The organism is Burkholderia sp. PU8-34 (genome assembly GCF_053427725.1).
In genome coordinates this window covers 56399-166210 of the sequence record NZ_JBSAXC010000015.1, presented here as the reverse complement: position 1 = coordinate 166210, position 109812 = coordinate 56399, and the positions used below count along the sequence as shown (strand labels likewise).

Sequence of the window (109812 nt, the reverse complement as noted above, 5' to 3'; positions counted from 1 at the left end):
TATCGACGATCCGCGGATCCTCCAGGGGATCCGCGCTTCCTCGGACGTTGTACCGTCCCGAACCGGGCGCCCAGCTTTGGCTGGCGCCCGGTTTTGTTTTTGGGGTGTCCGTTGCATTTCGACGAACCCGCACCACCGATCCAAAGAATCGTGTAGAATCGCGGGCTTAGCAGTGGAAGTACCGTCCGGAACATAGTGCTTCGCTCCCCGCAGGCGCCGTGTTTCGCGTTCTTTTAGTGTCCGGCGATGCAACATCGCCTCGCTCTTTCCAAGGAATCGTCATGCAGCAACAGAAAATCCGCATTCGTCTGAAGGCTTTCGACTATCGTCTGATCGATCAATCGGCTGCCGAGATCGTCGATACGGCGAAGCGGACTGGTGCAATCGTCCGTGGCCCGGTGCCGCTGCCGACGCGCATCCAGCGTTTTGACATCCTGCGTTCGCCGCACGTCAACAAGACGTCGCGCGACCAGCTCGAAATCCGTACCCACCAGCGCCTGATGGACATCGTCGATCCGACCGACAAGACGGTCGACGCGCTGATGAAGCTCGACCTGCCGGCAGGCGTCGACGTGGAGATCAAGCTGCAGTAAGGCTTTCGGCGCCGCCCGGCCTGCCGGGTGGCGCTAAGTCTTTGATTGCTTGCAGAAAACGAATGGCCCGGCTATAATGCTAGGCTTTTCGCGCATTCGCGTAAAAAAGTCGGGCCTTGCGTGCCCGGCATTTTGTAAATCAGCCCCGACCAATCGCAGTCGGGAATGGAGAAAACGATGAGCCTTGGACTCGTAGGTCGCAAGGTTGGCATGACCCGTATCTTCACGGCTGAAGGGGATTCGATTCCCGTCACCGTGCTGGACGTGTCGGACAACCGCGTGACGCAGATCAAGACTGTTGAAACCGACGGCTATACGGCCGTTCAGGTTGCATTCGGCTCCCGCCGCGCATCGCGCGTGACGAAGCCGCTGGCAGGTCATCTCGCCAAAGCCGGCGTTGAAGCCGGTGAAATCCTCAAGGAATTCCGCATCGATGCGGCCAAGGCAGCCGAGCTGTCGAATGGCGCCATCGTCGGTCCGGACCTGTTCGAAGTGGGCCAGAAGGTCGACGTGCAAGGCGTGTCGATCGGTAAGGGCTACGCCGGTACCATCAAGCGTTACAACTTCAGTTCGGGTCGTGCATCCCACGGTAACTCGCGCTCGCACAATGTGCCGGGCTCGATCGGTATGGCGCAGGATCCGGGTCGCGTGTTCCCGGGCAAGCGCATGACGGGTCACATGGGTGACGTGACGGTGACGGTGCAGAACCTCGAAATCGCTCGTATCGATGCAGAGCGCAAGCTGCTGCTCGTCAAGGGCGCGATTCCGGGTGCGAAGGGCGGCAAGGTTTTCGTGACGCCGGCCGTGAAGACCAAGGGGGCGAAATAATGGAACTCAAGCTCCTGAACGCAAATGGTCAGGAAGGTGCAGTGGTTAACGCGTCGGACGTCGTGTTCGGCCGTGACTACAACGAAGCGCTGATCCACCAGGTTGTCGTTGCTTACCAGGCGAACGCTCGCCAGGGTAACCGCGCGCAGAAGGACCGCGAGCAGGTCAAGCACACGACCAAGAAGCCGTGGCGCCAGAAGGGTACGGGCCGTGCTCGTGCCGGTATGTCGTCGAGCCCGCTGTGGCGTGGCGGTGGTCGTATCTTCCCGAACTCGCCGGAAGAAAACTTCTCGCACAAGGTCAACAAGAAGATGCATCGCGCAGGTCTCTGCTCGATCTTCTCGCAGCTGGCCCGCGAAGGCCGTCTGTCGGTTGTCGAGGACATCGTGCTCGAAGCGCCGAAGACCAAGCTGCTGGCCGAAAAGTTCAAGGCCATGGGTCTCGATTCCGTGTTGATCATCACCGACACGGTCGACGAAAACCTGTACCTGGCTTCGCGCAACCTGCCGCACGTGGCAGTTGTCGAGCCGCGCTACGCTGACCCGCTGTCGCTGATCTACTTCAAGAAAGTGTTGGTCACGAAGGCTGCGGTCGCCCAGATCGAGGAGTTGCTGTCATGAGCGAGATTCGCAAGAACGATCATCGTTTGATGCAGGTCCTGCTCGCACCGGTGATTTCCGAAAAGGCGACGCTGGTTGCCGACAAGAACGAGCAAGTCGTGTTCGAAGTCGCACCGGATGCCACGAAGCAGGAAGTGAAGGCGGCTGTCGAGCTGCTGTTCAAGGTTGAAGTTGATTCCGTCAACGTGCTGGTTCAGAAGGGCAAGCAAAAGCGCTTCGGCCGTTCGATGGGCCGCCGCAAGGACGTGAAGAAGGCATATGTTTGCCTGAAGCCCGGCCAGGAAATCAACTTTGAAGCGGAGGCCAAGTAATCATGGCAATCGTGAAAGTTAAGCCGACTTCGCCGGGTCGCCGCGCGATGGTCAAGATCGTCAACAAGGACCTGCACAAGGGCAAGCCGCACGCTGCGCTGCTCGACTCGCAGAGCTCCAAGGCCGGTCGCAACAACAATGGTCGCATCACGACGCGTCACCAGGGTGGTGGTCACAAGCAGCACTACCGCGTGATCGATTTCCGTCGCACGAAGGACGGCATTCCGGCGAAGGTCGAGCGTCTCGAGTACGACCCGAACCGCAGCGCGAACATCGCACTGGTGCTGTACGCAGACGGCGAGCGCCGCTACATCATCGCGCCGAAGGGCGTGACGGTGGGCCAGCAACTGATGTCGGGCTCGGAAGCGCCGATCCGCGCAGGCAACACGCTGCCGATCCGCAACATTCCGGTCGGTACGACGATCCACTGCATCGAAATGCTGCCGGGCAAGGGCGCGCAAATGGCGCGTTCGGCTGGTACGTCGGCGATGCTGCTCGCACGCGAAGGCGTGTACGCGCAGGTTCGTCTGCGTTCGGGCGAAATCCGCCGCGTGCACATCGAGTGCCGTGCAACGATCGGTGAAGTGGGCAACGAAGAGCACAGCCTGCGCCAGATCGGCAAGGCCGGTGCAAACCGCTGGCGCGGTATCCGCCCGACGGTGCGTGGCGTGGCAATGAACCCGATCGACCACCCGCACGGTGGTGGTGAAGGCCGTACTGCTGCGGGCCGCGACCCGGTGAGCCCGTGGGGCACGCCGACGAAGGGCTTCCGTACGCGTCGCAACAAGCGCACGACGACGATGATCGTCCAGCGCCGTCACAAGCGTTAAGGAGTAGGCAATGGCACGTTCTGTTAAAAAAGGTCCGTTCTGCGACGCCCATTTGCTGAAGAAAGTTGAGGCGGCTGCAGCTTCGCGCGACAAGAAGCCGATCAAGACCTGGTCGCGTCGCTCGACGATCCTCCCGGATTTCATCGGTCTGACGATCGCCGTTCACAACGGCCGTCAACACGTTCCGGTGTACATCTCGGAAAACATGGTCGGCCACAAGCTTGGCGAGTTCGCACTGACCCGTACGTTCAAGGGTCACGCGGCCGACAAGAAGGCCAAGAAATAAGGGGCTATCAAGATGGAAGTGAAAGCAATTCATCGCGGTGCCCGCATCTCGGCGCAAAAGACGCGCCTTGTGGCTGACCAGATCCGCGGTTTGCCGGTCGACAAGGCACTGAACGTTCTGACGTTCTCGCCGAAGAAGGCGGCTGGCATCGTGAAGAAGGTCGTGCTGTCGGCGATCGCGAATGCGGAGCACAACGAAGGCGCCGATATCGACGAGCTCAAGATCAAGAGCATCTACGTCGACAAGGCGGCATCGCTCAAGCGTTTCACCGCGCGCGCCAAGGGCCGCGGCAACCGCATTGAGAAGCAATCCTGTCACATCACTGTGACGGTCGGGAATTAAGGAGCCATACGATGGGACAGAAAATTCATCCGACTGGCTTCCGCCTGGCTGTCAGCCGCAATTGGGCTTCGCGCTGGTACGCGAACAACAACAATTTCGCGGCGATGCTGCAGGAAGACATCGGTGTTCGTGAATACCTGAAGAAGAAGCTGAAGAACGCTTCGGTCGGTCGCGTCGTCATCGAGCGTCCGGCGAAGAACGCGCGCATCACGATTTTCAGCTCGCGTCCGGGTGTCGTCATCGGCAAGAAGGGCGAGGATATCGAACTGCTGAAGACGGAACTGCAACGCCGCATGGGCGTTCCGGTTCACGTCAACATCGAAGAGATCCGCAAGCCGGAAACCGATGCTCAGCTGATCGCTGACTCGATCACGCAACAGCTCGAGCGCCGGATCATGTTCCGTCGCGCGATGAAGCGTGCGATGCAGAACGCGATGCGTCTGGGTGCCCAGGGCATCAAGATCATGAGCGCGGGCCGTCTGAACGGTATCGAAATCGCACGTACGGAGTGGTATCGCGAAGGTCGCGTGCCGCTTCACACGCTGCGTGCCGACATCGACTACGCGACTTCGGAAGCGAAGACGACCTACGGGATCATCGGCGTCAAGGTGTGGGTGTACAAGGGCGATACCCTTGGCCGCAACGACGCACCGGTGGTGGAAGAAGTAGCCGAAGACAAGCGTCCGCGTCGCAATGCGCGTCCGGGCGACCGTCGTCCGCGCCGTGACGGCGAAGGCGGCGCTCCGGGTGCTCGCCGTGGCGCACCGCGCCGTGGCGCCGGCAAGCCGGAAGACGGCAAGACTGGAGAATAACGATGCTGCAACCGAAACGCAGGAAGTATCGCAAAGAGCAGAAGGGTCGTAACACCGGCAAGGCGACGCGCGGCAACGCAGTGTCGTTCGGTGAGTTCGGCCTGAAGGCGATCGGTCGCGGTCGTTTGACCGCACGTCAAATTGAAGCGGCGCGTCGTGCAATGACGCGTCACATCAAGCGTGGCGGCCGCATCTGGATTCGTATCTTCCCGGACAAGCCGATCTCGCAAAAGCCGGCGGAAGTGCGTATGGGTAACGGTAAGGGTAACCCGGAGTACTACGTCGCAGAGATCCAGCCGGGCAAGATGCTGTACGAAATGGACGGCGTAACCGAAGAACTGGCACGCGAAGCGTTCCGTCTGGCTGCAGCCAAGCTGCCGCTGAAGACGGCGTTCATCGTGCGCCAGCTCGGCGCCTAAGGAGAAAACATGAAGGCTTCCGAACTTCTCCAGAAAGACCAGGCCGCGCTCAACAAGGAGCTCGCGGACCTGCTGAAGGCGCAATTCGGCCTGCGCATGCAACTCGCGACCCAGCAGCTCACTAACACGAGCCAGCTGAAGAAGGTTCGTCGCGACATCGCACGTGTGCGGACCGTCATGACTCAGAAGGCGAACCAGAAATGAACGATAGCGTGAAAACCTCGCTGAAGCGGACGCTGGTCGGTCGGGTCGTCAGCAACAAGATGGACAAGACCGTCACCGTGCTGATCGAGCACCGCGTCAAGCACCCGATCTACGGCAAGTATGTCGTGCGCTCGAAGAAGTACCACGCGCACGATGAAGCGAACACCTGCAACGAAGGCGATCTCGTTGAAATCCAGGAAACCCGTCCTCTTTCGAAGACGAAGGCCTGGACGGTGTCGCGTCTCGTCGAGGCAGCTCGCGTCATCTGAGCGGGCCAGGCAGCAGAGCAGTAGCAGGCGCTTCTCCACGAAGTGCTTGAAATCGCAAAGTTTTTGCTTGCGTGACCAGGATTATTTGTTATAATCCTGGTCTTCCCTCTTTATGGGAGCCCCGTCGCGGGCGAAGTTGGTGGGGGAAGCGGACGGGCGCCAGCCTGCTCCGAAAGATTCACCGAATTGCGATGGCGGGTTTCGTTTGCCGTCGCTGCTGTTCCAACCCAAGCAGCCGATTGGCTGACGGGACCAAGACTGACCGAATGCATCATGGTGGTGCATCCGGATTAAGTTGGGAAAGACAAACCATGATCCAGACCGAATCTCGGCTTGAAGTAGCCGACAACACGGGTGCGCGTGAAGTCATGTGCATCAAGGTGCTCGGCGGCTCGAAGCGTCGTTATGCCAGCATTGGCGACATCATCAAGGTGAGCGTCAAAGAGGCAACGCCGCGCGGGCGTGTGAAGAAAGGCGAAATCTACAACGCCGTGGTGGTCCGCACCGCCAAGGGCGTTCGCCGTCAGGACGGCTCGCTGATCAAGTTCGACGGCAACGCCGCTGTGCTTTTGAATAACAAGCTCGAGCCGATCGGCACCCGTATCTTCGGGCCGGTTACGCGTGAGCTGCGTAGCGAACGATTCATGAAGATCGTTTCGCTGGCGCCGGAAGTGCTGTAAGGAGTCGCGATGAACAAGATTCGCAAAGGTGACGAAGTCATCGTCGTCGCAGGCAAGGACAAGGGCAAGCGTGGTGTCGTGCTGGCCGTCGGTGCCGACAAGGTGACGGTTGAAGGTATCAACCTCGTCAAGAAGCATGTGAAGCCCAACCCGATGAAGGGTACGACGGGCGGCGTGGAAGCGAAGACGATGCCCCTGCACATCTCGAACGTCGCACTGGTCGACGCGAATGGCAAGGCGTCGCGTGTTGGCATCAAGGTCGAGGAAGGCAAGAAGGTTCGCTTCCTGAAGACGACCGGTGCCGTACTGAGCGCCTGACGCAGCGGAGTTAAAAAATGGCTCGTTTTCAAGAGTTTTACAAAGAAACGGTAGTGCCCGGCCTGATCGAGAAGTTCGGTTACAAGTCGGTCATGGAAGTGCCGCGCATCACCAAGATCACGCTGAACATGGGTCTTGGCGAAGCGGTTGCTGACAAGAAGATCATCGAGAACGCCGTTGGCGACCTCACGAAGATCGCTGGTCAGAAGCCGGTCGTGACGAAGGCACGCAAGGCAATCGCAGGCTTCAAGATCCGCCAGGGTTACCCGATCGGCGCGATGGTGACGCTGCGTGGCCGCGCGATGTACGAATTCCTCGACCGCTTCGTGACCGTCGCCCTGCCCCGCGTGCGTGACTTCCGCGGTGTGTCGGGCCGTGCTTTCGATGGCCGCGGCAACTACAACATCGGTGTGAAAGAGCAGATCATTTTCCCCGAAATCGATTACGACAAGATCGACGCGCTGCGTGGGCTGAACATCAGCATCACGACGACCGCGAAGACCGACGACGAAGCAAAGGCACTGCTCGCCAGCTTCAAGTTCCCGTTCAGAAACTGAGGTTACCGTGGCTAAACTGGCACTGATCGAACGTGAAAAGAAGCGCGCCCGCCTGGTCGCGAAGTTCGCAGCAAAGCGCGAAGCGCTGAAGGCGATCATCGAAGACCAAAGCAAGTCGGAAGAAGAGCGCTACGAAGCACGCCTTGAGCTGCAGCAACTGCCCCGCAACGCAAACCCGACCCGCCAGCGTAACCGCTGCGCGATCACGGGCCGTCCGCGTGGCACGTTCCGTAAATTCGGCCTCGCGCGCAACAAGATTCGTGAAATCGCATTCCGTGGCGAGATTCCTGGCCTGACCAAGGCGAGCTGGTAATAGGAGAAACATAAATGAGCATGAGTGATCCTATCGCCGATATGCTGACTCGCATCCGCAACGCGCAGATGGTCGAGAAGGTATCGGTCGCGATGCCCTCGTCGAAGGTCAAGGTTGCAATCGCGCAAGTCCTGAAGGACGAAGGTTATATCGACGATTTCGCCGTCAAGGCGGAAGGTGCGAAGTCCGAACTGAATATCGCGCTGAAGTACTACGCGGGCCGCCCGGTCATCGAACGCCTCGAGCGCGTGTCGAAGCCTGGCCTGCGCGTGTACCGCGGCCGTAACGACATTCCGCAGGTCATGAATGGCCTCGGTGTGGCTATCGTGTCGACGCCGAAGGGCGTGATGACCGACCGCAAGGCGCGCGCAACGGGCGTCGGCGGCGAAGTCATCTGCTACGTCGCTTAAAGCCGAGGAGAGAGAAACATGTCTCGAGTAGGTAAGAGCCCGATCGCGCTGCAAGGCGCGGAAGTCAAGCTGGCCGACGGTGCGATCACCGTCAAGGGCCCGCTGGGCACCATCACGCAAGCGATCAATCCGCTCGTGAACGTGGCAAACAACGACGGCACGCTGAATCTGTCGCCGGCGGACGAAAGCCGCGAAGCAAATGCACTGTCGGGCACGATGCGCGCGATCATCGCGAATGCCGTGCACGGCGTGACCAAGGGTTTCGAGCGCAAGCTGACGCTGGTTGGCGTCGGTTACCGTGCGCAAGCGCAAGGCGACAAGCTGAACCTGTCGCTGGGTTTCTCGCACCCGGTGGTGCACCAGATGCCGGAAGGCGTCAAGGCAGAAACCCCGACGCAAACCGAAATCGTGATCAAGGGGATCAACAAGCAACAAGTCGGTCAAGTGGCTGCGGAAGTCCGCGGTTACCGTCCGCCGGAGCCCTACAAGGGCAAGGGCGTGCGCTATGCCGACGAGGTTGTGATCCTCAAAGAAACGAAGAAGAAGTAAGGGTGCGCAATCATGGATAAGACTCAATCTCGCCTGCGCCGCGCTCGCCAGACGCGTATCAAGATCGCTGAGCTGCAGGTCGCGCGTCTCGCCGTGCATCGCACGAACACGCACATCTACGCTCAAGTGTTCTCGCCCTGCGGCACCAAGGTGCTGGCCAGCGCGTCGACCCTCGAAGCGGAAGTGCGCGCCGAGCTCGCCGACAAGTCGGGCAAGGGCGGCAACGTTAATGCTGCGACGCTGATCGGCAAGCGTATTGCCGAGAAGGCAAAGGCCGCCGGCATCGAATCCGTCGCCTTCGACCGCTCGGGCTTCCGCTACCACGGCCGCGTCAAGGCGCTGGCTGAGGCAGCTCGTGAAGCTGGGCTCAAGTTCTAAGGAAGGAATTCGTCATGGCAAAGATGCAAGCGAAAGTTCAGGCTGACGAGCGCGACGACGGCCTTCGTGAAAAGATGATTTCGGTCAATCGCGTGACCAAGGTCGTGAAGGGTGGCCGTATTCTCGGCTTCGCCGCACTGACCGTGGTTGGCGATGGTGACGGCCGCATCGGCATGGGCAAGGGCAAAGCGAAGGAAGTGCCGGTTGCCGTGCAGAAGGCAATGGAACAAGCTCGCCGCAACATGTTCAAGGTGCCGCTCAAGAACGGCACGCTGCAGCACGAAGTGCACGGCAAGCATGGCGCATCCGCAGTCCTCCTCGCTCCGGCGAAGGATGGTACGGGTGTGATCGCCGGCGGCCCGATGCGCGCCGTGTTCGACGTGATGGGCGTTCAGAACGTCGTGGCGAAGAGCCACGGTTCGACGAACCCGTACAACCTCGTTCGCGCCACGCTGGACGGTCTGCGCAAGCAGTCGACCCCGGCAGACATCGCGGCGAAGCGCGGCAAGTCCGTCGAAGATATTTTGGGCTAAGCCCGGGTGGTCACCATGTCTGAAAAAACTGTCAAGGTTCAGCTCGTCAAGAGCCTGATCGGCACCCGCGAATCGCACCGTGCGACCGTGCGTGGCCTGGGCCTGCGCCGACTCAACTCGGTCAGCGAGCTGCAGGATACGCCGGCGGTCCGCGGCATGATCAACAAGGTCTCGTACCTCGTCAAGGTCATCGCGTAAGCGGCCGATTACGGATCAAGGAGTTGATATGGAATTGAATAACCTGAAGCCGGCTGCTGGCGCCAAGCACGCCAAGCGTCGCGTCGGTCGCGGCATTGGTTCGGGCCTCGGCAAGACGGCTGGCCGCGGTCACAAGGGTCAGAAATCGCGTTCGGGCGGCTTCCACAAGGTCGGCTTCGAAGGCGGTCAGATGCCGCTGCAACGTCGTCTGCCGAAGCGCGGTTTCACGTCGCTGACGAAGGAATTCGTTGGTGAAGTGCGCCTCTCCGACCTCGAGAAGCTGCCGGTCGATGAAGTCGATCTGCTCGCACTGAAGCAAGCCGGCCTGGTCGGCGAGCTGACGAAGAGCGCGAAGATCATCGCCACGGGCGAACTGAAGCGCAAGATCGTCGTGAAGGGTCTCGGTGCCACCAAGGGTGCGCGCGCTGCGATCGAAGCGGCTGGCGGTTCGTTCGCCGAGTGACACGCGTAGCGCGTCGTCACTTGCATTCATCGGAGAAGGTACTTGGCTAACAGCCCGAGTCTTGCAAAACCCGGTCGAAGCACGGCGAAATTCGGCGATCTGCGTCGGCGAGCGATGTTCCTGCTGCTGGCGCTGATCGTCTATCGCATCGGCGCGCACATTCCCGTGCCGGGCATCGATCCGGATCAACTGGCGAAGCTGTTCCAGAGCCAGGCGGGCGGCATCCTTGGCATGTTCAACATGTTCTCGGGTGGCGCACTTTCCCGCTTCACGATCTTTGCGCTGGGGATCATGCCGTACATTTCGGCGTCGATCATCATGCAGCTGCTGGCGATCGTCTCGCCGCAGCTCGAAGCGCTGAAGAAGGAAGGGCAGGCAGGGCAAAGGAAGATCACGCAGTACACGCGGTATTTCACCGTGGTGCTCGCGACCTTCCAGGCATTCGGTATCGCGGCCGCGCTGGAAAACCAGCCGGGCCTCGTCACCGATCCCGGCATGCTGTTCCGACTGACGACGGTCGTGACGCTGGTGACTGGCACGATGTTCCTGATGTGGCTGGGTGAGCAGATCACCGAGCGAGGTCTGGGCAACGGTATCTCGATCATCATCTTCGGCGGGATCGCAGCAGGGTTCCCGAATGCCGTCGGTGGCTTGTTCGAGCTGGTGCGTACGGGTTCGATGAGCATCATTTCGGCGATCATCATCGTCGTCCTGATTGCCGCGGTGACTTACCTGGTCGTGTTCATCGAACGCGGTCAGCGCAAGATCCTCGTGAACTACGCGAAGCGCCAGGTCGGCAACAAGATCTACGGCGGGCAGTCGTCGCACCTGCCGCTGAAGCTGAACATGTCGGGCGTGATTCCGCCGATCTTCGCATCGTCGATCATCCTGTTCCCGGCAACGATTCTCGGCTGGTTCAGTACCGGTCAGCCGTCGGGAAGCTGGTTCTCCAACACGCTGCATAACGTGGCGGAGGCGCTGAAGCCGGGTCAGCCGGTCTATGTGCTGCTGTACACGCTGGCGATCGTGTTTTTCTGCTTCTTCTACACCGCACTGGTGTTCAACAGCAGGGAAACCGCGGACAACCTGAAGAAGAGCGGTGCGTTCGTGCCGGGCATCCGTCCGGGCGAGCAGACTGCGCGATATATCGACCGCATCCTCACGCGTCTGACGCTGGCCGGTGCGATCTACATCGTCTTCGTGTGTCTGCTGCCGGAATTCCTGGTGCTGCGCTGGAACGTGCCGTTTTATTTTGGTGGAACGTCGCTGCTGATCATTGTCGTCGTCACGATGGACTTCATGGCGCAGGTGCAGTCGTACGTTATGTCGCAACAATATGAGTCGCTGCTCAAGAAGGCAAACTTCAAGGGTGGCAACGTCCCAATGCGTTGAAAGGACTTATGGCCAAAGACGATGTAATCCAGATGCAAGGCGAGGTGATCGAAAACCTGCCGAATGCGACCTTCCGTGTGAAGCTGGAAAACGGCCATGTCGTATTGGGGCATATCTCCGGAAAGATGCGGATGCACTACATCCGCATTCTCCCGGGCGACAAGGTGACGGTTGAATTGACGCCTTACGATCTGTCGCGTGCGCGGATCGTGTTCCGGGCGAAGTGATTTGAAAAAAGGGTAATATCATGAAAGTGATGGCATCGGTTAAGCGCATTTGCCGCAATTGCAAGATCATCAAGCGCAAAGGCGTCGTTCGCGTGATCTGCAGCTCGGATCCGCGCCACAAGCAGCGCCAAGGCTGACCGCGCGTTTGTTTGCGCTTTTTGTTTGAGGAAAAACAATGGCTCGTATCGCAGGGGTTAACATCCCGAATCACCAGCATACCGAGATCGGCCTGACGGCAATCTTCGGTGTCGGCCGCACCCGCTCGCGCGAAATCTGCGTGGCTGCTGGCGTGGAATTCTCGAAGAAGGTCAAGGACCTGACCGACGCAGATCTCGAAAAGCTGCGTGAAGAAGTGGGCAAGTTTGTCGTCGAAGGCGATCTGCGCCGTGAAGTGACGATGAACATCAAGCGCCTGATGGATCTCGGCTGCTACCGTGGCGTGCGTCATCGCAAGGGCCTGCCGATGCGCGGCCAGCGTACGCGTACGAACGCACGCACTCGCAAGGGTCCGCGTCGTGCAGCGCAAGCGCTGAAGAAGTAAGCGGAACTGACAGTTACAGGAAAACGTAATGGCTAAGGCTTCGAACACCGCGGCGCAACGCGTTCGCAAGAAGGTTAAGAAGAACGTCGCTGAAGGCGTGGTTCACGTTCACGCGTCGTTCAACAACACGATCATCACGATCACCGATCGCCAAGGCAATGCGCTGGCGTGGGCGACGTCGGGCGGCCAGGGCTTCAAGGGCTCGCGCAAGTCGACGCCGTTCGCTGCTCAGGTTGCTGCTGAGTCGGCCGGTCGCGTGGCGATGGAATACGGCGTGAAGAATCTGGAAGTGCGGATCAAGGGCCCGGGCCCGGGTCGTGAGTCGGCAGTGCGCGCACTGCATGGCCTCGGCATCAAGATCACCGCGATTTCGGATGTCACTCCGGTTCCGCACAACGGCTGCCGTCCGCCGAAGCGTCGCCGCATCTAACGATGTGCTGGCGCAATGCCTGTCGCCGCTCAGCGTCGACGGGCGCTGCTTTTTTGATTGACTAAGCCCACCGTTCGCCCCAAAGGGCGCGAACTAGCGCGGACTCCGGTTCGCGTGACCGATTGATAAAGGAATGCAAAGTGGCACGTTATATCGGCCCTAAGGCCAAGCTGTCCCGCCGTGAAGGCACCGACCTCTTCCTGAAGAGCGCACGCCGCTCGCTCGCAGACAAGTGCAAGCTCGACAGCAAGCCGGGCCAGCACGGCCGTACCTCGGGCGCACGTACGTCGGACTACGGCACGCAGCTGCGTGAAAAGCAGAAGGTCAAGCGCATCTACGGCGTGCTGGAGCGTCAGTTCCGCCGCTACTTCGCTGAAGCCGACCGCCGCAAGGGCAACACGGGTGAAAACCTGCTGCAACTGCTCGAGTCGCGCCTCGACAACGTCGTGTACCGCATGGGCTTCGGCTCGACCCGCGCTGAAGCGCGTCAGCTGGTGAGCCACAAGGCAATCACCGTGAACGGCGTCGTCGCGAACGTCCCGTCGCAGCAAGTGAAGGCAGGCGACGTGGTTGCGATCCGCGAAAAGGCGAAGAAGCAGGCACGTATCGTCGAAGCGCTGTCGCTGGCCGAACAAGGCGGCCTGGCGAGCTGGGTTGCGGTCGATGCGAAGAAGTTCGAAGGTACGTTCAAGCAAATGCCGGAACGCGCTGACATCGCTGGCGACATCAACGAAAGCCTGATCGTCGAATTGTATTCGCGTTAATCCGATTGACGGCCGAGGTACCCCGATTGCGTCACGCAAGGAGGGGCCTCGGCTGTTTATTTTCTGGTTGTTACCGGTCAGCCTTATCGGTGTAACGAGCCGAGGGTATTGAAAAGGAAAACCCATGCAAACCAGTTTGCTGAAACCCAAGATCATCGCCGTGGAATCGCTGGGCGAGAACCACGCGAAGGTGGTCATGGAACCGTTCGAACGCGGTTACGGCCACACCTTGGGCAATGCGCTCCGTCGCGTGCTGCTGTCGTCGATGGTCGGCTATGCCCCGACCGAAGTGACGATCGCGGGCGTGGTGCACGAGTATTCGACGCTTGATGGTGTGCAAGAGGACGTCGTCAACCTGCTGCTGAACCTGAAGGGCGTGGTGTTCAAGCTGCACAACCGCGACGAAGTGACGGTCACCCTGCGCAAGGAAGGTGAAGGCATCGTGACGGCCGGCGATATCGAGCTGGCGCACGATTGCGAAGTCATCAACCCGAATCACGTGATCGCGCATCTGTCGAAGGGCGGCAAGCTCGACGTGCAGATCAAGATCGAGAAGGGCCGCGGCTATGTGCCGGGCAACGTGCGTCGCTATGGCGAAGACACGGCCAAGATCATCGGCCGCATCGTCCTCGACGCATCGTTCTCGCCGGTTCGCCGCGTGAGCTACGCGGTCGAAAGCGCGCGTGTCGAGCAGCGTACCGACCTCGACAAGCTCGTGATGAACATCGAGACGAGCGGCGTGATCACGCCGGAAGAAGCGATCCGTCAATCGGCACGCATCCTGGTCGACCAGCTGTCCGTGTTCGCGGCGCTGGAAGGCACGGAAACGGCAGCGGAAGCGCCGTCGCGCGCACCGCAGATCGATCCGATCCTGCTGCGTCCGGTGGACGATCTCGAGCTGACGGTTCGTTCGGCGAACTGCCTGAAGGCCGAGAACATCTACTACATCGGCGACCTGATCCAGCGCACGGAAAACGAGCTGCTGAAGACGCCGAACCTCGGTCGCAAGTCGCTCAACGAGATCAAGGAAGTGCTCGCTTCGCGCGGTCTCACGCTGGGCATGAAGCTCGAGAACTGGCCGCCGGCTGGTCTCGACAAGTAAGCCCGGTTGTTGCTGTAACTGGCCAAGATGCGGATTTTCCTTTAGAATCCGCATCTTGCTTTTTTTCGTTACCGGCCCGTGCACTCATTGGGTGCGATAGAAGAGCTGGATCAAAACTTTGAATCAAGGAAACTGAAATGCGCCATCGTCATGGTCTGCGGAAACTGAACCGCACGAGCAGCCACCGTCTGGCTATGCTCCGCAACATGTCCAACTCGCTGATCGAGCACGAAGTCATCAAGACGACGCTGCCGAAGGCGAAGGAACTCCGTAAGGTCGTCGAGCCGCTGATCACGCTCGGCAAGAAGCCGTCGCTGGCAAACCGCCGCCTCGCGTTCAACCGCCTGCGCGATCGCGACTCGGTCGCGAAGCTGTTCGACGTGCTCGGTCCGCGTTTCGCGAACCGTCCGGGCGGCTACCTGCGCATCCTGAAGTTCGGCTTCCGCGTCGGCGACAACGCGCCGATGGCACTGGTCGAACTGCTGGATCGTCCGGAAGTCGAAGAAACGGAAAACGTCCAGGAAGCTGAATAAGCTTCTCGGCACGTAGCAGCAAGAAAGGGCTAAGCGAATGCTTGGCCCTTTTTGTTTTGGCGCGCGGATCTGCGGTCGATTGTCGCAGTGCCGTGCGTCGGCACCGTCGCGCAGGGTGCGCTACGATACAGGGCAACCGGCGTGGGCGAACAGCCGGCGAACGAACTGGAGGGCGCGAATGGTGGTGGTGCTGATGTTGACGACGGTGCCGGATGCGGCGACCGCCGAGACGCTCGCCGACGGTGCGCTTGCCGCACGGCTCGCCGCCTGCGTGTCGGAGCTCGGCACGATCCGCTCGCGCTATCACTGGCAGGGCAAGGTCGAGACGGCGCAGGAAATTCAGCTGCTGTTCAAGACGAGCCCGGTGCGCGCACTCGAACTGGAACGATTTATTCAGGCGCATCATCCGTACGACACCCCCGAAATCGTCTCCTGGCAGGCCGCCGCATCGCCGGCATACGGCCAGTGGGTGACCAGCGAAACTCAACGTCTATTTCATGTTTAACGGTATGGCTTCACGCGCGCGCATCAACGCGCTGCGGTTCCTCGCGTTCCTGTTGCCGCTCGCGTTCGTGCTCGGCGGGATGTCGCTCGCCCGGGCCGCTGACGATTTCCTCGATCCGTCGGTTGCATTCAAGTTCAGTACGAGCGAGGCACCCGGCCAGGTCGACGTCCGCTTCAAGATCGCCGACGGCTATTACCTGTATCGGGAGCGCTTCGCGTTCGCGGTCAAGAGCGGGCAGGCGGCACTCGGCGAGCCGCAGATGCCGGCCGGCCACGTGAAGTTCGACCAGACGTTCCAGAAGGACGTCGAAACCTATCGCGGCGACGTGGTCATCCATGTGCCCGTCAAGCAGGCATCGGGGCCGTTCGAGCTCACGGTGACGTCGCAGGGCTGTGCAGACGAGGGCATCTGCTATCCGCCCGCCGAGCATCTCGTGAAGGTCAGCGGCGATGCGTTGGGCGCAGCAGCGGCCGCGTTGCCGGCGGGCCACGATGCCGCGGCCGGCAGCTGGTTCGACAAGGTCACGAGCGCCGACTATGCGCAGTCGCTGCTCGAAGGACACGGCTTCCTGACGATCGTCGCACTGTATTTCGTCGCGGGCATGGTGCTGAGTCTCCTGCCCTGCTCGTACCCGATGATTCCGATCGTGTCGGCGATCATCATCGGCCAGGGCACGCGCGCGACCCACGCGCGCGGCTTCGCGCTGTCGCTGACGTACGTGGTCGGCATGGCGCTCGTCTACACGGTGCTCGGCATCGCCGCCGCGCTGGTCGGGCAGAGTCTCGGCGCATGGCTGCAGAACCCGTGGGTGCTGGGCAGCTTCGGCGTGCTGCTGACGGCATTTGCGGTGTCGCTGATTTCCGGCGTCGACATCGCGTTGCCGCAGCGCTGGCAAAACGGTGCCGCAGACGCGTCGGGCGGCCGCAAGGGCGGGCACTTCGCGGCGGTTGCGGCGATGGGCGCGCTGTCGGCCCTCGTCGTCGGTGCGTGCATGACGGCGCCGCTGTTTGCGGTGCTCGCGTTCATTGCCCACACCGGCAACGCGCTGCTCGGCGGCGCCGCGCTGTTCGCGATGGGGCTCGGGCTCGGCGTGCCGCTGCTGATCGTCGGAGTCGGCGCCGGCGCGTTGCTGCCGCGGGCGGGCGCGTGGATGGACGGCGTGAAGGTGTTCTTCGGCATCGTGCTGCTCGCGGCGGCGCTGTGGATCGTCTGGCCGGTGCTCGGCGGCGCATTCAAGATGATCCTTGCCGCGCTGTGGCTGCTGATTGCCGCCGCGGCGCTGGGGCTGTTCACGCCGCATGCAGGGCAGCCTTCGATCTGGCGGCGCCTCGGGCGCGGGCTCGGCGCGGCACTGACGATCTGGGCGGCCGCATTGCTGGTCGGTCTGGCGGCGGGTTCGACCGATCCGGTGAAGCCGCTGGCCGTGCTCGCCGCGCGCACGACGGCGGCCGTTTCGGGCGCGCCTGCAGCCGGCGCGTCCGCTGCGCAGGACGGGCCTGCGTTTGCATCGGTAGGGTCGAATACGGAGCTGGATGCGTTGCTGAAGACGTCCGGCCGGCCGGTGATGCTCGATTTTTACGCCGACTGGTGCGTGAGCTGCAAGGAAATGGAGCATCTGACGTTCACCGATTCGCGCGTGCAGGAGCGGCTCGCACAACTGCATCTGGTGCGCGCAGACGTCACCGCGAACAATGCGGCCGATCAGGCGCTGCTCAAGCGCTTCAACCTGTTCGGGCCGCCCGGCATCATCTTCTTCGACCGCAACGGTAACGAAATCGGGCGGGTGGTCGGCTACCAGGCCGCCGATACGTTCCTGCGCAGTCTCGATCGCGCGGCTGTCCCGTCGGTGTGACCGGCGCGGCGCCGCCCCGGCCGGGAGCCCGGGCAGGCTCCACGGCGCGGCGCGAATGTCCCGCTGCCGCGAGCGACGCAGCAAGGTGCAACAGGCAAGAAAAAACGGCGACGCACCGAAGTGCGTCGCCGTTTTGCCTGGTGCGAGCAGCCTGCAGAAGCCGGCTGATCAGCGCTGGGCCTTCAGCAGTCGCGCGGCGTCGAGCGCGAAATACGTCAGCACGCCGTCGGCGCCGGCACGCTTGAACGCGAGCAGCGATTCGAGCACGACCTTGTCGTGATCAAGCCAGCCGTTCATCGCCGCGGCCTTCAGCATCGCGTATTCGCCGCTGACCTGGTACACGTAGGTCGGGAAGCGGAACTCGTCCTTCACGCGGCGCACGATGTCGAGGTACGGCATGCCGGGCTTGACCATCACCATGTCCGCGCCTTCCTCGATGTCGAGGCGCACTTCGCGCAGCGCTTCGTCGCTGTTCGCCGGATCCATCTGGTAGGTCATCTTGTTGCTCTTGCCCAGATTCGCGGCCGATCCGACTGCGTCGCGGAACGGGCCGTAGAACGCCGACGCGTACTTGGCCGAATAGGCCATGATGCGCGTGTGGATATGGCCGTCGCTTTCGAGCATTTCGCGGATCGCGCCGATCCGGCCATCCATCATGTCCGACGGCGCGACGATGTCGACGCCGGCCTCGGCCTGCGCGCGCGCCTGTTCGATCAGGATCTCGATGGTGTCGTCATTGATCACGTAGCCGTTTTCGTCGAGGACGCCGTCCTGGCCGTGGCTCGTGTACGGATCGAGCGCGACGTCGGTCAGCACGCCGAGCTCGGGGAAGCGCTTCTTCAGTTCGCGCACCGCGCGCGGGATCAGGCCCTCGGGGTTGGCCGCCTCGCGGCCGTCGGGCGTCTTCAGCGCCGGCTCGATCGCCGGGAACAGCGACAGCACGGGCACGTCCAGCTCGACGCATTGCTCGGCGACCTGCATCAGCAGGTCGACGGACACGCGCTCGACGCCCGGCATCGACGGTACCGGCTGCCGCTCGTTCGTGCCTTCGACGACGAACACCGGATAGATCAGGTCGTCGGTGGTCAGGCGGTTTTCGCGCATCAGGCGGCGGGAGAAGTCGTCACGGCGCATCCGGCGCGGACGGTGAAGCGGATGGAAGCTCATGGCAGTTGGGCAGAAATGAGGACAATAAGGGCCTTACGGAACCCTTAGGTTATTTTCTGGAGCGTTGGTATATGATAGCGATCGAGCGGCATGCCTTGCGTGACGCTCCCCGCTTCTCCTCCCTGAGCGGGTGCCTGTCGTTATTCGATTAGGCTGTTTGACCCGCCGTTTAACGGCGGGTTTTTTTATGAGCCGGTCGAATCGCAGGCACTGCCAGGCGCGCGCCGCCGATCCCGGCCGCGCGTTGCCCGATCATTTTGCTACAGGCTCGGCATTTGCGTCGGCGACGGACGGCCGCACCCAGCTCTCGATCAGCGCATGGGCCTCGTCGAGCCCCGTGCGCTTGAGCGCGGAGAACAGCTGGACCGTCAGCTTGCCCTGGACGCCCGAGTCGCGATACGCATCGAGCCCCTTCTGCGTCGTGCGCAGCGCGTTGATGCTTTCCTGGCGCGTCAATTTGTCGCACTTCGTCAGCAGCGTGTGGATCGGCTTGCCGGTCGGCGCGAACCACTCGATCATCCGGCGGTCGAGGTCGGTCAGCGGGCGGCGGGAATCCATCATCAGGATCAGGCCGCACAGCTGCGAGCGAGTCGCGAGGTAGGTCGACAGCAGCATTTCCCAGTGCGCTTTCGCGGCGCCGGGCACTTCCGCGTAGCCGTAGCCGGGCAGGTCGACGAGATTCGCGACGGGTTCGGCCGCCGGGCCGACCGAGAAGTAGTTGATGTGCTGCGTGCGGCCGGGCGTCTTCGACGCGAACGCGAGCCGCTTCTGGTTGCACAGCACGTTGATTGCCGTCGATTTGCCGGCGTTCGAGCGGCCCGCGAACGCGACTTCGGGCTGCACCGTCGGCGGCAGGTCGCGCAGGTGGTTGACGGTCGTGTAGAAGCGGGCTTGATGGAGCAGAAAGGCCATGGGAACCGGGGACGGACGGGCGGCGCGAGCCGCTTGGTGGAGGCGGGGTAGCCCCGATAGGCGCGGGGGCTTTCAGCGCGATATTGTACAATACGACGGTTTTACCGAAGGCCCCGGGCGCCCGCCTCGCGCGCTTCTGCGGTAGACTGATCGCCGTCGTTTATTGCAGAACCTCAAATTCCCACAAGACGAAACAGGGTGTGCGAATGAATCGACTGTGCAAGTCTCTGATGGTGCTTCAGGTTGCAGCAGGGTTCGTAGGTTTCGTAGCAGAGGCAAGGGCGGCGGATGCGGCAAAGCCGGATCTGGACCGCGGCAAGGCGATCGCGGGGCAGGTTTGCGCATCGTGTCATGGCGCCGACGGCAACAGCGCGACGGGCAGTTTTCCGAAGCTCGCCGGCCAGCATCCCGAATATCTGGTCAAGCAGCTGAACGACTTCAAGGCGCAACCGGGCGCGAAAGGGCCGGCTCGGACCAATGCCGTGATGGTGGGTTTCGCGAGCGCACTGAGTGCTGATGACATGCGCAATGTCGCCGCGTATTACGGTTCGCAGCCGACGAAGGCCGGCACCGCGCACGACGCGGCGACCGTGCCGATCGGCCAGAAGATCTACCGCGGCGGCATCGCGGAGAAGGGCGTGCCCGCATGCGCGAGCTGCCATGGGCCGACGGGGCAGGGAATTCCCGTCCAGTATCCGCGTCTGTCGGGCCAATGGTCGGATTACACGGTTGCCCAGTTGACGGCGTTCCAGCAGGGGGCTGGCGCCCGTAACAACAACGAGGCGATGCATCAGATCGCATCGCGTCTGTCGGACAGCGAGATCAAGGCCGTGGCGGATTACATCGCCGGCCTGCACTGAGCGTCAGCGCGAATGGAGTGTCCGGGCGCCCGAAGGGCGGCCGGCGTCAGAACAAGAAAAGGGTGGGGCGCCGCGTCGTTGCGGCCGCCTTGCCCTTTTTTGTTGTCAGTCGGAGTTTGAATGAGCGTTACCACGTCGGGGTTGCAGTCGAAGTCGGGTCAGGGCGCGACGAAGCGCGCGGTCGAGCTGTTGAGCTCGATGCGCTTCGCGATCGCATTGCTGGTGGTGCTGTCGATCGCGAGCATCGTCGGGACCGTCCTGACCCAGGACGACCCGTATCCGAACTACGTGAACCAGTTCGGGCCGTTCTGGGCGGACATCTTCCGCTCGCTCGGCCTGTACAACGTGTACAGCGCGTGGTGGTTCATGCTGATCCTGATCTTCCTCGTCGTGTCGATCTCGCTGTGCGTGATCCGTAACGCGCCGAAGATGCTCGCGGACGCGAAGAGCTGGAAGGACAAGGTCCGGGAAGGCAGCCTGCGCGCGTTCCATCACAAGGCCGAATATTCCGCGAGCGGCACGCGCGCGGCGGCCACCGCGACGCTCGCCGCCTTCGTCACGAAGGCCGGCTACAAGCACGTCGTGCGCGAAACCGACGGCGCAACGCTGATCTCCGCGAAGCGCGGCGCGTTGACGAAGTTCGGCTACATCTCCGCACACATCGCGATCGTCGTGATCTGCATCGGCGGCCTGCTCGACAGCAACCTGCCGATCAAATTCCAGATGTGGATGTTCGGCAAGAGCCCCGTCAACACGAGCGCGACGATCAGCGAGATCTCGGCCGACCATCGCCTGTCCGCGTCGAATCCGACGTTCCGTGGCTATGCGTGGGTGCCGGAAGGCCAGTTCGTGTCGACCGCGATCCTGAACCAGCCGAACGGTTCGCTGATCCAGGACCTGCCGTTCTCTATCCAGCTCAACAAGTTCATCGTCGACTATTACACGACGGGCATGCCGAAGCTGTTCGCGAGCGACATCGTCGTGATCGATCGCGAGACCGGCAAGAAGATCCCGGCGCGCGTCGAGGTCAACAAGCCGTTCACGTACAAGGGCGTATCGATCTACCAGTCGAGCTTCCAGGACGGCGGCTCGCAGATGCAGATGACCGCGTACCCGATGACGGGCGGCGCCGCGAAGACGTTCCCGCTGCAGGGCACGATCGGCAGCTCGGCGCCGCTGCCGGGCCCGGACGGCGACACGATCGAGTTCTCCGACTTCCGCGCGATCAACGTTGAGAACATGGCCGACGCGAGCGGCAAGCCGGACGTGCGCGGCGTCGCGAAGACCGAATCGCTGAAGGAGGTGTTCGACGAGCGGCTCGGCTCGGGCGCGAAATCGTCGAAGCCGATGCAGCTGCACAACATCGGCCCGTCGGTGCAGTACAAGGTACGTGGCAAGGACGGCCAGGCGCGCGAGTTCAACAACTACATGCTGCCGGTCGACATGGGCGGCGACCGCGTGTTCCTCGCCGGCGTGCGCGCGAGCCCGAACGATCCGTTCCGCTATATGCGGATCCCGGCGGACAGCCAGGATTCGATCGGCGAATGGATGCGCCTGCGTGCGGCGCTCGAGGATCCGGCCGTACGCGCCGAGGCCGCCGCACGCTTCGCGCAGCGTTCGCTGCCGGACAGCGAAGCGGCGCTGCGCGGCCGTCTGCAGGATAGTGCGTCCAAGGTGCTGACGCTCTTTGCAGCCAGCGACGACAGCGCCGGGCGCGGCGCGGATGGCCAGCCGCTCGGCGGCTTCCAGGCGGTCGCGACGTTCATCGACCGCTCGGTGCCGAAGGCCGAGCAGGAGAAGGCGGCCAGCCTGATGCTGCGGATGCTCGAAGGCGCGATGTGGGAGGTCTGGCAGATCGCACGCGAGCGTGCGGGCGAGCCGCCGGCTCAGCAGGGCGCGGATTCGATCCGGTTCGTGCAAGGCTCGATCAACGCGCTGTCCGACAGCTTCCTGTATGGTTCGCCGGTCTATCTGCAGCTCGACTCATTCAAGCAGGTGCAAGCTTCGGTATTTCAGTTGACGCGCGCGCCGGGCAAGAATCTGGTGTATCTTGGCAGCCTGCTGCTGGTCGCCGGCATCTTCGCGATGTTCTACGTGCGCGAGCGGCGCCTCTGGTTCTGGCTCAAGGACGCCGACTCCGGCGTCGATGTGGTGATGGCGATGTCCACGGCCCGCAAGACCTTCGATTTCGAGAAAGAATTCGTGCAGACGCGCGACGCGGCAGGCGCCGCCTTGCGCGCCGCACCTCGCGATGCCGCACCGGCCGCACCGGCCGCCCCGGCCAGTTCGGCAACGGCTTCCCGCCCGCCCGCTGGCGGCGGTTCCGAGAATTCCACCCGGTAACATCATGGATCTCACACAAGTCTCCCCCGCCCGTGAGGCGTCGGCCCAGGCCCCGGTTTCGGCGCCGCTGTTCGACGACCGTCCGTTCCTGATGCGCCTGTCGCCGCTCGACTGGCTGTTCGCGCTGGCACTGGTGCTCGGCGCGGGCTATGCGTTCGTGCACTACAACGCGCACATGGATTACTACGACAAGGCGGTGCTGATCGGCACCGTCCCGGCGCTCGTCACGCTCGGCTGGCGCTGGAAGCCGGCCCGGCTGCTGATGGCGTCGATCGCGGTGCTGTCGCTGCTGTCGATCCAGATCTACCAGGGCGACCTCGCGCGCGCGGAATCGGCGTTCTTCCTCAAGTACTTCCTGTCGAGCCAGTCGGCGATCCTGTGGATGAGCGCGCTGTTCGTGCTCGCGACGATCTTCTACTGGATCGGCACGCTGTCGCGCTCGGAGACGGGCGGCGCGATCGGGCAGAAGCTCACGTGGGTCGCGGTGCTGATGGGCTTCACGGGGATGATGGTGCGCTGGTACGAGTCGTACCTGATCGGCGCCGACGTCGGCCACATTCCGGTGTCGAACCTCTATGAAGTGTTCGTGCTGTTCAGCCTGATCACCGCGCTGCTCTACCTGTACTACGAAGGCCATTACGGCACGCGCGCGCTCGGCGCGTTCGTGCTGCTGGTCATCAGCGCGGCGGTCGGCTTCCTGATGTGGTATTCGATCGCCCGCGACGCGCAACAGATCCAGCCGCTCGTGCCGGCGCTGCAGAGCTGGTGGATGAAGATCCACGTGCCTGCGAACTTCATCGGCTACGGCAGCTTCGCACTGTCGGCGATGGTGTCGGTCGCGTACCTGATGAAGGAGCGCGGCGTGCTCGCCGATCGTTTGCCGACGCTCGACGTGCTCGACGACGTGATGTACAAGTCGATCGCGGTCGGTTTCGCGTTCTTCACGATCGCGACGATCCTCGGCGCGCTGTGGGCGGCCGAGGCGTGGGGCGGCTACTGGAGCTGGGACCCGAAGGAAACCTGGGCGCTGATCGTGTGGCTGAACTACGCAGCATGGCTGCACATGCGTCTGATGAAAGGCCTGCGCGGCACGGCCGCTGCATGGTGGGCGCTGACGGGGCTCGTCGTCACGACGTTCGCGTTCCTCGGCGTCAACATGTTCCTGTCCGGGCTGCATAGCTACGGCAAGCTGTAAGATCGCCGACGCTCGTCCGACTAAAGACCGCCGGTGCACTGCGTGCCCGGCGGTTTTCTTTTGTAACGGGCGGGCGGCCCGGGTGCCGAACGGCGCATGCTGGCCCCGGTCGAACGCGCATGGCGCGTGCATGATGCGCACGCAGGAGGAGCAGCACGATGTGGATCAGACGGCCTTTCCGGAGCGCGTTGAGCGGTGATGACATCCCGCGCAGCGAGATCACGCCGCGCGCGGTATTCGAGAGCCGCAGGCGCGTGCTGCAGGCGGCCGGCATTGCAGCCGCCGGCGGCATGCTGGGCACGAGCGGCGCAGCGTTCGCCGCGTACGCGTCGCCCGATGCGCGGGCGGCGAAACTGGCCGCGAAAACCAACCCGAAATTCGTCGTCGCCGACAAGGTGACGCTGTTCAAGGACATCACGTCCTACAACAACTTCTACGAGTTCGGCACCGACAAGGGCGATCCGGCCCAGAACGCCGGCACGCTGCGGGCGCGTCCGTGGCGCGTGAGCGTCGAAGGCGAAGTGCAGCATCCGAAGGTGTTCGATCTCGACGAGCTGCTCGGGCTCGCGCCGCTCGAGGAGCGCGTGTACCGGCTGCGCTGCGTCGAAGGCTGGTCGATGGTGATTCCGTGGATCGGCGTGCCGCTCGCGGAGCTGATCAAACGCGTGCAGCCGACCGGTAACGCGAAATACGTGCAGTTCATCACGCTCGCCGACCCGTCGCAGATGCCGGGACTGTCGACGCCGATCCTCGAATGGCCGTATTCGGAAGGACTGCGGATGGACGAGGCGATGCATCCGCTGACGCTGCTGACAATGGGCGTCTACGGGCAGGTGTTGCCGAACCAGAACGGCGCGCCGGTGCGCGTCGTCGTGCCGTGGAAGTACGGTTTCAAGAGCGCAAAGTCGCTCGTGAAGATCCGCTTTGTCGCCAGTCAGCCGCCGACCAGCTGGAACACCTATGCGCCGAACGAGTACGGCTTCTATTCGAACGTGAATCCGAACGTCGACCATCCGCGCTGGAGCCAGGCCACCGAGCGCCGTATCGGCGAGGACGGGTTCTTCACGCCGAAGCGCAAGACGCTGATGTTCAACGGCTACGGGGACCTCGTCGCGTCGATGTATCAGGGCATGGACCTGAAGAAATTCTTCTGACGCGACCGGTGAGAAACGACATGCCTCCTTCGACGCTCACGCCCGCGCGCGTCGCCGCGCCGCGACCGGGCAGTACGCGCATGGCGGCCGCGCCACGCTGGGTCGCGCCTGCCAAGGTACTGGTGTTCGCGGCCGGCCTGTATCCGCTTGCACGTCTTGTGATGTTCGGCCTGACCGACCGGCTCGGTGCCAACCCGATCGAGTTCGTCACGCGCTCGACCGGCCTGTGGACGCTCGTGATGCTGTGCGTCACGCTCGGCGTCACGCCGCTGCGCCGGGTGACCGGCGCCGCCGCGCTGCTGCGGTTTCGGCGGATGCTCGGCCTGTTCGCGTTCTTCTATGCGACGCTGCACTTTACGACCTACATCTGGTTCGACAAGTGGTTCGATCTGGTCGCGATCCTGAAGGACGTCGGCAAGCGGCCGTTCATCACCGTCGGCTTCACCGCGTTCGTGCTGCTGATCCTGCTTGCCGCGACGTCGCCGCGCGTCATGGTGCGCAGGCTCGGCCGCCACTGGGCGACGCTGCATCGCGCGATCTATGCGGTCGCGCTGCTTGGCGTGCTGCACTTCTGGTGGATGAAGGCCGGCAAGCACGATCTCGCGCAGCCGAAACTTTACGCGGTGATCGTCGCGGCGCTGCTTGGCTGGCGGCTGGTGGCGCGGGGATGGCGGCGCGTGCGCGCATGACGGGGCGCGATTGCGCGGTGGACCGCGGACAAAGCAAAAGGCGACGACCGGGCGGCCATCGCCTTTTTTGCGGGGACATCGCGCGTGCCCCGGTGCGTCATTTACTGCGTGCTGGCGGGGCCGGAAGCCGGCGCAGGGGCCGGTACGCCCGATGCGCCGCTCGACAGTTCCGGCGATAACGACAGCGGCGTGCCCGACGTGTCGGGCATGCTGTCGGACGCGGATTCGTCGGTCGGCTTGACGTCTGACGGCGGGGTATTCTGCTGCTCGATCGGTTTCGGCGGCAGCGGCGGCACGGTGGGCAGATAGAGCGGACCGCGTTGACCGCAGCCTGCAAGAATTGCCAAAGCCGCTACAATCGCGCTCATCCGGAAAACGACTCGCATGATCGTCCCTGAACAATTGAATCGATAGAGTTTAGCATGTCCGATACCGAATACCTGACCCGTGCCGAGGCCGTGCTGGCGGCCGTCGAGCGTACCGTGGACGCCGCCAACGACGGCGATCACGATATCGACCTGGAGCGCAACGGCAGCGTCCTCACGCTGACGTTCGAGAACGGCTCGAAGATCATCGTCAACCTGCAGCCGCCGATGAAGGAGGTGTGGATTGCCGCGAAGGCGGGCGGTTTCCATTACCGCTACATCGACGGCAAGTGGCTCGATACGCGAACCGGCACCGAATTCTTCTCGGCGCTGAGCGACTACGCGACCCAGCAGGCCGGGATGCCGATCACGTTCAGCGCGTGAGCGTCGGCGCCGGCAGGCGCCGGTCGTCGTGCGAACACCGTCGCACCAACGAAAAAGCGGCCCGCGGGCCGCTTTTTCATGTCCGTGATAACGGTTGGTGGGGCGGTCAGTGGCCGCGGAACAGGTTCATGATGTCCTGCTTCTCCTGCTCGTCGACGTGCGGAACGGGCTCTTCGGCCGTGTCCTGGTCCGCCGGCGCCTGCGGCACGCCAACCGTCGACACGAAGCCGTGCCCCGGCGTGAAGTCGGAGAAATACAACTCGCTGCCGAGCGCCTCGACGCCGTCAGGCATCGCCGGCTTGAATTCCGGGACGCCCTTCAGCGCCGCGCCCATGTAGTCGATCCACACGGGCAGCGCGAGGCCGCCGCCGGTTTCGCGGTCGCCGAGGCTGCGCGGGTTGTCGTAGCCGATCCACGCGATCGCGGCGAGCGTGTGCTGGTAGCCGGCGAACCATGCGTCGTGCGAGTCGTTCGTCGTGCCGGTCTTGCCGGCGAGATCGCCGCGCTTGAGCATGTTGGTCTTCGCGCCGGTGCCGCGCTGCGCGACGCTCTGCAGCAGGCTGTTCATCACGTACGCATTGCGCGCGTCGATCGCGCGCGGCGCGTTCTGCTCGGCGATGAGCGGCTGCGCGCGGGCCACGATCACGCCGTTCGGATCGGTCACTTCGGCGATCAGGTACGGATTGACCCGGTAGCCGCCGTTCGCGAACACCGAGTAAGCGCCCGCCATCTGCAGCGGCGTGACGAGACCCGCGCCGAGCGCCATCGGCAGGTAGGCCGGGTGGCGGTCGGCGTCGAAGCCGAAGCGCGTGATGTATTGCTGCGCGTACTTCGTGCCGATGTGGTTGAGGATCCGGATCGACACGAGGTTGCGCGAGCGCTGCAGCGCGGTGCGCATCGACATCGGGCCCTCGAAGCCGCCGCCGTAGTTCTTCGGTTCCCACGGCTGGCCGCCGGTTTCGGCGGCGCTGAAGTACAGCGGGCCGTCGTTGATCACCGTCGCCGGCCCGAGGCCCTTGTCGAGCGACGCCGAGTAGATGAACGGCTTGAACGACGAACCCGGCTGCCGCCACGCCTGCGTGACGTGGTTGAACTTGTTCTTGTTGTAATCGAAGCCGCCGACGAGCGAGCGGATCGCGCCGTCCTGCGGGACGATCGACAGGAATGCGCCCTCGACCTGCGGCTGTTGCGTGATCGCCCATTTGCCGGCGTCGTTCTTCACGACACGGACGATTGCGCCCGGACGAATGCGCCGGTTCGGCTGCGCGTTGGCCGATAGCGCGCCTGAGGCGAAGCGCAGGTTGTCGCCTTCGAGCGTGGCCTCGCTGCCGTCGATGAACGCGACCGTGATCTGGCGCGGGCTCGCCGCGGTGACGACAGCCGCGATCAGCTCGCCGTTGTCCGGGTGCTCGAGCAGCGCGTCGTCGATCGCCTGCTCGCGGTCGTCCGCGTTGGCCGGCAGCTCGATGAAGCCTTCCGGGCCGCGATAGCCGTGGCGTCGCTCGTAGTCCATGATCCCGCTGCGCAATGCGCTGTAGGCGACCTGCTGGTCGGCGGAATCGATCGTCGTGACGACGTTGAAGCCGCGCGTGTACGTCTCTTCGCGGTATTGCGCGTACATCATCTGGCGCACCATTTCCGCGACGTACTCGGCGTGCACGCTGTATTCGCGGCCTGCGCCCTTGACGACGAGCGGCTGCGCGATCGCCTCGTCGTACTGCTCGCGCGTGATGAAGTTCAGCTCGAGCATCCGCTGCAGGATGTACTGCTGGCGCACCTTCGCGCGCTTCGGGTTGACGACGGGGTTATAGGCGGACGGCGCCTTCGGCAGGCCCGCCAGCATCGCGGCTTCTGCAAGCGTGATGTCCTTCAGGTCCTTGCCGAAATAGACGCGTGCCGCACTCGCGAAACCGTACGCGCGCTGCCCGAGATAGATCTGATTCATGTAGACCTCGAGAATCTGATCCTTCGTCAGCGCGCGCTCGATGCGGTACGCGAGCAGCATCTCGTAGATCTTGCGCGTGTAGGTCTTCTCGCTCGACAGGAAGAAATTGCGCGCGACCTGCATCGTGATCGTGCTCGCGCCCTGCGTCGCATGGCCGTTCGTCAGCGCGACGATGCCGGCGCGGAAGATTCCGGTGAGGTCGACGCCGCCGTGGTCGTAGAAGCGCGCGTCCTCGATCGCGAGAATCGCCTTCTTCAGCGAGTCGGGCACGTCCTTGAAGTGGACGATATCGCGGCGTTCCTCGCCGAATTCGCCGATCAGCACGTGATCAGACGTATAGATGCGCAGCGGAACCTTCGGACGATAGTCGGTGAGCGCGTCGAGCGACGGCATGTTGGGCGACGCGACCACGAGCGCGTAGCCGAGCACCAGGCCGCCGCACAGGACGAGCGCCACGCATACCGCGGCTAAGCCGAACAGGACTTTCAGCCACCAGGGGCGCTTCTTCGGCTCCGGGGCCGGGGGCGGGGACGTAGGGGACGTGGATTGCATAGGCATACCGGAATACAGTCCCGCGATTATAGCTGCCCGGTATGGCCGGTCCTGACGCGGGGGTGCGGGCGCGGCTGCGGGTGGCCGTCCTTCCAGCATAGCGCGCCTGCGGGCGCGGTTCGCGGCGTTGGCCGTTCGGCCGACTGTTGGCGGCGCGCGCCGCTGCGCAGAATGCGAGCCTGAGGTTGCGGCATGGGCCGCGACGATTGCGGGAGGCTCGGATGGCCGGACGATGGGTGGCGCGTTTCGCGATGGGCAGGTGCACGGCGACGGGGATCGACGTCGGCGCCAACGAGGTGAGGGTGGCGGTGCTGAGCCGGGGCAGGCGTGGCGCGAATGTGCGGGTCGAGGGGCTCGAGGTCGAGCCGCTCGGGCCGGCGGACGAGCCTGGGGACGCGCGTTGGGCCGCGGTCGGCCGCGCGCTGTCGGCGGCCGTGTCGCGGTTGTCGTCGCGCGGGGTGCGGTGTGACGCGCGCGGCGTGATGGCGCTGCGCGACGACGAGATGCGCACCGCGACGCTCGATCTCGCGGGCCGCGACGATGTCGCCGACGCGGCGCGGCAGGCAGCGGAGCGCATTTGCGGGCTTGCGCCGGACAGTCTCGCGTTCGACTGGCGTCCCGGGGACGGTGCGCGGCCGGGCGAGATCGCGATCGCCGCCGCACCGCAGGTCCTGCTGCAGCGGCGGGTCGATGCGGCAGCGCTCGCCGGCGTCGACCTGACGGCGGTCGACGGCGAGTCGATGGCGGCGCTGCGGGCGCTGCGCCATGCCGCATTGCACGAGTTGGGCGAGCACGAGCCGTATTGCGCGCTCTGGTTCGGTGAAGCGGGCGTGCGTGGCTGGTGGCTCGAGCGCAACGCCGCGGTGCTTCAGTTCGCATTCCCGGATCGCGCGCACACCGCGCTGCCCGACGCGCTGCGCGCTTTTGCGCGGCAGCCGGCCCGTTGCGTGGTCGTTGGCGGCGACGACCGCTGCGTCACGCGGTTCGGAACCTCCATCGCCGAAATCGGTGATCTGCTCGGCGCGGCTGCGTTGCCGTTCGAATGCGGGCATTGGGCGGCCGACGTTGCCGACGCGCAGTCCGGTGCGCCGAGCGGGCCGGCGTTTGCGGTGGCGTTCGGGCTGGCGCTGCGCGGGGTGTGGGAATGAGTGCGCAGGGCGTCACGACAGGCGCACCCGCGGCCGGGCCGGCATCGCTCGACGGATTCAACCTGCTGCCATATCGCGATCGCATCGCGCGGGCGATGCGCCGCCGCCGCGCGGCGCAATGCGGCGCCGCGATCCTGCTCGGTGCGGCGGGCGTCGGCGTGTGGACAGGCGGCGCGGCCTGGCTGCGCGTGCGTACCGACGCCGAACGCGCGCGCGTCGACGCGCGACTGCTGCGCCAGCAGCCGCAGGTCGACGCGGCGGTGCGCGCCGCGCGAAGCGCCGCGGCCGCAGCGCTTCGCAGCGGGCAGGCGGCGGCGCTGGTTGCGCCGTACCGGCAGGCAGTCGAATTGCTCGCGTTGCTGGCGCAGGTGCGCGACGACGAAGTGCGTCTGGACGCGTTGCGTGCAACGCCGTTCGGCGCGGAACTGGACGCGCGGGCCACCAGCTACCGCGCGGCGGCAACGTGGTTCGCCCGCCTCGAGCACGAGCCGCAACGGTGGCGTGTCGACGTCGACGTGCTGAAGCCGGCCCCGCCCGAACCGGGGGGCGCGGGGGGCGCGGCGCGGATGCCTTACCGGTTTTCCGGGCAATTGCGCCGGCAAGACGCGCCGTCGCATCCGGCGCCGCCGGAGGGGCACCGATGACATCGATCGCACATCGATCGGGATTCGGCGGCGCCCGGTGGGCCGGTGTCGTGTCGCGTGTGCAGCCTGCCGTGTTGCATGCCGCAGGCTGCGTGCTCGCGTTCGGCGCAGTGCTGGCTGGTGGCATTCATCTGGCGGATGCTGCCGACTGGAGCGGTCTCGCCCGCAGCCGCGCATCGCTCGATGCAACCAATATGCGCGCTGCCGCGGCGGATCGCGTGCTCGCCGAGGCAGAACGCAGGCGTGACGCGCATACGTCCCCCGGCGGCGGCAGCGACAGCGAACCGACGGTGCCCGGCCGGGCTGCGCTGATGCTCGAGCTGGCCGAACTCGTCGCGTCGAGCGGGCTGCGGATCGTGTCGTTCGAGCCGGGGCCGCTGCCGGCACAGCACGCGAAACCGGATGCGCGCAGCACGGTGCGCGTCATCGCGGACGGCAGTTTTTCGGCGCTGCGCCGGCTGGTCGATAGCCTGGCGGCGTTGCCCGTGCTTGCCGTGCCGTCGACGATCCACGTCGAACGCAACAAGCGCGACGAACGGGTTGCGCGCGTGGAGCTGGCGCTCGACCTGTTTCCCGGATTGCCCGGCGCCGCGCTTGCTTGGGGCGACGCACCGGCCGGGGAGCAGGCAACGGAGGCCGATCCGTTCGCTTCCGCGGACGGTCCGGAATCGGGCCGTGCCGCGCCGTCGCGGCTGGCCGGCGTAATGCGGGATACCCGCGCCGGTCTCGCGCTGTTCGACGACGGCGCGGGGGAGATCACGGCGGCGGCGGCCGGCGAGGCGGTCGGTGCGATGCGCGTGACGAGGATCGACGCGGAAGCGGTCACGCTCGCGACGGCGAATGGGTCGCGCAGGATGGAACTGATGGAGCCGAACGGGGGAGGCACGCAATGGTGAAGAGCGGATGGCGCGCAACGCTCGTCTGGATCGGCATGAGCGCCGCGGCGGCGTGGGGCGCGCTGCCGCCGCTGCCCGCCGCGTGGGCTGCTGCGGAGTCGCGTGCTGCCGATCTGTTGCCGGACGTGCCGCCGGATGTGCCGCTGCCGCAGCGCATGATCGCCGGTCCGGACATCGCGTCGCCGGCGCCGGAGACGGTCCCACCACCGCCCGGACCTGCGCCACGCACTGCGCCCGCGCCCGCACTCGAAGGTCCGCCGATCCCGCTGCCGCCACCTGCGCGCATGAGCGATGCGGCCGCGCGGCAACCGGGCGACAGGGACGATGCGCGGCGGATCTCGCTGAACCTCCAGGGCGTCAGCCTGGCCGCCGCATTCGACGCGTTTGCGCGCTTCACCGGGCTCAACATCGTCGTCGGAGAGCAGGTGCGCGGCACCGTATCGTTACGTCTGAACAATGTCCGCTGGCGGGATGCGTTCGACATGCTGCTCGACACGCACGGGCTCGCGATGTCCCGGCGTGGCAACGTGATCTGGGTCACACCGGCGGCCGAGCTGGCGGCACGGGAGCGCGAACGCTACGACGCCCATGCGCGGTCGGCCGAACTCGAGCCGCTCGACAGCCGCACGTTCGTGCTGCACTACCCGCGCGCGCAGGACGTGCAGCGGCTCCTGACCGGCGCGGCCGGGCAGCGCCTGCTGTCAAAGCGCGGTGCGGCGGCGGCCGACGCACGCATGAACCTGCTGTTCGTCACCGATCTCGCGCCGCGTATCGCCCAGATCGCCGCACTGATCGAAGCGATCGACCGGCCGTCGAGGCAGGTCCGGATCGAAGCGCGCATCGTCGAAGGCGAGCAGGGCTTCTCGCGCAACCTCGGGGCGCGCGTTGCGTTGCGCGCGCAGGGGCGGCCCCCGGCGGGCGAAGGCGCGGCCACGGGCGATCGCACCGCGCTCGACCTGGCCGCCCGGCCGCTCGCCGGCTTCGATGCCGCCACGGCTGGCTTCACGCTGTTCGCCGCGCCGCTGAGCCGCGTGCTCGACGTCGAGTTGAGCGCGCTCGAGGCGCAGGGGCGGGGACAGATCGTGTCGAGTCCGCGCGTCGTGACGGCCGATCGCGCGAAGGCGATCGTCGAGCAGGGGACCGAGCTGCCGTACCAGGCCAAGGTCGGCAACGGCGTGAGCGGCGTACAGTTCCGCCGCGCGACCCTCAAGCTCGAGGTCGAACCGCAGATCACCCCGGACGGGCGCGTCGTGCTCGATCTCGACGTCACGAAGGACAGCGTCGGCGAGCCGACGGCGGCCGGCCCCGCGATCCATACGAAGCACGTGCAGACGCGGGTCGAGGTGGAGGACGGCGGGACGGTCGCGATCGGCGGGATCTACGAGCGGCTGGACCGGGACGATGTGACGCGCGTGCCGCTCTTGGGCAAAATACCGGTACTGGGCGCGCTGTTCCGGCACCGGGCGCAGCGCGAACAGCGCAGCGAACTGGTCGTCTTCATCACCCCGACCGTGGTCGGCCAGCGGTGCGATACTGCCGGCGCTGACGCGCCGGACCCGGGTGATCCGGCCCCGGACGCCGCCGGCCCAGGCTCGACAAGGCAGCCGCTTTGCCAGTAAGCTGCGCCACACACCAGCAAGATTGAAGCAGAGGAAGCCGTTGCAAGCGCGGGACCCACACGCAAACGTATTTTTCGTCGGCCTTATGGGAGCGGGTAAGACCACCGTAGGCCGTGCGGTCGCGCGCCGGCTCGACAGGACGTTCTTCGACTCCGACCACGAGATCGAGGCACGCACGGGCGCCCGCATTCCGGTGATCTTCGAAATGGAAGGCGAGGCCGGGTTTCGCGACCGCGAAGCGCAGATGATCGCCGAGCTCACGCAGCGCGAGAACATCGTGCTCGCGACGGGCGGCGGCGCGGTGTTGCGACCCGAAAATCGCGACTGCCTGAAAGCGCATGGCATCGTCGTCTATCTGCGCGCGAATCCGCACGATCTGTGGCTGCGCACGCGCAAGGACAAGAACCGGCCGCTCCTGCAGACCGGGGATCCGAAGGCGCGCCTCGAGGCGCTCTACGAAGTGCGCGACCCGCTGTACCGCGAATGCGCGGATTTCGTCATCGAAACGGGCCGCCCGTCGGTCAACGGGCTCGTCAACATGGTGCTGATGCAACTCGAACTGGCGGGAGTCGTCGCCAAGCCAATACAAGCATGATTACTGTCAACGTCGATCTGGGCGACCGCGCCTATCCGATTCATATTGGCGCCGGCCTGATCGGCCGCTCCGAACTGTTCGCGCCCCACATCAAGGGCTCGTCTGTCACGATCGTCACGAACACGACGGTCGATCCGCTCTACGGCGACGCGCTGCGCGCAGCGCTCGCGCCGCTCGGCAAGCGCGTGTCGACAGTCGTGCTGCCGGACGGCGAGGCGTACAAGAACTGGGAAACGCTGAATCTGATTTTCGACGGCCTGCTAACCGAACGCGCGGACCGCAAGACAACGCTCGTCGCGCTCGGCGGCGGCGTGATCGGCGACATGACGGGGTTCGCGGCCGCGTGCTACATGCGCGGCGTGCCGTTCATCCAGGTGCCGACCACGCTGCTGTCGCAGGTCGATTCGTCGGTCGGCGGCAAGACGGGCATCAACCACCCGCTCGGCAAGAACATGATCGGCGCGTTCTACCAGCCGCAGGCCGTGATCGCGGACATCGGCGCGCTGGCGACGCTGCCCGATCGCGAACTGGCGGCGGGCATCGCCGAGATCATCAAGACCGGCGCGATCGCCGACGCCGCGTTCTTCGACTGGATCGAGGCGAACGTCGGCGCGTTGAACCGCCGCGAGCCGGGCGCGCTTGCCGAGGCGGTCAAGCGCTCGTGCGAGATCAAGGCGAGCGTGGTCGCGGCCGACGAGCGCGAGGGCGGCCTGCGCGCGATCCTCAATTTCGGCCACACGTTCGGCCATGCGATCGAGGCCGGCCTCGGCTACGGCGAGTGGCTGCACGGCGAGGCGGTCGGCTGCGGGATGGTGATGGCGGGCGACCTGTCGGTGCGGCTCGGCCTGCTCGACGACGCGTCGCGGCAGCGCCTGGACGCGGTGATCGCGGCCGCGCACCTGCCGACCCGCGCGCCCGCGCTTGGCGACGCGCGCTACATGGACCTGATGCGCGTCGACAAGAAGGCCGAAGCCGGCGCGATCAAGTTCATCCTGCTGAAGCGCTTCGGCGATACGCTGATCACGCCGGCGCCCGACGAAGCAGTGTTCGCTACACTGGCGGCGACGACGCAATAACCTCGGCCCGGCTGCCCGGTGCCCTTGACGTGGAGGAGACGGTGAGCGAGACATCCAGCAGCAAGTTGCCACGCCAGCCCCGCAGCGCGGCCGCGCCGGTGGCCGAGCCGCCGACGCTGGCGGCGCTGGAAGCCCATCTCGCCCCGTATGCCGCGCACGGGTCGCAGTCGCGCGGCCGGCGCCATCCGGAGCCGCCGCCCGCGGCCCGCACCGAATTCCAGCGCGACCGCGACCGCATCGTCCACTCGACCGCGTTCCGCCGGCTCGAATACAAGACCCAGGTCTTCGTCAATCACGAAGGCGATCTGTTTCGTACCCGCCTCACGCACAGCCTCGAAGTCGCGCAGATCGCGCGCTCGGTCGCGCGCAACCTGCGGCTGAACGAGGATCTCGTCGAGGCGATCTCGCTCGCGCACGACCTCGGGCACACGCCGTTCGGCCACGCGGGGCAGGACGCGCTCAACGCATGCATGCGCGAGCACGGCGGCTTCGAGCACAACCTGCAGAGCCTTGCCGTCGTCGACGAACTCGAAGAGCACTACGGCGCGTTCAACGGCCTGAATCTCTGCTTCGAGACGCGCGAAGGCATCCTCAAGCATTGTTCGCGCGACAACGCGCGCAAGCTCGGCGCGCTCGGCGAGCGCTTCCTGCTGGGGCGCCAGCCGTCGCTCGAGGCGCAGCTCGCGAACATCGCCGACGAAATCGCGTACAACAACCACGACGTCGACGACGGCCTGCGCTCGGGGCTGATCACGATCGGGCAGCTCGCCGAGATCGGGCTGTGGCAGCGCCATTGCGAGCAAGCGCTCGCCGAATTCCCGCAACTCGAAGGCCGTCGTCTCGTGCACGAGACGGTGCGCCGCATCATCAACACGCTGATCGTCGACCTGATCGACGAGACGCGGCGCAACCTCGCGCGTGTCGCGCCGGCGTCGCTCGACGACGTGCGCGCGGCGCCGCCGCTCGTGTCGCACAGCGAAGCCGTCGCAGCGGAAGCGGCGGCCCTCAAGCGTTTCCTGTTCAAGAACCTGTACCGCCATTACAAGGTGATGCGGATGGCGAACAAGGCGCAGCGTGTCGTCACGGGGCTGTTCGACGCGTTCCTCGACGATCCGCGCCTGCTGCCGCCGCCCTACCAGTCCGACGAAGCGGACAAGCAGCCGCGCCTCGTCGCCCATTACATTGCCGGCATGACCGATCGCTTCGCGCTGAAGGAATACCAGCGCTTGTTCGTCATCAGCGACAACTGACTGTCACAAACGACCACTAGACTTCGCCGGTTCAATGGCGATGGGGAAGCTCTACCTGCTGTTGGTAACGTTTTCATAGGAGAGGTCGATGAAGAAGAAGCCTGCGGGGACCCTGGTTCGTTCGATCGCGCTCGGCGGCGCGCTGATGTTCGGTGTGCAGCACGCGGCGTTCGCGGTGACGGAGATCCAGTTCTGGCATGCGATGGAAGCCGCGCTCGGCGATCGGGTCAACGAGATCGCGGCGCAGTTCAACGCGTCGCAAAGCGACTACAAGATCGTGCCGGTCTTCAAGGGCACGTATGACCAGGCGCTCGCGGCGGGCATCGCCGCGTACCGCAGCGGCAACGCGCCGGCGATCCTGCAGGTGTACGAAGTCGGCACCGCGACGATGATGCAGGCGAAGAAGGCGGTGGTGCCGGTCTACGACGTGTTCAAGCAGGCCGGCGTGCCGCTCGACGAGAAGGCGTTCGTGCCGACCGTCGCGAGCTACTACAGCGACGCGAAGACGGGCCATCTGGTGTCGATGCCGTTCAACAGCTCGACGCCGGTGCTGTACTACAACAAGGACGCGTTCAAGAAGGCCGGGCTCGATCCGAACCAGCCGCCGAAGACGTGGGACGAAGTGAAGACCGATGCGGAAAAGCTGCGCAAGTCGGGCATGGCATGCGGCTTCACGACCGGCTGGCAGGGCTGGGTCCAGCTCGAGAACTACAGCGCGTGGAATGCGCTGCCGTTCGCGAGCCGCAACAACGGCTTCGACGGCCCGGACGCGGTGCTCGAGTTCAACAAGCCGCAGCAGGTCGCGCACATCCAGTTCCTGCAGCAGATGGCGAAGGACGGCACGTTCACGTATGCGGGCCGCAAGGACGAAGCGTCGGCGAAGTTCAATAGCGGCGATTGCGGGATCATCACGACGTCTTCGGGGGCGCTGGCCAACGTCCACAAGTACGCGAAATTCGATTTCGGCACGGGCGTGATGCCGTACGACGCGAACGTGAAGGGCGCGCCGCAGAACGCGATCATCGGCGGCGCGAGCCTGTGGGTGCTTTCCGGCAAGGATCCGGCGACCTACAAGGGCGTCGCGAAATTCCTTGCGTACCTGAGCTCGCCGGCCGTCGCCGCGAAGTGGCACCAGGACACGGGCTATCTCCCGGTCACGACCGCCGCGTACGACCTGACCCGCCAGCAGGGCTTCTACGCGAAGAACCCGAGCGCGGAAACCGCGATCAAGCAGATGATGAACAAGCCGCCGCTGCCATACACGAAGGGCCTGCGGCTCGGCAACATGCCGCAGATCCGCACGGTCGTCGACGAGGAGCTCGAGCAGGTCTGGGCGCAGAAGAAGACGCCGAAGGAAGGGCTCGATTCCGCGGTCACCCGCGGCGACGAGCTGCTGCGGCGCTTCGAGAAGACCGGCAGCTGAGCACGACCCGCGCCGAACCGCCGTCCGCACGCGCCAAGCGCGCGCGCCGGCCGGCGGCGCGGCCTTCCCGTTTCGCCTGACCGGATTCCCGCGATGCAATCCCGTTCCCGTTTCGGCACGAGCCTGTTGCCGTACCTGCTGATCGCGCCGCAGCTCGCGATCACCGGCGTGTTCTTCCTGTGGCCTGCCGGCGTCGCGCTGTGGCAATCGACGCAAATGCAGGATGCGTTCGGCACGTCGAGCGAGTTCGTCGGCTTCGCGAACTTCGCGCATCTGTTTGCCGATCCGCTGTATCTCGACTCGTTTCGCACGACGCTCGTGTTCAGCGCACTCGTGACGGTGAGCGGGCTCGTCGTGTCGCTGTTGCTTGCCGCGTGCGCGGACCGCGTGGTGCGCGGCGCGCGCGCGTATCGCACGCTGCTGATCTGGCCGTACGCGGTCGCGCCGACGATCGCCGCGGTGCTGTGGGCGTTCCTGTTCAACCCGAGCATCGGCCTCATCACCTATGCGCTCGCGAAGTACGGAATCGTCTGGAACCACGCGCTGAACGGCGGGCAGGCGATGTTCCTCGTCGTGCTCGCGTCGGTGTGGAAGCAGGTGAGCTACAACTTCCTGTTCTTCTACGCGGGGCTGCAGGCGATCCCGCGCTCGCTGATCGAGGCGGCTGCGATCGACGGCGCGGGCCCCGTGCGGCGCTTCTTTCACGTCGTGCTGCCGCTGCTGTCGCCGACGAGCTTCTTCCTGCTGGTCGTGAACCTCGTGTACGCGTTCTTCGACACGTTCCCGGTGATCGACGCAGCGACGGCCGGCGGGCCCGCGCAGAGCACCAAGACGCTGATCTACAAGATTTTCGCGGAAGGCTTCCAGGGGCTCGACATCGGCAGCTCGGGCGCGCAGTCCGTGGTGCTGATGGCGATCGTCGTCGGGCTCACGGTGATCCAGTTCCGCTTCGTCGAACGCAGGGTGCAATACGCATGATCGAGAATCGCAAGGGCTTCGACCTGTTCTGCCACGCGGTGCTGATCGCGGGCGTCGTGCTGATCGTGTTTCCCGTCTACGTCGCGTTCTGCGCGGCGACGATGAGTTCGGCGGAAGTGTTCACGGTGCCGCTGTCGCTGGTGCCGAGCACGCACCTCTTCGAGAACGTCGCGTACATCTGGCGGCACGGCAGCGGCGCGACGGCCGCGCCGTTCGGCCGCCTGCTCGTCAACAGTTTCGCGATGGCGCTCGGCATCGCGGTCGGCAAGATCGCGGCGTCGATCCTGTCCGCGTACGCGATCGTCTATTTCCGCTTTCCGTTTCGCAACACGGCGTTCTGGCTGATCTTCGTCACGCTGATGCTGCCGGTCGAGGTGCGGATCTTCCCGACCGTGCAGGTCGTGTCGACGCTGCATATGACGAACGCGTACGCGGGGCTCACGCTGCCGCTGATCGCGTCGGCCACCGCGACGTTCCTGTTCAGGCAATTCTTCATGACGCTGCCCGACGAGCTGATGGATGCGGCGCGCATCGACGGCGCGGGGCCGCTGCGCTTCTTCTGGGACGTGGTCCTGCCGCTGTCGAAGACGAGCATCGCCGCGCTGTTCGTGATCACGTTCATCTACGGCTGGAACCAGTATCTGTGGCCGATCCTGATCACGACGGAGGCGTCGCTGTCGACGGCCGTCGTCGGCATCAAGACGATGATCGCGAGCGGCGACACGGCAACCGAATGGCATTACGTAATGGCGGCGACGCTGCTGGCGATGATTCCGCCGCTCGTCGTCGTGCTGGCGATGCAGCGCTGGTTCGTGCGCGGCCTCGTCGATTCAGAGAAATGACGGACAGCAAACCGGAGAGTTACGACGAATGGCTGCGCTGAGCTTGAAGGCCGTCAGGAAATCCTATGACGGCAAGCAGAACGTATTGCACGGGATCGACGTCGAGATCGCCGACGGCGAATTCATCGTGCTGGTCGGGCCGTCCGGCTGCGGCAAGTCGACGCTGCTGCGGATGATCGCGGGGCTCGAGAGCGTGACGGACGGCGAGATCGCGATCGGCGAGCGGGTGGTCAACACGCTCGAGCCGAAGGATCGCGACATCGCGATGGTGTTCCAGAACTATGCGCTGTACCCGCACATGACGGTCGCGCAGAACATGGGCTACGGGCTGAAGATCCGCGGCATCGAGCGCGCGACGATCGACGCGCGCGTCGCCGCCGCCGCGAAGATCCTCGAGCTCGAGCCGCTCCTCGCACGGCGCCCGCGCGAGCTGTCGGGCGGGCAGCGGCAGCGGGTCGCGATGGGGCGCGCGATCGTGCGCGAGCCGTCGGTCTTCCTGTTCGACGAGCCGCTGTCGAACCTCGACGCGAAGCTGCGCGTGCAGATGCGGCTCGAGATCCAGCGGCTGCATGCGCGGCTCGCGACGACGAGCGTCTACGTGACGCACGACCAGATCGAGGCGATGACGCTCGCGCAGCGCGTGATCGTGATGAACCGCGGCTATGCGGAGCAGATCGGCGCGCCGGTCGACGTGTACGAGAAGCCGGCGACCGTGTTCGTTGCGGGCTTCATCGGTTCGCCGGCGATGAACCTGCTGCAAGGGCGGCTGTCGGACGATGGTACGACGTTCACGGTCGCCGGCGGCGGCCCTGCGCTGCCGGTCGCCGGCGTGCCCGGAATCGGCACGGAGATCGCGCCGGGGCGCGACTGGGTGCTCGGCGTGCGTCCGGAGCACCTGACGCCGCAGCCGGGCGTGCCGCACGTCACGCTGCCGGTCGATTCGTGCGAGCTGCTCGGCGCGGACAACCTCGCGCACGGCCGCTGGGGCGCGCACGACGTCGCGGTGCGCCTGCCGCACGCGGACCGTCCGGCGCGCGGCACGGCGCTCGACGTTGCGCTGCCCGCGCACCGGCTGCATTTCTTCGATCCCGAAACCGGCAAGCGCGCCGGCTAGGCACGTTCGCAAGCCCGTTATTCGCGGGAACAGGCCCTAACCCAATCGACAGGTGTCCCGATGACTTCCCTCGCTGCCTGGCCGTATCCGCGCGTCGTCGCCCATCGCGGCGGCGGCACGCTTGCGCCGGAGAATACCCTCGCTGCGCTCGATGAAGGCGCACGGCGCGGCCACCGGATGGTCGAGTTCGACGCGAAGCTGTCTTCGGACGATGTGACGTTCCTGCTGCACGACGACACGGTCGACCGCACGTCGAATGGCCACGGGCCGGCGGCGCGAATGCGCTATGCGGAGCTCGCGGCGCTCGACGCGGGCAGCTGGTTCGATGCGCGCTTCGCGGGCGAGCGGATGCCGACGTTCGACGCGGCGGCGGCGCGCTGCATTGCGCTCGGGCTTGCGGCGAACGTCGAGATCAAGCCGTGCCCCGGACGCGAGCGCGAGACGGGGCGGCGCGTGGCGATGGATGCGGCCGCTCACTGGCGCGGCGCCGCGGTGCCGCCGCTGCTGTCGTCGTTTTCGTTCGATGCGCTGCAGCACGCGCGCGAGGCCGCGCCCGAACTGCCGCGCGGGATGCTGTACGAGACCGTGCCGGGCGACTGGCACGCGCAGGTGGTCGACGCGCTCGGCTGCGTGTCGCTGCACGCGGACCATCGATCGCTCGACGAGCCGCTGGTGCATGCGATCAAGGCAGCCGGCCTGCGGATCCTCGTCTACACCGTCAACGACCTCGCGCGGGCGCAGCAGCTCGTGCGGTGGGGTGTCGACGCGATCTGCACGGACCGGATCGACCTGATCGGCCCGCACGCGCTGGATGCAATCGTCTAGCGAACGAGCCTGACACGAAAAAATCGACGCCCCGGCGGGCTTCCGTCCGGGGCGTTTTACATCGTGGCGCGTTACGCAAGGAAAATTCCGCTACAAATTGCAGCGGGATTAACCATTCCCCAAATATTCGACTACGCTTAGAAGCGGTAGCCGACGTTCAGGTACGTGACGATCGGGTTGAGGTTGATCTTGGCCTTCGACGTTTCGGTCAGCGTGCCGACCTGGGTCCGGCGAGCCGTCGTGAACGTCGCGGTGACGCTGACCGGGACGTACGAAATCGACAGGCCGGCGAACCAGTGGTCGGTGAAGTTGTACGTGAAGCCAGCGTTGAAGACGGGCGCCCACTGGTTGCTGGTCGTCGCGCTGGTCGGGCCGCCGAGCACGCCGTTCTCGAACGTACCGTTCGTGAGCTTCGCGCCAGTGAACCAGACGTAGGTCGCGCCGACGCCGACATACGGCCGGAATTTGGCGTTGGCTTCGTTGAAGTGGTAGCGAAGCAACAGCGCCGGGCTCCACTGGTATGCGGTGCCGAGCTTGCCGAAGCTTTCGAACCGACCCTTGCCGTTGATGTCGAACTTCGGCGGGATCCCGACGACAAACTCGGTGGAGATGTGGTCGGTGATGAAGTAGCCGGCTGCGAGGCCGATCGTATCGGAGTCGCTGATGCCGGCGCCGGTATTGGGAACGGACTGGTTGATGGGCGTGCCGCCGACTCCGTATAGGAACAGCGGGTCGCTGCTGTCCTGCGGAGCGAAGTGGAACCACCCGGTGCTGACGTAAATGCTCCCTGCCGATTGCGCGTGTGCCGCACCGCTCGCAAACGTGAACGCGAGCGCAGCGGCCCCCGTAATGGCCAGTTTTCGTTTCATTGTGTCTCCTCCGATCTAAGGCGTGCTCATTATGACGACTGCGTTTAAAACCAAACAAGCTCGTAAGTTAGAGTTTTCACCCTAGGATTAGTACGACCGTACGCTTCCGCGCGCCGCCCGGACAGGGATTCTACGCAGGTGCGCACTTTCGGACCTTCGGGTATTTCCTAACGCGATCAAACGGACATTCAGCATGGCACGGTTAGCACGACTCTACGTTCCCGACCAGCCGCAGCACGTGATACTGCGCGGCCTGGATCAGCAACCTGCGTTCGTCGACGACCAGGATTACGAACTCTTCATCGATTGTCTGAAGGCCGCGGCGCGCGATCATCACCTGGCGGTGCACGCGTACGTGCTGCTGCCGCGCCAGGTGCAGCTGCTCGTGACGCCGAGCGACGAGGCCAGCCTGCCGAAGGCGATGCAGGCAGTCGGACGCCGCTACGTCGCACACTTCAACCGGCGCTATTCGCGGCGCGGCACCCTGTGGGAAGGCCGCTATCGCGCGACCGTGATCGAAGGCGAGCGGTATTTCCTGCTCGCGAGCCGCGTGGTCGAGATGAGCCCGGTGCGCGCGCAGCTCGTCGCGACGCCGGACGCGTATCGCTGGTCGAGCTACCGGCATCACGTCGGGCTCACGGTCGACAGCCTGATCACCGACCATCCGCTCTACTGGGCGCTCGGCAACACGCCGTTCGAACGCCAGCGCGCGTACAAGGAGCTGTGCGAGTCGCCGCTCGACGAGCGGCAGGCCGACCAGCTCCAGCAGGCGACGCTGAAGGGCTGGGTGCTCGGCGGCGACAACTACCGCGAATGGGCGGCGCGTACCGCCAACCGGCGCGTGTCGCCGCTGCCGCGCGGGCGCCCTCGCAAGGTGCGCGAGAACACGCCGCCGATCCAGCAGTAATCGCTGGCGGGCGGACCAGGAGGCGGCGCTGCGGGCGCCGCTTCTTTTTGCACCAAAACGATGCGGCCCCAATAAAATGGCACCAGATCGATGCATCTGTTTAATTGGGGCCTTATCAAGCGGTTTTTGTTGCTATTCCTTTGATTCGTCGCGTATATTCCGAATTCCGGTGGCCCGGGCGAAGCATGCCTGACCCACAGCCGGCCGCGCCGCCTCCTGTCGGGAAGCGGGAAACGGCGGCAACAAGAAAATGGTTCAACGGCCCTCGAGGCCCCTTTACGACGGTGTCCCCATGAACGACCACCAGCAGCCGCTCACCGCGGTGCCCGCCGCGCAAGGTCTGTATGACCCGCAAAACGAACACGACGCCTGCGGCGTCGGCTTCGTCGCTCACATCAAGGGCAAGAAGAGCCACGAGATCATCGAACAGGGTCTGAAGATCCTCGAGAATCTCGACCACCGCGGCGCGGTCGGCGCCGATCCGCTGATGGGCGACGGCGCGGGGATCCTGATCCAGATTCCGGATGCGTACTACCGCGAGGAAATGGCGAAGCAGGGCGTGACGCTGCCGCCCGCCGGCGAGTACGGCGTGGGGATGATCTTCCTGCCGAAGGAAAACGCATCGCGGATCGCGTGCGAGCAGGAACTCGAGCGTACGGTGAAGGCCGAGGGACAGGTCGTGCTCGGCTGGCGCGACGTGCCGGTCGACCATTCGATGCCGATCTCGCCGACCGTGAAGGGGAGCGAGCCGCTGATCCGCCAGATCTTCATCGGCCGCGGCAAGGACATCATGGTGACGGACGCGCTCGAGCGTAAGCTCTACGTGATCCGCAAGACCGCGAGCCACCGCATCCAGGCGCTGAAGCTGAAGCACGGCAAGGAATACTTCGTGCCGTCGATGTCGGCGCGCACGGTCGTCTACAAGGGGCTGCTGCTCGCGGGCCAGGTCGGCGTGTACTACCGCGACCTGCAGGACGAGCGCGTCGTGTCGGCGCTCGCGCTCGTGCACCAGCGCTTCTCGACCAACACGTTCCCGGCGTGGGAGCTCGCCCACCCGTACCGGATGATCGCGCACAACGGCGAGATCAACACCGTGAAGGGCAACGTCAACTGGCTGAACGCCCGCACCGGCGCGATCGCGTCGCACGTGCTCGGCGACGATCTGCCGAAGCTCTGGCCGCTGATCTACCCGGGCCAGTCGGATACCGCATCGTTCGACAACTGTCTCGAACTGCTCGTGATGGCCGGCTACCCGCTCGTGCACGCGGTGATGATGATGATCCCGGAAGCGTGGGAACAGCACACGCTGATGGACGAGAACCGCCGCGCGTTCTACGAATACCACGCCGCGATGATGGAGCCGTGGGACGGCCCGGCCGCGATCGCGTTCACCGATGGCCGCCAGATCGGCGCGACGCTCGACCGTAACGGCCTGCGCCCGGCGCGCTACATCGTGACCGACGACGACCTCGTGATCATGGCGTCGGAAGCCGGCACGCTGCCGATCCCCGAGTCGAAGATCGTCAAGAAGTGGCGCCTGCAGCCGGGCAAGATGTTCCTGATCGACATGGAACACGGCCGCATCATCGACGACAAGGAGCTCAAGGACAACCTCGCGAACGCGAAGCCGTACAAGAGCTGGATCGACGCCGTGCGCATCAAGCTCGACGAGATCGAGCCGAAGGCCGAGCAGGTCGCCGCAGGCCGCGCCGAGGGCGCCGCGCTGCTCGATCGCCAGCAGGCGTTCGGCTATACGCAGGAAGACCTGAAGTTCCTGATGGCGCCGATGGCGCAGCAGGGCGAGGAAGCGGTCGGCTCGATGGGCAACGACTCGCCGCTCGCGGTGATGTCGAACAAGAACAAGACGCTCTATCACTACTTCAAGCAGCTGTTCGCGCAGGTCACGAACCCACCGATCGACCCGATCCGCGAGAACATGGTGATGTCGCTCGTGTCGTTCATCGGCCCGAAGCCGAACCTGCTCGACACGAACAACATCAACCCGCCGATGCGTCTCGAAGTGTCGCAGCCGGTGCTCGACTTCAAGGACATCGCGAAGATCCGCGCGATCGACCAGTACACGGGCGGCAAGTTCAGCTCGTACGAACTGAACATCTGCTACCCGGTCGCTTGGGGCAAGGCCGGCATCGAGGCGCGCCTCGCGTCGCTGTGCGCGGAAGCCGTCGACGCGGTGAAGTCGGGCTACAACATCCTGATCGTGTCGGACCGCAAGACCGACGCCGAGCACGTCGCGATCCCCGCGCTGCTGGCGACGTCGGCGATCCACACGCACCTGGTCCAGCAGGGGCTGCGCACCAGCACGGGCCTCGTTGTCGAGACGGGCTCGGCGCGCGAGACGCACCACTTCGCGCTGCTCGCGGGCTACGGCGCGGAAGCCGTGCACCCGTACCTCGCGATGGAAACGCTCGCGCAGATGGCCGACGGCCTGAAGGGCGACCTGTCGCCGGAAAAGGCGGTGTACAACTTCACGAAGGCGGTCGGCAAGGGCCTGCAGAAGGTCATGTCGAAGATGGGCATCTCGACGTACATGTCGTACACGGGCGCGCAGATCTTCGAAGCGCTCGGCCTGTCGACCGACCTCGTCGAGAAGTACTTCAAGGGCACCGCGTCGAAGGTCGGCGGCATCGGCCTGTTCGAAGTCGCGGAAGAGGCGATCCGCCTGCACCGCGACGCGTTCGGCGACAACCCGGTCCTGCGCGACATGCTCGACGCGGGCGGCGAGTACGCGTACCGCGTGCGCGGCGAAGACCACATGTGGACGCCGGATTCGATCGCGAAGCTGCAGCACGCGACGCGCAGCAACTCGTACCAGACGTACAAGGAATACGCGCACCTGATCAACGATCAGACGAAGCGCCACATGACGTTCCGCGGCCTGTTCGAATTCAAGGTGTCGCCGTCGAAGGCGATCCCGATCGACGAAGTCGAGCCGGCGAAGGACATCGTCAAGCGCTTCGCGACGGGCGCGATGTCGCTCGGCTCGATCAGCACCGAGGCGCACGCGACGCTCGCGATCGCGATGAACCGGATCGGCGGCAAGTCGAACACCGGCGAGGGCGGCGAGGACGAGAAGCGCTATCGCAACGAACTGCGCGGCATTCCGATCAAGTCGGGCGAGACGCTGAAGTCGGTGATCGGCGACGAGATCGTCAGCGACATCGCGCTGAAGGACGGCGATTCGCTGCGCTCGAAGATCAAGCAGGTCGCGTCGGGCCGCTTCGGCGTGACGGCGGAATACCTCGCGTCGGCCGACCAGATCCAGATCAAGATGGCGCAGGGCGCGAAGCCGGGCGAAGGCGGCCAGCTGCCGGGCCACAAGGTGTCCGACTACATCGGCAAGCTGCGCTACTCGGTGCCGGGCGTCGGCCTGATCTCGCCGCCGCCGCACCACGACATCTACTCGATCGAGGATCTCGCGCAGCTGATCCACGACCTGAAGAACGTCAACCCGAGCTCGAGCATCTCGGTGAAGCTCGTGTCGGAAGTGGGCGTCGGCACGGTCGCGGCGGGCGTCGCGAAGGCGAAGGCCGATCACGTCGTGATCGCCGGCCATGACGGCGGCACCGGTGCATCGCCGCTGTCGTCGGTGAAGCACGCAGGCACACCGTGGGAACTCGGTCTCGCCGAAACGCAGCAGACGCTGGTGCTGAACCGCCTGCGCGGCCGTATCCGCGTGCAGGCCGACGGCCAGATGAAGACCGGCCGCGACGTCGTGATCGGCGCGCTGCTCGGCGCGGATGAATTCGGCTTCGCGACGGCGCCGCTCGTCGTCGAGGGCTGCATCATGATGCGCAAGTGCCACCTGAACACGTGCCCGGTTGGCGTCGCGACGCAGGACCCGGTGCTGCGTGCGAAGTTCTCGGGCCAGCCGGAACACGTCGTCAACTACTTCTTCTTCGTCGCCGAGGAAGTGCGCGAGATCATGGCGCAGCTCGGCATCGCGAAGTTCGACGACCTGATCGGCCGCGCCGACCTGCTGGACACCCGCAAGGGCGTCGAGCACTGGAAGGCGAAGGGCCTCGACTTCTCGCGCGTGTTCTACCAGCCGGAAGAGTGCGAGGACGTCGCGCCGCGTCACGTCGACGTGCAGGATCACGGCCTCGAGCGCGCGCTCGACCACGTGCTGATCGAGAAGGCGAAGGCCGCGATCGAGAAGGGCGAGCACGTGTCGTTCATCCAGCCGGTGCGCAACGTGAACCGCACGGTCGGCGCGATGCTGTCGGGCGTGATCGCGAAGAAGCACGGCCACGACGGCCTGGCGGACGACGCGGTGCACATCCAGCTGAAGGGCACGGCGGGCCAGAGCTTCGGCGCGTTCCTCGCGAAGGGCGTGACGCTCGACCTCGTCGGCGACGGCAACGACTACGTCGGCAAGGGGCTGTCGGGCGGCCGGATCATCATCCGTCCGACCAACGACTTCCGCGGCAAGTCCGAGGAAAACATCATCTGCGGCAACACGGTGATGTACGGTGCGATCGAAGGCGAGTCGTTCTTCCGCGGCGTCGCGGGCGAGCGCTTCTGCGTGCGCAACTCGGGCGCGACGGCGGTCGTCGAGGGCACCGGCGACCACGGCTGCGAATACATGACGGGCGGCACGGTCGTCGTGCTCGGCGAGACGGGCCGCAACTTCGCGGCCGGCATGTCGGGCGGCATCGCGTACGTGTACGACCCGGACGGCACGTTCGCGGCGAAGTGCAACAAGTCGATGGTCGCGCTCGATCCGGTGCTGCAGCAGGCCGAACAGGAGCGCACGGTCGATCGCGCGCTCTGGCATGCGGGCACGACGGACGAAGCGCTGCTCAAGGGGCTCGTCGAGCGTCATTTCCAGTTCACCGGTTCGCCGCGCGCGAAATCGCTGCTGGAGAACTGGGACGCGGCGCGGCGCCAGTTCGTGAAGGTGTTCCCGCACGAATACAAGCGCGCGCTGGGCGAGATCGGTGCGAAGAAGGCGGCGACGCAAGAACTGGCCGCCTGAGCGACGAACGACTTAGCAGAGGCCGCGCGCGCATGAATGCGGCGCGCGGCTCCCCCACCCGATACACGTAATCAGAAGAGCACCTTATGGGCAAGGCAACCGGTTTTCTGGAGTTCGAACGCCGCCACGAGGCGTACGAAGCACCGCTCACGCGCGTGAAGCACTACAAGGAATTCGTCGCGGCGCTGTCCGACGCGGACGCGAAGGTCCAGGGCGCGCGCTGCATGGACTGCGGCATCCCGTTCTGCAACAACGGCTGTCCGGTCAACAACGTCATCCCGGACTTCAACGACCTGGTGTATCGCCAGGACTGGCGTCAGGCGATCGAGGTCCTGCACTCGACCAACAACTTCCCGGAATTCACGGGCCGCATCTGCCCGGCGCCGTGCGAAGCCGCATGCACGCTCGGGATCAACGACGACCCGGTCGGCATCAAGTCGATCGAGCACGCGATCATCGACAAGGCATGGGCGGAGGGCTGGGTCGAGCCGCAGCCGGCCGCGCACAAGACGGGCAAGAAGGTCGCGGTGGTCGGCTCCGGCCCCGCGGGCCTCGCCGCCGCGCAGCAGCTCGCGCGCGCAGGGCACGACGTGACGGTGTTCGAGAAGAGCGACCGGATCGGCGGCCTGCTGCGTTACGGGATCCCCGATTTCAAGCTCGAGAAGTGGCTGATCGACCGCCGCATGCGCCAGATGGAAGCGGAAGGCGTGACGTTCCGCACCAGCGTGTTCATCGGCAAGGACGCGCTGCCGGATTCGATCGGCAACATGGCGAAGGAAACGATCTCGCCGGCGACGCTGAAGGAAGAATTCGACGCAGTGGTGATCGCGGGCGGCTCGGAAACGCCGCGCGACCTGCCGGTGCCGGGCCGCGAGCTGGCCGGCATTCACTACGCGATGGACTTCCTGCCGCAGCAGAACCGCGTGAACGCCGGCGACAAGCTCGTCGACCAGCTGCTCGCGAAGGGCAAGCACGTCGTCGTGATCGGCGGCGGCGACACGGGTTCGGACTGCGTCGGCACGTCGAACCGTCATGGCGCGAAGGGCGTCACGCAGTTCGAGCTGCTGGCGCAGCCGCCGGAAGAGGAAAACAAGCCGCTCGTTTGGCCGTACTGGCCGATCAAGCTGCGCACGTCGTCGTCGCACGAGGAAGGCTGCGAGCGCGACTGGGCGGTCGCGACGAAGCGCTTCGAAGGCAAGAACGGCAAGGTCGAGAAGCTGATCGCCGCGCGCGTCGAGTGGAAGGACGGCAAGATGCAGGAAGTGCCGGGCTCCGAGTTCGAGATGAAGGCCGATCTCGTGCTGCTCGCGATGGGCTTCACGCAGCCGGCCGCACCGGTGCTCGAGGCGTTCGGTGTCGACAAGGATGCGCGCGGCAACGCGCGTGCGGCGACCGAAGGCGACCGCGCGTACTACACGTCGGTCGACAAGGTGTTCGCGGCCGGCGACATGCGCCGCGGCCAGTCGCTCGTCGTGTGGGCCATCCGTGAAGGCCGGCAGTGCGCGCGCTCGGTCGATGCGTATCTGATGGGGCATTCGGAACTGCCGCGGTAAGCGCTGCAGTGCGTCGAACTAAGGGCCGGGCGTCTGTAAGGACGTCCGGTTTTTTATTTGTGACCGATGGGAACAGTCGGTCGCCAGATGAACGGCGGAATCATCTGGACTGCTTCGGTGAGTCAAGCGGGAGCCGTTCGAATTTTCCAAAGCCGGTGACGCGACCGTTGCAATCAATCGTTGCGCTATAGATTCCCTCGCGCGCGCTCGGATCGAATCCCCGCCAGCCAAGGGTATCAGCGTGGTATCGGGGAGTGCCGGCGAACCCGACGGCAGTCAAACTGAATCCCTGTTCTTCGGCGAACGCGAGAATCTTGGCTTCAAGCTCTTCGGCGGATGTGTTCGGACAACTACCTTCGTCTTTCTCGTATCTGGCAATCATGATGATGACAAGGAGCAATAAGACGAGCCCGGCTGTCGTTGCGACAAGCCAAAACATCAACCGCACGGTGTAGTGCATGATTGTCGACGTCATGGTCGCATCCAGATTTGTTTCCTGAAACGAGCCGACATGAGAGTTTAGGCGTCCGGGGCGGGATATGGCTTACCAGCGTCCAGGCCGCGTCAATCCGCCAAACGATAGCCGACGTACTGCCTATGGTGGGAGGGCGGTGAATTCCGGATCGGTCGTCCGCCGGAGAGCGGGGGATGGCGGTGGTTCCTTTACCCGCCAGTCGGCCGAAATTTGCTCATTGCAGTCGATCATCACGATGTACTTTGTTCCGTCGACGAGCAGGGGAAATTCCCAGACTCCAAGTTTCCATGCGTGATATATCGGTACGCCATCGGGTTTGACCAGGCTGGGTTGAATGCCCCGGCTTTCCAGGTATGTCAGTACCTTGCTCCGCAATATCTCGACGGAGGCGTCCGGGCAACTGCCTTCGGTTCTTTCATACCGGGCGGTCGCTACGATGACAAACAACAATGCAGGCGCGCCGATCGCTGCGGCAACGAACCACAGAACCGGACGAATGACGTACCGTCTGAACGTCGAAAGCATGATCGCACTCAGCTTGAGTCAGGTTATTGAAATCACCGTCGGGGCAGCATCGTTGATTAAAATCGACCGGGACGCATCAAGCCGCCAAAGGATGGTCTATGAACGGCTTCCGGTGGGCGCGCTCCGGCATTTCGAACAGGTCTTTGACCGGAGAATACGATATGTTTTTCGCCGGTGAAGATTATCTGATAGTCCGTATGTCCAAGTGCGGAGCCTAGTATTGCCAAAATCGTGGTTGCTTTTTCTTGCAGAAATGGACGATTCGAAGGATCTGCATCAAATTTGTCAGGGCTGATTGTGTAGTATCCATTGAATTGGTACGTATTGTCAGCAAGAAGTTCCAGTGTGCCACGAACTCTTCCCGATATTCTTCCCACGGTGGCCGCACTCCATAGATCCTTTTTTCCATGATTGAATATATTCGTGCTGAAGGTGCTGTCAATGGGGTAGGTACCGGGGCCGTATCCTGAATTTTCAATGGCCCTTGATATTTCGTGAAAATCGCTGGTTTCCATCTTCAAATTGAGGGATTCAATATTGATGGATCGTTGGGTGCCGTTTCCATGTACCCAATGATTGACTGCTTCAATGAACATCAGAGGGTTGCCGTAGAACTCGAATTTCGATGTCGGCGGGATGCTGTTTAATTGGCCGACATAGACGCCGAATAGCGCCGATATGTTTGCATAATAACCTGCAGAAAAATCGAAGCCGTATGGCTTGGCGCCTGGCAAATGCTTGTAGCCGCCGTTCGCCAGCCAAGGAGTAAATCCGCCAACCAGTGCAAGCTGACTGCTCCAGAATTTGGGATCGTTCTTCCCGAATGCCTGAAGATAATATAGAAACATCTCGGTTGCGCGAACCATGTTGCCCGTATTCGCAAAAAGGAGCATGTAGTTGGATGCACAATATTGATTGAGGCAGATAGATGGTGCTGGTATCCCTGCCACGGCATTTGCGCCGGGTATTTCATTTGTCGTGATGCTGAAATCGCCAAAGTTGAAATCAGGCGGCCGAGACGTGGTAACTGAAATTGGTGGCAGAACATTGGACTGTGCTGCGCTCGTTGTATGTTTCAACAGGGTTCCGAGCGGTAGTGCGGTCGACGCAATAAGAAAACGACGCCGGTTCCGGTGTTGATGCTTTTTGTCGTCACTCACGACATCTGTAGACTCCCGCTTATCTTTCTTGAGCATTTCATCCCCCGCGTGGTTGATCGTCGGCGATTAATTGATTCGTATTGCGAAAGACATAGAGTCTGTTTTTTTGGGGGGGGTATGCAAGGGTTTTGTATGGTTCCCATCCGCTCGCCAGCCTCGGGTGATGCCCCCTGTCCACCGGGCGCGAGGCGCGGCGACGTCCAACCGAAGCTGTTCCGCTAGACGTGTCCTGCCCCGCTCGGCGGTTCAAACAAGGTTTCCAAACGTCAAAGACCGTTGCTCCAGACATGGTTCTGCGCGTGGCGAGTCGCCTAATCTGGAAACGTTGATTGCCCGACTCGCATCGCGCCACTTATCTTTCGTTTTGTAAGATTTATTGGGAACTGTCATATCATGTCGCCCCTCGGGCCGCTCTCCGCGGCCGACATGATTGACCTCATTTAAAAGGACACTGGATGGAAGCACTCGTACAAGGGCTGATCGACGCCGTCAACGGCGTGTTGTGGAACTACGTGCTGATCGCGCTGCTGCTCGGCGTGGGCGCGTGGTTCACGCTGCGGTTCCGGATGATCCAGCTGAAGGCGCTGTTCCTCAGCATGCGTCTCGTCGGCAGCAAGGGCGAGCCGGGCAGCATCTCGTCGTTCCAGGCGTTCGCGACCGGGCTCGCGAGCCGCGTCGGCACCGGCAACATCGCCGGTGTCGCGGTCGCGCTGACGGTCGGCGGGCCGGGCGCGATCTTCTGGATGTGGATGACGGCGCTCGTCGGGATGTCGTCCGCGTTCGTCGAGGCGACGCTCGCGCAGATCTTCAAGGTCTCGCACCCGGACGGCACGTATCGCGGCGGCCCTGCGTACTACATTCAGACGGGCCTGCGCTCGCGCGGCTTCGGCGTGCTGTTCTCGCTGTCGCTGATCCTCGCTTTCGGCTTCGTGTTCAACGCGGTGCAGTCGAATGCGATTGCCGACGCGTTCCACACGTCGTTCGGCTGGAGCCGCGCGGCGGTCGGCCTCGGCCTCGTGCTGCTGACCGCGCCGATCATCTTCGGCGGGATCCGCCGGATCGCGACGGTCGCGCAGGTGATCGTGCCGCTGATGGCAATCGGCTACCTCGCGCTCGCGGTCTACGCGGTCGCGACGCACATCGCGATGGTGCCGGACGTGATCGCGCTGATCGTGAAGAGCGCGTTCGGCCTCGAACAGGCGGCGGGCGGCCTGACCGGCTACGCGGTCAGCCAGGCGGTCGCGATCGGCGTGAAGCGCGGGCTGTTCTCGAACGAAGCCGGCATGGGCAGCGCGCCGAACGCGGCGGCGACGGCCAGCACCCGGCATCCGGTCACGCAGGGGTTGATCCAGATGCTCGGCGTGTTCGTCGACACGATCGTGATCTGCAGCGCGACCGCATTCGTGATCCTGCTGTCCGGCCAGTACGAGATCGGCACCGGGATGGAAGGCGCGGCGCTCACGCAACGCGCGATCTCGAGCCACGTCGGCGACTGGGGCGGCATCTACATGGCGGTTGCGATCTTCTTCCTCGCGTTCTCATCGGTGATCGGCAACTATGCGTATGCGGAAGGCAACGTCGAGTTCATCACGAAGCGGCGCGGGATGCTGCCGCTGTTCCGCGTCGCGGTGCTCGCGATGGTGATGTTCGGCAGCGTCGGCCAGCTTCCGCTCGTGTGGGCGATGGCCGACACGAGCATGGGCCTGATGGCGATCATCAACCTGGTCGCGATCCTCGCGCTCGGCAAGTACGCGCACGCCGCATGGCGCGACTATCGCCGCCAGCGCGCGGCCGGCGTCGCCGATCCGGTGTTCACGCGCCACACGATTCCCGAACTCGCGCGCGTGCTGCCGACCGACGTCTGGGGCGAGCACGGTCCGCTGCCGCAGCGTCCGGCGGCGGCGCCCGAAACCGGGGCCGCGCCCGGCGTCGCGGTGCGCTGACCATGGACGCCGACCGGCTCCGTGCATTCGTCGCGCTGATGCCCGATGCGGCATCGCGCGACGCGTTGCACGCGTTGCCGGTCGCGCGCGGCGCGCGGCGCACGCACCCCGAGCAGCTTCACGTGACGCTCGCATTTCTCGGTGCGATCGAGCGCGGCGCGTGCGATGCGCTGGCCGCGCGGCTGCCCGTGCTGGCGGCCGCGCATGCGTTGCCGCTGCAGCATGTCGAGCGGCTCGCATGGTGGCCAAGCCTGCCGAAGGCGCGCCTGATCGTCGCGGAACTCGGTGCCGAACCGGCGCTGGTCGCGCTGAACGACGCGCTGGTCGCGGCGTTGCAGGACATCGGGATGCCGACCGATCGCCGGCCGTTCAGGCCGCACGTGACGCTCGCGAGACTGCCGCACTACGCGGTCGGTCAACCTGCGCATGGCGGCGCGTTGCAAGAGCCGGTCGCATTGCGTTTCGATGCGCTCACGCTGTTCGAGAGCCACTTGTCGCACGAAGGCGCGTCGCACCGGCCGATCGTGTCGGCGGCGATTGCGCTGGAGGAGGCGGGGGAGGGTAACTGAAGCCCGTGCAGGCGTGAGCGGACCCGGTTGCCGGCGCACGTCCGCGATCGGGATGCGCAGGCGCGGGGGTGGCGGCCGGGACGCTCGATACGTTCCGGCCGCCGATTCGCAGGCGTTACGCAGCGACCCTGTCGCTGTCATTCACGCGCTCGACGTTGATCGTGCCGCCGTGATACGCCGCGAGCGATTCGCGGTGCGCGATGCTGACGATCGCCGCCTGCGGAAGCCGCTCGTTGAACACGTGATAGAGGCGCGCTTCGTTGTCCGCATCGAGCGCGCTCGTCGCTTCGTCGAGGAACAGGAAGTCGGGCTTGTGCAGCAGCACGCGTGCGCCGGCGAGACGCTGCTGTTCGCCCGGCGACAGCACGCGCGTCCAGTGCGCGGTCTCGCCGAGCCGGTCGGCGTAGTCCTCGAGCCGGCACGCGCGCAGCGCATCGCGGCACGCTTCGTCGCTGAACGCGTCGGCGGTGGCCGGGTACGTGAGCGCGGCCTTCAGCGTGCCGATCGGCAGATAGCTCGTCTGCGGCACGAACATCATTCGCGCGCCGACCGGCGCGTCGATCGCGCCGTCGCCGAATGGCCACAGGCCCGCGAGCGCGCGCATGAACGTGCTCTTGCCCGAACCCGACTTGCCGATCACGAGCCAGCGCGAGCCGGGCTCGATCGTGACGGTGCCGATGTCAGCGAGCGCATTGCCGTTCGGCAGCGCGAGCTTCAGCGACGACGTCGACAGTTGCTCGGAATCGACGTAATGCAGGTTGATGCCGCCGTGCTCGGTGGCGGGCGACACGCTTTCCTTCAGGTGCGACGCGCCCATCACGCGCTTGAATTCGCGCAGACGGTTGACCGTCGCGCGCCATTCGACGAGGGTGCTGTAACTGTTGATGAACCAGGAGAACGAGTCGCTGACGGTGTTGAACGCGGACGAGATCTGCATCAGTACGCCGAACGAGAACGCCCCCGCGAAGTAGCGCGGCGCGGCGACGACCAGCGGGAAGATGATCGCGATCTGGCCGTAGAAGCTCAGCACGAACGTGAGCCGCTTCGTGTACTTCATCACGCGCCACCAGTTGTCGCGGATCCGCATGAACAGGTTGTGCGCGTTGCCGTTTTCGGTGTTCTCGCCGTCGTAGAACGCGATCTGCTCGGCGTTCTCGCGCACGCGGATCAGCCCGAAGCGGAAATCCGCCTCGACGCGCTGCTGCTGGTAGTTGATCGACACGAGCGGATGGCCGACCTTCTGGATGATCAGCGAGCCGACCACCGCGTACAGCGCGGCCGCCCACACCATGTAGCCGGGGATCGCGATCGGCGTGCCGCCGAGCGTGAACGTCAGCGCGCCCGCGAGCGACCACAGGATCGTGATGAACGACACGAGCGTGACGACCGTCGACAGCAGGTCGAGCGACAGCGACAGCGTGGTCGTCGCGAACGACTGCAGGTCGTCGGTGATCCGCTGGTCGGGGTTGTCGGCGAGGCGGTCGCGTTCGATCCGGTAGAACGCGCGGTCGCCGAGCCACTGGCCGAGAAAGCGCTCGGTGAGCCACTGGCGCCAGCGAAAGCCGAGCATCTGCCGCAGGTAGCGGCCGTACACCGCGAGGATGATGAAGCCGAACGCGAGCGCCGAGAACTGCATCAGCAGGTTCGGGAAGTCGTGGACGTTCTTCGATTGCAGCGCGTTGTAGAACTCCGCGTTCCACTTGTTGAGCCGCACGTTGATCCAGACGACGCAGAGGTTGATCGCGATGATCGTCGCGAGCAGCCCCCATGCGATCCTCCATTCGGACGAGACCCAGTAGGGCTTGATGAGGCTCCACGCGGATACCGGGCGCTCGTCCTGCGGTACGTCGTGGGCGGTATGGGTCGATTGGGTCATGTGCTTCCTGATGAGTAGCCGGCGCGCGCCGGGTGAGGCAGGACGCGCGCCGCGAAACGGCATGCCGGGAAAAGGTGCCGCCTGGGTGCCGGCTGGCGCGGGTGTTCGGGATGGTGCCCCCGGCCCTTAATGTTGCTGGACGGTCCCTAACGGCCGGCTGTGACACGGCTGCCGGCGCGCGATTGCGCGCCGGCCTGCGGGCATTGTGCCAGACCGGCGCGCGGCATCGGTGAAATTGCCGACCGGGGACAGTTTGCGGCGCTTTCCGCTTTTATGGTCTAATGGCCGTCGACGAAACAGGGGTGCTTCGTGTGCGGCCGGCAGAAGGTTCGGCGGCGCGGCGAGGCTGAGAGAGACCCTTTGCACCCGATCCGGGTAATACCGGCGCGGGAAGTTTCCGATCCCGCCGGGCCGTGCTGGCTGCCTCCCCATTGTCAGCACCCTGTCCCGCCCGGCCGGCCTTTGCTGCCGGTTTCGTCCTTTTGGGTACGCGCATTGCGCGTTACGGAAGGATGCGATGACCGTTCAATCTTCAGTCTTTTGTTCCGCCCCGCGTGCATTCGCACGGGTTTGCGCACGTGCGTCCGCACGCCGCGCGCGTGCGTTCCGCGAGGAGGGCGCGCAATGACCATCACGAATTCACGACCGGATTTCGCGGTGCTGGGTGGCGGCCTCGTCGGCCGCCTGATCGCATGGCGGCTTGCCGGCGACGGGCATCGCGTCGCGCTGTACGAGCGCGGCGGCCCTGACGGCGAACAGTCGGCCGCGTGGGTCGCGGCCGCGATGCTCGCGCCGCTCGCCGAGGCGGCCAGCGCGGAGCTGCTGATCACCGAGCTTGGCGCCGCGTCGCTCGCGCGCTGGCCGCAGTGGCTCGCCGAGTTGCCCGAACCGGTGTTCTTCCAGCATCACGGCACGCTCGTCGTCTGGCATCACGCGGATCGCGCCGAGGCGCCGCTGTTCGAGCGGCGCGTGCGCGCGAACGCGCCGCCCGGGCTGCTCGACGGCGGCTTCGTCACGCTCGCGGGCGCGCAGGTCGACGCGGCCGAGCCCGCGCTGGCGGGCCGTTTCGCGCGCGGGCTGCTGCTGCCGCACGAAGGCCAGCTCGACAACCGTCAGGCGCTGCGCGCGCTTGCCGCGGGCCTCGCGGAGCGCGGCGTCGACACGCATTGGCACGTCGCGATCGACGCGCACAACCTGCCCGACGCGCACTTCACGATCGACTGCCGCGGGCTCGGCGCGAAACCGGTGCTGCCTGCGCTACGCGGCATCCGCGGCGAGGTCGCGCGCGTGCATGCGCCCGGCATCGGCCTGACGCGGCCCGTGCGGCTGCTGCATCCGCGCTATCCGCTGTACATCGCGCCGAAGCAGAATGACCTGTACGTGATCGGCGCGACCGAAGTGGAGGGCGAGGACATGTCGCCCGTCAGCGTGCGTTCCGCGCTCGAACTGCTGAGCGCCGCGTTCTCCGTGCATCCGGCGTTCGGCGAGGCGCGCATCCTCGAGCTGAATTCGCAGTGCCGGCCGACGCTCCCCGACCATCGTCCGGCGCTGATCTGGGACGGCGCGGCGACGCTCGCGGTCAACGGCCTGTACCGGCACGGCTTCATGATCGCGCCGGAAGTCGCGCATGCCGCGGTCGCGCTCGCCGAAGCGGCGCTGACCGGCGCGCTCGGCGGCGCGGATGCGTTCGCCGCGTGGCGGGGCGCGGCGCGCTGGCCGGATCTCCTTCATCACCGAGACGACGCGCGCCAGCCGGCCTGACGCACGCCGCCTTCCCGAATTCGACGAAGCACGCCATGGATATCCAGATCAATCAACAGAGGCTGACGCTGCCCGACGGCGCGACGGTTGCCGATGCGCTGAACGCGTTCGGCGCGCGTCCGCCGTACGCGGTGGCGCTGAACGGCACGTTCGTCGCGCGCGCGCAGCATGCGGCACGCGCGCTCGCGGCGGGCGACAAGCTCGACGTCGTGCACCCCGTCGCGGGCGGCTGAGCGCCGCCGGTTCGTCCCCGCTCTTTCCAGGAACACGAGATGACGTCCCTCACTTCCGCCGATGCGCTGACGCTGTACGGCGAAACCTTCGCAAGCCGCGTGCTGCTCGGCACGTCGCGCTATCCGTCGCTGCAATCGCTGTCCGACTCGATCGCCGCCGCGCGGCCCGGGATGGTGACGGTCGCGCTGCGCCGCCAGATGTCGGGCGGCACCGCCGAAGCCGGCTTCTTCGACCTGCTCAAGCGCCATGCGGTGCCGCTCCTGCCGAACACGGCCGGCTGCCAGACCGTCGCCGAGGCGGTCACGACCGCACACATGGCGCGCGAGGTATTCGAGACCGACTGGATCAAGCTCGAGCTGATCGGCGACGACTACACGCTGCAGCCCGATCCGGTCGGCCTGATCGAGGCCGCTGCGCAGCTCGTCAAGGACGGCTTCAAGGTGCTGCCGTACTGCACCGAGGATCTCGTGATCGGCCGGCGCCTGCTCGACGCGGGCTGCGAGGCGCTGATGCCGTGGGGCGCGCCGATCGGCACTGGCAAGGGCGTTGTGAATCCGTACGGGCTGCGCGTGCTGCGCGAGCGGCTGCCGGATGTGCCGCTGATCGTCGACGCGGGGCTCGGCGTGCCGTCGCACGCGTGCCAGGTGATGGAGTGGGGCTTCGACGGCGTGCTGCTGAACACGGCGGTGTCGCAGGCGACCCATCCGGAGATCATGGCGCGCGCGTTCGCGCAGGGCGTCGACGCCGGCCGCGCCGCGTATCTCGCGGGGCCGATGGACGCGCGAGATACCGCGCACGCGAGCACGCCGGTCGTCGGCATGCCGTTCTGGCACCAGGACGGGGGCTGCGCGTGAGCGCGGGGTGCGCGACCGCGTTCTGGCCGCCGGCCGACGAACTCGCGGAAGCGGCCGAACGGATTCGCGCGCGGCTCGGTGACTGGCCGCGCGGCACGGCAACCTGGCGTCTGTGCGTCGCGCCGCCCGACACGCTCGCCGACGGCGACGTGCTGATCGCAACGGAAGGCGACCACACGGCGCGTGCGCTGGCATCGGCCGCGTCGCGGCCGGCGTCGCCCGACGTTGCCGTGATCGAGTACGGCGAACGCCGCGCGGTGCTGCATCGCGCGGGCGAGCGTCATGCGCTCGACGCCGCGCATCCGCTCGCGGAGGACTGGATTGCCGCGCTCGCCGCGTTCATCGATTGCGGCTTTGCGCCGCTCGACGCGCTGGTGCTCGCGCTCGCGTGGCGCGACGGCGACGAGACCGTGGCCGATACCGTGACCGATACCGTGACTGAGAAGCCCGCAGCCGACGCATGGCCCGTCGACGCCGCGCGGTTCCCGCGCATCGCCGGGCTGCCGGCCGCGCCCGAGCCGGCGTTCCCGCCGTGTCCGGCGCAATTGGGGCTGTATCCGGTCGTGCCGAGCGCGGAATGGGTCGAACGGGTGCTCGACTGCGGCGTCCTTACCGTGCAGCTGCGCGTGAAAGGCGCCGCGCCGGACGTGCTGCGCGCCGAAATCGCGCGTGCGGTCGAGGCAGGGCGTCGCCATCCGGATGCGCGCGTGTTCATCAACGATCATTGGCAGATCGCCGCAGATGCCGGCGCGTACGGCGTACATCTGGGCCAGGAGGACCTCGAGACGGCCGATCTCGCCGCGATCGCGCGCGCGGGCCTGCGGCTCGGACTGTCGAGCCACGGTTATTACGAAATGTTGCGCGCACTGCACGTGCGTCCGAGTTATCTCGCGCTCGGGCCCGTGTTCGCGACCCTGACCAAGGCGGTGGCCGCGCCGCCGCAGGGGCTTGCCCGGATCGCCCGCTACGCGGCCTTCGCGGGCGCGCAAGCGCCGCTCGTCGCGATCGGCGGGGTGACGCAGGACACGCTGCCGGCCGTGCTCGCGACGGGCGTCGGCAGCGTAGCGGTGGTCAGTGCGGTGACGGCCGCGGACGACTATCGCGCCGCGCTTGTTGCGTTGCAGCAAAATTTCGCCGGATAATTTGACAATCATTGACCGGAGGGCCGCGGGCAGCGTCACGACATGATTCCAATGCAGGCCCTATAATTCGGCGTTCTGCGTAAAAGGACTGTCAGCTCCGTGAGCCCTTCTCCCACCGAGACACTGCTGGAACTCCGCGACGTCGATTTCGGTTACGGCGATCGCCTCGTGCTGTCGAACCTGAACCTGCGCTTCGGGCGCGGCCAGGTCGTCGCGGTCATGGGCGGCTCGGGCTGCGGCAAGACCACCGTGCTGCGCCTGATCGGCGGGCTCGTGCGGGCGCGCCGCGGCCAGGTGCTGTTCGACGGCGCGGACGTCGGCGCGCAGACGCGCGACGGCCTGTACGCGCTGCGCCGCAAAATGGGCATGCTGTTCCAGTTCGGCGCGCTCTTCACCGACATGTCGGTGTTCGAAAACGTCGCGTTCGCGCTGCGCGAGCATACCGACCTGCCCGAGGCGCTGATCCGCGATCTCGTGCTGATGAAGCTCAACGCGGTCGGCTTGCGCGGCGCGCGCGACCTGATGCCGTCCGAAGTGTCGGGCGGCATGGCGCGGCGCATCGCGCTCGCGCGGGCGATCGCGCTCGATCCGCAGCTGATCATGTACGACGAGCCGTTCGCGGGCCTCGACCCGATCTCGCTCGGCATCACGGCAAACCTGATCCGCACGCTGAACCAGGCGCTCGGCGCGACGTCGATCCTCGTCACGCACGACGTGCCGGAATCGTTCGCGATCGCCGACTACGTGTACTTCCTGGCCAACGGCGGCGTGCTCGCGCAGGGCACCCCCGACGAGCTGCGCGCATCGACCGATCCGAGCGTGCGCCAGTTCATCGACGGCGCGCCGGACGGCCCGTTCAAATTTCACTACACGAGCCCGCCGCTCGGCGCGGACTTCGGGCTCGGCGGAGGGCGCGCATGATCAGCGCGATCGGACGTTACGTCATGGGTGGCCTCGAACGCACGGGCTACGGCACGCGCCTGTTCATGCGCCTCGTGCTGGAATTCTTCCCGCTGCTGCGGCGGCCGCGGCTTGTCACGAAGCAGATCCACTTTCTCGGCAATTATTCGTTCGTGATCATTGCCGTGTCGGGCCTGTTCGTCGGCTTCGTGCTCGGCCTGCAGGGCTACTACACGCTGAACCGCTATGGTTCCGAGCAGGCGCTCGGCCTGCTCGTCGCGCTGTCGCTCGTGCGTGAGCTCGGGCCCGTCGTCACGGCGCTGCTGTTCGCGGGCCGTGCGGGCACGTCGCTGACCGCCGAGATCGGCCTGATGAAGGCCGGCGAGCAGCTCACCGCGCTCGAGATGATGGCCGTCGATCCGATCAAGACCGTGATCGCGCCGCGCATGTGGGGGGGGATCATCACGATGCCGCTGCTGGCCGCGATCTTCAACGCGGTGGGCGTACTCGGCGGCTATTTCGTCGGGGTCGTGCTGATCGGCGTCGATCCGGGCGCGTTCTGGTCGCAGATGCAAGGCGGCGTCGAGGTCTGGGCCGACGTCGGCAACGGCGTGCTGAAGAGCATCGTGTTCGGGTTCGCCGTGACCTTCATTGCACTGTTTCAAGGGTACGAGGCGAAGCCCACGCCTGAGGGCGTGTCGCGCGCGACGACCAAGACAGTCGTGTTCGCGTCGCTCGCCGTACTCGGCCTCGATTTCTTGCTGACCGCGCTGATGTTCAGCTAAGCCATATTTTGGGATGACGATGAAAAAGACTGCTCTCGACTTCTGGGTCGGCCTGTTCGTGGTGGTGGGCTTCCTCGCGGTGCTGTTCCTTGCGCTGAAGGTCGGCAACATGAGCTCGCTGTCGTTTCAGCCGACCTATGCGGTGAGGATGAAATTCGACAACATCGGCGGCCTGAAGCCGCGCGCCGCGGTGAAGAGCGCAGGCGTCGTGGTCGGCCGCGTGAAGGCGATCGGCTTCGACACGAACACCTACCAGGCGCTGGTGACGATCGATGTCGACAACCAGTACCAGTTCCCGAAGGATTCGTCCGCGAAGATCCTGACGTCGGGCCTGCTCGGCGAACAGTACATCGGCCTCGATCCGGGCGGCGACACCGAGATGCTGAAGGCGGGCGACACGATCACGATGACCCAGTCGGCGATCGTGCTCGAGAACCTGATCGGTCAATTCCTGTACAGCAAGGCAGCGGACGCGGGCGGCGCGAAGCCGGCGTCCGGAACGTCTGGCGCGGCCGCCGCGCCTGCACCGGCGCCGGCGCCTGCCGCCGCGTCGGGCGCCGCTGCCCAATAACCACACGAGAGCATCCAAGAGGGTAACGATCATGCAGACGATTCGCATCAGGCACGCCGCGCTCGCGGTAGCAGCGGTGACTGCGCTGAGCGGCTGCGCCACCGTGCAGACGCCGACCAAGGGCGATCCGCTCGAAGGCTTCAACCGGACGATGTTCAAGTTCAACGACACCGTCGACACGTATGCGCTGAAGCCGGTCGCGAAGGGCTACCAGTATGTGGTGCCGCAGCCGGTGCGCGACAGCGTGACGAACGTGTTCTCGAACATCGGCGACCTCTACATCGCGGCGAACAACATCGTGCAGCTGCGGATCGCCGACGGCGTCGGCGACCTGATGCGCGTCGTGATCAACACGGTGTTCGGTGTCGGCGGCCTGTTCGACGTCGCGACGGTCGCGAAGCTGCCGAAGCACACGGCCGATTTCGGCGTCACGATGGGCCGCTACGGCATGCCGGCCGGCCCGTATCTCGTGCTGCCGCTGCTCGGGCCGAGCACGGTGCGCGACGCGGCGGGGCTCGGCGTCGACTACGTCGGCAATCCGCTCACCTACGTGAAGCCGGACGGCCTGAGCTGGGGCGTCTATGGCGTGAACCTGATCAACACGCGCGCGAACCTGCTCGGCGCGGGCGACGTGCTGGAAGCGGCGGCGATCGACAAGTATTCGTTCGTGCGCAACGCGTACCTGCAGCGCCGGCAGATGCTGATCAGCAACGCGCGCGGCGAGGCGGGCGCGTCGTCGAGCAGCGAGGCGCTGCCGAAATACGACCTGCCGGACGACGGTTCGGCGGCGCCCGCAGCGGCGGGGGCTGCAGGCGCTGTCGTCAGCGGCGGTGCAGCAGCGCCGGCCGCTGCGTCCGCGCCGGCCGGTGCATCCGGCACCGCAGCGCCGGCATCGGGGTCGGAAGCGGCCGGTGCGCCGAATCCGGGCAGCGAAACGTCCGTGCCGCCGATGCAGATGACGCCGCCCGCGCCCGGCGGGCTGCGCTTCCCGAGCATCCGGCTGCATTGATCGGATTTACATACGTTACAGGCGGAAACGATTCAGTCGGTGGCAGCCGCGAACTTGCGCGTAAGCTACCGGCTCCAACCTTCGCATCGACTCATCCATGCAGGCCAATATTATGAAGAAACTGTTTCTGATCCCTGTTTTCGCGGCACTGTTCTCGTTCGGCAGTGCGGCTCACGCGCAAGTCGACCAGTCGAACCCGCAGGCGTTGATCAAGACGGCGACCCAGCAGGTTCTCGATGAAGTGAAGCAGCAGACGATCAAGCAGGGCGACACGAACCGCATCATCACGATCGTCAACAAGGACATCCTGCCGTACACCGACTTCCGCCGCACCACGCAGCTCGCGATGGGCCGCAACTGGCGCGCGGCGACGCCGGCGCAGCAGCAGCAGGTGCAGGAGCAGTTCAAGCTGCTGCTGATCCGCACGTATTCGGGCGCGCTGGCGCAGCTCAAGCCGGACCAGCAGATCCAGTACCCGCCGTTCCGTGCTGATCCGGCCGATACCGACGTCGTGGTCAAGACGGTCGCGATGAACAACGGCCAGCCGGTCCAGATCGACTACCGCCTGTACAAGACGGCGAACGGCTGGAAGGTGTACGACCTGAACGTGCTCGGCGCGTGGCTGATCCAGACGTACCAGCAGCAGTTCAACGAGAAGATCCAGCAGAGCGGCGTGGACGGCCTGATCCAGTTCCTGACGCAGCGTAACCAGGAGCTTGCTGCCGGCAAGCAGGCATCGTGAGCGGCTTCGAAGCCGGCTCCTCGCTGACCCACGCGAGCGCGCAGGCCGCGCTCGCGGCGGGTCTCGCGCAGATCGGCGCGGGCGCCACCGCCGTCGACTGCGCGGCGCTGACGCAGTTCGATTCGTCCGCGCTCGCCGTGCTGCTCGCATGGCAGCGCGCCGCGCGCTCGCGCGGCGCCACCCTCGACATCCTCAATCTCCCCCCGAAGCTCGAAAGCCTCGCGCAGGCGTACGGCGTCGACGCGCTCATCAACGGGCGACATTGACGCTCACCCGCTGAACCCGCCGCGCCCGGGCGCCGGATGGCCGTCCCCCGGGTGGCCGTCCCTCCTGCCGGTTTGCCCTATAATCAAGCGTTTTGCGGGGCTGCCAATCGTGTCGGGCCCCCTTTTTCTTTCGCAGCAAGCACAGAATAGGCGTCGCGGCCTTTGCGCCGCGCACAGTCATGTCAGCCATAGAAATCCGTCACGTCAAGAAGCGCTACCAGTCGCTTCAGGCGCTCAAGGGCGTCAGCCTGTCGGTCGAAGAAGGCGAGTTCTTCGGTCTGCTCGGCCCGAACGGCGCGGGCAAGACCACGCTCATCAGCATCCTCGCCGGGCTCGCCCGGGCCGACGAAGGCAGCATCTCGGTGCGCGGCCACGACGTCGTCAAGGACTTCCGGGCTGCGCGCCGCGCGCTGGGCGTCGTGCCGCAGGAGCTCGTGTTCGACCCGTTCTTCACCGTGCGTGAAACGCTGCGGATCCAGTCCGGGTACTTCGGGCTGCGCCGCAACGACGACTGGATCGACGAAGTGATGGCCAATCTCGACCTGACCGAGAAGGCCGATGCGAACATGCGCGCGCTGTCGGGCGGGATGAAGCGCCGCGTGCTGGTCGCGCAGGCGCTCGTGCACCGGCCGCCCGTGATCGTGCTCGACGAGCCGACCGCCGGTGTCGACGTCGAGCTGCGCCAGACGCTGTGGAAATTCATCTCGCGCCTGAACCGCGAAGGTCACACGATCGTGCTGACCACTCACTACCTCGAGGAAGCCGAGTCGCTGTGCGACCGCATCGCGATGCTGCGCCGGGGCGAAGTGGTCGCGCTCGACCGCACCGACGCGCTGCTGCAGCGCTTCGCGGGCCTGCAGCTGTACCTGCGCTTCGCGCTCGGCGCGCTGCCCGCCGAGCTGCGCGCGCTGGAAACCGATCCGGCCGCGCGCGCGCCCGGCGAACACCTGCTGCGGCTCGCGAACTACGACGAGGTCGAGCGGATCCTCGCGCAGTGCCGTGCCGCGGGCTGCACGTTCGACGAGATCGAGGTCCGCAAGGCCGACCTCGAGGATGTGTTCGTCCAGGTGATGAACGGGGCCGAGGTGATCGAGGGGCTGGCATGAGTGGATTTCAGACGCTGTTCTACAAGGAAATCCTGCGTTTCTGGAAGGTGTCGTTCCAGACGGTGCTCGCGCCCGTCGTGACGGCGCTGCTGTACCTGACGATCTTCGGCCATGCGCTGACGGGCCGCGTGCAGGTATATCCGGGCGTCGAGTACGTGAGCTTCCTCGTGCCGGGCCTCGTGATGATGAGCGTGCTGCAGAACGCGTTCGCGAACAGCTCGTCGTCGCTGATCCAGTCGAAGATCACCGGCAACCTCGTGTTCATGCTGCTGCCGCCGCTGTCGTACCGGGACTTCTACGGCGCCTACGTGCTCGCGTCCGTCGTGCGCGGGCTCGCGGTCGGCACAGGCGTGTTCGTCGTGACGGTGTGGTTCATCCCGATGCAGTTCGCGGCGCCGGTGTTCATCCTCGCGTTCGCGCTGCTTGGCGCGGCGATCCTCGGCACGCTCGGCCTCATCGCCGGGATCTGGGCCGAGAAGTTCGACCAGCTCGCCGCGTTCCAGAACTTCCTGATCATGCCGCTGACATTCCTGTCCGGCGTGTTCTACTCGACGCATTCGCTGCCGCCCGTGTGGCGCGAAATCTCGCGTCTCAACCCGTTTTTCTACATGATCGACGGCTTTCGCTACGGGTTCTTCGGCGCGTCCGACGTCAACCCGCTCGCGAGCCTCGCGATCGTCACCGGTTTCTTCGTGCTGCTCGCGCTCGTCGCGATGCGGCTGCTCGCGACCGGCTACAAACTGCGTCATTGATTTGAATCGGCCGCCGCTCGCGGCGCACGCCGCCCCGCCGGGGCGGGTGCGCCGCGAGCGGGCTGGCGCGTACCGACAGGAGCATCACCATGTTGCCGACTCCCGAACAGGTCAAGCAATACATCGCGGGCGGGCTTGCCTGCACGCATCTGGAAGTCGAAGGCGACGGCCAGCACTTCTTCGCGACGATCGTGTCGCCCGCCTTCGAGGGCAAGCGGCCGATCCAGCGGCACCAGCTCGTCTACGCGGCGCTCGGCGACCGCATGAAGCAGGAAATCCACGCGCTCAGCATGAAGACGCTGACGCCCGCCGAATGGCAGAACGCATAACCGGAAACACTGAGTGCAAGTCACCGTCAACGAGCGCGACGCCGTCGAGAGCGTCGCCACGGCACACCCGGCCGGCAATCGGGATTCGCAGGGACATGGGATGGACAAGCTCGTGATCGAAGGCGGCCGCCGGCTGTCCGGCGAGATCGTCGTGTCGGGCGCGAAGAACGCGGCGCTGCCGATTCTGTGCGCGGGCCTGCTCACGGCCGATCCGGTCCATCTCGACAACGTGCCGAACCTGAAGGACGTCCGCACCACGCTGAAGGTCCTGAACCAGATGGGCGTGCGAAGCGAGACGACGGGCAGCCACGTGCAGCTCGACGCGTCGCGCGTCGACAACCTCGTGGCGCCGTACGAGCTCGTGAAGACGATGCGCGCGTCGATCCTCGTGCTCGGGCCGCTGCTCGCGCGCTTCGGCGAGGCGAAGGTGTCGCTGCCGGGCGGCTGCGCGATCGGCGCGCGGCCGGTCGACCAGCACATCAAGGGCCTGCAGGCGATGGGCGCCGAGATCAGCATCGAGCACGGCTTCATCGAAGCGCGCGCGAAGCGGCTGAAGGGCGCACGCATCGTGACCGACATGATCACGGTGACGGGCACCGAGAACCTGCTGATGGCCGCGACGCTCGCCGACGGCGAGACGGTGATCGAGAACGCCGCGCGCGAGCCGGAAGTGAGCGATCTCGCGCACCTGCTCGTCGAAATGGGCGCGAAAATCGACGGCATCGGCACCGACCGGCTTGTCATCCAGGGCGTCGAGCGGCTGCACGGCGCGCGTCATTCGGTCATCCCGGACCGCATCGAGGCCGGCACGTTCCTGTGCGCGGTCGCGGCCGCGGGCGGCGACGTGACGCTGACGGGCGTGCGTCCGCACATCCTCGACGCAGTGATCGACAAGCTGCGCGAGGCCGGCGTGACGGTCGAGGAAGGCGATGCCTGGCTGCGCGTGAAGATGGACCGCCGGCCGTCCGCGGTGACGATCCGCACGTCCGAGTACCCGGCGTTCCCGACCGACATGCAGGCGCAGTTCATGGCGCTCAACACGGTCGCGGCGGGCACCGCGCAGGTGGTCGAGACGATCTTCGAGAACCGCTTCATGCACGTGCAGGAGCTGAACCGGCTCGGCGCGAACATCACCATCGACGGCAACACGGCGCTCGTGACTGGCGTCGACAAGCTGTCCGGCGCGAAGGTGATGGCGACCGACCTGCGTGCGTCCGCGAGCCTCGTGATCGCCGGCCTGCGCGCCGAAGGCGAGACGCTCGTCGACCGCATCTACCATCTCGACCGGGGTTACGACCGGATGGAAGCCAAACTGACTGCTGTCGGCGCGAACGTGCGCCGCATTGCCGGGAGCCAAGCATGAACGCGCCGCTGACCCTCGCCCTGTCGAAGGGGCGGATTTTCGAGGAAACCATGCCGCTGCTCGCCGCGGCCGGCGTGCAGGTGGCCGAGGATCCGGAATCGTCGCGCAAGCTGATCCTGCCGACGACGGACCCGAACCTGCGCGTGATCATCGTGCGCGCGAGCGACGTGCCGACCTACGTCGAATACGGCGCGGCCGATTTCGGCGTGGCCGGCAAGGACGTGCTGCTCGAGCACGGCGGCTCGGGCCTGTACCAGCCGATCGACCTGAACATCGCGCGCTGCCGGCTGTCGGTCGCGGTGCCCGCGGGCTTTGATTACGCGAACGCGGTGCGCCAGGGCGCGCGCCTGCGCGTCGCGACGAAGTACGTCGAGACCGCGCGTGAACACTTTGCCGCGAAGGGCGTGCACGTCGACCTGATCAAGCTGTACGGCTCGATGGAGCTCGCGCCGCTCGTCGGCCTCGCGGACGCGATCGTCGACCTCGTCAGCTCGGGCGGCACGCTCCGGGCGAACAATCTGGTCGAGGTCGAGGAGATCATGCCGATCTCGTCGCGCCTCGTCGTGAACCAGGCTGCGCTGAAGCTGAAGCGCGCGGCGCTCAAGCCGATCCTCGACGCGTTCGAACGCGCGTCGCGTAACGGCGGGTAAGCGCATCACCGAAACGGAACTCCCCATGTCCATCACCATCCGCAAACTCGATTCGACGAGCGAAGGCTTCGACGCCGCGCTGCGTTCGGTGCTCGCGTTCGAAGCGAGCGAAGACGACGCGATCGAGCGCTCGGTCGCGCAGATCCTCGCCGACGTGAAGGCGCGCGGCGACGCCGCGGTGCTCGACTACACGAACCGCTTCGACCGGCTGAACGCGAACAGCGTCGCTGCGCTCGAGCTGCCGCAGGACGCGCTGCAGACGGCGCTCGACGGCCTCGAGCCGAAGGCCCGTGCGGCGCTCGAGGCGGCGGCGGCACGCGTGCGCGCGTACCACGAGAAGCAGAAGATCGAGTGCGGCACGCATAGCTGGCAGTACACGGAAGCCGACGGCACGGTGCTCGGCCAGAAGGTCACGCCGCTCGACCGCGTTGGCCTGTACGTGCCGGGCGGCAAGGCGGCCTACCCGTCGTCGGTGCTGATGAACGCGATTCCGGCGCGCGTCGCGGGCGTCGGCGAGATCGTGATGGTCGTGCCGACCCCGGACGGCGTGAAGAACGACCTCGTGCTCGCCGCGGCGCTGCTCGGCGGCGTCGATCGCGTGTTCACGATCGGCGGCGCGCAGGCGGTGGCCGCGCTCGCGTACGGCACCGAGACGGTGCCGGCCGTCGACAAGATCTGCGGGCCCGGCAATGCGTACGTCGCGTCGGCGAAGCGCCGCGTGTTCGGCACGGTCGGCATCGACATGATCGCCGGGCCGTCGGAAATCCTCGTGCTGTGCGACGGCACGACCGATCCGAACTGGGTGGCGATGGACCTGTTCTCGCAGGCCGAGCACGACGAGCTCGCGCAGTCGATCCTGCTGTGCCCGGACGCGTCGTTCATCGAGCGCGTCGAGAAGGCGATCGACGAGCTGCTGCCGACGATGCCGCGCGAGGCCGTGATCCGCGCGTCGCTGGAAGGCCGCGGCGCGCTGGTCAAGGTGCGCGACATGGCGGAAGCGTGCAGGATCGCGAACGACATCGCGCCCGAGCACCTCGAGATTTCCGCGCTGGAACCGCAGCAGTGGGGCAAGCTGATCCGCCACGCGGGCGCGATCTTCCTCGGCCGCTACACGAGCGAGAGCCTCGGCGACTACTGCGCGGGCCCGAACCATGTGCTGCCGACGTCGCGCACCGCGCGCTTCTCGTCGCCGCTCGGCGTGTACGACTTCATCAAGCGTTCGAGCCTGATCGAAGTCAGCGCGGAAGGCGCGCAGACGCTCGGCGAGATCGCGTCCGAGCTTGCGTACGGCGAAGGGCTGCACGCGCATGCGAAGAGCGCCGAGTACCGGATGAGAGGGATCTCCGACCGCCAGAACTGAGCGTTCGGCGCTCTGCACGGGACCCGAGCAAGCGCTGAAGCGCCAGCAGCTTTGCATGGGACTGGACCAAGCGCCAAAGCGCCAGGTCCAGTCGACATCGGGGCGACGCAGGAGACGAAGGGCAGGGCGGCAGCCGCCGCCTTGCCGGCCAATTGATGCCGGCGCGACGCACGCCGGCTTGCAGACCATGACGACGCCACAAGAAATCATCCGCCAGGACGTGCTCGCAATGACGAGCTACCCGGTACCGGACGCGAGCGGGTTCGTGAAGCTCGACGCGATGGAGAACCCGTACCCGCTGCCGGCGCCGCTCGCGGCGGCCCTCGGCGAGCGGCTCGCGCAGGTCGCGCTGAACCGCTATCCGGCGCCGCGCCCGGCCGCGCTGCTCGACAAGCTGCGTCACGCGATGGGCGTGCCGGCCGCGTGCGACGTGCTGCTCGGCAACGGCTCCGACGAAATCATCAGCATGATGTCGGTCGCATGCGCGAAGCCGGGGGCGAAGGTGCTGGCACCCGTGCCGGGCTTCGTGATGTACGAGCTGTCGGCGAAATTCGCGCAGCTCGAGTTCGTCGGCGTGCCGCTCGCGGCCGACCTGACGCTCGACGTCGACGCGATGCTCGCGGCGATCGCCGAGCACCGTCCGGCGCTCGTCTATCTCGCGTACCCGAACAACCCGACCGGCACGCTTTACGACGAGGCTGGCATCGAGCGGATCATCACGGCCGCGCGGCACAGCCTGATCGTGATCGACGAGGCGTACCAGCCGTTCGCCGAGCGTTCATGGCTGCCGCGCGCCGCCGAGTTCAACAACGTCGTCGTGATGCGCACGGTGTCGAAGCTAGGCCTCGCCGGCATTCGCCTCGGCTATCTCGCCGGGCTGCCGGCGTGGCTCGCCGAGTTCGACAAGGTGCGCCCGCCGTACAACATCAACGTGCTCACGCAGGCGACCGCCGATTTCCTGCTTGACCATCTCGACGTGCTCGACGCACAAGCGGCCGAACTGCGCGCCGAACGTGCGCGCCTCGCGCAGGCGGTGGCCGCGCTGCCGGGCGCGACGGTGTTCCCGAGCGCCGGTAATTTCCTGCTGGTGCGGGTGCCCGACGCGGCCGCCGTGTTCGATGCGCTGCTCACCGAGCGGGTGCTCGTCAAAAACGTGAGTAAAATGCACCCATTGCTGGCCGAATGCGTGCGGCTGACCGTCGGTTCTCCCGACGAAAACGCGCGCCTCGTGGCCGCATTGAAACTCGCGCTGCCCGGCAAGGCCTGAGGGCGCGGCGGCGCGCGACGATCAATCCCCATTTACATCAGACCCATTCAAGGAATTGCCATGCGTGTGGCGGAAGTCGTTCGCAATACGAGCGAAACGCAGATCCGTGTGAAGCTCAACCTCGACGGCACCGGCCAGCAGAAGCTTGCGACCGGCGTGCCGTTCCTCGACCACATGCTCGACCAGATCGCCCGACACGGCCTGTTCGATCTCGACGTCGAGGCGCACGGCGACACGCATATCGACGACCACCACACGGTCGAGGACGTCGGCATCACGCTCGGCCAGGCGGTCGCGAAGGCGATCGGCGACAAGAAGGGCATCCGCCGCTACGGCCATTCGTACGTGCCGCTCGACGAGGCGCTGTCGCGCGTCGTGATCGACTTCTCGGGCCGGCCGGGTCTCGAATTCCACGTGCCGTTCACGCGCGCGCGAATCGGCACGTTCGACGTCGACCTGTCGATCGAGTTCTTCCGCGGCTTCGTGAACCACGCGGGCGTCACGCTGCACGTCGACAACCTGCGCGGGATCAACGCGCACCACCAGCTCGAGACGGTGTTCAAGGCCTTCGGCCGCGCGCTGCGGATGGCGGTGGAGCTCGACGAACGCGCGGCGGGGCAGATCCCGTCGACGAAGGGCAGCCTCTGACCTTCCGACCGGACGAAACGCACCCGACAACCTCACGGCTTCGGCGCATCGCGCCGGCTTGCGATGGATCTGCTCAAATCGTTCATTTCGCTGCTCGCGCTGATCAATCCGGTCGGCGCGGTGCCGTTCTTCCTGAGCCTGACGGCGCAGCAGACGGACGACGAGCGGCGCCGCACGATCCGGATCGCGTCGGTGTCGGTGTTCTGCGTGATCACGGTGACGACGCTGCTCGGGCAGCAGATCATCGATTTCTTCGGCATCTCGGTCGGCTCGCTCGAGGTTGGCGGCGGGATCATCATGCTGTTGATGGCCATCAGCATGCTGAACGCGCAGGCCGGCAACACGCGCTCGACGCCAGAGGAGCGCCATGAAGCCGAACAGAAGGACAACATCGCGGTGGTGCCGCTCGCGATCCCGCTGCTCACGGGCCCCGGCTCGATCAGCACGGTAATCATCTATGCGGCGAACTCGCGTCACTGGTATGAACGGGCGGGACTGGTCGCGATCGGCGCGGTCCTCGCCTGCCTGTGTTTCTTCGCGATGCGGCTCGCCGAGCCGATCGCGAACTGGATCGGCCGCACCGGCATCAACATCGCCACGCGGCTGATGGGACTGATGCTGTCGGCGCTGGCGGTGGAATTCATCGTCAACGGACTGAGGGCGCTACTGCCTGCACTGAGATGAAAACTTCGATTGCGATTGTGGATTATGGGATGGGCAACCTGCGCTCGGTCGCGCAGGCGCTCAAGCAGGCCGAACCGGCCGCCGACGTGGCGATCGTCGACACGCCGGCCGCGATCCGCGCGGCCGACCGCGTCGTGCTGCCCGGCCAGGGCGCGATGCCGGACTGCATGCGCTGTCTCGGCGAATCGGGCCTGCAGGAAGCGGTGATCGAGGCGTCGCGCACGAAGCCGCTGCTCGGCGTGTGCGTCGGCGAGCAGATGCTGTTCGACTGGAGCGCCGAAGGCGACACGAACGGCCTCGGGCTGCTGCCCGGCAAGGTCGTGCGCTTCGAGCTCGAAGGCCAGTTGCAGGACGACGGCTCGCGCTTCAAGGTGCCGCAGATGGGCTGGAACCGCGTGCGCCAGTCGCAGCCGCACCCGCTGTGGGACGGCGTGCCGGACAACGCGTATTTCTACTTCGTGCACAGCTATTACGTGAGCCCGGCCAACCCGGCGCACACGGTCGGCGAGACGGTCTACGGTGCGCCGTTTACGTCCGCGGTCGCGCGGGACAACCTCTTCGCGACCCAATTCCATCCGGAGAAAAGTGCGGAAGTCGGGTTGCGTCTGTATCGCAACTTCGTACACTGGAAACCGTAAACGTGGTGCGCGAGCGACAGTCGGTGGGCTTGACGCGCCCGCCACACGGGGCTCGCCTGCCAAAGCGCCGAACGAGTTGTACTAAACTAGCGAGACGGCGCGACACCGGATGGGCCGGTGCGCGCCCGACTCTTTTCTTTTACCAAGACGACACCCGATTGCTATGTTGCTGATTCCGGCCATCGATCTCAAAGACGGTCAATGTGTGCGCCTCAAACAGGGCGATATGGACCAGGCCACGATTTTCTCCGAGGATCCCGCGGCGATGGCCCGCAAGTGGGTCGACCTCGGCGCCCGGCGGCTCCATCTCGTCGACCTGAACGGCGCGTTCGCCGGCAAGCCGAAGAATCTCGAGGCGATCGAGGCGATCCTCGACGAGGTGGGCGACGAGATCCCCGTGCAGCTCGGCGGCGGCATCCGCAGCCTCGAGACGATCGAGAAATACCTCGACGCCGGGCTGGCCTACGTGATCATCGGCACCGCGGCCGTGAAGGACCCGGGCTTCCTGCAGGACGCGTGCACCGCGTTCGCGGGCAGCATCATCGTCGGCCTCGACGCGAAGGACGGCAAGGTCGCGACCGACGGCTGGAGCAAGCTGACGGGCCACGAGGTGATCGACCTCGCGCGGAAGTTCGAGGACTACGGCGTCGAATCGATCGTCTATACCGACATCGGCCGCGACGGCATGCTGCAGGGCATCAACATCGAGGCGACCGTGAAGCTCGCGCAGGCGGTCGGCATTCCGGTGATCGCGAGCGGCGGCCTGTCGAACATCGTCGATATCGAGAAGCTCTGCGAAGTGGAAGAGCACGGCGTCGAAGGCGTGATCTGCGGCCGCGCGATCTACTCCGGCGACCTCGATTTCGCAGCCGCGCAGAAACGCGCGGACGAACTGAACGGCGAGCTCGACAACGCCTGATTCCGGCCGTTGTCCGTTTGCCCGGGCCGCCCGTCGGGCGGCCCCGATCGGGTATGCCCAATCGGGTGCCCCTGACCGGGCGTCCCTGACCGGGCGTCCCTGACCGGGCGCCGCTGAACGGGTGCCCTAACCGGGCGTCCTCAACCTCGGCACTAAGCGCAACATCATGGCTCTAGCTAAACGCATCATCCCCTGTCTGGACGTGACCGCCGGGCGCGTCGTCAAGGGCGTCAACTTCGTCGAACTGCGCGACGCCGGCGATCCGGTCGAGATCGCCCGCCGCTACGACGAGCAGGGCGCCGACGAACTCACGTTCCTCGACATCACGGCGACGTCCGACCAGCGCGACCTGATCCTGCCGATCATCGAGGCGGTCGCGTCGCAGGTCTTCATCCCGCTGACGGTCGGCGGCGGCGTGCGTGCCGTCGAGGACGTCCGGCGCCTGCTGAACGCGGGCGCGGACAAGGTCAGCATGAATTCTTCCGCGGTTGCGAACCCGCAACTCGTGCGCGACGCGGCCGACAAGTACGGTTCGCAGTGCATCGTCGTCGCGATCGACGCGAAGCGCGTGTCCGCCGACGGCGAAGCGCCGCGCTGGGAAGTGTTCACGCACGGCGGCCGCAAGGGCACCGGGCTCGACGCGATCGAGTGGGCGCGCAAGATGGCCGAACTCGGCGCGGGCGAGATCCTGCTCACGAGCATGGATCGCGACGGCACGAAGTCGGGTTTCGATCTCGCGCTCACGCGCGGCGTGTCGGACGCGGTGCCGGTGCCGGTGATCGCGTCGGGCGGCGTCGGCTCGCTGCAGCACCTGGCCGACGGCATCAAGGAAGGCCGCGCCGATGCGGTGCTCGCGGCGAGCATCTTCCACTACGGCGAGCACACGGTCGGCGAGGCGAAGCGCTTCATGGCCGACCAGGGTATTCCGGTGAGGTTGTCATGAGTACGGACAAGGCGGCAATGCCCGCGTGGCTCGACAAGGTCCGCTGGGACGACAACGGCCTCGTGCCGGTGATCGCACAGGAGGCGTCGACGAACGACGTGCTGATGTTCGCGTGGATGAACCGCGAGGCACTGGCGAAGACCATCGAAACCAGGCGCGCCGTCTACTATTCGCGTTCGCGCAAGCGCCTGTGGTTCAAGGGCGAGGAGTCGGGCCACGTGCAGCACGTGCACGAGGTGCGCCTCGATTGCGACGAGGACGTCGTGTTGCTGAAGGTCGAGCAGGTGTCGGGCATCGCATGCCACACCGGCCGGCATTCGTGCTTCTTCCAGAAATTCGAAGGCACTGTCGAAGGCGGCGACTGGGTCGCGGTCGATCCGGTGCTGAAAGACCCCGAACACATCTACAAATGACGCAAACGACCGAAGACACGCTGCTGCGCCTCGCTGCGGTGATCGACAGCCGCAAGGGCGGCGACCCTGATCAATCGTACGTGTCGCGCCTGTTTCACAAGGGCGACGACGCGGTGCTGAAGAAGATCGGCGAGGAAGCGACCGAAGTCGTGCTCGCCGCGAAGGACGTGCGGCAGGGCGGCGCGCCGACCGCGCTCGTCGGCGAGGTGGCCGACCTGTGGTTCCATTGCCTCGTGATGCTGTCCCATTACGACCTGAGCCCGGCCGACGTGATCGCCGAGCTCGAGCGCCGCGAAGGGATGTCGGGCATCGAGGAAAAGGCGCTGCGCAAGCGCCGCGAGCGCGAGGAAAACGGCGGCTGATGGCGGACGGCTGACGGCGCATGCGATCGTCGCGCGGTGGCAATTACGCGGTAAGCTGTAAGAATTGTCATTTTACGGGGGTAGCATCATGACCGATACGCCAAGCCAGTTTCCGCCGCCGTCGGTTCAGGGCACCGCGGACAGCGAGCGCCTGAACGGGCTGCGCACGCTGACCCACGTGCTGTACGGCCTCTACGCGTTGCACTGGCTGACGGGCGGGATCACCGGCATCATCGCGATCATCATCAACTACGTGAAACGCGACGACGTGGCCGGCACGCCGTATGCCGACCATTTCGAGTGGCAGATCCGCACGTTCTGGCGTGCGCTGATCGCCTACCTGATCGGGTTCGCGCTGGCGTTCGTCGTCGTCGGTTTCGCGGTGATGTTTGCGACGTGGATCTGGACGCTGTACCGTATCATCAAGGGTTGGCTGTACCTGAACGACAACAAGGCGCTCGATGCGCGCGCGTGGTTCTGACGACCGCGGCGGCGAGCCCTTCAGGAGCAACATGAGTCACGATCCGAACTGCCTGTTCTGCAAGATTGCGGCAGGCGAGATCCCGAGCACGAAAGTGCATGAGGACGATGAATTCGTCGCGTTCCGCGACATCCGCCCGGCGGCCGAGACGCACGTGCTCGTGATTCCGCGCAAGCATCTGCCGACGCTGTCGGCGGCGGGCGAAGCGGATGCGCCGCTGCTCGGCCGGATGATGGTGCTGGTCGCGCGGCTCGCCGAGCAGCTCGGCGTCGCGTACACGGGCGGCGAGACCGGGTTTCGCACGGTGATCAACACGGGCCCCGGCGGCGGGCAGGAGGTATACCACCTGCACGCGCATATCCTGGCGGGTCCGCGCCCCTGGCACCGGATGGGTTGAAGGCGCGGGGCGTTTCCCGCGTCGATAGTCGAAGCCGGCGCAGTGCCGGCGATTTGCGCCGCGAGCGGCGAGGTTGAGGAGAGTTTCATCATGGGTGGATTGAGCATTTGGCACTGGCTGATCGTGCTGCTGATCGTCGCGCTGGTTTTCGGCACGAAGAAGCTGCGCAACATCGGCAACGACCTCGGCAGCGCCGTGAAGGGCTTCAAGGACGGCATGAAGGACAGCGAGGCGCCGTCCGATCCGCAGCAACTGCCGCGTTCGGGCTCGGTGGACGTCAACGCGAAGGAAACGTCGCGTTCCGATTCGAACAAGGCGTGACGCCGGCACGCTGACGGGCATTTTCCATGCTGGATCTCGGTCTTTCGAAGATGGCGCTGATCGGCGTCGTCGCGCTCGTGGTGCTCGGCCCCGAGCGCCTGCCGCGTGTCGCACGCACGGCAGGCGCGCTGTTCGGCCGCGCGCAACGCTACATCAACGACGTGAAGGCCGAGGTCTCGCGCGAGATCGAGCTCGATGCGCTGCGTACGATGAAGACCGATTTCGAAGCGGCCGCGCGCAATGTCGAGACCACGATTCACGACAACCTGCGCGAGCATGAGCAGGACCTGAACGCCGCGTGGCATTCGGCCGTCGGCGGCGTGACCGACGCGGCCGGTTCGACCGGCGGCGATTCGCCCGCCGCGCCGTCGTGGCGCAGCAGTTCCGTCGCGCTGACGCCGAAACGCCGCAACTGGCGGGTCAAGCAGGCGGCGACGCCCGTCTGGTACAAGCGCGCCACCACGCGCCGCACGCACGTGCAGTCCGGCGCCGCGCGCGTCGCGCGCCACCAGCCGGCGAGCCTGCGCCGGCCTGCGCGCTTCCTCTGAGCCGAGCGCATGCTCGCTCGTCAATCCAACCGAGGGCCGGTGTGAGCGACCCCCAGCAGAATCCGGACGAAGGCCCGGAAGAGACCTTCATCTCCCATCTCGTCGAGCTTCGCGACCGCATCATCCGCGCGGGGCTGTCCGTGATCGTCGTGTTCCTCGGGCTCGTCTACTGGGCGCCGGACATCTTCCGGCTGCTCGCGCGCCCGCTGATGGAGAACCTGCCGAAGGGCGGCAAGATGATCGTGACGGACGTCACCGGCTCGTTCTTCGTGCCGATGAAGGTGACGATGCTCGTCGCGCTCGTGATCGCGCTGCCGGTCGTGCTGTACCAGATCTGGGCGTTCGTCGCGCCGGGGCTGTACCAGCACGAGAAGAAGCTCGTCGCGCCGCTCGTCGGCAGCAGCTATGTGCTGTTCCTGTGCGGGATGGCGTTCGCGTACTTCCTCGTGTTCCCGACGATCTTCCGCGTGATGGCGCACTACAACGCGCCGCTCGGCGCGGAGATGTCGACCGATATCGACAATTACCTGAGCTTCGTGCTCGGGATGTTCATCGCGTTCGGGGTGACGTTCGAGGTGCCGATCGTCGTCGTGCTGCTGGTGCGGATGGGCGTGCTGACCGTGAAGAAGCTGAAGGAGATCCGTCCGTACGTGATCGTCGGCGCGTTCGTCGTCGCCGCGGTCGTCACGCCGCCGGACGTGTTTTCGCAGCTGATGCTCGCGCTGCCGCTCATCGTGCTGTACGAGGCCGGGATCCTCGCTGCGCGGTTCTTCGTGCCGAAGCCGGCGGAGCCCGAGCCCGAGAACGGCGAGGCCGCGAGCTGACGCTCTCGGGCCGCCTGACGGGGCCCGATCGAGCGCCGGGCGACAAACCGCTCGTAGTGACTAGACTTCGTTGCGGAAGCGGAAGCGGAAGCGGAAGCGGAAGCGGAAGCGGAAGCGGAAGCGGAAGCGGAAGCGGAAGCGGAAGCGGAAGCGGAAGCGGAAGCGGAAGCGGAAGCGGAAGCGGAAGCGGAAGCGGAAGCCAGGGCCGGGTGACACAACACCCCGCCGCTTCGCGACACCAGCAAAAAGGGCAGCCACGGCTGCCCTTTTTTCATGCTTCGAGAAGGCGGCTCGCCGCCTGCGGGTTCACTCCGTGTCGCTGTCCTGCTCGTCGAGCGCCTGCTTCGGCGGCGGCGGACGCTTGCCGATCACGACATTCAGGTCGAATTCCTTGCCCTTGCGCACGACGTGCACCTTGGTCGTCGCCCCCGGCTTGATCTGCGCGACGACGTTGAGCAGCTTCGTCGTATCGGTGATTTCCTCACCGTTGACCGACACGAGGATGTCGCCCGGCTTGATGCCTGCCTTGTCGGCCGGCCCGCCCTGCAGCACGCCCGCAACGATCGCGCCCGACTTCTGCTGCAGCCCGAACGACTCGGCGATTTCCGGCGTGACGTCCTGCGGCTCGACGCCGATCCAGCCGCGCGTGACCGAGCCCGTCGTGATGATGCTCTCGAGCACCGTGCGTGCGGTCGATACCGGAATCGCGAAGCCGATCCCGAGCGAGCCGCCCGAGCGCGAATAGATCGCCGTGTTGATGCCGAGCAGGTTGCCGTTCACGTCGACGAGCGCGCCGCCCGAGTTGCCGGGGTTGATCGGCGCGTCGGTCTGGATGAAGTTCTCGAACGTGTTGATGCCGAGGTGATTGCGGCCGAGCGCGCTGATGATCCCCATCGTCACCGTCTGGCCGACGCCGAACGGGTTGCCGATCGCGAGCACGACGTCGCCGACGCGCGCCTGGTCGGAGCGGCCGAGCGTGATCGTCGGCAGCTCGGTCATGTTGATCTTCAGCACCGCGAGATCCGTTTCCGGATCGCTGCCGATCACCTTCGCGGTGGCCGTGCGGCCGTCGGCGAGCGCGACCTCGATCTGGTCGGCACCGTCGACGACGTGCTGGTTCGTTAGAATGTAACCTTCCGGGCTCACGATAACGCCCGAGCCGAGGTTGGCCGCCGGCTCGTCCTGCTGCTTGCGGGCATTGCGGTCGCCGAAGAAATAGCGGAACAGCGGATCCTTCGCGCGCGGGTCGGGCGGCAGTGAGCCGTCCTTGCTGGAGAACACGTTGACGACGGCCGGCATCGCCTTCTGCGCGGCGTCGGCGTACGACGTGGTCGCGGGGGCGCCGCCGATGCCCGGCGCGACTTCCCGAAGCGCGACGATCGGCGTGGCGAGCTGCTTGCCGAGCTGTCCTTGCCGTTGCAGCCATTGCGGCTTGAGCGTCACGACGATGAACATCAGCGCGAGCAGCACCGTGACTGCCTGCGCGAAGAACAGCCAGAAGCGTCTAAGCATCTGAATGGACTAGAGGTTTATATGGATCGGATCGAACTCGAATTGTACTTGAACAATACCCTTGAATCCGCGCGGTTCAAGGACTATTGCCCCAACGGCCTGCAGGTCGAAGGCCGCCGCAAGATCGAAAAGATCGCGACCGGCGTGACCGCGTCGCTCGCCTTTCTCGAAGCGGCGCTCGAATGGGGGGCGGATGCCGTGCTGGTCCATCACGGCTACTTCTGGCGCAACGAGGCGCCGCAGATCACCGGCCGCAAGTACCAGCGCCTGAAGCTGCTGCTCGCGAACGACCTGAACCTGTTCGCGTTTCACCTGCCGCTCGACGCGCATCCCGAATTCGGCAACAACGCGCAGCTCGGCGACAAGCTCGGGCTGATCGGCGAGCAGCGTTTCGGCGACGGCGACCTCGGCTGGATGGCGACGCTGCCGATGCCGGTGACGCTCGAGCACTTCGTCGCGAAGGTCGAGGGCAAGCTCGGCCGCACGCCGCTCGTGCTCGGCGATCCGGAGCAGCAGCTGCGCCGCATCGGCTGGTGCACGGGCGCCGCGCAAAGCTACTTCGACGCGGCGATCGATGCCGGCGCCGACGTGTTCCTGACCGGCGAGGTGTCGGAGCCCGTCACGCACGCGGCGGCGGAGAGCGGCGTCGCGTTCGTTGCGGCGGGGCACCATGCGACCGAGCGCTACGGAATCCAGGCACTCGGCGCCCATTTATCCGAGCAATTCGATCTCGAACACCTTTTTATCGATATCCATAACCCGGTCTGAACGGCCGATTTGCGGCGGCGCATCGCAAACACGCAATGAAGTGATTGCTTAAAAGTGGTTTGAGTTAATCACTTCGATAGTGGGGGAAAACCCTTAACTATCAAACACTTCGAAGGGATTTTCATCTCCGGGCCTTGTAAATGGCGACTCCATTCGAGCAAACTAGCGGCGGAATGGAAAGTCGTGACGGAAAATCCAACTCAGAAGTGGGGCGTGTGATGCGAGACAAGGAAGACAAACGCGTCGACAGCGGCCGCCGTACCTGGCTGATTGCGACATCCGTAGCAGGTGGCGTTGGAGGCGTCGCCACCGTTGTACCGTTCGCGGCGTCGCTGGCGCCGTCCGCGAAAGCAAAGGCGGCCGGCGCGCCGGTCGAGGTCGACATCAGCGCGCTGAAGCCCGGCGAGATGATCACCGTGCCGTGGCGCGGCAAGCCCGTGTGGATCCTGAACCGCACCGATTCGATGCTCGCCGACGTCATCAAGGCCGACAAGGAAGTCGCCGATCCGACCAGCCAGTCCCCTTATTCGATGCCGTTGCCCGCGTACTGCGCGAACGAATATCGCGCGCGGGCCGATCGCAAGAACATTCTCGTCGTGATGGCCGTGTGCACGCACCTCGGCTGCACGCCTTCCCAACGTTTTACGCCAGGTCCGCAGCCGAACCTGCCGGACGACTGGCCGGGCGGCTTCCTGTGCCCGTGCCACGGTTCGACCTACGACCTCGCCGGCCGCGTCTTCAAGAACAAGCCGGCGCCGCAGAATCTCGACATCCCGCCCTACATGTTCACGTCGGCGACGACGCTCGTGATCGGCAAGGACGAGAAAGGAGAAGCGTAAATGGCGACGGAACACAACGAAGTCACGACGACAGGTCTCACCGGCTGGATCGACGCACGCTTCCCGTGGACGGTCATGGTCAAGAAGCACATGACCGAGTACTACGCGCCGAAGAACTTCAACTTCTGGTATTTCTTCGGCTCGCTCGCGCTGCTCGTGCTCGTCAACCAGATCGTCACCGGCATCTTCCTGACGATGAACTACAAGCCCGACTCGACGCTCGCGTTCGCGTCGGTCGAGTACATCATGCGCGAAGTGCCGTGGGGCTGGCTGATCCGCTACATGCACTCGACGGGCGCGTCGATGTTCTTCGTGGTCGTCTACCTGCACATGTTCCGCGGGCTGATGTACGGCTCGTACCGCAAGCCGCGCGAACTCGTGTGGATCTTCGGCTGCGCGATCTTCCTGTGCCTGATGGCCGAGGCGTTCTTCGGCTACCTGCTGCCGTGGGGCCAGATGTCGTTCTGGGGCGCGCAGGTGATCGTGAACCTGTTCTCGGCGATCCCGTTCGTCGGCCCTGACCTGTCGCTGTGGATCCGCGGCGACTACGTCGTGTCCGATGTCACGCTGAACCGTTTCTTCGCGTTCCACGTGATCGCGATTCCGCTCGTGCTGGTCGGCCTCGTGATTGCGCACCTCGTCGCGCTGCATGAAGTGGGGTCGAACAACCCGGACGGCGTCGAGATCAAGGCGAAGAAGGATGCGAACGGCATCCCGCTCGACGGCATCCCGTTCCACCCGTACTACTCGGTGCACGATTTCCTCGGCGTGTGCGTGTTCCTGATCGTGTTCGCGTTGATCGTGTTCTACTCGCCGGAAATGGGCGGCTACTTCCTCGAGTCGAACAACTTCATCCCGGCGAACCCGCTGCAGACGCCGCCCGAAATCGCGCCGGTCTGGTACTTCACCGCGTTCTACGCGATGCTGCGCGCGACGACCGACCCGTTCAAGATCGTGCTGATGATCGTGATCGCACTGCTCGGCGTGCTCGCGCTGATCCGCGCGCGCGGCAAGTGGAAGATCGGGCTGCCCGTGCTGGCCGCGGCGATCGTCGTGTTCATGTACCTGACGGAGTCGAAGTTCTGGGGCGTCGTCGTGATGGGCTCGGCGGTGGTGTCGCTGTTCTTCCTGCCGTGGCTCGACCGCAGCCCGGTGAAGTCGATCCGGTACCGGCCGCTGTTCCACAAGGTGTTCCTCGGGATCTTCGTCGTCGCATTCCTGACCCTCGCGTTCCTCGGCACGCGGCCGCCATCGCCGGTCTCGACGCTGATCGCGCAGGGCTGCGCGCTGATCTATTTCGCGTTCTTCCTCGGCATGCCGGTCTGGACGCCGCTTGGCACGTTCAAGCAGCCGCCGGAGCGGGTGCGCTTCAAGCCCCATTAACGTGAGCGAGGAGAGAACGACATGAAGAAACTGCTTTCGACGCTCGCGTTGATCGGGGCGACCGCGTGTGCGCTGTTCGCGGCGCCCGTGCCGGCCGCGGAAGGTAATTTTCCGCTCGACCGGGCGCCCGATAACACGGAAAATCTCGTTTCGCTTCAGCATGGCGCGCAATTGTTTGTAAACTATTGCCTGAACTGCCACAGCGCGAACCTGATGCGCTACAACCGTCTGACGGATCTGGGAATTTCCCAGAAGGAGATCGAGCAGAATCTCCTGTTCACGACCGACAAGGTCGGCAACACGATGTCCGTCGCGATGCGGACCGAAGACGCGAAGAACTGGCTAGGCGTCCCGCCGCCCGACCTGTCGGTCGAGGCGCGCGCGCGCAGCCGCGACTGGCTGTATACGTACCTGCGGAGCTTCTACCGCGACGATACGCGGCCGACCGGGTGGAACAACGCGGTGTTCGAGAACGTCGGCATGCCCCATGTACTCTGGCAGCTCCAGGGGCAACGCGTCGCGAAATTCGAAGAAAAGGCGGACGAGGAGACGGGCGAGAAGGTGCGCACGCTCGTCGGCTTCGAGCAGGTAACCCCGGGGGCGCTGTCGCCGGTGGATTATGATGCTTCGGTAGCCGACCTGGTGGCGTACATGACGTGGATGTCCGAGCCGGCCCAGCAGACCCGCAAACGCCTCGGCGTCTGGGTGCTGGTGTTTCTCGGTGTCCTGACTTTCCTGGCCTGGCGGCTCAATGCCGCGTACTGGAAAGATATCAAGTAATCACGCCTGACCGGCGTGGGGCCGGCGCAACGGGGGACCCCCAGACGGGTTCTGCCGCGCGCTGGCCCTCGGCTTTTTTGAGGAAACGCAAATATGATGGTTCTGTATTCCGGCACAACTTGCCCGTTCTCCCAGCGTTGCCGGCTGGTGCTGTTCGAGAAGGGCATGGACTTCGAGATCCGCGACGTCGACCTGTTCAACAAGCCGGAAGACATTTCGGTGATGAACCCGTACGGCCAGGTGCCGATCCTTGTCGAGCGCGATCTGATCCTGTACGAATCGAACATCATCAACGAGTACATCGACGAGCGCTTCCCGCACCCGCAGCTGATGCCGGCGGATCCGGTGCAGCGCGCGCGTGCGCGCCTGTTCCTGCTCAACTTCGAGAAGGAACTGTTCGTCCACGTGAGCACGCTCGAGAACGAGAAGGGCAAGGCGGCCGAGAAGAACCACGAGAAGGCACGCCTCGCGATCCGCGATCGCCTGACGCAGCTCGCGCCGATCTTCGTGAAGAACAAGTACATGCTCGGCGAGGAGTTCTCGATGCTCGACGTCGCGATCGCGCCGCTGCTGTGGCGTCTGGATCACTACGGCATCGAGCTGTCGAAGAACGCGGCGCCGCTGATGAAGTACGCGGAACGGATCTTCAGCCGTCCGGCTTATATCGAAGCACTGACGCCGTCCGAAAAGGTCATGCGTCGTTGATGATGCAATGAGGGCATGACGGAACGGGACGCGCGGAGGGCCGCGCGACCCGCTCCGGTTCGAGGATTGTGATGCAAGAGATTTCAACGAAGCCTTATCTGCTGCGCGCGCTGTACGAGTGGTGCACCGATAACGGATACACGCCGCACATCGCGGTGAGGGTCGACAATTCGACGCGCGTGCCGCGTCAGTTCGTGCGTGACGGCGAGATCGTGCTCAACATCAGCTTCGAGGCGACGAGCCAGCTGCAGATGGGCAACGAGTGGATCGAGTTCACCGCGCGCTTCTCCGGCAAGGCGCACAAGCTCGAGATTCCGGTGGCCAACGTGCTCGCGATCTATGCGCGCGAGAACGGCCAGGGGATGGCGTTCCAGGTCGACGCGGTGGCGGAGGACGGTCAGGATTCGGGCGAGTTCGAGGAAGAAGCCCACGCGGAAGAGCAGCAAGGCGACGATCGCGGCGCATCGGCGGGGCTCACGCCCGTGACCGACAGCGGCGCGAACGAGGAACCGTCGGAGGGGGCGGAAGAACCGCCCAAGTCGGACGGCGACGGATCGAAGGGCAGCAGGCCTCACCTCAAGATCGTGAAATGAGGTAGAATCTCGCGCTTACGCCGGCTTAGCTCATCTGGTAGAGCAGTTGATTTGTAATCATCAGGTGGCGGGTTCGAGTCCTGCAGCCGGCACCAAATCCAGCAAGGGGTTACGAGATTTCGTCTCGTAACCCCTTGTGCTTTTTGGTGGCATGTAACTCGGACTGACCGCATTCCCTCCAGTCGCGAGTGCCGTATTCACGGCGCTTGCAGCGCCGCCCCATCTGTCTAGCGTCAATTCCTTTCAGGGCCCCGGGTTGGCTACACCACCCAATCGGCATCCAGACGCGAGCCCGTACTTCGCATCATGTGCCGTCCTCGCCCGTTTACCCCGACCAGCCACCATCCCGAGCGCCTGCGTTCGTGCTCCGGCGCGGCAATGATTCACGGGGCTGAAACGGACAAACGCGCGTAATCCGCAAGTGATAGAATCCGCGCGCCGGCGGTAATATTTTGCAATACTTTGTAATATTTGGCCCTGGATGGGGCCGTTCCTCATCGCCCCTGGTTCGCCGGGACATATTCTTCAAAGGTTTGCGTGGTCATATGTTCGCAGTGGATACTCTTGCATGCAGATTGGCGGTGACCGGTTTGATCCTTGTACTCGTGGCATGTAGTGGCAGTGCTGCGAACGACGAAATACACGATGCTCCCGGCCCGTCTGTTTCCGCGCCGGCTTCGTCCCCGGCAAAACCGGATACTGTCGACGTCCTCGTATACGGCGCAACACCAGGCGGAATTTCCGCGGCGCTCGAAGCAGCGAAGTTCAACAAGCGGGTGATCATCCTGGAACCGACGAATCACGTCGGTGGAATGACCACGAGTGGTGTCAGTGCGACCGACGCCTATCCGCAGGACCGCCTGTGGGCAATGGGCGGCTTCGCGCATCGCTTTGTCGAAGCAGTCAATACGCGTTACGGCAAGACCTGGACGATGGGCGGCATATTTCACGAGCCGCATGTTGCCGAAAGCATTCTGCTGAAGATGCTTGCCGATGCGCCGTCCGTTTCCGTCGAATACGGCGCCACGGTGACGCGTGTTCAGACCGAGAATCACAACATCAAGACCGTCCAGACGCACGACGGGCATCAATACGCGGCGAAGATGTTTATCGATGCGAGCTACGCAGGCGATCTGCTGTCGAAGGCCGGCGTCGATTACACGCTCGGCCGCGAAGCGAAATCGCAGTATCGCGAGTCGCTGGCCGGAGTCGGGCCAATTTCGATGAAAGACGGCGCGCACGTGGATCCTTATCTCGTGCCAGGGCATCCGGAAAGTGGATTGCTTCCGCATGTCGCGCCCAACAGTCTCGGCGCGGTGGGCACCGCCGACTCGGCAGTCCAGGCGTACGGCTACCGGCTTTGTCTCACTGCGGACAGGAACAATCAGATTCCCGTCACCAAACCGCACAATTACGATCCCCGGGAATTCGAAGCGCTGGGGCGTGCCGCCAAGGCGCACCCGGAAATCGTCAAGACTTTCAACTACATCGCGAACGTCCAGATTCCCCACGACAAGTTCGATATCAATAGCCTCGGCCTGATGTCTACGGACGAGATCGAGGGAAGCGCCGAATATGCTGCTGCCGATGCGGACGGGCGTCGCGCAATCGAGGCTGAGCACAAGCGCTATACGTTGGCGCTTCTGACGTTTCTCGCGACGGACCCACGCATTCCGGCCAACGTCCGCGCCGATGTCCGTTCGTGGGGATTCTGCAAGGACGAGTTCAAGGACAATGGCGGCTTCCCCCCACTTCTTTACGTCAGGGAAAGCCGCCGGATGATCGGCAGCTACGTGATGACGCAGCACGATCTCTATACGAAGACAAGGATTCGGGATTCCATTGGTCTTGGTGCCTTTCCGATCGATCAGCACACCGTTCATCGCATCGCGGTAGACGGACAGGTCGGTACCGAAGGCGCCATCTGGCAGCCGCTGCCGGGTCCGTACCCGATCTCGTATCGAACGATCACGCCCAAGTACAGCGAGATCCGGAATCTGCTCGTTCCGGTTGCAATGTCCGCGTCGCACGTCGCATATTCATCGTTGCGCGTCGAGCCCACGTTCATGATTACCGGCCAGGCCGCGGGAGCCGCCGCAGCACTTGCCATCGATACGGGGAGCAGTGTTCAACATGTCGACTATGCAAGACTGGCGTCGACATTGCTGGCTGACGGCGCCGTGCTGGCACCCAGATGACACCAGGGCCTCGCCGGGCGCGCGAGGCAATCGCCGTCCCCTTTTTCGCAACTCCATGAGACGAGGGTTCGCCGCGGCTCGCAAGGGGTTGTGGCTGGCCGCCTGCGATCCGGGCGGGCACCGGGGCAGATCGATCGACAAGACGCGCGCTTGACCGAGCCCGACGGGTCGACGATCCGTGACCTGGTCACGGACGAGTTCGCGCTGCACGGGATCATCGCCCATGCCACGACGGTGGTCGATCGGATCGGCCGGCAGCTGCTCTGTCTGGATCGGACCGTGACGCGCGCGCGAGACGTTCCGGGCCGTCCTTCGGACAACTTCCTACAGGCGTTGCCTTGATACATGCGTCGCTGCGAATGCGGCTTCACCTTCGCCGCAAAGGCGTATCCTGAGACGGTGTCGTGCAACGGCGGCGGGCCCTCGGCTCCGGCCGCCGCGTGAGCGCGGCCGGCCGATCACCTCCGTCGCCCGCAACCGTTCGGGCGTCGACATCCGGCCCAACGCGCGCGTCTTTTATGGGGGCGTCATCATGCCAGTCACGCACCATTCCGAAAGCGTCTATGCAACGGCAAGCGAGATCCGCGCGATCGTCGGTCCGATCGAGGACGAGCTCGTCGCGCAAATCCTCGACGTCGGCCCGACCAGCGCCGAAGTGCTGGATGCGTACACGCGGTTGCGCACCGACGACCGCCTCGAAGGCAGGCTGGAGCGCGAATTGCACGGCAAGGCTGCGCGCGTGTTCGAGATCCTCGAACAGGACGATGCCGACGGCGACGACCGAACACCCTGAGCGTCGACCCGCATCACGGCATGCGCCGCGCGATGCGCGAGAGGGGCGTTTGCGCGCCCCTTTTTGGATTTCATGCAGACGTCACGATCACCCAATATGGTTTGACGTTCTCGTCGCGGCGATCGCTTCGCCGCGCCTGCAGGCGCGCTGTTCCGGCCCATCGTGCCAGCCGGAAACGCTTCCAGGGGCGGCGCATTCTCTCGCACCGCGGGATCGCGACGGTTCCGCTCACACGCGCCGCCCGTGACGACGTGCCCGGCCGTACGGCTTCGATGCGAACCCATCCACATCGATCGTGCGCCCGCGCAAATTCATTCCAGAACATGATCGAAGGCGGTTCGCATCTGGCCGCCGGAGACAGGGGGACAAGGACCATGCTGAGTCCGCATGAATTCTCGATGCTGTTGCGCATTGCGCGCACGCCGGACAGCGTCGATCTATCCAATCCGGCCTTTACCGTGCTCGTCGAGAAGCAACTGGTCGACGATACGCAGGTTCATGCGAATCCGGTCGCCGCACGTCCGGCGTTGACGCCGGTCGGACAGGCGTTGCTCGCCCGTTTCGACGTGGCTGCGTAAACGGAATGAGGGCGGAGTGAGGGCGCGTTGCGAGGTCGCCACGCGCAGGCAGCCGCCGCGTTGAAGGCGCTCCCCGCCGAAGCGTTTTCCGTCTGATAAAAAACAGGGGCATCGACCGATCGATGTCCCGCGATGCACGGTCAGGCCGTCCGCACGAACGGCCTGACGCGCCCGGCGATGTAACCGATTACTGCGCGAGCGGCACCGTCACGTCGCTGCCGAACCAGTGCATCGAGATCTTCTTCAGCGTGCCGTCCTGCTTGAGCGACGTCAGCGCGTCGTTGATCGCCTTCTCGAACTTCGGGTTGCCCTTGCGGAACGGGATCGCCATTTCCTGCTTGCCGCCGTTCAGCACGGCGCCCGGGCGCAGCGGCAGATTCGACGTCTTGATCATGTACGGCAGCATCAGGCGATCGTCGAGCGTCGCCTCGATCCGGCCGGCCGCGAGGTCGCGCAGCTTCTCCGGCGCGCCCGGATAGGTCTGCACCTCGATGCCGGGCACGGCGCGCGCCATCTGGTCATAGTTGGTGCCGAGCGTCACGCCGAGCTTCTTCCCCTTGAATTCCTCGAGCGACTTGAAGTCGCGCGTGTCGTCCTTGCGCTGGATCAGCTGCGCGGCGGAATACGTGTACGGCTGGCTGAAGTCGAGCGCTTCCTTGCGCTGCGGCGTGATCGTGACCTGATTGACGATCACGTCGAACTTGCCGGCCTGCAGGCCCGCGATGATGCCGCTCCATTCGGTCGGGATGAACTCCGGCTTCACGCCGAGCTTGCCCGCGACGGCCTTCGCGACGTCGACGTCGAAGCCCACGAGCTGCCCCGAGCTGTCGCGGGAGTCGAACGGCGGATACGTGCCTTCCAGGCCGACCCTGAGCACGCCGGCCTTTTTCACCGAGTCGAGCAGGTCGTCCGCGTGGGCGGCAACGGCCGTGAAGCCGAGGGCCGAAGCGAGCAGCAGGCCCGAGAGCAGGAACTTCGTGGGTTTCATCGTGCATCTCCTGTTTTGTGTGTGAGCGTCTGGCAGCGAGGGGGCCCGGTGCGGCAGGTGGTCCGGATGCCAGCGGTCGGGTGGGCCGACGACGGGCGTGGCATGCATGCCGCAGCCTGCACGCTTCCGGCAGCCGGTATGCGGGGCAGATAGACACTACTCGCAACCGGCCGCGACCGGAAGCGGAATTGGCCCTGATTGCAATCGGTAAGGCCGCCGGCCGAGCCGCGCGGTTCATTGGCATAATCACGGCCTTTGGCGATCCGGGGCCGCGTCAGGGGCGACGGTTCCATGCTCCGCTGCCGACCGGTGGCGGGCCGCTTTTACCTATTGATATGCAAACGATGTCTACCTCGACTGATCCGGCGACCGTCGTCAGCCTCAAACACATCCTCGAAACCCCCGGCGATTTTTCCGGGTGGCTCTACTTGCCGCCGACGCCGTGGACGCTCGACACGGAAGGCGCATTCTCGCCCGACACGAAAAACCCGGAAGAGCAGGTCATTCCGGATGTTGCCCGTCAGCCCGGCTGGCGCATCACGCTCGACAGCGCCACGATCGAGGACATCGTCATCGACGCGCATGACCAGGTCGACGATCCGAGTCTCGCGCAGTTGCTCGACGCATTCGTTTTCTATGTCGAGCACGACGCGTTCATCCTGCTCTGACTTCGATCGCGGAACGATCTGTCGCCAGAGGCAAGAAAGGACCGCCAAGCGGTCCTTTCCGGTGTGAAGCCACGCGCGTGCGACGTCAGGCCGTCACGGCAACGAAATCGTCAAATTCGCCGATTCCGGCCCGACCTTGATGATCTGTGAATACGGCGCGAGCGTCTGCAGCGTCTTGTCCTTCAGGTACGTATTGAGCCCGAGGTACGCGAGCAGCGCGACGAGCCCGAACACCGCGCCGATCGCCCACACCGGCACTTCGCGCTTCAACCGATGCGCGATCTGGTCCGGCAGCGGCCAGTGCGGCGCGAACGGCGCGCGCTTGCCCTTCATGTGCGCGATCTCGTCGCCGAGGCGCGCCGTCAGGTAGGCGAGCTTCTCGGGCCCCTCGAGCAGGTACTTGCCCTGGAACCCGAGCAACAGGCACATGTGGAACACCTCGAGCGACTGCAACCGCGCCGCGCCCTGCGCGCGGCAGTCCTCCAGATACTGGAAGAACTTCTCGCCCGCGAGCTGCTCGCCGAACAGCACGAGCTGCAGCGGCCGGCGCTCCCAGTCCGGGCGGATCCTGTACTGCGACGACAGCACCATCTCGTCGACCGCCGCGCAGAACGCGAACTTCGCGCTGTACACGTCCTCGGCGGCGATGTTCCGCTTCTTCGCGCCGCGCTCGAAATCGGCGAGGAATTCCTGGATGCGCGTGCCGAATTCGTTCGCGCTCTCTGGCTCGCGGCCGTTCTTCAGCAGGAACAGCATGAAGAAGCCGTCGTACAGCAGGTCGAGCAGCGAGCGCGCCTGGAACGCGGCATCCGTCGACGCCGGGGAATGCACGGGAGGCGGCGCGTTGTCGCCGAACAGGGAAGGCGCGTAGCTCATGACGTCACCGCGATCAGTTCGAATTTCAGGTCATTGATGCCAGTCGGCGCATAGATCATCGCGGACTGGGCCTGCAGCATGCGCTCGTACAGCGCGCCGCGCGAATCGAGCGCGAAATAGCACGCGCCCGGGCGGACCGGAATCGCGGGCGGCACCTGCGGCGTGTACGCGAGCCGCACGCCGGGCATCGCCGACAGCACGAGCTTGTCGACATCGTCGGGCGCGCCGACCTTGAAGCGCGCGGGCACGGCATCGACGAGCTCGACGCTCGGCATGTCCGCGGACACCGCGAGGTAGAACGCCGTCTTGTCGTCGATCTTGCCGGAATCGAGGCGGCCGAGGTGGAACGACGGGCGCACCTCGTCGAGCGTGATCGCGAAGTAGCGCGTCGAGATCACGGTGTCGAGCAGTTCGCGCAGCATCAGGTCGAGGCGCGCGAAGCCGGGGCCCGGATCGTCGTGGCGGTACACGGGCAGATCGGCGAGCGTGTAGCCCTTCGAGAACGTCATCAACTGGCCGGCGAGGCGCAGCAGCTCCTGGAACAGGCGTTCCGGATGCAGCGCCGCGTGCTGGTGCAGGTGCGCGAGCGTTGCGAACGCGGCGTTCGCAGTGTGCAGCAGCCAGAACGACGCGATGTCGCCCGAGCGGAATTCGATGATGTTCTTCGACGGCTCGCGGTGGAAGCCGTACAGCGCGTTCACCTTTGCCTGCAGCGCGTCGATCAGCTGACGCAGACGCTGGTGCAGGATCGGCGACGCCTCGATCGCGAGGCACGGCGGCACGAAGCTGTCGTCGATCTCGAAACCCGACGTCGCGGTGCGGCGCACGCGCACGAGCGGCACCGACAGCAGCTGGTCGCGCGGCTCGCTGTGCGCGATCAGCTTCACCTGCGTCTTCAGGAACGTGACGTCGGCTTCGGCCGCGTCGGTGAAGTTGTCGGCGACGCTCGACTGCTCGCTGACGAAGCGCGTCATGAAGCCGGTGGCCGGATCGTCGCTGTAGTTCGTGCCGTTTTCGCGCAGCGGGTGCAGCGCGAGGTAGAACACGAACTCGTTGATGCCCTCGGGCAGCGTGTCGAGCGCGACGGGCGGCGGCAGGTCGTCCGCCTGCGGCGCCGCATACAGCGCGCCGTCCGGGAACACGAGCGACAGCTCGGAGAGGCGCAGCACGTTGCTGCCGAGCGCATCGCGGTCGAAGCGCGCCGCGCGCACGCCCCAGTTGTACGGCTGGATCGCCTGGATGGACTCGAACAGGCGCGCCTCATGGTACGCATCCTGTCGCTGGAAGTGTTGAGGCCGGAGGAACAGCCCTTCCCCCCACAGCACCTTGGCCGAATAACTCATGTCAAACCCGGTTAATGTCGTGATGCGATGTAATCGATTTGGTCGCGCCCGAATTAAATCGCCAATTGTTAACTCTTGTTAATTGACATTCATGCGCGATGTTTAACCGCAGCTCACGGAAGAAAGCAAATTGAGCGGTTGCGAGGGCGCACCTTGTTGCGGCGCGATGACGGTGCCGTCGGTGACCGTCATCGCACAATTATGCAGGCCGATGATTATGCCGGATTTCTCCGACTTCGCCGGATCGAATGTCAGTTTCCAGCGTTGCAGCGCCGGATCGCGGAACAGCGCGACGATGCCGAATGCCTGCGCTTCGCGCGATAGCTTTTCGGTTGCGGTATAGCGCTGTCCCGGAATCAGCGTGATTTCGCGCACGTTCAGCAGGTCCGCGCCCAGTGCGGCCTTTTCCTTGTTCGGATCGGTGAAGCTGTCGAACGGCGCCTGCTGGAACGAGGTCGGATCCTTCAGCGCGTAGAGCCGCACGACGAGCGCGAGCGGCTTGTTGTCGTTCGCGGCGTTCAGGTTCGGCGCGGCGGCGAGCGTAATGCCGATGTTGCGCGGCGGCTTTTGCGCGTCGGGCACGTCGGGCTTGCCGACGCCGGCGGCCTGCATCACGGCGCTGGCCGCCGAGCCGAGCAGCGGGGCGGCCGCGCAGCCGGCCAGGAGCGCGCAGGCGACGAGCGGCAGCGCATAGCGAATCATGAAGGATTTCATCGTGTTTCCGGCTTGCCGCCTTTTACTCCCTGTCAAAACTATCAGCTATTTCCGCATCCGGCGGCAATGGCGGGCTTTCCGCCATTCAACGCGCTGTTCAACTCGCTGTTCAACTATTAAGCAAACATGCGCCGTGGCTGCATATCGGCAAATTTTTCCGTCGTTCGCCCGATGTGTTGTGCAGGAAGTAAAACTTGCGCATTTCGGCCGATTTCCGATCCGCCGCGAAACCTCGTCAAGAGGCCATTCGAGGGGAGTGCGCGCGGATTTAAAAGGAATTACTCTGCACGCGACGATTGAATTATGAAAAATTGATCGGTACTATACCCGCGCGCATCTCGCAAAGCAAAAGAACCAGATTCTCAACGATTTAAATTTTACGCGCTGGTGATATAACGATGAAAGACCGTCTCTTCGCAAGACTTTCCGGGGTAGTAGTAGCCTGCGGCGTGATCGCCGGTTGTGCGAGCCAGCCCACGCCGCCGACGGCGGATGTGTTCAACAAGTCGCTGGCCGATGCCGACGCGGTTGCGAAGTCGGGCGACCAGGACCGCGCGCTCGGTCTGTACCAGCAACTCGCGAAGTCGGACCCGACGCGCGAGGAGCCGTGGTCGCGCATCGCACAGATCCAGTTCCAGCAGAATCACTACGGCCAGGCGATCGTCGCCGCGCAGGAAGCGCTGCAGCGCGATCAGACCGACCGCCAGGCGAAGAGCGTGCTGGCCGTGGCCGGCCTGCGGATCGCGACGCAGTCGCTCGGCGAGCTGCGTCAGGATGCGTCGCTCGCGGGCGACGCGAAGTCGGACGCGCAGGCGCTCGCGAAGCAGCTGCGCGACACGCTCGGCGAAAACGCGCTGTTCCCGGCGGATCAGACCGTGAAGACGACGCCGAAGAAGAAGTACCGCACCCCCGTTCATGCGAAGAAGAGCGTCGCGGCGCCTGCCGCGGAAAGCGCCAATGCCGCGCCGCCGTCCGCGAACGCGTCGTCCGGCGCGCCGCAGAAGGGCGGGGCCGATCCGTTCAGCGCGCTGCGCTGACCGGACCGGGTAACCACATCTAACCGGGAGCCGTCGATGGCCAAGAACGAAAGCATCCAGAAGCGCTTGCAAAAAATACGGCCGCCGCGCGTCCAGCTGACCTACGAGGTCGAGAAAGGCGACGCGATCGAGGTGAAGGAACTGCCGTTCGTCGTCGGGGTCGTTGGCGATCTGGCGGGCCAGTCGGAAGTCGAGCAGCCGAAGCTGCGCGACCGCAAGTTCGTCAATATCGACCGCGACAACTTCGACGACGTGATGAAGGCGATCGAGCCGCGCGCCGCGTTCCAGGTGGAAAACCGCCTGAGCGAGGACGGCGGCAAGTTCGCGGTCGACCTGAAGTTCCGCTCGCTGTCGGATTTCAGTCCGGACGACGTGGTCCAGCAGGTCGAGCCGCTGCGCCGCCTGCTCGAGGCGCGCTCGAAGCTCGCCGACCTGCGCAACAAGCTTGCCGGCAACGACAAGCTCGAGGATCTGCTGTCCGAAGTACTGAAGAACACGCAGCAGCTGCAGGCGCTCGCGAAGGGCGCCGAGGGTGGCAACGACGGCGGCAAAGACGGCGAATGACGACGGGGTGTTGAGATGAACCAGCAAACGGCTGCGGCCGATACAAACGGCGCGGAATACGCCGCCGGGACAACGCTGCTCGACGAGATCGTCGAGAAGAGCAAGGTCGCGAAATCCGATTCAGAGCATGCGCGCGCGAAGGACCTGATCGGCGAACTCGTGCACCAGGTGCTCGACGGCACGGTAATCGTGTCGGACAACCTGTCGGCGACGATCGATGCGCGCGTCGCGGAGCTCGACCGCCTGATCTCCACGCAGCTTTCCGCCGTGATGCACGCGCCGGAGTTCCAGCGCCTCGAAAGCACGTGGCGCGGCCTCGACTACCTGGTCAAGGAAAGCAACACGGGCCAGACGATCAAGATCAAGGCGCTGCACGCGCCGAAGCGCGACCTTGTGCGCGACTTCAAGAGCGCGACCGAATTCGACCAGAGCGCGCTGTTCAAGAAGGTCTACGAAGAGGAATTCGGCACGTTCGGCGGCGCGCCGTTCGGCACGCTGATTGGCGACTACGAGATCTCCCGCCAGCCGGAAGACATGTACTTCATCGAGCAGATGTCGCACGTCGCGGCGGCCGCGCACGCGCCGTTCATCGCGTCGGCGTCGCCGGAGCTGCTCGGCCTCGAATCGTTCGCCGACCTCGGCAAGCCGCGCGACCTCGGCAAGGTGTTCGACACGGTCGAATACACGAAGTGGAAGTCGTTCCGCGATTCCGAGGATTCGCGCTACGTCGGCCTCACGCTGCCGCGCTTCCTCGGCCGCCTGCCGTTCAATCCGAAGGACGGCCAGATCGCGGAGACCTTCAACTTCGTCGAGGACGTCGACGGCACCGATCACGACAAGTACCTGTGGTGCAACGCGTCGTGGGCGTTCGCTGCGCGCCTGACGGCCGCGTTCGACGACTTCGGCTGGTGCGCGGCGATCCGCGGCGTCGAAGGCGGCGGCCTCGTCGAAGACTTGCCGACCCACACGTTCAAGACCGACGACGGCGAGATCGCGCTGAAGTGCCCGACCGAAATCGCGATTACCGACCGCCGCGAGAAGGAGCTGAGCGATCTCGGCTTCATCCCGCTCGTCCATTGCAAGAATTCCGATTACGCCGCGTTCTTTGCCGCGCAATCGGTGCAGAAACCCAAGAAATACAGCACCGACAGCGCGAACGCGAACGCCGTTTTGTCCGCCCAGCTGCAGTACATCTTCTCGGTGTCGCGCGTCGCGCACTACCTGAAGGCAATGATGCGGGACAAGATCGGCAGCTTCGCATCGGCCCAGAACGTCGAGACGTTCCTCAACCGGTGGATTTCGCAGTACGTTCTGCTCGACGACAACGCGACGCAGGAACAGAAGGCGCAATTCCCGCTGCGCGAGGCCTCCGTACAAGTGTCAGAGGTTCCGGGGAAGCCGGGCTCGTATCGTTCGGTCGCGTTCCTGCGCCCGCACTTTCAGCTCGACGAACTCTCGATCTCTCTGCGACTTGTCGCTGATCTGCCCAAACCGGCAAATTCATAAGCGAGCCAATCTCGCCCGGGCGGGCCGCCTGGGTAGGACGTTAAAACCACCTCTTTGGGGAGTCGAAGGGCCATGCTAGACCTTTATCTGAAGTTCGGTAATCCCGCCATCAAGGGCGAATCCGCGGACAAGGACCACGCGAGCTGGATCGAAGTGAAGTCCTGGGATCACTCCATCATTCAGCCGCGTTCGGCGACGGCGTCGACGTCGGGCGGCCTGACCGCCGAGCGTTGCGAGCACGGCGACATGGTGTTCACGAAGGAAATCGATTCGTCGAGCCCGCTGCTGTACCAGCACGCGTCGGGCGGCACGACGTTCGATGAAGTCACGATCGACTTCATGCGTTCGGACGGCGAAGGCCAGCGCGTCAAGTACCTCGAGGTCAAGCTCAAGTACGTGATCATCTCGAGCGTGACGCCGAGCGTGCAGAAGGAAGGCCTGCCGGTCGAGACCTTCTCGCTGAAGTACGCTGCCGTGCAGTGGAAGCAGACCCAGCAGAAGATCGGCGGCAACCAGGGCGGCAACACGCAGGGCGCCTGGAGCCTGACGAAGAACGACAAGACCTACGCGGTCTAAGGTCGGCTGCGGCAACGGGGCGCATGTCGGTCCGTTGCCGTTGTTGCTTCAAGCTTGCCGCCTGATGAAACGATTCGAACCGAGCTTTCTCGACAAGCTGTTCGACGACGAACCGCACCTGCCGGCTTCCGCGGCGATGCGGCAATTGTCGCTGGACGAGCTGAAGAACACGGTCGCCCGCGACGTCGAGGCGATCCTCAACACCCGTATCGCACACACCGACCACGAACTGGCGGCGCTGCCGGAATGCCAGAAGTCGGTGCTGACCTACGGGCTGAACGATTTCGCGGGCCTGAGCCTCGCGAGCCATTACGATCGCACCTTCATCTGCAAGTCGATCCAGCAGGCGATCGCGCGCCATGAACCGCGGCTGCAGCAGGTGCAGGTGAAGTTCGAGCTCAACGAGCAGTCCACCAACGCGCTTTATTTCGCGATCCAGGCGCTGCTCGTCGTGCATCCGGCCGAGGAGCCGGTCAATTTCGACGCGATGCTGCAGCCGTCGACGCTGCAGTATTCGGTCACGCGCGCCCGCGGCGCGAAACCGCAGTAACTCAGTCACGCCGTCTCGCGGGCCGGACCGCCCGGCGGGACGTCATCCGGCAACGGAAGGAAGAGGTTCGGGGTCATCGATGGAAGAATTGCTGCCGTATTACGAGCGCGAATTATCGTTTTTGCGGCGCTATTCGCGGGATTTCGCCGAACGTTATCCGAAGATCGCGGCGCGGCTCGCGCTGTCCGGCGAGCACTGCGAGGATCCGCACGTCGAGCGGATGATCGAGTCGTTCGCGCTGCTCGGCGCGCGCATCAACAAGAAGCTCGACGACGACTACCCCGAATTCACCGAAGCGCTGCTGGAAGTGCTGTATCCGCATTACCTGCGGCCGTTCCCGTCGTGCTCGATCGCGCAGTTCTCGCCCGGCGCGCCGGGCCAGCAGACCGAGCCCGTCGTCGTCGAGCGCGGTACCGAGCTGAAGAGCCGACCGATCCGCGGCGTGCAGTGCCGGTTCCGCACCGCGTATGACGTGACGCTCGCGCCGATCCGCATCTCGGAGGCGCGTTACCTGCCGGTCGCGCTCGCGCCGAGTGCGACGGTGCTGCCGCCGAACGCGACGGGCGTGATCTCGATCACGTTCGAATCGCTCGCCGCGCAGCTCGATCTCGGCGCGCTGAAGCTGCCGACGCTGCGCGCGCACCTGCACGGCGAGCAGTCGTTCGTCGCCGCGCTGACCGATTGCCTGTTCGTCAACGTGCTCGGCGCGTACGTCGAGCCGGAACGCAACGGCCGCTGGACCGCGCTGCGCAAGCTGCCGATCGCACCGGCCGGCTTCGACGAGACCGACGCGCTGATCGACTACCCGGCGAAATCGCATCCCGCGTACCGCCTGCTCACCGAGTATTTCGCGTTTCCCGACAAGTTCGATTTCGTCGATTTCGACCTCGCCGCGATCGCGCGCGCGTCGGGCCGCTGCCAGCGTGCGACGCTGCACCTCGTGCTGCAGGACGTGCGCGGCGATTCGCACGTCGCGCGGCTGCTCGACCTGCTGTCCGCGAACCACTTCCGCCTGTTCTGCACGCCGATCGTGAACCTGTTCCGCCAGCACGGCGAGCCGATCCGCATCACGCATCGCGCGGTGTCGTACCCGGTGATCGCCGAGGCGCGGCGCGCGTTCGCGTACGAGGTGTACTCGATCGATTCGGTGAAGCTCGTCAGGCAGCAGGCGCACGAGGAAGCGGTGATCGAGTTCCGGCCGTTCTATTCGCTGCACCACGGCGAATCCGCGCGCGTCGGCCACTACTGGTTCGCGCGCCGCAACGACTGGGTTGCGCAGAAGAGCCCCGGCTACGAGACCGAGATCTCGATCGTCGACATCGACTTCGAACCGACGTCGCCGCAGACCGACACGCTGAGCCTCGACCTGACCTGCACGAACCGCGATCTGCCGGCGATGCTCGCGTTCGGGCTCGAAGGCGGCGACCTGTTCCAGGAAGGCGGCGCGCAGACGAGCGGCATCGGGATGCTGCGCCGGCCGACGCCAAGCGTGCGCTTCGAGCGCGGCCGCGCAGCGCACTGGCGGCTCGTGTCGCATCTGGCGCTCAACCACGTGTCGCTCGTCGACCACGGGCTCGCGCCGCTGAAGGAAATGCTGACGTTGTACGACCTGCGGCGCACCGCGGTGTCGACGCGGCAGATCGACGGGCTCGCGGGCATCGAGCAGCGCGGCGCCGTGCAGTGGCTGCCCGGCAAGCCGTTCGCGACCTTCGTGCGCGGCATCGAAGTTCGCCTGACGATCGACGAGGAGCATTTCGTCGGGTCGAGCCTCGCGTCGTTCGTGCGCGTGCTCGACAGCTTCTTCGGGCTCTACGTCCACCTCAACAGCTTTGTTCAACTGGTCGTCGTGTCGAAACGCACCGGCGAGGAGATCATCCGATGCAAGCCCCGGACCGGCGAATCGATCCTGGCGTAGTCGACGCGCTGCTCGACGAGCCGCACCGCTTCGAGTTCTTCCAGGCGGTACGCGTGCTCGAAGGGCTGTTCGCGCGGCAGGCGGCCGACGCGCCCGGCGCGTGGCGGAAGGGCGACATCGTCGCGCAGCGCATCGCGTTTCGCAACACGCTGTCGCTCAGCTTTCCGGCGAGCGAGATCGAGCGCCTGCGGCCGTTCGACGAGAACGGCGCGCCGCTCGATGCGGACCGCGCGCGGCTCGACGTGGACGGCGCGCTCGCGGCCGGCGAACTCGGACGCGTCGAGCTGACGCCCGCGTTCTTCGGGCTGCTCGGCGGACAGGGCGCGCTGCCGCTGCACTACACCGAGCAGATCGTCGCGCGCGAGCACCTGAAGCGAGACCACGCGGCGCGCGCGTTCTTCGACGTGTTCTCGAACCGCGCAACTGCGCTGTTCTACGCGGCGTGGAAGAAATACCGGCTGCCGTTCCATTACGAGCTCGACCGTGACGAGCGCTACCTGCCGCTGTTGCTCGCGATCGCGGGCGTGACGAGCGACGAGGTGCGCGACAGCCTGCAGGCAGGCTCGGGCGGCGTGCTCGACGAGGCGGTGGCCGGCTATGCGCTGGCGGCACGCCACCGGCCAATGTCGGCCGCCTACCTGCAGCGCACGCTGTCCGACTACTTCCGCGCGCCGGTGAAGATCGACCAGTTCGTCGGCAAGTGGTACGACGTGCCGGCCGACCAGGTGAGCGTGCTCGGCGAAGTCAACGCGGTGCTCGGCGCGACCGCGCTCGTCGGCGAGCGCGTGTGGCAGCGCGACATGCGCGCGCGGCTCGTGGTCGGCCCGCTGTCGAAGCGCGACTACGAGGCGTTCCTGCCCGGCGGCGCGCAGGCGGTCGCGCTCGAGCGGATGCTGACGCTGCTTGCCGGCGTCACGCTCGAATATGAGGTGTCGCTCGTGCTGAAGCGCAACGAAGTCGGCGCGAGCGTGCTCGGCGCCGGCGCGCGGCTCGGCTGGGACGCGTTCCTCTGCACCCGCGACGCGCCGCACGACCGCGCGGACGCGCGCTACGAACTGCACGTGATTCACTGATTCCGAACCGATTCCGAACAACAACACGCGACGCAATCGAACCTGAGACCGACTCCATGAGCACGCCCCTCAAGACCCTGATCCTGAAACTGAACCCGCTGTGCCGGCAGGCGACCGAACGCGCGGCGAGCGCGTGCCTCGCCCGCGGCCACTACGAGGTCGATCTCGAGCATCTGTTTCTCGCGCTGCTCGACGAACCGGCCGGGGATCTGCCGCTTGCGCTGCGCGCGAGCCGCATCGATCCGCACGCGCTGCGCGCGGACCTCGAACGCGAGCTGATGCGGCTCAAGACGGGCAACACGCGCACGCCGGTGTTCTCCGTGCACCTGATCGCGCTGTTCGAGCAGGCGTGGCTGATCGCGTCGCTCGATTCGCAGCTCGGCCGGATCCGCTCGGGGCACCTGCTGCTTGCGCTGCTGACCGCGCCGGACCTCGCGCAATTCGCGCAGCGGATGTCCGCGCAGTTCACCGACGTGCGCGTGACGGACCTGAAGCACAAGTTCGACGAGATCACCGCCGGGTCGAGCGAAGCGGAACCGCGCCAGGCCGATGCGGAAGACGGCGGCGACGCGTCGGCAGCCGGGGCGGCGAATGGGGCAGCCAATGGGGCAGCGAATGGCGCACCCGCGGCCGGGCCGTCGAAGACGCCGGCCCTCGATACGTACACGACGAACCTCACGCAGCGCGCGCGCGACGGCAAGATCGATCCGGTGATCGGGCGCGATGCGGAGATCCGCCAGGCGATCGACATTCTGATGCGCCGCCGCCAGAACAACCCGATCATGACGGGCGAGGCCGGCGTCGGCAAAACCGCCGTCGTCGAAGGGCTCGCGCTGCGCATCGCGGCCGACGACGTGCCGCCGCCGCTGCGCGGTGTCGCGCTGCACGTGCTCGACATGGGGCTGCTGCAAGCGGGCGCGAGCGTGAAGGGCGAGTTCGAGAACCGGCTGAAGAGCGTGATCGACGAGGTGAAGAAGAGCGCGCACCCGATCATCCTGTTCATCGACGAGGCGCACACGATCATCGGCGCGGGCGGCCAGGCCGGCCAGAACGACGCGGCGAACCTGCTGAAGCCGGCGCTCGCGCGCGGCGAGCTGCGCACGATCGCCGCGACGACGTGGAGCGAGTACAAGAAGTATTTCGAGAAGGATGCGGCGCTCGCGCGGCGCTTCCAGGTCGTGAAGATCGAGGAGCCGGGCGAGCCGCTCGCGGCCGCAATGCTGCGCGGGATGGCGGGGCTGATGGAGCAGCACTTCAACGTGCGGATTCTCGACGGCGCGATCACCGAGGCCGTGCGCCTGTCGCACCGCTACATCAGCGGCCGCCAGCTGCCGGACAAGGCGATCAGCGTGCTCGACACCGCGTGCGCGAAGGTCGCGCTCGCGCAGAGCGCGACGCCCGCCGCGATCGACGATGCGAAGAAGCGCATCGAGCGGATCGACGCGGAAATCGCGTCGCTCGAGCGCGAGGCGGCAAGCGGCGCTGCACACGACGCGCGGCTTGGCGAGCTGGGCGGCGAGCGCGATGCGGCGCTCGCGCAGCTCACGGCGGACGAAGGCCGCTACGACGCGGAGCGTGCGATCGTCGCCGAGATCATCGAACTGCGGGCAGCGCTCGACCGCGCACGCGGCCCGTCCGACGATGGCGAGCCGGTCGACGTGCAGGCAACCCGCGACAAGCTCGCCGAACGCGTCGCGGCGCTGCACGCGCTGCAGGGCGGCGAGCCGATGGTGCCGCTGCAGGTCGACGGCCACGTGGTGGCCGAGATCGTCGCCGCGTGGACGGGCATTCCGCTCGGCCGGATGGTGAAGGACGAGATCGGCACGGTGCTGAACCTGCAGCCGCTGCTCGCGGCGCGCGTGATCGGCCAGGACCACGCGCTGGAAGCGATCGCGCAGCGCGTGCGCACCGCGTCGGCGAGCCTCGAGGATCCGAACAAGCCGCGCGGCGTGTTCATGTTCGTCGGGCCGTCGGGCGTCGGCAAGACCGAGACCGCGCTTGCGCTCGCGGACATCCTGTACGGTGGCGAACGCAAGATGATCACGATCAACATGAGCGAGTACCAGGAGGCGCACAGCGTGTCGGGCCTGAAGGGCTCGCCGCCGGGCTACGTCGGCTACGGCGAGGGCGGCGTGCTGACCGAGGCCGTGCGCCGCAACCCGTATTCGGTCGTGCTGCTCGACGAGGTCGAGAAGGCGCACCCGGACGTGCTCGAAATGTTCTTCCAGGTGTTCGACAAGGGGATGATGGACGACGCCGAAGGCCGCGAGATCGACTTCCGCAACACGCTGATCATCCTGACGTCGAACGTCGGCTCGCCGGCGGTGATGCAGGCATGCCTGAACAAGCCGGCCGAAGAGCTGCCCGATCCGGACGCGCTCGCCGAAGCGCTGCGCCCGCAACTGTACAAGGCGTTCAAGCCTGCGTTCCTCGGCCGGATGAAGGTCGTCCCTTACTACCCGATCTCCGACGACGTGCTTGCCGAGATCATCGAGCTGAAGCTCGACCGCATCCGCCGCCGGATCGACGCGAACCACAAGGCCGCGTTCGAATGGGACGAGTCGCTCGTCGATGCGGTGCTCGCGCGCTGCACCGAGGTCGATTCGGGCGCCCGCAACGTCGACCACATCCTGAACGGCACGCTGCTGCCGGAGATCGCGGGCCACGTGCTCGGCCGGATCGCCGACGGCGCCGCCATCGCGCGCATCGCGGTGCGCGCGGATGATGCGGGCGAGTTCGAATACACGGTCGAATGAGCGGCCGAACGAGCAGCCGAACGAGCGGCCAAACGAGCACCCGAACAAGCACTGCGCGCAACCCCATGCATCAACGGATTCACTGAACCATGCCGATCAATCTCCCCGAGTTGCTGACGCCGATCAGCGACGCGTCGCCGTGCGGCGACGACCTGCTGTTCTCGCACGATTTCGATGCGATCCAGGAGGCGCGGCGCTACGACGATCCGTCGCTCGACCAGGGCGAATGGGTGACCGAGATCAAGGAAGCCGACTGGGGCTTCGTCGTCGAACGCTCGACCGGCCTGCTGCGCACGCAGACGAAGGACCTGCGGCTCGCGGTGTGGCTGACCGAGGCGCTCGCGCTCGAGGACGGCATCACCGGCCTCACCGGCGGCTATGCGCTGCTCGAGGGGCTGTGCCGCCAGTACTGGGACACCGTGCATCCGCTGCCGGAAGGCGACGATGCCGAATACCGGCTCGGCAACGTCGCGTGGCTCGCCGGCCGCACCGCCGAGCTGCTGCGCGCGGTGCCGATGACGGACGGCGCATCGAGCGCGTTCAGCACGCTCGACTGGGAAGTCGCGCAGCACGTCGCGCAGGCGGTGAAGCGCGATCCGGACCACGCGGACGACATCGCGCGCGGCAAGACGTCGGTCGAGCAGATCGACGCGTCGCGGCGCGTGACGCCGCTGGCGTTCTATACGACGCTGCTCGCGAACCTGAAGGCGTTCGAGTTCGCGCTCGATGCGTTCGAGGAGACGCTCGATGCACGCGCGGGCGACGCGGCGCCGAGCTTCCGCCAGGCGCGCGACGCGTTCGAGACCGTGTACCGGCTTGCCGAGCGTTTCGCGCGCGAGCAGGGCTATACGGGCACGCCGGCGCAACAGGAACAGTCGCAGCCGACGCCGCCCGCGCAACCGGAGCGCATCGAGCCGGTTTTCGGCACCCCGCTTCAGACGGAGGAGACCCACGTGCAGCCGCAGTCCGTTTCGCGTCCGGTGACGACGCAGATGATCGCCGGCATCCAGAACCGCGCGCAGGCGGTCGACCAGCTTCGCTCGGTCGCGCGCTACTTCCGGCAGACCGAGCCGCACAGCCCGGTCGCGTATCTCGCGGACAAGGCGGCCGAGTGGGCCGACATGCCGCTGCACAAGTGGCTCGAGAGCGTCGTGAAGGACGACGGGTCGCTGTCGCATATTCGCGAGCTGCTGGGCGTGAAGCCGGACGAGCAGTCGTAAACGCAACTGCAAACGTAACCGCAAACGCAACGCGGGCGGCGCACCTCGGTGCCGCCGCCCGCATCGGACCAGGCCGGCTCGCGAAGGCGCCGGCCGGACACCGCTTACTGCCCGACCCGGAACTCGATCCGTCGATTCCGCGCCCGCCCGTCCGCCGTATCGTTCGGCGCGATCGGCTGATCGGGCCCGACACCTGTCGTCGTCATCTGCTGCGACGGCAGCCCCTTCGTGATCAGATAGCCCTTCACCGCATCCGCGCGCGCCTGGCTCAGCGCGACGTTCGACGTGCGGTTCCCCGAGTTGTCGGTATGGCCGATGAGGTCGACCGTGCGGTTCGGCATCTTCGCGAGCACCGCGGCCATCTGGTCTAGGATCAGCTTGCCCTGCGGCGTGAGCGTCGCGCTGCCGGTCTCGAACTCGATCGTGCGGTTCGCAAGCGTCTGGTCGAGCAGCCCCTGCTCGGACGCGGACACGCGCAATCCGTTGCGGATCGTGTAGGTCGGGTTCAGCGTGTTCGCCATGTCGCTCGCGAGCTGCTGGCGCTGCGCCTCGTTGTGCACCTCGCCCTTCATCTCGATCTGCGTGCCGTCGATCTTCAGCTGGCCCTTGCTGATCTGCTTCAACTGCGGGCCGATCAGCTTCTGCACGTTAGCGCTCCAGTTCGGCGGCGTCGCGACGTCGCCGACCTCGATCTGGTCGACGACGCTGGCCGCACCGTACGTGTCGCGCAGCTTCTGCAGCACCGCGGCCTTGGTCGCCTCGTCGGGCACCTTGCCGCCGACGACGACCTGGCCGGGCGTCGCGTTCGCGGGCGGCGGCGTCGTGACGGCGCCGCCATGCGCAGCCGTACCGGAGCTCAGCGTCGCCGGCGCAGCGGTGGCCGGCAGCGCGGTCGTCTGCACGCTGCCGTTGCCGACCGGCGTGACGGTCGCGCCGCTCGTCTGAGCGAAGCCCGCGCTGCCGGTGAAGAGGCCGGCGAGCATGCCCGCGGCGAGGAGGGCGGCGAGGACGGGCGAGAAGCGCGCGCGGCGGTCGTGAATCGTGTTGCCCATCCTGTCAGCCTCCGATGAACGCTTCGCGGAACGCGTCGATCGCGACGCGCAGCGACAGTTGCGGTTGGTCGAGGTAGCTGACGAGCTTGCTGATCCCATGATCGTGATGTGTATGTCCGTCGATCCACTCCGGATCGTCGATGTCGATGTTGTGGGCGGCATAGGTCTGCGGGTCGACGACGCTCAGCAGCGTTTTCGCCGATGCGCCGTTGAAGCCGATGATCAGCCGTTCGCGCTCGGCGATCGTGCCGATGAAGATCGCGAGCTCGAAGTCGGCCTGCGCGACGAACGGCGCGATCAGCTCGAGCCAGAACGCCGCAACGAGGCTGCGGTAGAACGGATCGACGGGCAGCGGCAGCGTAAGGCCGCGCTCGATGTGCGACGAGCCGCTCTGCATGACTGGCCGCAGCAGCGAGCCGAGCGCGAGCATCGCGCCGCGCAGCCGCACCGGGTGGCCGCTCGCGAGCAGCATCTGCTCGAGGCCGTACAGCGACTGGTGCTCGATGAAATCGTTGAACGTGCCGTCGTGCGGATTGCCGGGGCCGCCGCCGATGTCGATCGGCACCTGCGTGTCGCCGAGCGCCTGCAGCGCGCCGGGCGGCTCGTCCTTGCCGAGCAGCGCCGGCATCTGCTGCGCGACGCGCGTCCACAGCCGCGCGAACGCGAGCGGGCTGCGCGCGAGGAACGCGATCGGCCGCTCGACTTCGAGCGCGGTCGCGCCGAGGAACGGGAAGCGGCGCATCGACACGTCGTGGCTCACGACCATGTGCCCGGCGATCGCGAGCTTGCTGCGCGAGCCGAGGAACGCGAAGTGCATGGGCTTCGCGTCCTCGTAGACGATCTTCCAGCGCGGATCCTCGGCGAGCAGCTCGAGCGCCTGCGCGATCCAGCGATCGAGTGTCTGCAGCAACTGCGGGTTGTGCGCGCTCTTCACGAAGTCGCCGCGCGACGGAATCTTGCCGAAGTAGGCGATTTGCGCCTGAACGGTTTGCGTCATTGCGCCCCCTGTGCGTTCGATGCGGCGGCGGCCGCGACAGCCGCCGAGGTGCCTGATGCGCCCGCTGCGCCTGCGCCCGGCACGGCCGTGGCGTTCTGCGCCGCGCCCGCGCTCGCGTCGGCGATCGACGACGGCAGCGTGAGGCCGCGCAGGCTCTGCTGCTGCGGCTGGTCGCCACCGCCGCCTGTCGGCTGCGACGTGCTGATGATGCGCATCGTCACCGACACGTTCACGCTGCCTTGCGCCCACGTGAGGTCGAAGGTGCCGTCCGGACGGCGCTTGCGCTGCGCCGAGTTGATCAGCTTCTCGAGACCGTAGCGGCCCGGCTCGTTGACGAGCTGCACCGTGCGGCCGTCGAACGTCGTTACGGACAGCGTCGCGCCCGGCGAGCCCTGCGGGTTCGGCCACACGAAGTTGGTCCACTGCGGCGGCGTGTTGCGGTAGCGCAGCTGCTGGCCGTCGATCGCGATCGTGTACTCGGTCGTGCCGGTGCTCGGCTGCGGCAGGATCTGGAACACGGTCTGCGGCTCGGACGACGCGGCGGCGCCGCCGCCTGCCGCACCGCCCGCGAGCGGCGCGACCCAGCGCGCGAAGCCGTTCGTGAAGTCCGGGGTGAGCCCGATGCCCATGTCGCCCCAGGTGCGGGCCGCGAGCGTGTCGCCGCGGCGTACCGCGAGCGGCCCGAGCGTCGTGCCGACGAACTTCGCGATCGAGCCGTCCGGACCGAACACCTGCGCGATCTCGCCGGCGCCGGCCTCGACCTTCGCGTTCGCCGCGAACGGATACTTGTTCGCCAGCGAGCTCTGGAACGGCTGGTAGACCTGCGCGTTCCACACCTTGTTGACCTCGACGCTCGCCGGCTGGATCACGACCGAGAACGCCTGCATCAGCGGCCGCACGAGCAGCGGACGCAGCGACTTGCGTTGCGAATCGGTCAGGCCGGTCAGCATCTGCTCGTCGACGAACTTCAGCGAATCGGCGAGTTCCGAGCCGTTGCCGTCGAGCGTCTGCTGCATCAGCTGGCGCGCGCCCGGGCCCGGGTCGCCCTGGTTCTTGATCACGTTGAAGCGCGTGCGGACCTTCGACAGCGTGTCCATGTAGCCCTTCAGCAGCGACGTGCCGTCATGCGTCGACACGATTCGCGCGAGGCCGATGAACTCCTGGCCGACCGGGCCCATCGGCACGTCCGCCGGATTGCCGTTGATGTCGATGTTGGCCGCTGCGACCTGGCCCGCCTGCGAGCGAGAGAACAGCTGCTTGAACCAGTTCACGACGCCCGTCTGCGCCTGCTTGATCGCCGCGTTCGCGAGCGACGGGTTGTCCCACGACGTCTGGTCGTACGCGGTTTCGAGAACCTTGCGGATCGGCGAATCCTGCGGGTCGCCGAGACGGTTCATCCCGTCGACCGCCTGCCCGAAGCTGCTGAAGCCCTGCACCGCGATGCCCTGCATGAACTTCTGCCAGTGCTGCGCGTACTCGGTCTTGTACATGGCGACGAGCGCCTTCTGGATCTGCTCGGGGCTGCCCTCGAGCGTCAGGTCGTCCTGCGACGACGTGTTCAGCACCCAGTCCTTCGCCTGCAGTTCCTTCGTCGCCGCGTCGCGGATCGCCGGCTGTACGTACTGGAACCACGCGTCGCGCGTGAACGTGCCCGGAATCGCATAGCTGCCGGCGATCAGCCCCTGGTTGCCGTCGCCGACGATGCGCGCGATGGTCATCGGCGCGAAGCGGGTCGACGCGCGCGCCTTGATTTCCTCATACACGCGCTGGCGGGCCGGCATCCCGCGCACGACGCGGCGCAGGTTCTCGCGGGTCTGGTCGACGAGCGCGAGATTCGCGTCGATCATCGGCCAGTCGTTGTCGTTCACGCGCGACAGGTAGAACGAGATCATGCGCTCGGCGCTCTTGATCATCTCGTCGCGCGGCATGTTGCCGCGATTCGTCTCGAGCCAGCCGCGCCAGAAGCGTGCGACCTGGTCGGTCAGGTGCGCCTGCTCGACGTGGCGCTTGTCGGACAGCATCAGGTAGGTCTTCAGCGCGTTGTACGCATCCTCGACGTTGGTTGGCGACGCGTCGCTGTAGAGGCCGCCCTGCGGTGCGGCGGCGGCCTGGGCCTGCTGCTGCGCGGCCCCGGCCGGGTTCGTTGATACGGGCACCGGGCCTGGCTGCGCGGCGCCGGCATCCGCCGCGCGGTTCAGCGGCGCGAGCTGGTCCGGATGCGCGTTCACGTCCTTCAGGAACGACGCGAGGTTCTGCGATACCGGGTTCAGCAGGATCTGGCGCACGCCGTTGTAGTACTCGGTCAGCAGGTGCTGCTCGAGGCGGTCGCCCTGGTAGAGGCCGAGCGACACCGACAGCGGCTTATCGCGGCGGAACTGCTCGAGCTGCTCGATCCGGTCTTCCAGGATGTCCATCGCCTGCAGGCGCGACTGCAGGTCGTTGCGGCCCTGCTCGAGGCGCATGACGTTGTCGAGGTCGGCCTGCACGTTCGCGACGAGCTGCTGGTTGCCGATCGTCGACCAGGTCCAGCCGCCGAGCGCGAGCGCGAGCGCCGCGACGAAGCCGAAGAAGGTCGCGTAGCGCAGCCGCGTCTTGGTCGGGCTCGCGAACTGGCGCACCGTCTGGCGGTCCGCGAAGATCACCTTCGAGAACAGGTCGCGCAGGAAGAAGCCGTTCTTCGAGAACGCGCTGTGCGGCTTCGGCAGCGCGGTCGCGTCGAGGCCGAAGCGGTGCGCGATGCGCTGCGCGGCCGCGCTGTTGGTCTCGCCTTCCTGCAGCGCGCTCGTGAAGTAGAAGCCGCGGAAGATCGGCTTGTACTGGAACGGGTTGTTCTCGAACAGCGTCGCGAGGAACGCGCGCAGCGCCGGCTTGATCGTCGAGAACTCGAGCGGGAAGCTCAACTGCCCCGGCGAAAGCTGGTTGCCGCGCGACATCGACAGCTGCGCGACGCTGATCTCCTTCAGGCCTTCGTACAGTTCCTCGAAGCGCTCGTCGAACAGCGCGACGACGTCGCGCTTCTCGTCCGGCTCGTAGGGCAGGGTGGCGCCCCACACGCGGTCGTATTCGTGCTTGTCGCTGCTGCTGAAGAATTCGGTGAAGCCGGTGATCAGGTCCGCCTTCGTGAACATCACGTAGACCGGCGCGAACACTTCGAGCTTCTCGGTCAGCTCCTGCACGCGCTGGCGCAGGTTCTTCGCGAGGTTGATCGCGAATTCGGGGCGGTTGCCGGTGAGTTCGGCGATGCTCGCGGTCACGATGATGCCGTTGATCGGCGCCTTCGGGCGGTAGCGCTTCAGCAGCCCGAGGAAGCCGAGCCACTCGCTGCGGTCTTCCTCGTGGACCGAGTAGCGGCCCGCGGTGTCGAGCAGGATGCCTTCGGTCGTGAAGAACCAGTCGCAGTTGCGGGTGCCGCCGATGCCGTGGATCACCGCGCTGTTCTTGTCCGCGAACG

Annotated in this window: 122 protein-coding genes, 1 tRNA gene and 1 riboswitch (1 of these 124 running past the window's edge); of the genes, 105 read left to right on the top strand and 18 right to left on the bottom strand. The window is 65.6% G+C overall.

The genetic code is table 11. The features are described from left to right. The first annotated feature begins 281 nt into the window (after positions 1 to 281). From rpsJ to dsbD, 31 genes are all read left to right on the top strand, one after another. Positions 282 to 593: a 30S ribosomal protein S10 gene (gene rpsJ / locus ACV22Z_RS28385; RefSeq protein ID WP_004199280.1), complete on the top strand. Its 312-nt coding sequence runs from the start codon at positions 282 to 284 to the stop codon at positions 591 to 593. 177 nt (positions 594 to 770) lie between these two features. Beyond that, on the top strand, positions 771 to 1421 hold the full coding sequence (gene rplC / locus ACV22Z_RS28380) for a 50S ribosomal protein L3 (protein WP_448079570.1): 651 nt from the start codon (positions 771 to 773) through the stop codon (positions 1419 to 1421). Next, positions 1421 to 2041, top strand: a complete 621-nt coding sequence (rplD, locus tag ACV22Z_RS28375; RefSeq protein ID WP_448079569.1) for a 50S ribosomal protein L4 — start codon at positions 1421 to 1423, stop codon at positions 2039 to 2041. Before rplC ends, rplD begins: the two co-directional genes overlap by 1 nt. Next, positions 2038 to 2352 (top strand): 50S ribosomal protein L23, encoded by a 315-nt coding sequence (gene rplW / locus ACV22Z_RS28370; RefSeq protein ID WP_004199275.1) that lies wholly within the window; start codon positions 2038 to 2040, stop codon positions 2350 to 2352. Before rplD ends, rplW begins: the two co-directional genes overlap by 4 nt. A gap of 2 nt (positions 2353 to 2354) precedes the next feature. Continuing rightward, positions 2355 to 3182 (top strand): 50S ribosomal protein L2, encoded by an 828-nt coding sequence (gene rplB / locus ACV22Z_RS28365; RefSeq protein WP_448079568.1) that lies wholly within the window; start codon positions 2355 to 2357, stop codon positions 3180 to 3182. 10 nt (positions 3183 to 3192) lie between these two features. After that, positions 3193 to 3468 (top strand): 30S ribosomal protein S19, encoded by a 276-nt coding sequence (gene rpsS, locus ACV22Z_RS28360; protein ID WP_004199273.1) that lies wholly within the window; start codon positions 3193 to 3195, stop codon positions 3466 to 3468. A gap of 12 nt (positions 3469 to 3480) precedes the next feature. Next, on the top strand, positions 3481 to 3810 hold the full coding sequence (gene rplV / locus ACV22Z_RS28355) for a 50S ribosomal protein L22 (RefSeq protein ID WP_004199272.1): 330 nt from the start codon (positions 3481 to 3483) through the stop codon (positions 3808 to 3810). 11 nt (positions 3811 to 3821) lie between these two features. Beyond that, entirely contained in the window at positions 3822 to 4622 is an 801-nt protein-coding gene (rpsC, locus tag ACV22Z_RS28350) for a 30S ribosomal protein S3 (protein WP_006400654.1), read from the top strand. 2 nt (positions 4623 to 4624) lie between these two features. Continuing rightward, positions 4625 to 5041 carry a 50S ribosomal protein L16 gene (rplP, locus tag ACV22Z_RS28345; RefSeq protein ID WP_006482873.1) on the top strand — a complete coding sequence of 139 codons (417 nt, stop codon included), beginning with the start codon at positions 4625 to 4627 and terminating at the stop codon, positions 5039 to 5041. Between the two features lie 9 nt (positions 5042 to 5050). Then, positions 5051 to 5245: a 50S ribosomal protein L29 gene (gene rpmC / locus ACV22Z_RS28340; RefSeq protein ID WP_006400652.1), complete on the top strand. Its 195-nt coding sequence runs from the start codon at positions 5051 to 5053 to the stop codon at positions 5243 to 5245. Next, on the top strand, positions 5242 to 5514 hold the full coding sequence (gene rpsQ / locus ACV22Z_RS28335; protein WP_440626506.1) for a 30S ribosomal protein S17: 273 nt from the start codon (positions 5242 to 5244) through the stop codon (positions 5512 to 5514). The genes rpmC and rpsQ overlap by 4 nt, the downstream gene beginning before the upstream one ends. A gap of 311 nt (positions 5515 to 5825) precedes the next feature. After that, positions 5826 to 6194 (top strand): 50S ribosomal protein L14, encoded by a 369-nt coding sequence (gene rplN, locus ACV22Z_RS28330; protein WP_004197951.1) that lies wholly within the window; start codon positions 5826 to 5828, stop codon positions 6192 to 6194. 9 nt (positions 6195 to 6203) lie between these two features. Next, positions 6204 to 6512, top strand: a complete 309-nt coding sequence (rplX, locus tag ACV22Z_RS28325) for a 50S ribosomal protein L24 (RefSeq protein WP_448079567.1) — start codon at positions 6204 to 6206, stop codon at positions 6510 to 6512. Positions 6513 to 6529: 17 nt separating this feature from the next. Further along, the gene (rplE, locus tag ACV22Z_RS28320) at positions 6530 to 7069 is read left to right on the top strand and encodes a 50S ribosomal protein L5 (RefSeq protein WP_448079566.1); all 540 of its coding nucleotides are present in this window, start codon (positions 6530 to 6532) and stop codon (positions 7067 to 7069) included. A 7-nt stretch (positions 7070 to 7076) separates the two neighbouring features. Continuing rightward, positions 7077 to 7382 (top strand): 30S ribosomal protein S14, encoded by a 306-nt coding sequence (gene rpsN, locus ACV22Z_RS28315; RefSeq protein WP_006400648.1) that lies wholly within the window; start codon positions 7077 to 7079, stop codon positions 7380 to 7382. Between the two features lie 14 nt (positions 7383 to 7396). Beyond that, positions 7397 to 7792: a 30S ribosomal protein S8 gene (rpsH, locus tag ACV22Z_RS28310; RefSeq protein WP_006477185.1), complete on the top strand. Its 396-nt coding sequence runs from the start codon at positions 7397 to 7399 to the stop codon at positions 7790 to 7792. Between the two features lie 18 nt (positions 7793 to 7810). Then, positions 7811 to 8341, top strand: a complete 531-nt coding sequence (gene rplF / locus ACV22Z_RS28305; RefSeq protein WP_160929355.1) for a 50S ribosomal protein L6 — start codon at positions 7811 to 7813, stop codon at positions 8339 to 8341. A 12-nt stretch (positions 8342 to 8353) separates the two neighbouring features. Beyond that, positions 8354 to 8719, top strand: coding sequence for a 50S ribosomal protein L18 (gene rplR, locus ACV22Z_RS28300; RefSeq protein ID WP_006477183.1), 366 nt, complete (start codon positions 8354 to 8356; stop codon positions 8717 to 8719). Positions 8720 to 8733: 14 nt separating this feature from the next. Further along, positions 8734 to 9252 carry a 30S ribosomal protein S5 gene (rpsE, locus tag ACV22Z_RS28295; RefSeq protein ID WP_008343875.1) on the top strand — a complete coding sequence of 173 codons (519 nt, stop codon included), beginning with the start codon at positions 8734 to 8736 and terminating at the stop codon, positions 9250 to 9252. Positions 9253 to 9267: 15 nt separating this feature from the next. Further along, positions 9268 to 9450: a 50S ribosomal protein L30 gene (gene rpmD, locus ACV22Z_RS28290; RefSeq protein WP_006400644.1), complete on the top strand. Its 183-nt coding sequence runs from the start codon at positions 9268 to 9270 to the stop codon at positions 9448 to 9450. 28 nt (positions 9451 to 9478) lie between these two features. Continuing rightward, positions 9479 to 9913 (top strand): 50S ribosomal protein L15, encoded by a 435-nt coding sequence (gene rplO / locus ACV22Z_RS28285; RefSeq protein WP_038749639.1) that lies wholly within the window; start codon positions 9479 to 9481, stop codon positions 9911 to 9913. Between the two features lie 42 nt (positions 9914 to 9955). Continuing rightward, positions 9956 to 11305 carry a preprotein translocase subunit SecY gene (gene secY, locus ACV22Z_RS28280; protein WP_448079565.1) on the top strand — a complete coding sequence of 450 codons (1350 nt, stop codon included), beginning with the start codon at positions 9956 to 9958 and terminating at the stop codon, positions 11303 to 11305. Between the two features lie 8 nt (positions 11306 to 11313). Beyond that, complete coding sequence (infA, locus tag ACV22Z_RS28275; protein ID WP_004521905.1) at positions 11314 to 11532, top strand: translation initiation factor IF-1; 219 nt, start codon at positions 11314 to 11316, stop codon at positions 11530 to 11532. A 20-nt stretch (positions 11533 to 11552) separates the two neighbouring features. Continuing rightward, the gene (gene rpmJ, locus ACV22Z_RS28270) at positions 11553 to 11669 is read left to right on the top strand and encodes a 50S ribosomal protein L36 (RefSeq protein WP_004199844.1); all 117 of its coding nucleotides are present in this window, start codon (positions 11553 to 11555) and stop codon (positions 11667 to 11669) included. Positions 11670 to 11707: 38 nt separating this feature from the next. Then, positions 11708 to 12073 carry a 30S ribosomal protein S13 gene (gene rpsM / locus ACV22Z_RS28265; protein WP_448079564.1) on the top strand — a complete coding sequence of 122 codons (366 nt, stop codon included), beginning with the start codon at positions 11708 to 11710 and terminating at the stop codon, positions 12071 to 12073. Between the two features lie 28 nt (positions 12074 to 12101). After that, entirely contained in the window at positions 12102 to 12503 is a 402-nt protein-coding gene (gene rpsK, locus ACV22Z_RS28260) for a 30S ribosomal protein S11 (protein WP_010092939.1), read from the top strand. A gap of 140 nt (positions 12504 to 12643) precedes the next feature. Continuing rightward, positions 12644 to 13267, top strand: a complete 624-nt coding sequence (gene rpsD, locus ACV22Z_RS28255) for a 30S ribosomal protein S4 (protein WP_448079563.1) — start codon at positions 12644 to 12646, stop codon at positions 13265 to 13267. Positions 13268 to 13391: 124 nt separating this feature from the next. Continuing rightward, positions 13392 to 14369, top strand: a complete 978-nt coding sequence (locus ACV22Z_RS28250) for a DNA-directed RNA polymerase subunit alpha (protein ID WP_160929354.1) — start codon at positions 13392 to 13394, stop codon at positions 14367 to 14369. A 137-nt stretch (positions 14370 to 14506) separates the two neighbouring features. Then, positions 14507 to 14902, top strand: coding sequence for a 50S ribosomal protein L17 (gene rplQ, locus ACV22Z_RS28245; RefSeq protein WP_004197924.1), 396 nt, complete (start codon positions 14507 to 14509; stop codon positions 14900 to 14902). Positions 14903 to 15080: 178 nt separating this feature from the next. Further along, a complete protein-coding gene (cutA, locus tag ACV22Z_RS28240; RefSeq protein ID WP_448079562.1) occupies positions 15081 to 15407 on the top strand; it encodes a divalent-cation tolerance protein CutA in 327 nt (108 codons plus the stop codon). After that, on the top strand, positions 15400 to 17259 hold the full coding sequence (gene dsbD / locus ACV22Z_RS28235) for a protein-disulfide reductase DsbD (RefSeq protein ID WP_448079561.1): 1860 nt from the start codon (positions 15400 to 15402) through the stop codon (positions 17257 to 17259). Before cutA ends, dsbD begins: the two co-directional genes overlap by 8 nt. Before the next feature lie 168 nt (positions 17260 to 17427). Here the strand turns inward: dsbD and hemB are convergent, their stop codons facing one another. Both hemB and yihA read right to left on the bottom strand, forming a co-directional pair. After that, the gene (gene hemB, locus ACV22Z_RS28230) at positions 17428 to 18426 is read right to left on the bottom strand and encodes a porphobilinogen synthase (protein ID WP_448079560.1); all 999 of its coding nucleotides are present in this window, start codon (positions 18424 to 18426) and stop codon (positions 17428 to 17430) included. A gap of 252 nt (positions 18427 to 18678) precedes the next feature. Further along, the gene (gene yihA / locus ACV22Z_RS28225) at positions 18679 to 19338 is read right to left on the bottom strand and encodes a ribosome biogenesis GTP-binding protein YihA/YsxC (protein ID WP_448079559.1); all 660 of its coding nucleotides are present in this window, start codon (positions 19336 to 19338) and stop codon (positions 18679 to 18681) included. 206 nt (positions 19339 to 19544) lie between these two features. On the opposite strand from yihA, the gene ACV22Z_RS28220 reads away from it, so the two are divergent. The 5 genes from ACV22Z_RS28220 (at position 19545) to msrQ (ending at position 25579) form a co-directional block, all read left to right on the top strand. Then, the gene (locus ACV22Z_RS28220) at positions 19545 to 20198 is read left to right on the top strand and encodes a c-type cytochrome (RefSeq protein ID WP_448079573.1); all 654 of its coding nucleotides are present in this window, start codon (positions 19545 to 19547) and stop codon (positions 20196 to 20198) included. 120 nt (positions 20199 to 20318) lie between these two features. Next, positions 20319 to 22541, top strand: a complete 2223-nt coding sequence (locus ACV22Z_RS28215) for a cytochrome c biogenesis protein ResB (protein WP_448079558.1) — start codon at positions 20319 to 20321, stop codon at positions 22539 to 22541. A gap of 4 nt (positions 22542 to 22545) precedes the next feature. After that, a complete protein-coding gene (ccsB, locus tag ACV22Z_RS28210) occupies positions 22546 to 23736 on the top strand; it encodes a c-type cytochrome biogenesis protein CcsB (protein ID WP_448079557.1) in 1191 nt (396 codons plus the stop codon). A gap of 158 nt (positions 23737 to 23894) precedes the next feature. Beyond that, complete coding sequence (gene msrP, locus ACV22Z_RS28205; protein WP_448079556.1) at positions 23895 to 24890, top strand: protein-methionine-sulfoxide reductase catalytic subunit MsrP; 996 nt, start codon at positions 23895 to 23897, stop codon at positions 24888 to 24890. Positions 24891 to 24910: 20 nt separating this feature from the next. Next, complete coding sequence (gene msrQ, locus ACV22Z_RS28200) at positions 24911 to 25579, top strand: protein-methionine-sulfoxide reductase heme-binding subunit MsrQ (RefSeq protein ID WP_448079555.1); 669 nt, start codon at positions 24911 to 24913, stop codon at positions 25577 to 25579. 101 nt (positions 25580 to 25680) lie between these two features. Here msrQ and lptM read toward each other — a convergent pair whose 3' ends face one another. Next, positions 25681 to 25965, bottom strand: a complete 285-nt coding sequence (gene lptM / locus ACV22Z_RS28195; protein WP_448079554.1) for an LPS translocon maturation chaperone LptM — start codon at positions 25963 to 25965, stop codon at positions 25681 to 25683. A gap of 36 nt (positions 25966 to 26001) precedes the next feature. Between lptM and cyaY the strand changes: the two genes are divergently transcribed. Beyond that, positions 26002 to 26328, top strand: coding sequence for an iron donor protein CyaY (gene cyaY, locus ACV22Z_RS28190; RefSeq protein ID WP_448079553.1), 327 nt, complete (start codon positions 26002 to 26004; stop codon positions 26326 to 26328). Between the two features lie 106 nt (positions 26329 to 26434). Here the strand turns inward: cyaY and ACV22Z_RS28185 are convergent, their stop codons facing one another. Then, positions 26435 to 28825, bottom strand: coding sequence for a penicillin-binding protein 1A (locus ACV22Z_RS28185; RefSeq protein ID WP_448079552.1), 2391 nt, complete (start codon positions 28823 to 28825; stop codon positions 26435 to 26437). A gap of 221 nt (positions 28826 to 29046) precedes the next feature. On the opposite strand from ACV22Z_RS28185, the gene ACV22Z_RS28180 reads away from it, so the two are divergent. From ACV22Z_RS28180 to ugpQ, 12 genes are all read left to right on the top strand, one after another. After that, positions 29047 to 29973, top strand: coding sequence for a competence protein ComA (locus ACV22Z_RS28180; RefSeq protein WP_448079551.1), 927 nt, complete (start codon positions 29047 to 29049; stop codon positions 29971 to 29973). Continuing rightward, positions 29970 to 30617, top strand: a complete 648-nt coding sequence (locus ACV22Z_RS28175) for a fimbrial protein (RefSeq protein ID WP_448079550.1) — start codon at positions 29970 to 29972, stop codon at positions 30615 to 30617. The genes ACV22Z_RS28180 and ACV22Z_RS28175 overlap by 4 nt, the downstream gene beginning before the upstream one ends. After that, the gene (locus ACV22Z_RS28170) at positions 30614 to 31513 is read left to right on the top strand and encodes a pilus assembly protein (protein WP_448079549.1); all 900 of its coding nucleotides are present in this window, start codon (positions 30614 to 30616) and stop codon (positions 31511 to 31513) included. The genes ACV22Z_RS28175 and ACV22Z_RS28170 overlap by 4 nt, the downstream gene beginning before the upstream one ends. Beyond that, on the top strand, positions 31507 to 33132 hold the full coding sequence (locus tag ACV22Z_RS28165) for a type IV pilus secretin PilQ (RefSeq protein ID WP_448079548.1): 1626 nt from the start codon (positions 31507 to 31509) through the stop codon (positions 33130 to 33132). Before ACV22Z_RS28170 ends, ACV22Z_RS28165 begins: the two co-directional genes overlap by 7 nt. Positions 33133 to 33172: 40 nt before the next feature. Further along, entirely contained in the window at positions 33173 to 33727 is a 555-nt protein-coding gene (locus ACV22Z_RS28160) for a shikimate kinase (protein ID WP_448079547.1), read from the top strand. Next, positions 33724 to 34803 (top strand): 3-dehydroquinate synthase, encoded by a 1080-nt coding sequence (gene aroB / locus ACV22Z_RS28155; protein ID WP_448079546.1) that lies wholly within the window; start codon positions 33724 to 33726, stop codon positions 34801 to 34803. Before ACV22Z_RS28160 ends, aroB begins: the two co-directional genes overlap by 4 nt. Before the next feature lie 41 nt (positions 34804 to 34844). Beyond that, complete coding sequence (locus ACV22Z_RS28150; RefSeq protein ID WP_448079545.1) at positions 34845 to 36053, top strand: deoxyguanosinetriphosphate triphosphohydrolase; 1209 nt, start codon at positions 34845 to 34847, stop codon at positions 36051 to 36053. Between the two features lie 88 nt (positions 36054 to 36141). Then, positions 36142 to 37476, top strand: a complete 1335-nt coding sequence (ugpB, locus tag ACV22Z_RS28145; protein WP_448079544.1) for a sn-glycerol-3-phosphate ABC transporter substrate-binding protein UgpB — start codon at positions 36142 to 36144, stop codon at positions 37474 to 37476. Positions 37477 to 37569: 93 nt separating this feature from the next. After that, on the top strand, positions 37570 to 38454 hold the full coding sequence (gene ugpA, locus ACV22Z_RS28140) for a sn-glycerol-3-phosphate ABC transporter permease UgpA (protein WP_448079543.1): 885 nt from the start codon (positions 37570 to 37572) through the stop codon (positions 38452 to 38454). Then, positions 38451 to 39296, top strand: coding sequence for a sn-glycerol-3-phosphate ABC transporter permease UgpE (ugpE, locus tag ACV22Z_RS28135; RefSeq protein WP_448079542.1), 846 nt, complete (start codon positions 38451 to 38453; stop codon positions 39294 to 39296). The genes ugpA and ugpE overlap by 4 nt, the downstream gene beginning before the upstream one ends. 28 nt (positions 39297 to 39324) lie before the next feature. Then, a complete protein-coding gene (locus ACV22Z_RS28130) occupies positions 39325 to 40410 on the top strand; it encodes a sn-glycerol-3-phosphate import ATP-binding protein UgpC (RefSeq protein ID WP_448079541.1) in 1086 nt (361 codons plus the stop codon). A gap of 60 nt (positions 40411 to 40470) precedes the next feature. Beyond that, positions 40471 to 41235, top strand: coding sequence for a glycerophosphodiester phosphodiesterase (gene ugpQ, locus ACV22Z_RS28125; RefSeq protein WP_448079540.1), 765 nt, complete (start codon positions 40471 to 40473; stop codon positions 41233 to 41235). Positions 41236 to 41372: 137 nt separating this feature from the next. On the opposite strand, the gene ACV22Z_RS28120 is transcribed toward ugpQ, so the two are convergent. Then, complete coding sequence (locus ACV22Z_RS28120) at positions 41373 to 42104, bottom strand: OmpW/AlkL family protein (RefSeq protein WP_448079539.1); 732 nt, start codon at positions 42102 to 42104, stop codon at positions 41373 to 41375. Between the two features lie 193 nt (positions 42105 to 42297). Between ACV22Z_RS28120 and ACV22Z_RS28115 the strand changes: the two genes are divergently transcribed. The 3 genes from ACV22Z_RS28115 to ACV22Z_RS28105 all read left to right on the top strand — a co-directional run bounded on the left by ACV22Z_RS28115 (position 42298) and on the right by ACV22Z_RS28105 (position 49560). After that, entirely contained in the window at positions 42298 to 43011 is a 714-nt protein-coding gene (locus tag ACV22Z_RS28115; RefSeq protein WP_448079538.1) for a transposase, read from the top strand. Positions 43012 to 43303: 292 nt separating this feature from the next. Next, on the top strand, positions 43304 to 48007 hold the full coding sequence (locus ACV22Z_RS28110; RefSeq protein WP_448079537.1) for a glutamate synthase-related protein: 4704 nt from the start codon (positions 43304 to 43306) through the stop codon (positions 48005 to 48007). An 86-nt stretch (positions 48008 to 48093) separates the two neighbouring features. Then, positions 48094 to 49560, top strand: a complete 1467-nt coding sequence (locus ACV22Z_RS28105) for a glutamate synthase subunit beta (RefSeq protein WP_448079536.1) — start codon at positions 48094 to 48096, stop codon at positions 49558 to 49560. Positions 49561 to 49660: 100 nt separating this feature from the next. On the opposite strand, the gene ACV22Z_RS28100 is transcribed toward ACV22Z_RS28105, so the two are convergent. The 3 genes from ACV22Z_RS28100 to ACV22Z_RS28090 form a co-directional block, all read right to left on the bottom strand. Continuing rightward, entirely contained in the window at positions 49661 to 50035 is a 375-nt protein-coding gene (locus ACV22Z_RS28100) for a hypothetical protein (RefSeq protein WP_448079535.1), read from the bottom strand. 120 nt (positions 50036 to 50155) lie between these two features. After that, positions 50156 to 50560, bottom strand: coding sequence for a hypothetical protein (locus ACV22Z_RS28095; protein ID WP_448079534.1), 405 nt, complete (start codon positions 50558 to 50560; stop codon positions 50156 to 50158). Between the two features lie 56 nt (positions 50561 to 50616). After that, positions 50617 to 51756 carry a lipid II-degrading bacteriocin gene (locus ACV22Z_RS28090; RefSeq protein WP_448079533.1) on the bottom strand — a complete coding sequence of 380 codons (1140 nt, stop codon included), beginning with the start codon at positions 51754 to 51756 and terminating at the stop codon, positions 50617 to 50619. Between the two features lie 419 nt (positions 51757 to 52175). Between ACV22Z_RS28090 and ACV22Z_RS28085 the strand changes: the two genes are divergently transcribed. Both ACV22Z_RS28085 and thpR read left to right on the top strand, forming a co-directional pair. Continuing rightward, positions 52176 to 53663, top strand: coding sequence for an alanine/glycine:cation symporter family protein (locus ACV22Z_RS28085; RefSeq protein ID WP_448079532.1), 1488 nt, complete (start codon positions 52176 to 52178; stop codon positions 53661 to 53663). A gap of 2 nt (positions 53664 to 53665) precedes the next feature. Beyond that, positions 53666 to 54232 carry an RNA 2',3'-cyclic phosphodiesterase gene (thpR, locus tag ACV22Z_RS28080; protein WP_448079531.1) on the top strand — a complete coding sequence of 189 codons (567 nt, stop codon included), beginning with the start codon at positions 53666 to 53668 and terminating at the stop codon, positions 54230 to 54232. Between the two features lie 115 nt (positions 54233 to 54347). Here the strand turns inward: thpR and ACV22Z_RS28075 are convergent, their stop codons facing one another. After that, positions 54348 to 56108: an ABC transporter ATP-binding protein/permease gene (locus tag ACV22Z_RS28075; protein WP_448079530.1), complete on the bottom strand. Its 1761-nt coding sequence runs from the start codon at positions 56106 to 56108 to the stop codon at positions 54348 to 54350. Positions 56109 to 56396: 288 nt separating this feature from the next. Further along, positions 56397 to 56518: riboswitch (TPP riboswitch) on the top strand. Positions 56519 to 56732: 214 nt separating this feature from the next. Here ACV22Z_RS28075 and ACV22Z_RS28070 point away from each other — a divergent pair. The 29 genes from ACV22Z_RS28070 (at position 56733) to tatC (ending at position 78377) form a co-directional block, all read left to right on the top strand. Beyond that, positions 56733 to 57869 (top strand): FAD-dependent oxidoreductase, encoded by a 1137-nt coding sequence (locus tag ACV22Z_RS28070; protein ID WP_448079529.1) that lies wholly within the window; start codon positions 56733 to 56735, stop codon positions 57867 to 57869. Between the two features lie 35 nt (positions 57870 to 57904). Further along, complete coding sequence (gene thiS / locus ACV22Z_RS28065; RefSeq protein ID WP_448079528.1) at positions 57905 to 58102, top strand: sulfur carrier protein ThiS; 198 nt, start codon at positions 57905 to 57907, stop codon at positions 58100 to 58102. Between the two features lie 39 nt (positions 58103 to 58141). After that, positions 58142 to 58957, top strand: coding sequence for a thiazole synthase (locus ACV22Z_RS28060; RefSeq protein ID WP_448079527.1), 816 nt, complete (start codon positions 58142 to 58144; stop codon positions 58955 to 58957). Further along, complete coding sequence (gene thiE, locus ACV22Z_RS28055; protein ID WP_448079526.1) at positions 58954 to 60099, top strand: thiamine phosphate synthase; 1146 nt, start codon at positions 58954 to 58956, stop codon at positions 60097 to 60099. Before ACV22Z_RS28060 ends, thiE begins: the two co-directional genes overlap by 4 nt. 99 nt (positions 60100 to 60198) lie before the next feature. Beyond that, complete coding sequence (locus ACV22Z_RS28050) at positions 60199 to 61020, top strand: ABC transporter ATP-binding protein (protein ID WP_448079525.1); 822 nt, start codon at positions 60199 to 60201, stop codon at positions 61018 to 61020. Further along, entirely contained in the window at positions 61017 to 61784 is a 768-nt protein-coding gene (gene mlaE, locus ACV22Z_RS28045) for a lipid asymmetry maintenance ABC transporter permease subunit MlaE (protein WP_448079524.1), read from the top strand. The genes ACV22Z_RS28050 and mlaE overlap by 4 nt, the downstream gene beginning before the upstream one ends. 13 nt (positions 61785 to 61797) lie before the next feature. Further along, a complete protein-coding gene (mlaD, locus tag ACV22Z_RS28040; RefSeq protein WP_448079523.1) occupies positions 61798 to 62355 on the top strand; it encodes an outer membrane lipid asymmetry maintenance protein MlaD in 558 nt (185 codons plus the stop codon). A 31-nt stretch (positions 62356 to 62386) separates the two neighbouring features. Then, on the top strand, positions 62387 to 63364 hold the full coding sequence (locus ACV22Z_RS28035) for an MlaA family lipoprotein (protein WP_448079522.1): 978 nt from the start codon (positions 62387 to 62389) through the stop codon (positions 63362 to 63364). 112 nt (positions 63365 to 63476) lie between these two features. Next, entirely contained in the window at positions 63477 to 64106 is a 630-nt protein-coding gene (locus ACV22Z_RS28030; RefSeq protein ID WP_448079521.1) for an MlaC/ttg2D family ABC transporter substrate-binding protein, read from the top strand. Continuing rightward, complete coding sequence (locus tag ACV22Z_RS28025) at positions 64103 to 64372, top strand: STAS domain-containing protein (protein WP_448079520.1); 270 nt, start codon at positions 64103 to 64105, stop codon at positions 64370 to 64372. Before ACV22Z_RS28030 ends, ACV22Z_RS28025 begins: the two co-directional genes overlap by 4 nt. Before the next feature lie 179 nt (positions 64373 to 64551). Continuing rightward, positions 64552 to 65478, top strand: a complete 927-nt coding sequence (locus ACV22Z_RS28020; RefSeq protein WP_448079519.1) for an ABC transporter ATP-binding protein — start codon at positions 64552 to 64554, stop codon at positions 65476 to 65478. Further along, positions 65475 to 66230 carry an ABC transporter permease gene (locus ACV22Z_RS28015; RefSeq protein ID WP_448079518.1) on the top strand — a complete coding sequence of 252 codons (756 nt, stop codon included), beginning with the start codon at positions 65475 to 65477 and terminating at the stop codon, positions 66228 to 66230. Before ACV22Z_RS28020 ends, ACV22Z_RS28015 begins: the two co-directional genes overlap by 4 nt. 89 nt (positions 66231 to 66319) lie before the next feature. After that, entirely contained in the window at positions 66320 to 66559 is a 240-nt protein-coding gene (locus ACV22Z_RS28010; protein WP_006406983.1) for a BolA family protein, read from the top strand. Between the two features lie 13 nt (positions 66560 to 66572). Next, entirely contained in the window at positions 66573 to 67922 is a 1350-nt protein-coding gene (gene murA, locus ACV22Z_RS28005; RefSeq protein WP_448079517.1) for a UDP-N-acetylglucosamine 1-carboxyvinyltransferase, read from the top strand. Further along, positions 67919 to 68572: an ATP phosphoribosyltransferase gene (gene hisG, locus ACV22Z_RS28000; protein WP_448079516.1), complete on the top strand. Its 654-nt coding sequence runs from the start codon at positions 67919 to 67921 to the stop codon at positions 68570 to 68572. The genes murA and hisG overlap by 4 nt, the downstream gene beginning before the upstream one ends. Positions 68573 to 68597: 25 nt before the next feature. Further along, positions 68598 to 69932 carry a histidinol dehydrogenase gene (gene hisD, locus ACV22Z_RS27995; RefSeq protein WP_448079515.1) on the top strand — a complete coding sequence of 445 codons (1335 nt, stop codon included), beginning with the start codon at positions 68598 to 68600 and terminating at the stop codon, positions 69930 to 69932. A 187-nt stretch (positions 69933 to 70119) separates the two neighbouring features. Beyond that, positions 70120 to 71199, top strand: coding sequence for a histidinol-phosphate transaminase (gene hisC / locus ACV22Z_RS27990; RefSeq protein ID WP_448079514.1), 1080 nt, complete (start codon positions 70120 to 70122; stop codon positions 71197 to 71199). Between the two features lie 60 nt (positions 71200 to 71259). Then, the gene (hisB, locus tag ACV22Z_RS27985) at positions 71260 to 71847 is read left to right on the top strand and encodes an imidazoleglycerol-phosphate dehydratase HisB (protein WP_017333600.1); all 588 of its coding nucleotides are present in this window, start codon (positions 71260 to 71262) and stop codon (positions 71845 to 71847) included. 63 nt (positions 71848 to 71910) lie between these two features. Continuing rightward, complete coding sequence (locus tag ACV22Z_RS27980) at positions 71911 to 72531, top strand: YchE family NAAT transporter (RefSeq protein WP_448079513.1); 621 nt, start codon at positions 71911 to 71913, stop codon at positions 72529 to 72531. After that, positions 72528 to 73169: an imidazole glycerol phosphate synthase subunit HisH gene (hisH, locus tag ACV22Z_RS27975; RefSeq protein ID WP_448079512.1), complete on the top strand. Its 642-nt coding sequence runs from the start codon at positions 72528 to 72530 to the stop codon at positions 73167 to 73169. Before ACV22Z_RS27980 ends, hisH begins: the two co-directional genes overlap by 4 nt. A gap of 163 nt (positions 73170 to 73332) precedes the next feature. Then, positions 73333 to 74088: a 1-(5-phosphoribosyl)-5-[(5-phosphoribosylamino)methylideneamino]imidazole-4-carboxamide isomerase gene (hisA, locus tag ACV22Z_RS27970; protein WP_448079511.1), complete on the top strand. Its 756-nt coding sequence runs from the start codon at positions 73333 to 73335 to the stop codon at positions 74086 to 74088. A 166-nt stretch (positions 74089 to 74254) separates the two neighbouring features. After that, positions 74255 to 75031 (top strand): imidazole glycerol phosphate synthase subunit HisF, encoded by a 777-nt coding sequence (gene hisF / locus ACV22Z_RS27965; RefSeq protein WP_448079510.1) that lies wholly within the window; start codon positions 74255 to 74257, stop codon positions 75029 to 75031. After that, positions 75028 to 75444 (top strand): phosphoribosyl-AMP cyclohydrolase, encoded by a 417-nt coding sequence (gene hisI, locus ACV22Z_RS27960; protein WP_448079509.1) that lies wholly within the window; start codon positions 75028 to 75030, stop codon positions 75442 to 75444. The genes hisF and hisI overlap by 4 nt, the downstream gene beginning before the upstream one ends. Next, positions 75441 to 75806, top strand: coding sequence for a phosphoribosyl-ATP diphosphatase (locus ACV22Z_RS27955; protein ID WP_084900054.1), 366 nt, complete (start codon positions 75441 to 75443; stop codon positions 75804 to 75806). The genes hisI and ACV22Z_RS27955 overlap by 4 nt, the downstream gene beginning before the upstream one ends. Before the next feature lie 88 nt (positions 75807 to 75894). Then, entirely contained in the window at positions 75895 to 76287 is a 393-nt protein-coding gene (locus ACV22Z_RS27950; RefSeq protein WP_448079508.1) for a DUF4870 family protein, read from the top strand. A gap of 31 nt (positions 76288 to 76318) precedes the next feature. Next, on the top strand, positions 76319 to 76684 hold the full coding sequence (locus ACV22Z_RS27945; protein ID WP_448079507.1) for a histidine triad nucleotide-binding protein: 366 nt from the start codon (positions 76319 to 76321) through the stop codon (positions 76682 to 76684). A 90-nt stretch (positions 76685 to 76774) separates the two neighbouring features. Next, positions 76775 to 77005 carry a Sec-independent protein translocase subunit TatA gene (gene tatA / locus ACV22Z_RS27940; RefSeq protein WP_448079506.1) on the top strand — a complete coding sequence of 77 codons (231 nt, stop codon included), beginning with the start codon at positions 76775 to 76777 and terminating at the stop codon, positions 77003 to 77005. A 26-nt stretch (positions 77006 to 77031) separates the two neighbouring features. Beyond that, positions 77032 to 77553, top strand: a complete 522-nt coding sequence (gene tatB / locus ACV22Z_RS27935; RefSeq protein ID WP_448079505.1) for a Sec-independent protein translocase protein TatB — start codon at positions 77032 to 77034, stop codon at positions 77551 to 77553. Between the two features lie 41 nt (positions 77554 to 77594). Then, complete coding sequence (gene tatC / locus ACV22Z_RS27930; RefSeq protein WP_448079504.1) at positions 77595 to 78377, top strand: twin-arginine translocase subunit TatC; 783 nt, start codon at positions 77595 to 77597, stop codon at positions 78375 to 78377. Between the two features lie 60 nt (positions 78378 to 78437). On the opposite strand, the gene ACV22Z_RS27925 is transcribed toward tatC, so the two are convergent. Together ACV22Z_RS27925 and ACV22Z_RS27920 are read right to left on the bottom strand one after the other, a co-directional pair. Next, on the bottom strand, positions 78438 to 78593 hold the full coding sequence (locus ACV22Z_RS27925) for a hypothetical protein (protein WP_448079503.1): 156 nt from the start codon (positions 78591 to 78593) through the stop codon (positions 78438 to 78440). A gap of 90 nt (positions 78594 to 78683) precedes the next feature. Next, positions 78684 to 79889, bottom strand: coding sequence for a Do family serine endopeptidase (locus tag ACV22Z_RS27920; protein ID WP_448079502.1), 1206 nt, complete (start codon positions 79887 to 79889; stop codon positions 78684 to 78686). Positions 79890 to 79910: 21 nt separating this feature from the next. Here ACV22Z_RS27920 and ACV22Z_RS27915 point away from each other — a divergent pair, with 21 nt between their 5' ends. The 11 genes from ACV22Z_RS27915 to ACV22Z_RS27865 all read left to right on the top strand — a co-directional run bounded on the left by ACV22Z_RS27915 (position 79911) and on the right by ACV22Z_RS27865 (position 88526). Then, complete coding sequence (locus ACV22Z_RS27915; protein WP_448079501.1) at positions 79911 to 80657, top strand: Nif3-like dinuclear metal center hexameric protein; 747 nt, start codon at positions 79911 to 79913, stop codon at positions 80655 to 80657. A gap of 218 nt (positions 80658 to 80875) precedes the next feature. After that, a complete protein-coding gene (gene petA / locus ACV22Z_RS27910) occupies positions 80876 to 81496 on the top strand; it encodes a ubiquinol-cytochrome c reductase iron-sulfur subunit (RefSeq protein WP_448079500.1) in 621 nt (206 codons plus the stop codon). After that, positions 81497 to 82879, top strand: coding sequence for a cytochrome b (locus ACV22Z_RS27905; protein WP_448079499.1), 1383 nt, complete (start codon positions 81497 to 81499; stop codon positions 82877 to 82879). A gap of 21 nt (positions 82880 to 82900) precedes the next feature. Beyond that, positions 82901 to 83659: a cytochrome c1 gene (locus tag ACV22Z_RS27900; RefSeq protein ID WP_448079498.1), complete on the top strand. Its 759-nt coding sequence runs from the start codon at positions 82901 to 82903 to the stop codon at positions 83657 to 83659. 93 nt (positions 83660 to 83752) lie between these two features. Next, positions 83753 to 84364 carry a glutathione S-transferase N-terminal domain-containing protein gene (locus ACV22Z_RS27895; protein ID WP_006400565.1) on the top strand — a complete coding sequence of 204 codons (612 nt, stop codon included), beginning with the start codon at positions 83753 to 83755 and terminating at the stop codon, positions 84362 to 84364. 71 nt (positions 84365 to 84435) lie between these two features. Continuing rightward, a complete protein-coding gene (locus tag ACV22Z_RS27890; RefSeq protein WP_448079497.1) occupies positions 84436 to 84957 on the top strand; it encodes a ClpXP protease specificity-enhancing factor in 522 nt (173 codons plus the stop codon). Positions 84958 to 84976: 19 nt separating this feature from the next. Next, positions 84977 to 85052 (top strand) — tRNA-Thr (locus ACV22Z_RS27885). 486 nt (positions 85053 to 85538) lie between these two features. Continuing rightward, a complete protein-coding gene (locus ACV22Z_RS27880) occupies positions 85539 to 87155 on the top strand; it encodes an FAD-dependent oxidoreductase (protein WP_448079496.1) in 1617 nt (538 codons plus the stop codon). Positions 87156 to 87305: 150 nt separating this feature from the next. Beyond that, a complete protein-coding gene (locus ACV22Z_RS27875; protein WP_448079495.1) occupies positions 87306 to 87497 on the top strand; it encodes a hypothetical protein in 192 nt (63 codons plus the stop codon). Positions 87498 to 87687: 190 nt separating this feature from the next. After that, positions 87688 to 87948, top strand: a complete 261-nt coding sequence (locus ACV22Z_RS27870) for a hypothetical protein (RefSeq protein ID WP_448079494.1) — start codon at positions 87688 to 87690, stop codon at positions 87946 to 87948. A gap of 374 nt (positions 87949 to 88322) precedes the next feature. Continuing rightward, the gene (locus ACV22Z_RS27865; RefSeq protein WP_448079572.1) at positions 88323 to 88526 is read left to right on the top strand and encodes a hypothetical protein; all 204 of its coding nucleotides are present in this window, start codon (positions 88323 to 88325) and stop codon (positions 88524 to 88526) included. Between the two features lie 187 nt (positions 88527 to 88713). Here ACV22Z_RS27865 and ACV22Z_RS27860 read toward each other — a convergent pair whose 3' ends face one another. Next, positions 88714 to 89514 carry a transporter substrate-binding domain-containing protein gene (locus tag ACV22Z_RS27860; protein WP_448079493.1) on the bottom strand — a complete coding sequence of 267 codons (801 nt, stop codon included), beginning with the start codon at positions 89512 to 89514 and terminating at the stop codon, positions 88714 to 88716. Between the two features lie 344 nt (positions 89515 to 89858). Here ACV22Z_RS27860 and ACV22Z_RS27855 point away from each other — a divergent pair, with 344 nt between their 5' ends. Next, a complete protein-coding gene (locus ACV22Z_RS27855; protein ID WP_448079571.1) occupies positions 89859 to 90182 on the top strand; it encodes a DUF7716 domain-containing protein in 324 nt (107 codons plus the stop codon). 93 nt (positions 90183 to 90275) lie between these two features. Here ACV22Z_RS27855 and icmH read toward each other — a convergent pair whose 3' ends face one another. The 3 genes from icmH to tssJ all read right to left on the bottom strand — a co-directional run bounded on the left by icmH (position 90276) and on the right by tssJ (position 93115). Continuing rightward, positions 90276 to 91058, bottom strand: a complete 783-nt coding sequence (gene icmH, locus ACV22Z_RS27850) for a type IVB secretion system protein IcmH/DotU (protein ID WP_448079492.1) — start codon at positions 91056 to 91058, stop codon at positions 90276 to 90278. Continuing rightward, positions 91055 to 92401 (bottom strand): type VI secretion system baseplate subunit TssK, encoded by a 1347-nt coding sequence (tssK, locus tag ACV22Z_RS27845; protein WP_448079491.1) that lies wholly within the window; start codon positions 92399 to 92401, stop codon positions 91055 to 91057. The genes icmH and tssK overlap by 4 nt, the downstream gene beginning before the upstream one ends. A 102-nt stretch (positions 92402 to 92503) precedes the next feature. Further along, complete coding sequence (tssJ, locus tag ACV22Z_RS27840; protein WP_448079490.1) at positions 92504 to 93115, bottom strand: type VI secretion system lipoprotein TssJ; 612 nt, start codon at positions 93113 to 93115, stop codon at positions 92504 to 92506. Here tssJ and ACV22Z_RS27835 point away from each other — a divergent pair. The 10 genes from ACV22Z_RS27835 (at position 93102) to tssA (ending at position 104312) form a co-directional block, all read left to right on the top strand. Next, positions 93102 to 93422, top strand: a complete 321-nt coding sequence (locus ACV22Z_RS27835; protein WP_448079489.1) for a hypothetical protein — start codon at positions 93102 to 93104, stop codon at positions 93420 to 93422. The genes tssJ and ACV22Z_RS27835 overlap by 14 nt on opposite strands. A 91-nt stretch (positions 93423 to 93513) precedes the next feature. After that, the gene (locus ACV22Z_RS27830) at positions 93514 to 94152 is read left to right on the top strand and encodes a tetratricopeptide repeat protein (RefSeq protein WP_448079488.1); all 639 of its coding nucleotides are present in this window, start codon (positions 93514 to 93516) and stop codon (positions 94150 to 94152) included. A gap of 36 nt (positions 94153 to 94188) precedes the next feature. Further along, positions 94189 to 94716, top strand: a complete 528-nt coding sequence (gene tssB, locus ACV22Z_RS27825) for a type VI secretion system contractile sheath small subunit (RefSeq protein ID WP_448079487.1) — start codon at positions 94189 to 94191, stop codon at positions 94714 to 94716. 15 nt (positions 94717 to 94731) lie between these two features. Then, positions 94732 to 96222: a type VI secretion system contractile sheath large subunit gene (gene tssC / locus ACV22Z_RS27820; RefSeq protein WP_448079486.1), complete on the top strand. Its 1491-nt coding sequence runs from the start codon at positions 94732 to 94734 to the stop codon at positions 96220 to 96222. A 72-nt stretch (positions 96223 to 96294) separates the two neighbouring features. Beyond that, positions 96295 to 96798: an Hcp family type VI secretion system effector gene (locus ACV22Z_RS27815; RefSeq protein ID WP_448079485.1), complete on the top strand. Its 504-nt coding sequence runs from the start codon at positions 96295 to 96297 to the stop codon at positions 96796 to 96798. 64 nt (positions 96799 to 96862) lie between these two features. Further along, positions 96863 to 97348 carry a type VI secretion system baseplate subunit TssE gene (gene tssE, locus ACV22Z_RS27810; RefSeq protein WP_448079484.1) on the top strand — a complete coding sequence of 162 codons (486 nt, stop codon included), beginning with the start codon at positions 96863 to 96865 and terminating at the stop codon, positions 97346 to 97348. Between the two features lie 79 nt (positions 97349 to 97427). Then, a complete protein-coding gene (gene tssF, locus ACV22Z_RS27805) occupies positions 97428 to 99263 on the top strand; it encodes a type VI secretion system baseplate subunit TssF (protein ID WP_448079483.1) in 1836 nt (611 codons plus the stop codon). Then, positions 99227 to 100336, top strand: coding sequence for a type VI secretion system baseplate subunit TssG (tssG, locus tag ACV22Z_RS27800; RefSeq protein ID WP_448079482.1), 1110 nt, complete (start codon positions 99227 to 99229; stop codon positions 100334 to 100336). Before tssF ends, tssG begins: the two co-directional genes overlap by 37 nt. 56 nt (positions 100337 to 100392) lie before the next feature. After that, positions 100393 to 103092, top strand: a complete 2700-nt coding sequence (tssH, locus tag ACV22Z_RS27795; RefSeq protein WP_448079481.1) for a type VI secretion system ATPase TssH — start codon at positions 100393 to 100395, stop codon at positions 103090 to 103092. An 89-nt stretch (positions 103093 to 103181) separates the two neighbouring features. Beyond that, positions 103182 to 104312 carry a type VI secretion system protein TssA gene (gene tssA, locus ACV22Z_RS27790; RefSeq protein WP_448079480.1) on the top strand — a complete coding sequence of 377 codons (1131 nt, stop codon included), beginning with the start codon at positions 103182 to 103184 and terminating at the stop codon, positions 104310 to 104312. A gap of 104 nt (positions 104313 to 104416) precedes the next feature. Here the strand turns inward: tssA and ACV22Z_RS27785 are convergent, their stop codons facing one another. The 3 genes in view from ACV22Z_RS27785 to tssM are tightly spaced (at most 4 nt apart) and all read right to left on the bottom strand, a layout consistent with a single transcriptional unit that may run on beyond the window. Further along, positions 104417 to 105364 (bottom strand): OmpA family protein, encoded by a 948-nt coding sequence (locus ACV22Z_RS27785; protein WP_448079479.1) that lies wholly within the window; start codon positions 105362 to 105364, stop codon positions 104417 to 104419. 4 nt (positions 105365 to 105368) lie between these two features. Continuing rightward, positions 105369 to 106361 carry a type VI secretion system-associated protein TagF gene (tagF, locus tag ACV22Z_RS27780; protein ID WP_448079478.1) on the bottom strand — a complete coding sequence of 331 codons (993 nt, stop codon included), beginning with the start codon at positions 106359 to 106361 and terminating at the stop codon, positions 105369 to 105371. After that, a protein-coding gene (tssM, locus tag ACV22Z_RS27775; RefSeq protein WP_448079477.1) for a type VI secretion system membrane subunit TssM crosses the window boundary here: on the bottom strand, positions 106358 to 109812 show its 3' portion. Its footprint extends 463 nt past the window's final position; 3455 of the gene's 3918 nt are visible here — the last part of the coding sequence; its start codon lies off the right edge, out of view; it ends in the stop codon at positions 106358 to 106360. The genes tagF and tssM overlap by 4 nt, the downstream gene beginning before the upstream one ends.

Bases quoted from the DNA above. Each gene is read 5' to 3' on its own strand.
- rpsJ (WP_004199280.1), top strand. From the start codon at position 282: ATGCAGCAACAGAAAATCCGCATTCGTCTGAAGGCTTTCGACTATCGT.
- rplC (WP_448079570.1), top strand. From the start codon at position 771: ATGAGCCTTGGACTCGTAGGTCGCAAGGTTGGCATGACCCGTATCTTC.
- rplD (WP_448079569.1), top strand. From the start codon at position 1,421: ATGGAACTCAAGCTCCTGAACGCAAATGGTCAGGAAGGTGCAGTGGTT.
- rplW (WP_004199275.1), top strand. From the start codon at position 2,038: ATGAGCGAGATTCGCAAGAACGATCATCGTTTGATGCAGGTCCTGCTC.
- rplB (WP_448079568.1), top strand. From the start codon at position 2,355: ATGGCAATCGTGAAAGTTAAGCCGACTTCGCCGGGTCGCCGCGCGATG.
- rpsS (WP_004199273.1), top strand. From the start codon at position 3,193: ATGGCACGTTCTGTTAAAAAAGGTCCGTTCTGCGACGCCCATTTGCTG.
- rplV (WP_004199272.1), top strand. From the start codon at position 3,481: ATGGAAGTGAAAGCAATTCATCGCGGTGCCCGCATCTCGGCGCAAAAG.
- rpsC (WP_006400654.1), top strand. From the start codon at position 3,822: ATGGGACAGAAAATTCATCCGACTGGCTTCCGCCTGGCTGTCAGCCGC.
- rplP (WP_006482873.1), top strand. From the start codon at position 4,625: ATGCTGCAACCGAAACGCAGGAAGTATCGCAAAGAGCAGAAGGGTCGT.
- rpmC (WP_006400652.1), top strand. From the start codon at position 5,051: ATGAAGGCTTCCGAACTTCTCCAGAAAGACCAGGCCGCGCTCAACAAG.
- rpsQ (WP_440626506.1), top strand. From the start codon at position 5,242: ATGAACGATAGCGTGAAAACCTCGCTGAAGCGGACGCTGGTCGGTCGG.
- rplN (WP_004197951.1), top strand. From the start codon at position 5,826: ATGATCCAGACCGAATCTCGGCTTGAAGTAGCCGACAACACGGGTGCG.
- rplX (WP_448079567.1), top strand. From the start codon at position 6,204: ATGAACAAGATTCGCAAAGGTGACGAAGTCATCGTCGTCGCAGGCAAG.
- rplE (WP_448079566.1), top strand. From the start codon at position 6,530: ATGGCTCGTTTTCAAGAGTTTTACAAAGAAACGGTAGTGCCCGGCCTG.
- rpsH (WP_006477185.1), top strand. From the start codon at position 7,397: ATGAGCATGAGTGATCCTATCGCCGATATGCTGACTCGCATCCGCAAC.
- rplF (WP_160929355.1), top strand. From the start codon at position 7,811: ATGTCTCGAGTAGGTAAGAGCCCGATCGCGCTGCAAGGCGCGGAAGTC.
- rplR (WP_006477183.1), top strand. From the start codon at position 8,354: ATGGATAAGACTCAATCTCGCCTGCGCCGCGCTCGCCAGACGCGTATC.
- rpsE (WP_008343875.1), top strand. From the start codon at position 8,734: ATGGCAAAGATGCAAGCGAAAGTTCAGGCTGACGAGCGCGACGACGGC.
- rpmD (WP_006400644.1), top strand. From the start codon at position 9,268: ATGTCTGAAAAAACTGTCAAGGTTCAGCTCGTCAAGAGCCTGATCGGC.
- rplO (WP_038749639.1), top strand. From the start codon at position 9,479: ATGGAATTGAATAACCTGAAGCCGGCTGCTGGCGCCAAGCACGCCAAG.
- infA (WP_004521905.1), top strand. From the start codon at position 11,314: ATGGCCAAAGACGATGTAATCCAGATGCAAGGCGAGGTGATCGAAAAC.
- rpmJ (WP_004199844.1), top strand. From the start codon at position 11,553: ATGAAAGTGATGGCATCGGTTAAGCGCATTTGCCGCAATTGCAAGATC.
- rpsM (WP_448079564.1), top strand. From the start codon at position 11,708: ATGGCTCGTATCGCAGGGGTTAACATCCCGAATCACCAGCATACCGAG.
- rpsK (WP_010092939.1), top strand. From the start codon at position 12,102: ATGGCTAAGGCTTCGAACACCGCGGCGCAACGCGTTCGCAAGAAGGTT.
- ACV22Z_RS28250 (WP_160929354.1), top strand. From the start codon at position 13,392: ATGCAAACCAGTTTGCTGAAACCCAAGATCATCGCCGTGGAATCGCTG.
- rplQ (WP_004197924.1), top strand. From the start codon at position 14,507: ATGCGCCATCGTCATGGTCTGCGGAAACTGAACCGCACGAGCAGCCAC.
- cutA (WP_448079562.1), top strand. From the start codon at position 15,081: ATGGTGGTGGTGCTGATGTTGACGACGGTGCCGGATGCGGCGACCGCC.
- dsbD (WP_448079561.1), top strand. From the start codon at position 15,400: ATGTTTAACGGTATGGCTTCACGCGCGCGCATCAACGCGCTGCGGTTC.
- hemB (WP_448079560.1), bottom strand. From the start codon at position 18,426: ATGAGCTTCCATCCGCTTCACCGTCCGCGCCGGATGCGCCGTGACGAC.
- yihA (WP_448079559.1), bottom strand. From the start codon at position 19,338: ATGGCCTTTCTGCTCCATCAAGCCCGCTTCTACACGACCGTCAACCAC.
- ACV22Z_RS28220 (WP_448079573.1), top strand. From the start codon at position 19,545: ATGAATCGACTGTGCAAGTCTCTGATGGTGCTTCAGGTTGCAGCAGGG.
- ACV22Z_RS28215 (WP_448079558.1), top strand. From the start codon at position 20,319: ATGAGCGTTACCACGTCGGGGTTGCAGTCGAAGTCGGGTCAGGGCGCG.
- ccsB (WP_448079557.1), top strand. From the start codon at position 22,546: ATGGATCTCACACAAGTCTCCCCCGCCCGTGAGGCGTCGGCCCAGGCC.
- msrP (WP_448079556.1), top strand. From the start codon at position 23,895: ATGTGGATCAGACGGCCTTTCCGGAGCGCGTTGAGCGGTGATGACATC.
- msrQ (WP_448079555.1), top strand. From the start codon at position 24,911: ATGCCTCCTTCGACGCTCACGCCCGCGCGCGTCGCCGCGCCGCGACCG.
- lptM (WP_448079554.1), bottom strand. From the start codon at position 25,965: ATGCGAGTCGTTTTCCGGATGAGCGCGATTGTAGCGGCTTTGGCAATT.
- cyaY (WP_448079553.1), top strand. From the start codon at position 26,002: ATGTCCGATACCGAATACCTGACCCGTGCCGAGGCCGTGCTGGCGGCC.
- ACV22Z_RS28185 (WP_448079552.1), bottom strand. From the start codon at position 28,825: ATGCAATCCACGTCCCCTACGTCCCCGCCCCCGGCCCCGGAGCCGAAG.
- ACV22Z_RS28180 (WP_448079551.1), top strand. From the start codon at position 29,047: ATGGCCGGACGATGGGTGGCGCGTTTCGCGATGGGCAGGTGCACGGCG.
- ACV22Z_RS28175 (WP_448079550.1), top strand. From the start codon at position 29,970: ATGAGTGCGCAGGGCGTCACGACAGGCGCACCCGCGGCCGGGCCGGCA.
- ACV22Z_RS28170 (WP_448079549.1), top strand. From the start codon at position 30,614: ATGACATCGATCGCACATCGATCGGGATTCGGCGGCGCCCGGTGGGCC.
- ACV22Z_RS28165 (WP_448079548.1), top strand. From the start codon at position 31,507: ATGGTGAAGAGCGGATGGCGCGCAACGCTCGTCTGGATCGGCATGAGC.
- aroB (WP_448079546.1), top strand. From the start codon at position 33,724: ATGATTACTGTCAACGTCGATCTGGGCGACCGCGCCTATCCGATTCAT.
- ugpB (WP_448079544.1), top strand. From the start codon at position 36,142: ATGAAGAAGAAGCCTGCGGGGACCCTGGTTCGTTCGATCGCGCTCGGC.
- ugpA (WP_448079543.1), top strand. From the start codon at position 37,570: ATGCAATCCCGTTCCCGTTTCGGCACGAGCCTGTTGCCGTACCTGCTG.
- ugpE (WP_448079542.1), top strand. From the start codon at position 38,451: ATGATCGAGAATCGCAAGGGCTTCGACCTGTTCTGCCACGCGGTGCTG.
- ACV22Z_RS28130 (WP_448079541.1), top strand. From the start codon at position 39,325: ATGGCTGCGCTGAGCTTGAAGGCCGTCAGGAAATCCTATGACGGCAAG.
- ugpQ (WP_448079540.1), top strand. From the start codon at position 40,471: ATGACTTCCCTCGCTGCCTGGCCGTATCCGCGCGTCGTCGCCCATCGC.
- ACV22Z_RS28120 (WP_448079539.1), bottom strand. From the start codon at position 42,104: ATGAAACGAAAACTGGCCATTACGGGGGCCGCTGCGCTCGCGTTCACG.
- ACV22Z_RS28115 (WP_448079538.1), top strand. From the start codon at position 42,298: ATGGCACGGTTAGCACGACTCTACGTTCCCGACCAGCCGCAGCACGTG.
- ACV22Z_RS28110 (WP_448079537.1), top strand. From the start codon at position 43,304: ATGAACGACCACCAGCAGCCGCTCACCGCGGTGCCCGCCGCGCAAGGT.
- ACV22Z_RS28105 (WP_448079536.1), top strand. From the start codon at position 48,094: ATGGGCAAGGCAACCGGTTTTCTGGAGTTCGAACGCCGCCACGAGGCG.
- ACV22Z_RS28100 (WP_448079535.1), bottom strand. From the start codon at position 50,035: ATGACGTCGACAATCATGCACTACACCGTGCGGTTGATGTTTTGGCTT.
- ACV22Z_RS28095 (WP_448079534.1), bottom strand. From the start codon at position 50,560: ATGCTTTCGACGTTCAGACGGTACGTCATTCGTCCGGTTCTGTGGTTC.
- ACV22Z_RS28090 (WP_448079533.1), bottom strand. From the start codon at position 51,756: ATGCTCAAGAAAGATAAGCGGGAGTCTACAGATGTCGTGAGTGACGAC.
- ACV22Z_RS28085 (WP_448079532.1), top strand. From the start codon at position 52,176: ATGGAAGCACTCGTACAAGGGCTGATCGACGCCGTCAACGGCGTGTTG.
- thpR (WP_448079531.1), top strand. From the start codon at position 53,666: ATGGACGCCGACCGGCTCCGTGCATTCGTCGCGCTGATGCCCGATGCG.
- ACV22Z_RS28075 (WP_448079530.1), bottom strand. From the start codon at position 56,108: ATGACCCAATCGACCCATACCGCCCACGACGTACCGCAGGACGAGCGC.
- ACV22Z_RS28070 (WP_448079529.1), top strand. From the start codon at position 56,733: ATGACCATCACGAATTCACGACCGGATTTCGCGGTGCTGGGTGGCGGC.
- thiS (WP_448079528.1), top strand. From the start codon at position 57,905: ATGGATATCCAGATCAATCAACAGAGGCTGACGCTGCCCGACGGCGCG.
- ACV22Z_RS28060 (WP_448079527.1), top strand. From the start codon at position 58,142: ATGACGTCCCTCACTTCCGCCGATGCGCTGACGCTGTACGGCGAAACC.
- mlaE (WP_448079524.1), top strand. From the start codon at position 61,017: ATGATCAGCGCGATCGGACGTTACGTCATGGGTGGCCTCGAACGCACG.
- mlaD (WP_448079523.1), top strand. From the start codon at position 61,798: ATGACGATGAAAAAGACTGCTCTCGACTTCTGGGTCGGCCTGTTCGTG.
- ACV22Z_RS28035 (WP_448079522.1), top strand. From the start codon at position 62,387: ATGCAGACGATTCGCATCAGGCACGCCGCGCTCGCGGTAGCAGCGGTG.
- ACV22Z_RS28030 (WP_448079521.1), top strand. From the start codon at position 63,477: ATGAAGAAACTGTTTCTGATCCCTGTTTTCGCGGCACTGTTCTCGTTC.
- ACV22Z_RS28020 (WP_448079519.1), top strand. From the start codon at position 64,552: ATGTCAGCCATAGAAATCCGTCACGTCAAGAAGCGCTACCAGTCGCTT.
- ACV22Z_RS28015 (WP_448079518.1), top strand. From the start codon at position 65,475: ATGAGTGGATTTCAGACGCTGTTCTACAAGGAAATCCTGCGTTTCTGG.
- ACV22Z_RS28010 (WP_006406983.1), top strand. From the start codon at position 66,320: ATGTTGCCGACTCCCGAACAGGTCAAGCAATACATCGCGGGCGGGCTT.
- hisG (WP_448079516.1), top strand. From the start codon at position 67,919: ATGAACGCGCCGCTGACCCTCGCCCTGTCGAAGGGGCGGATTTTCGAG.
- hisD (WP_448079515.1), top strand. From the start codon at position 68,598: ATGTCCATCACCATCCGCAAACTCGATTCGACGAGCGAAGGCTTCGAC.
- hisC (WP_448079514.1), top strand. From the start codon at position 70,120: ATGACGACGCCACAAGAAATCATCCGCCAGGACGTGCTCGCAATGACG.
- hisB (WP_017333600.1), top strand. From the start codon at position 71,260: ATGCGTGTGGCGGAAGTCGTTCGCAATACGAGCGAAACGCAGATCCGT.
- ACV22Z_RS27980 (WP_448079513.1), top strand. From the start codon at position 71,911: ATGGATCTGCTCAAATCGTTCATTTCGCTGCTCGCGCTGATCAATCCG.
- hisH (WP_448079512.1), top strand. From the start codon at position 72,528: ATGAAAACTTCGATTGCGATTGTGGATTATGGGATGGGCAACCTGCGC.
- hisA (WP_448079511.1), top strand. From the start codon at position 73,333: ATGTTGCTGATTCCGGCCATCGATCTCAAAGACGGTCAATGTGTGCGC.
- hisF (WP_448079510.1), top strand. From the start codon at position 74,255: ATGGCTCTAGCTAAACGCATCATCCCCTGTCTGGACGTGACCGCCGGG.
- hisI (WP_448079509.1), top strand. From the start codon at position 75,028: ATGAGTACGGACAAGGCGGCAATGCCCGCGTGGCTCGACAAGGTCCGC.
- ACV22Z_RS27955 (WP_084900054.1), top strand. From the start codon at position 75,441: ATGACGCAAACGACCGAAGACACGCTGCTGCGCCTCGCTGCGGTGATC.
- ACV22Z_RS27950 (WP_448079508.1), top strand. From the start codon at position 75,895: ATGACCGATACGCCAAGCCAGTTTCCGCCGCCGTCGGTTCAGGGCACC.
- ACV22Z_RS27945 (WP_448079507.1), top strand. From the start codon at position 76,319: ATGAGTCACGATCCGAACTGCCTGTTCTGCAAGATTGCGGCAGGCGAG.
- tatA (WP_448079506.1), top strand. From the start codon at position 76,775: ATGGGTGGATTGAGCATTTGGCACTGGCTGATCGTGCTGCTGATCGTC.
- tatB (WP_448079505.1), top strand. From the start codon at position 77,032: ATGCTGGATCTCGGTCTTTCGAAGATGGCGCTGATCGGCGTCGTCGCG.
- ACV22Z_RS27920 (WP_448079502.1), bottom strand. From the start codon at position 79,889: ATGCTTAGACGCTTCTGGCTGTTCTTCGCGCAGGCAGTCACGGTGCTG.
- ACV22Z_RS27915 (WP_448079501.1), top strand. From the start codon at position 79,911: ATGGATCGGATCGAACTCGAATTGTACTTGAACAATACCCTTGAATCC.
- petA (WP_448079500.1), top strand. From the start codon at position 80,876: ATGCGAGACAAGGAAGACAAACGCGTCGACAGCGGCCGCCGTACCTGG.
- ACV22Z_RS27905 (WP_448079499.1), top strand. From the start codon at position 81,497: ATGGCGACGGAACACAACGAAGTCACGACGACAGGTCTCACCGGCTGG.
- ACV22Z_RS27900 (WP_448079498.1), top strand. From the start codon at position 82,901: ATGAAGAAACTGCTTTCGACGCTCGCGTTGATCGGGGCGACCGCGTGT.
- ACV22Z_RS27895 (WP_006400565.1), top strand. From the start codon at position 83,753: ATGATGGTTCTGTATTCCGGCACAACTTGCCCGTTCTCCCAGCGTTGC.
- ACV22Z_RS27890 (WP_448079497.1), top strand. From the start codon at position 84,436: ATGCAAGAGATTTCAACGAAGCCTTATCTGCTGCGCGCGCTGTACGAG.
- ACV22Z_RS27870 (WP_448079494.1), top strand. From the start codon at position 87,688: ATGCCAGTCACGCACCATTCCGAAAGCGTCTATGCAACGGCAAGCGAG.
- ACV22Z_RS27865 (WP_448079572.1), top strand. From the start codon at position 88,323: ATGCTGAGTCCGCATGAATTCTCGATGCTGTTGCGCATTGCGCGCACG.
- ACV22Z_RS27860 (WP_448079493.1), bottom strand. From the start codon at position 89,514: ATGAAACCCACGAAGTTCCTGCTCTCGGGCCTGCTGCTCGCTTCGGCC.
- ACV22Z_RS27855 (WP_448079571.1), top strand. From the start codon at position 89,859: ATGTCTACCTCGACTGATCCGGCGACCGTCGTCAGCCTCAAACACATC.
- icmH (WP_448079492.1), bottom strand. From the start codon at position 91,058: ATGAGCTACGCGCCTTCCCTGTTCGGCGACAACGCGCCGCCTCCCGTG.
- tssK (WP_448079491.1), bottom strand. From the start codon at position 92,401: ATGAGTTATTCGGCCAAGGTGCTGTGGGGGGAAGGGCTGTTCCTCCGG.
- ACV22Z_RS27835 (WP_448079489.1), top strand. From the start codon at position 93,102: ATGAAGGATTTCATCGTGTTTCCGGCTTGCCGCCTTTTACTCCCTGTC.
- tssJ (WP_448079490.1), bottom strand. From the start codon at position 93,115: ATGAAATCCTTCATGATTCGCTATGCGCTGCCGCTCGTCGCCTGCGCG.
- ACV22Z_RS27830 (WP_448079488.1), top strand. From the start codon at position 93,514: ATGAAAGACCGTCTCTTCGCAAGACTTTCCGGGGTAGTAGTAGCCTGC.
- tssB (WP_448079487.1), top strand. From the start codon at position 94,189: ATGGCCAAGAACGAAAGCATCCAGAAGCGCTTGCAAAAAATACGGCCG.
- tssC (WP_448079486.1), top strand. From the start codon at position 94,732: ATGAACCAGCAAACGGCTGCGGCCGATACAAACGGCGCGGAATACGCC.
- ACV22Z_RS27815 (WP_448079485.1), top strand. From the start codon at position 96,295: ATGCTAGACCTTTATCTGAAGTTCGGTAATCCCGCCATCAAGGGCGAA.
- tssE (WP_448079484.1), top strand. From the start codon at position 96,863: ATGAAACGATTCGAACCGAGCTTTCTCGACAAGCTGTTCGACGACGAA.
- tssF (WP_448079483.1), top strand. From the start codon at position 97,428: ATGGAAGAATTGCTGCCGTATTACGAGCGCGAATTATCGTTTTTGCGG.
- tssG (WP_448079482.1), top strand. From the start codon at position 99,227: ATGCAAGCCCCGGACCGGCGAATCGATCCTGGCGTAGTCGACGCGCTG.
- tssH (WP_448079481.1), top strand. From the start codon at position 100,393: ATGAGCACGCCCCTCAAGACCCTGATCCTGAAACTGAACCCGCTGTGC.
- tssA (WP_448079480.1), top strand. From the start codon at position 103,182: ATGCCGATCAATCTCCCCGAGTTGCTGACGCCGATCAGCGACGCGTCG.
- ACV22Z_RS27785 (WP_448079479.1), bottom strand. From the start codon at position 105,364: ATGGGCAACACGATTCACGACCGCCGCGCGCGCTTCTCGCCCGTCCTC.
- tagF (WP_448079478.1), bottom strand. From the start codon at position 106,361: ATGACGCAAACCGTTCAGGCGCAAATCGCCTACTTCGGCAAGATTCCG.